Here is a 113,579-nt window from a genome sequence, read left to right on the forward strand (position 1 = left end):
TGCCGCCCAGCACAGTGGCCGTGAGCGCCTGCAGCTCGAGTCCCGCCCCGACGTCCGACGCAGCGCTCCCGATTCGGCTCGCGAACAGGAATCCGGACAGGGCAACGAGGGTGCTGCAGCAAACATAGGCGCTGAAGATCGTCCAGCGAACATTGATGCCGGCATTGTACGCCGAACGGCGCGCCCCACCGACGGCGAGTACATGCCAGCCATACCGTGTGCGCGAGAGCACCACGTGAACGCCGATTGCGATGGCGGCCGTGATCAGGAAGGAGACCGGCGCCAGCCCGATATTCGCGGTGCCGAGATATTCAAACGCGGCGGAGTCGGACATGTTGGTCACAATCGCCGTCGAGAACTCGGGAAAGACGATCTCGAACAACGATCGGAAGATGATGAGGGTGACCAATGTCGTGAGGAACGCCCGCATCCTGACATAGCCGACAAGCAGCCCGTTCAGAGCACCGCATGAGGCTCCGACAACCAGTGTGGCAATGAGACCAGTACCAGCGCTCCATCCCTCGACATTCATGCCGATCAGGGACATCAGCACGGATAGTGCGAAAACCGAGCCGACGGACAGATCGATTCCGCCCGACATCATCACGATCGTGAGGCCGAGAACGATCAGCCCAAACTCCGCAAACTGGCGCGCGAGGTTTCCGAGCGTGGTCCATTCGAAGAAGTGCGGAACGAACGGTCCCAGGCCGAACACGAGCAGCGCCAGCGCCAGGAACGGGATGGCGCTATCGACCCACTTCTTGGTGAGGACCTCCCCGATCACGTGATCGGGGAGGAGCTTGTACCGCCAGCGAACGATATCGGTCGATAAACTCATCTCGTCCATTCCCTGCGCGCGCCGGCCTGGGGCCGTAGCGCCACATGCCCCTTACTTGAGTTCGTCGAGCGTCCAGCAGTTGCGGCCCGTCGCATTGTTCTTGTCGACCCGCGTCACCGGCCCGAAGAACACGTCCTTGACGGCGGCGGCCTTGCGGTTGCCTTGCAGCAACTCGGATATCTGGCCTGCCGCGATCTCGCCCTGGATGTCGGCGTGGAAGTTGTAGACGACGGTCAGGAGCCCCTTCTTGATGCTGTCGCAACCGGTCTGGCTTCCTGCGCCATTCGTGACGATCGTGACCTGCCCGGTCTTGCCTGCGGCTGCCACGGCTGCTCCGGCGCCTACCTCGGCGTTGTCCCAGATGCCCATCACGCCGCAGAGATCGGGATGCTGCTGGAGAACCGTCGCAGTGATCTGGCGCGCCTTGTCGGAGTCGTAATTGGCGGCCTGATCAGATACGAGCTGAAGGTCGGGATTGGCGGCCAGCACCTCGTTGATGCCCTGGCGCATGTAGATGTTGGCCGCGCCGGTCTCCACGCCGGCGAGCCAGACGACCTTGGTGGACGGGCCCTTGCCCTTGGCGCAGGCCTTGGCCAGTTCGCCCATCTCGAGCCGGCCCATCTCGATCCAATCGTTTCCCACATACGAATCCGTCTGGGTCGCCGACTGCATGTTGACCTGAAGCACCGGAATTCCGGCCTCCTGAGCCTGCTTCAATTGGCGCGCATAGGTCTGCACGTCCGGATTCTGCACGATCAGCAGATCGGGCTTCTCGGCGATCGCGCCGGTCAGCGCGCGAATGCCCGCCTCTGTATTCATGTTGGGATCGCGCACTTCGAGCGTGAAGCCATAGCGTTGAGCATGCCGCTGCCATACCGTCACCCAGGCCTGGTTGAGGTCGAAGCCCTGGGAGATCGGAACGAAGATCACCTTCTTGCCCTTGAGGGCCTTCAGATATGCCTCTCTGCCGACCTGCTGCACCTCGGCGGCGATGCTCGGCGTCGCGGACGCAAGGCCCCCGAGCACGAGGCCCGTCAACAACAATCTTCGCAGAACTGAAACCATGATGTCCTCCCGTTTTGTAATCGCTTGAGGCGTTCGCCCTAGATATCGCCACTCTGCGAGGTCTGTTCGTCGCGCGGATTGAGCAGCGCATCGATCGCCAGAGCGCCAAGCAGGATCACGCCCTTGATGAGGTTCTGGGCCGTGAAGCTGATGTTGAGGATCGTCATGCCGTTGGTGAGAACGCCGACAAGGATCGTGCCCACGATCACATTGCGGACACCGCCCTGCCCACCGCTAAGGCCAATGCCACCAAGCACAACGACGAGAAGCACATCGTAGATCAGCGTCGAGTTGTACAGGCGCGTGTTGATGCCGGAGACCACCGCGCACATCAGGATGCCGGACAGAAACGCAATCAGGGCGCTGGCGGCATATTGCGAGATGATGACCGGCCGGGCCGGCAATCCCATGGTGCGCGCGGCGAAAGGATTGTCGCCGGTCGCGTAGATGAACCGCCCGAAGCGGGTCTTCCGCAGGAACAGGGCCACGAGTCCAGCCAGCACCGCCGCCACGCAGACCGAGACGGGAACGCCGGCGATCGTCCCTGTTCCGAGGAATGTGAACCAGCCGTGCCCCGTCGGAGCATAGACCACGTCCGACTTGAAGACGATTCGCCCCGCGCCGTAGACCACCGATGCGAGGCCGAGAGTCGCGAAGATCGGCGGCACGTCCGCCACCGCGACGAGCGTTCCGGTGCCGACGCCGACGAGGATGACGAGCAGCCCGCCAACCACCAGTGCCCAGCCAAACGGCAGGCCGGTGGTCGACAGCCAGATGCTGAACGCAACGCCGATCACCATCACCGCGATCATGGTCAGGTCGATGCCGCGCCCGACGACGACCAGCGCCATGCCGACCGCAAGGATGCCGAGCGTCGCGACGTTGTTCAGCAGCGTGAGGATGTTCCCGGCGGTGAGAAACCTGGGCAGGAAGATCGAGAAAGCCGCGATCAGGACGAGCGTGATGCAGAAGATGACCTCCTCCTGCGTCAGCCTGAACGATGGAATTCCACGCACCAGATGCTCCGAGCGGCTCATGTTCCGGTCAACCGTTTCCGGCTTCGGAGGCGCGACCGGGCCGAGCCCTCGCGCAGGATTGACTGCTCGCGATCATCGTTGTTTCCCCGCCTGCAATAGGCTCTTCTTGGTGGGCAAGATGAGCGAGGTCTCCCTGCCTCATGCAAGGCGCTTTTTCTGACCCCCTGTTTCGTTTTTCTGATCCTCCGGCATTTTGACGCTCACACCGGCAGTGTCGTCGAGATCTCGGCCGTTGAGAAAAACTGACACCCCCGTCAGAAATACTGCGCTTCGCCGGCATTGCCTCGGCGCTTCGCCTACTTGAAGATCGAAACGCGATCGGCGCCTCGACCAATCACAACGAAACAGAGCCGATTTCACCTGACAGGGAGGTAAAGTATGAAATTCCGCAGACTGCTCGCGCTCGCGGGTGTGTTCTTTGGCATGAGCACCGTTGCGCTCGCTCAAACTCAGGCCGACGATGAGTGCCTGAATCCCGGAAACGACGAACTCTTGAAGCAGGGATGCTCCTATCTCGACGAGTTCATGAAGGCGTTCAACTCGCGAGATGCGGAAGCCTGGGCCAAGACGGTCCATTATCCGCACATCCGGATCGCCGCCGGCCAGGTTCAGATCTGGAACACGCCGGAAGAATATGCGCAATCGAACGACGCGAAGCAGTTGGCGCAGGCCTCGACCTGGGCGCGTTCGGCATGGACGTATCGCAAGCTCGTGCAAAAATCCGACGACAAGCTGCACTTCATCACGCGGTTCACGCGCTATGACGCCAACGACAAGCCGATATTGTCGGCCGATTCCTTCTATGTGATCGTCAAGAAGGATGGGCGATGGGGCGCCCTGGTGCGATCGAGCTATGTCGGCATCATCGGCGAGAAGACCGCGTTCTGATGCTCCGCTGGCTTCCGCTCGAACACGGGAGCTGGCGTCGAACCGAATGCTCCTGGCTTAGGCGCGCGGCGCCACGAGCATCTTTCGTCGGGCTCCCGATCGCGGGAGCCCGCCCCTCAGGGGCCCGTTCGAAACAGCCGCGCTTACGGCGGACCGGCCTTGGAGGGATCGATCGAAATCTGGCGCTTCAGGGTGCGCAGGCCGAATGTCGTTCGCGACTGCCGAATACCCGGTATCCTGTACAACGACTGTCGCAGGAAGCGCTCGTAGTGATCGGTGTCTCGCACGGCGACCTTGATGAGATAGTCGTAATCGCCGGTCACCAGGTAGGCCTCCATCACCTCCGGAATCCGCGACAGGGCAGTACCGAAGCGATCGAGCACCTTGTCGTCATGCTTGTCCAGCGTGATCTCGACGAAGGCGATGTTGTTGTATCCGAGATTGGCGTGATTGAGCACCGCGACATATTTCTCGATCGCTCCGTTTTCCTCCAGGCGCTTCACTCTGGTCCAGCATGGAGAACTCGAGAGCCCGACCTGCTCCGCCAGCGCACTCGTCGTCAAGCGGCCGTTCTCGCAAAGCGCAGAGAGAATCCGGCGATCCAGATGATCGAGATCCTCGACGGGGCTGCGCTTGGAGGGCATGGGTCAATCCTTCTGTCTTTTTGCATTCCGGCGGGAAACTTTTCCGCGATTCCGGCCAATACACCGGAATTTTGGGAAATTTTCTCGAACCAGGAGATTATCATTGTGCGGCGGGAGAACGTGACATGCAACCTCAACAGCGCCGATCCGTCAGCGTGATCGCCACCACATCCGACCCCTTTGACGGGATCGTTCGGCTCGTCCTCGACGCGGCGCGGTTCGGCTTCGGCCTCGACCAGGTCGCGATGACGACCTGCCCCGGTGGCGGCCGGACGATACGGATGGTCCTTGAAGTCCAGCCGTCGGCCGATTGCGCTGACATCGCGGAACGGCTGTCGCGCCATCCGGCGATCACGGACCTTCGCGTCGTGGGGCTCGCGCGCGAGGAATCCGGTCGGCCAGGCGTTGTCTCTGCAGAACCGGCAAACGAGCGGATGCTTCCATGAACAGCCCCACGCCACTTCGCTTTCACGTTCCGGAGCCTGCAAGCCGTCCGGGGGGCAAGCCGGATTTCTCCGGCGTCTCGATTCCGAAGGCAGGCTCAGTCCGGCGCCCGCCGGTCGACGTGCTCCCTGAGGAGATTCGTGACCTCGCCTACTCGATCATCCGCGTGCTCAATCACGAGGGCCGGGCAATCGGGCCATGGGTGCCGGACCTCTCCCTGGACGAACTGGTCGCCGGCCTGCGCCACATGATGACCCTGCGCACGTTCGACGCGCGCATGCAGATGGCGCAACGTCAGGGCAAGACGTCTTTCTACATGCAGCACACCGGCGAGGAAGCGGTGAGCTGCGCGTTCCGCATCGCGCTCGGCCCCGACGACATGAACTTCCCGACCTACCGTCAGGCCGGCCTGCTGATCGCGCATGACTATCCGCTCGTCGACATGATGTGTCAGATCTATTCCAATGAGCATGATCCGCTAAAGGGCCGGCAATTGCCCGTGATGTACTCCTCGAAAAAGCACGGCTTCTTTTCGATTTCGGGCAACCTCGCCACGCAGTTCGTCCAGGCGGTCGGCTGGGCCATGGCGTCGGCGATCAAGCGCGACAACCGCATTGCCGCCGCCTGGATCGGCGACGGCTCGACGGCGGAATCGGATTTCCATGCGGCGCTAGTCTTCGCCTCGACCTACAAGGCGCCGGTCGTCCTCAACGTGGTCAACAACCAGTGGGCCATCTCGACCTTCCAGGGCATCGCGCGTGGCGGCTCGGGCACCTTCGCGGCGCGCGGCCTCGGCTTCGGCATCCCCGCGCTCAGGGTTGACGGCAACGACTATCTCGCGACCTATGCCGTCGCAAAATGGGCGATCGAGCGGGCGCGGCTCAACCTCGGGCCAACACTGATCGAATACGTCACTTACCGCGCCGGCGCGCATTCGACGTCGGATGATCCTTCCGCCTACCGGCCGAAGCACGAATCCGAGGAGTGGCCGCTGGGCGATCCCGTGATCCGCCTCAAGCAGCATCTCATCGCAGCCGGCGCCTGGTCGGATGAGCGCCACAAGCAGACCGAGGCCGAGATTCTTGCCACCGTCATCGCCGCGCAGAAGGAAGCCGAGGCCTTCGGCACCCTGCATTCCGGCGGTAAGCCCTCGGCGCGCGATATCTTCGAGGATGTCTATGCCGAACTACCGCCGCATCTGCGTCGGCAGCGCCAGCAGATCGGAGTCTGAGCCATGCCGCGCATGACGATGATCGAGGCAATCCGCTCGGGGCTCGACGTCTCGATGGCTCGCAACGACGACGTCGTGGTCTATGGCGAGGACGTCGGCTTTTTCGGCGGCGTGTTCCGCTGCACGCAGGGCCTGCAGCAGAAGTACGGCGTCTCGCGCTGTTTCGATGCGCCGATCAGCGAATGCGGCATCGTCGGCACCGCGATCGGCATGGCCGCTTATGGACTGCGCCCCTGCGTCGAGCTTCAGTTCGCCGATTACATGTATCCGGCCTACGACCAGATCGTCTCGGAGGCAGCTCGCCTGCGTTATCGTTCGGCTGGCGACTTCACCTGCCCCCTCGTCATCCGCATGCCGACCGGCGGAGGCATTTTCGGTGGACAGACCCACAGCCAGAGCCCCGAGGCACTCTTCACCCATGTCGCGGGACTGAAGACCGTAGTGCCGTCCAATCCCCATGATGCGAAGGGCCTCCTGATCGCGGCCATCGAGGATCCGGATCCCGTCATCTTTCTGGAGCCAAAGCGGCTCTACAACGGCCCGTTCGACGGTCATCACGATCGCCCGGTCACCGCATGGGCCAAACATGAGCTCTCCGAAGTGCCGGAGGGACACTACACCACGCCGCTCGGCAAGGCGGTGACGCGGCGCGCCGGAGAGGCCGTCACCGTCCTGACGTACGGCACCATGGTTCACGTCGCGCTGGCGGCGGTCGAGGAGACGGGCGTCGATGCCGAGGTGATCGACCTGCGCACTCTGCTTCCGCTCGATCTCGAGACGATCGTGGCTTCCGTCGCCAAGACCGGACGCTGCATCGTATTGCACGAAGCAACCCTGACCTCCGGCTTCGGCGCGGAGCTCACGGCGCTGGTGCAGGAGCACTGCTTCTATCATCTCGAATCGCCGGTGATGCGCGTCACCGGCTGGGACACGCCCTACCCGCATGCCCAGGAATGGGACTATTTCCCCGGTCCTATCAGGCTCGGGCAAGCGCTGCGCGACATCATGGAGACACGCTGATGGGTGAGCGCAGCGTCAAGCTTCCGGATATCGGGGAAGGCATCGCCGAAGCAGAACTCGTCGAGTGGCACGTCAAGGAGGGCGATCTTGTTCGCGAGGACGACCTGCTCGCCACCGTGATGACCGACAAGGCCTCGGTCGAGATTCCCTCGCCGCTCGCGGGCGAGGTCAGCTGGATCGGCGCCCGGATTGGCGATGCGGTGGCGATCGGCTCGACGCTCGTGAAGCTCAAGGTCGCAGGCGATGATGCCTCGGAGCCGGCAGACGAGGCACCGACGGAAGACGTCGCCACACCATCGGCCGCGACGAACGCCGAAACCCCGGATGCTGTGCCAACGCCCCCTGCCCGCATCCGCCCCGCGGCCATCGAGGCCCGGCCGGCGACCACATCTGCGGTCCGCCGCACGCCGGGCGAGAAGCCGCTGGCCTCGCCCGCCATACGCCTCAAGGCGCGGGAAGCCGGCATCGACCTGCGCCAGGTCCACGGTACAGGCCCCGCCGGACGCATCACCCACGAGGACATCGACGCCTTCCTGTCGCGCGGGCCGGCGCCGGCCCATGGTCGCGGCATGGCTCCGAAGACCGCCGTCACCGACGTCAAGGTGGTGGGCTTGCGCCGCCGCATTGCCGAGAAGATGGCGCTGTCGAAGTCTCGCATCCCGCACATCACCATCATCGAGGAGGTCAACGTCTCGCCGCTGGAGGATCTGCGCGCGATGCTGAACAGGAAGCCTGCGCCGGAGCACCCGAAGCTAACGCTGCTGCCGTTCCTGATGCGCGCGATGGTCAAGGCGCTTACCGAGCAGCCCGCGCTCAACGCTCTCTATGACGACGAGGCCGGCATCGTCCACGAGCATGCCGGCATCCATATCGGCATCGCAACCCAGACTCCGTCAGGCCTCGTCGTGCCCGTGGTGAAGCATGCGGAGGCGCGCGACCTCCGGGACTGCAGCATCGAGCTGAACCGTCTCGCGCAGCGCGCCCGCGAGGGCACCGCGACGCGCGAGGAGCTGACCGGCTCGACAATCACCATCACCTCGCTCGGCGCGCTCGGCGGCCTTGCGACCACGCCGGTGATCAATCATCCCGAGGTCGCCATCGTCGGCGTCAACAAGATCGCGATACGTCCAGTCTGGGACGGCACGCAGTTCGTGCCATGCAAGATGATGAACCTCTCCTGCAGCTTCGATCACCGCGTCATCGACGGATGGGACGCCGCCGTCTTCGTGCAGAGGCTCAAGGAGCTGCTGGAGAACCCGGCGACGATCTTCGTCGACCCCTAAGGCAGAGCAAGCAATGACCGAAATCACCTGTCAGCTCCTCGTAGTCGGTGGCGGGCCCGGCGGCTATGTGTGCGCGATCCGCGCCGGCCAGCTCGGCCTCGACACCGTTCTCGTCGAACGCGGCAAGCTCGGCGGAAGCTGCCTGAACGTCGGCTGCATTCCTTCGAAGGCGATGATTCATGTTGCCGAGGAATTCGAGAAGCTGGCGGAGGCAGCTGATGGCAAGACCCCCTTTGGCCTGACGGCGGCGCAACCTGCTCTCGACTTCAAGCAGGCGATCGCCTGGAAGGACGGTATCGTTCATCGGCTGAACAACGGCGTGGCTGCGCTGCTCCGCAAGGCCAAGGTCAAGATCGTCCAGGGCCATGCACGCTTCCGCGACGGCAAGACGATCGTCGTCGAGACCGAGACCGGCCCGAAGACGATCAAGGCCGAGACGGTGGTGATCGCGACCGGCTCGGCTCCTGTCGAGCTGCCGACCCTGCCGTTCGGCGGCAGGGTCATCTCCTCGACCGGTGCGCTGTCGCTCGCAGAGGTGCCAAAATCCCTCGTTGTCGTCGGCGGCGGCTATATCGGGCTCGAGCTCGGGACCGCCTTCGCCAAGCTGGGGAGCAAGGTTGCCGTGGTGGAAGCGCAGGACAACATCCTGCCGCTCTACGACGTCGAGTTGACGGCTCCGATCGCCAGACGCTTGACCGCGCTCGGCGTCGAGGTGCTGACCGGTGCCCGGGCGCTCGGCCTGACCGCTCAGGGCGACGGATTGCGCGTCGAGACGCCCGATGGCCAGGAGCGCAGCCTGGCGGCTGACAAGATTCTCGTCACGGTCGGGCGCACGCCGGTCACCGAGGCATTGGGGCTGGAGCAACTCGTCCTCGACATGGATGGTTGCTTCATCCGTATCGGCCAGCATTGCGAGACCTCGATGCGCGGCATCTACGCGATCGGCGATGTCACGGGAGAGCCGATGCTGGCCCATCGCGCCATGGCGCAGGGCGAGATGGTGGCGGAAATCGCAGCCGGCATGCCACGCGCGTGGGACAAGCGCTGCATCCCGGCGATCTGCTTCACCGATCCTGAGATCGTCTCCGCGGGCTTGTCACCGGACGAGGCTCGCCGGGCCGGCATCAACATCAAGGTTGGACAATTTCCCTTTGCAGCCAATGGCCGCGCGATGACGCGCCATGGCGAGCCCGGCTTTGTGCGCGTCGTCGCCAGGGCCGACAATCAACGCGTTCTCGGTATCCAGGCGGTTGGACAGGGCGTCTCGGAGCTTTCTGCCGCATTCGGCCTGGCGATCGAGATGGGCGCGGTCCTGCAGGACATCGCCGGCACGATCCACGCGCATCCCACGCTGGGCGAAGCAATTCAGGAAGCGGCCTTCAAGGCACTCGGCCACGCGATCCACGTCTAGGCCGTCGCGAGACGAAGAGCACGTAGGCGCCTCTAGCGAAGAACGTCCGCGGGATCGCCGTCAAAGTGATGTTGACCGAGCTTGCTCAGAGCGCTTCGGTCTTGCCGCATAAGGATTCGTTCCCGTCGAGCCAATGAGGGGAGACAGAGTCGGTGGAAAACGGCTGGCCGACCTTCCGGCCGACCACAACGCCGCGCCCACGGCGCAACGTCATATGCGCGAGGCCCGGTCCAGTATCTCACCGCGGCACTAAGGAGATATCAACCGACGGGCGCAGTTCGGCGCAGACCGCAAGCACCTCGTGGATATCGCTGGCGAGGAACTTGTCGAACGGAGTGTTGTCGCCTACCGAGGCCCCCCCGATTATGGGGAAGGCCTGTTGCTTCAGAATATAATCAAAACGCGACGCCCACTTGCGGGCGCCGAGCCGCGCCGTGGTCGAGCAATTGTCGACCATGTATGACACGCCCTTATGGCTCATATAGGGATTGAGCGAGTCGACCGCCTCGATGATTGATTCATTGGCGATCTCCGAATACGGGTGGCCGTGATCCTTTAGCACATCGACCTGCGCCATCATGCAGGCTAGATAGACGCCGGCGGTTTCCGGATTGACTGGCGCATAGTTGCGCTCCTTATCAACGCGCACCTTATCGCCGACGGTCCACATTTCGGCGGTGTCGATGTTACGCATCGGATAGATGCCGTGGCGGCGGGTTGCCTGTATGACGCTGCGCACCTCGTTGCCCGAGGCAACGTCGTCGTAGATCTCCTCGAGAATCTCACGGCACGGATGGTACGAGGCGTTGTAGGCGGCGCGGAACGCCGCCTTCTCCTTGTCCTCAAGCTGCTCGTACACCGCCTTCAGACGGGAGCGCGAGATCGTCTTACTGATAGGCCCGGTGATCGACTCCGCGGTGTTGAGGAAGGCGCTGTCCTTCGACATTCCCTCCCCGACAAACCGCTCGTAGAGACTCTCCGCGATGCCATGTACAGCGCCTAGCAAAGCGCGTGGACTGGCCCTCGCGGCCCGTCAGATTGTCGACCGCCGCCATCGCCTTCAGCGTGCCGATCCCCGTGACGCTTTCGACGAGGAAGGACTGGTTCTCCGCGCAGCGTTTGAATTTCTCGTCGAGACGGGCGCGCAGCGGCGGCGTCACGATCACCGAGATCGCGACATAGAGGGGGATCGACAGCGTGACGACCAGGGTCAATAGCGGACTATAGGCGTACATGACGCCGAAGAAGACGATGGTGAAGAAGAGATCGATCACCACGGTGACGGCATTCGAGGTCAGGAACTCGCGAATGCGGTCGAGCTCGCGCACGCGGGCAACGCTGTCGCCGACCCGGCGTGCCTCGAAATACGACAGCGGCAGGTTGAGAAGATGCCGGAACAGCTGCGCCGAAAGCTCGCTGTCGACGCGATTGGTGGTGTGAGCAAACAGCCAGTTGCGCAGCGCCGATAATCCGGTCTCGAAGATCAGCACTGCAGAGAGCCCCACCGCCAGCACGTCGAGCGTCGTCAGCGACTGGTGGACGAGCACCTTGTCGATGACGAGCTGGAAGAAGATAGGTGAAATCAGTCCCATCAGTTGCAGGAAGAAGGACCCGATCAGCACGTCGCGCAGCGGCCCGCGGTATTTCACGAGCGCAGGAATGAACCAGCTGATGTCGAAGGGGCGCGTCGCCCCCGCCATCAGCTCGCGCGTCGTCATGAGCAGCAGCCGTCCGGCATACCGGCCGCCAAAATCGTCCGCCGACCACACCTCGGGGCGCCCGCCATTGCCGCGCTGGACCAGGAAGCGCGATCCAGCCGGCTGCTGGTCGATCTTGAGTAGAACGACGGCTTCGCCGCCCTCCAATTCGGCGAGCGCAGGCAATGGGACCTTGTGAAGCGCCTCAGTGGCCGCAGGCTTCACCTTGGCGACGATCTTCAGCCGCTTGGCGATCCGGGCGAGGTCCTCAAGCTGGTATCGCTCGCCCGGCGAGCCATGGTCGTGAGCGATCTGACCAGCGTCGGCCGGGACGCCAAGGAATTTGGCTACCAGGATGAAGGAAAGCAGCGACGCCGGAAGATCAGGATCATTGCCGCTCGTTATGTCTGCAGTCTCGTCAGGCGCTTTCGCAATCGCAATGGTCATGACCCAGACTTCACACCCAGCCAGAACAGCCTGAATCCCAACCGGGAACCATGCAGGATTTGCCTGGTCCCGCGACTCGCGCAACAGATTGGGACAACAACTTAACCACGGATAACACGATCGCTTACATCTAACGTTGTTCAATGGGCAAGCCAAGCCCTCGTTCGTCGCCCCCGACGAAGGTCGAGGTGGCCATACGATCGGTCCGGCGGCGTGGTGGAGGCGCGGCAACGCGAATGTCGAGGTCAGGAACAATCGCGACGATACGCGGCGACCTGCATCGATCGTCCGGGCCATTGTGGGCCCGAGCCGTTCGACGACAGCATCGCTGCGGGTCGCAAACACCTTGTGATGCAGGCGGTCGTCAGGCCCGCCCCGACGGCGCCCTGGGTGGCGCGCAAACCGGCACCACCCGCGACGACAACCTCAAACGTATGGTCGATGAGCTCGCGCGCGGGTGCCGAACTCATATTGGCTCCCGACGCATCAGGATTGGATGCCGACAGCCCGCGATGACATTTCGTTTAGATTAGATGTTTTAACTATCATATATTGACATTATAACATGACTAGTTACGATAGAATAATGACGTTTGGTGTTCGTTCGAATCGGGTGGTGGGGCGATCGATGATCACAGCGGCTCAATTGCGGGCGGCCAGGGTGCTCCTCGGCATCGATCAGCGACGGCTCGCAGAACTGTCCGGGCTTTCAGTGCCAACGATCCAGCGCATGGAGGCGAGTGAGGCCATGGTTCGGGGCAATGTCGATTCGCTGGTGAAGCTGATTACAGCTCTCGACACCGCCGGCATTGAGTTGATCGACGAAGGGGCTGTCAGTAGCGCCGAGGGGCGTGGGGTGCGGCTGAAAGTCAATTCCGGATCGGCAAAGATCTATTTGAACAATCAGATAGAGAACAAAGCATCAAGCGGAATGAAGGCGCGCAGATAATGTCGGCTGTCGTTTTGCAAATGCTGTGTGTTGCCGGAATGCTTGGATCGGCAGTTCTGGCGATTGTTCTGAGCCGCTCAACGATCGCCACGACCATCATCTACGGCGCGACATTAGCCGCGTCTGCGATTGCGTTGATAGGATCCATTCACTGGTTGCTGGGCGATACCGCGAACGCCGATCTGATTCTGCCAATCGGATTGCCGTGGCTTGGCGCCCATTTCCGCCTCGACGGACTGGCTTCGTTCTTTCTCGTCGTCGTCAATCTCGGAGGGGCATCGGCAAGCCTCTATGGTCTCGGCTACGGTCATCATGAGGAGGCGCCGCAGCGCGTGTTGCCCTTCTTCCCCGCCTTCCTGGCAGGAATGAATCTTGTGGTGCTGGCGGGTGATGCGTTTTCTTATCTGCTTTGTTGGGAATTCATGTCGCTCGCGTCCTGGGCGCTCGTCATGGCGCACCATCGTGAACCGGGCAACGCGAAAGCCGGTTACGTCTACCTCGTCATGGCGAGCTTCGGCACGCTCGCCCTGCTGCTAGCCTTCGGCCTCTTGGCGGGGCCGGCGGGAGACTACGAATTTGCCGCCATTCGCACGGCTCAACATACGCCCTACGTGGCCACGTTGGTGTTGATCCTGATGTTGCTCGGCGCCGGTTCAAAGGCCGGCCTGGTGCCGCTGCACGTCTGGCTGCCGCTCGCGCATCCCGCGGCGCCGAGCCACGTCTCGGCGCTGATGAGCGGCGTCATGACCAAGGTCGCGATCTACGGCTTCATTCGCGTGGTATTCGATCTCCTGGGACAGCCGAGTTGGTGGGCAAGTGTGATCGTGCTTTCTCTTGGCGGCCTCACTGCCGTAATGGGGATCTTGTATGCGATGATGGAAAAGGACCTCAAGCGCCTGCTCGCCTACAGTACGATCGAAAATGTCGGCGTCATCTTCGCAAGCCTCGGCCTTGCATTGGCCTTCCAGGCCAACGGCCTGAAACTACAGGCCGCGCTCGCGTTTGCGGCGGCTCTGTTTCACGTTCTCAATCACTCCTTCTTCAAGAGTCTGCTTTTCTTCGGCGCCGGCGCCGTGCTGACCGCGACCGGCGAACGGGACATGGACAAGCTGGGTGGCCTCATTCATCGCATGCCGTACACAAGCTTCGCCGTTCTCGTCGGCTGTGTCTCGATCTCGGCGCTTCCGCCCTTCAACGGTTTCGTCTCGGAATGGCTCATGTTCCAGGCTGTATTGCAGAGCCCGGAGTTGCCGCAATGGGCGCTGAAGATCACCGTGCCTGCGGTCGGAGCTCTATTGGCCTTGGCGGCTGCGTTGGCAGCGGCGTGTTTCGTGAAGGCCTACGGCGTGACCTTTCTCGGGCGTCCGCGCGGCGTGGCGGCGGAAACCGCAGAGGAAGTCGACCGCTACTCGCTTTCGGCAATGTTCATCCTCGCCGCACTTTGCTTGCTGGCCGGAATTCTGCCGGGGCTGGTGATCGACGCGCTTTCGCCGATCACGCTGCAGATCCTCGGCGGCCGCATGCCGATCCAGGCCAACGAACCCTGGCTTTCGATCGCGCCGATTGCGGAGAGTCGCAGTTCATACAACGGGCTGCTTGTTATGGTGTTCATCGCGATATCCGCTTCAGCGGCCGTCGTCTTTATTCATCGCTTTGCCTCTCGTGCCTTAAGGCGGGGGCCGGCCTGGGGCTGTGGCTTTTCCGATCCGACACCCGCGGCCCAATATTCGAGCGGAAGCTTCGCTCAGCCTATCCGCCGCGTTTTCGGTACGCTCGTGTTCCACGCCCGCGATCATGTCGAGATGCCGCCCCCCGGGGATATCAGGGCAGCGCGCCTGCGAATCGAATTGCACGATCTGATCTGGGAGCGAATGTATGAGCCGATAGCAGGCGCCGTTGGCTTCTCTGCCGATAAACTCAATCGCCTACAGTTCCTGACCATCCGGCGCTATCTCAGCCTGGTCTTTGCGACCCTCGTCACACTCCTTCTGGTTCTCGCGATATGGTCGTGATGTCGGACATTCTTGTGCAAGGCATGCAGATGCTTCTGGTGCTACTGCTGGCGCCGCTGCTGACCGGCTTTGTGCGCAAGATGAAGGCCCGCCTGGTGCGTCGCCAGGGAGCGTCGGTCTTTCAACCGTATCTTGATCTCCTGCGATTGCTCCGCAAGGAAGTGGTGCTGGCGGACAACGCCTCCTGGCTGTTCCGCGTGACACCCTATGTAACCTTCGCCGCGATCTGGGTTGCCGCCGCCCTGGTGCCGACGTTCGCTACCGGCCTCCTCTTCAACTGGACGGCGGACTTGATTGCCATCGTGGCGCTGCTGGGAAGTGCACGCTTCTTTCTTGCGCTCGCCGGGATGGACGTCGGCACCAGTTTTGGCGGCATCGGCTCCAGCCGCGAAGTCATGATAGCGGCGCTTGCGGAGCCGGCGATGCTGCTATTTGTATTTTGCACGGCGCTGATTGCCGGCTCGACCCAACTTTCGACGGTCGCAAATTTCATGGCCTCGTCCTATGTCGGCTTACGGGTATCGCTGGGAATGGCGATGATCGCGCTCATCATGGTGGCGCTCGCGGAGAACGCGCGAATACCGGTGGACAATCCCGCAACGCACCTGGAACTCACCATGGTGCACGAAGCGATGGTTCTCGAATATTCCGGTCGCCATCTCGCAATGATCGAATTCGGCGCCTTCCTCAAACTGCTGCTCTATGTCTCGCTGATCGCGTGCGTGTTCCTTCCCTGGAAGATAGCAGTCTTCGGTACCGGGCCGTTTTCCTATGCCATCGGCGCCGTCGCCTACCTCGTCAAGCTCGCGGTTGCCGGCTTTTTCCTCGCGCTGTTCGAGACCGCCACGGCGAAAATGCGGGTCTTTCGTGTTCCGCAATTTCTCGGTGCGGCCCTCATGCTGGGCCTGCTCGGCACCCTCCTCCTGTTCGTGTCAAAGAGCTTCTGATGCAGATGCACAGCCTCTCCTTCGACGTCTCGCACACGCTGGCCGGCGGGCTCGTCCTGATCAGCTTCATGATGCTGTACCAGGACAGGCTCTATTCGCTGCTCAACGTTTTTGCGCTTCATGCCCTGGTGCTCGCGCTGTCCGTCGCTTGGCAGGCCTTTGTCCAGGACGCGCCTCATCTTTACATCACGGCTGCAATCGCTCTCGTCTTCAAGGCGATCGTCATTCCGGTGGCGCTGCATCGCATCGTCAAGCAGCTTGGGATACATCGTGACATCGAGTCCGCCGTGGGGATCGGCCCCACCATGCTGGCCGGGATGGCACTGGTTGCCCTCTCAATGGTGCTGATGCTGCGGGTGACCGCGGAGGCCGATCCATTGGCGCGCGAGGATCTCGCTTTTGCCTTGTCGGTCGTGCTGCTCGGACTTCTGGTCATGGTAACCCGTCGCAACGCCGTCAGCCAGGTCGTCGGTTTCATGTCGCTCGAGAATGGGCTGGTGCTGGCGGCAACCGGCGCCAAGGGCATGCCGCTGGTGGTTGAGATCAGCGTCGCCTTCTCGATCCTGATCGCATTCATCGTCATCGGCATCTTCCTGTTCCGGATCCGCGAACGTTTCGATTCCGTTGACGTCTCCGCGCTCGATGACTACCGGGGCGAACGGCGATGAACATAGCTTCCTTCGATTCGGTCGCAGCCATCCTGGTAATTCCGATCGGCTCGGCAGCGCTGCTCGCCGTTCTGCCGGGTTACCGGCTGACGGCCCGGTTGAACGTCGTGGCGAGCCTGGCGACATTTCTTTCGGCCCTCTCGTTGTTCGTCATCGAACGTCCGCCGCCGGGGCCGTACGTGCTCGTCGACGATCTCAACATCGTCTTCATCGTGCTCAACACCTTCGTGGGATTCACGACCAGCATCTTCAGCGCCAGCTACATCGCGCATGAACTGGAGACTGGGCGGTTGACACCGGTTTATCTGCGTTTCTACCACGCCATGTATCAGACCATGATGTTCGGCATGAACCTAGCTTTCGTGTCGAACAATATCGGGCTGATGTGGGTCGCGGTGGAAATTGCGACGCTCACCACGGTACTGATGGTCGGCATATATCGTACCCACGCCGCTCTGGAAGCGGCATGGAAATATTTCATTCTGGGGAGTGTCGGCATCGCATTCGCCCTGTTTGGTACCATCCTGGTCTATATGGCGGCGCGTCCGGTCATGGGCGAGGGGCAGGACGGCATGGTCTGGACGCTTCTGATCCAACATGCCGCGAATTTCGATCCTGCGCTTCTCAACGTCGCTTTCATATTCCTGCTGCTCGGCTACGGCACCAAGGTCGGTCTGGCGCCGCTGCACGCATGGCTGCCCGACGCCCACGCCGAAGGTCCGACGCCCATATCGGCGGTACTGTCGGGGCTGCTGCTGAATGTCGCGCTCTACGCGCTATTGCGCTTCAAGATATTGCTCGCCGCCAATCCGGCGGCAATCGCTCCCGGCCCCCTGATGGTGACGATGGGCCTGATTTCGCTCCTCTTCGCAGCTTTCATGCTCTACCGCCGACGCGACATCAAACGGCTGTTCGCCTATTCCTCGATCGAGCACATGGGCATCATCGTGTTCGCGTTCGGCATGGGCGGTCCGCTCGCCAATTTCGCAGGGCTATTGCACATGGTGATGCACAGCCTGACCAAGTCCGCGATCTTCTACGCCGTCGGGCATATATCGCAGATCAAGGGCACCCAGCGAATCTCCCGGATCCGGGGCTTGACCGCGACCCATCCGGCGCTCGGCTGGGGTCTGGTAACGGGCGTCGTCGCGATCGCCGGCTTGCCGCCGCTCGGCATCTTCATGAGCGAATTCCTGATCGTAAGCTCGACCTTCGCACGCCAGCCGCTGCTCGCGATCGTGCTGGTGTTCGGGCTGTTGTTGGCGTTCGGTGCTTTGACGTTGCGCCTGACGAGCGTTGCATTTGGCGAACCTCGAGGCAGCACCAAGTCAGCCGAGGCTTCCTACGTGCCGATGTTTGCCCATCTCTCGCTGGTTCTGATTGCGGGACTCTATCTTCCGGCGCCGCTCGTCACATGGTTCCAACACGTGGCACGCCTTCTTGGATAGTTTGGAGATCAACAGGATATGCCATCGCTGATCGATCTCATGCTGGAGGGCCGCCCGGTCCAACAACACAGCCCGTGGCCGCGAGCTACAGTCGATGCTTCCGTTTGGACATTTGCGGCAAGCGAGCTGGCACATGGACGCTGGAGCCTGCTTGGCCTTTGGGGAGAACCCTCAACGGTGCACATGGCGATTATGGATGGACATACGGCAGAAGTCGCCACCGTCAGCCTGGATTGCCCCGACCGCACTTATCCTTCGGTCGGCAAACACCACCCGCCGGCGCTTCGACTGGAGCGCGCCATCAACGATCTGTTTGGTTTGTCAGCGGAAGGCTTGCCCGACACTCGCCCGTGGTTCGATCACGACTGTTGGGCCGTTCGCTTCCCCTTGGGAGACCGCATCAACGCGTTGTCGAAGGCATCCCCCTATCATTTCCTGCCGGTGGAGGCCGACGGTCTGCATCAGGTCGCGGTCGGTCCGGTGCACGCGGGAATTATCGAACCGGGGCATTTTCGGTTTACGGCCAGCGGTGAGACTGTGGCCCGGCTGGAGCAACGGCTGGGATATACCCACAAGGGTATCGAGGGGCTCATGACTGGAGCCAATCTTGAACGGGCTGTCCAGCTCGCCGGACGCGTGTCAGGCGACAGCACAGTCGCCTACGCGTTTGCGTTTTCGCGAGCGGCCGAAGCAGCCTTACAGCTTGTCGTGCCCGATCGCGCGGTTTGGCTGCGTGCCTTGCTCGCAGAGCTCGAACGGCTCGCCAACCATCTCGGCGACATCGGCGCAATCTGCAACGACGCCTCCTTTACGCTGATGCACGCCCTTTGCGGCGTGTTGCGAGAGAGCATCCTGCGCGCGTCCGATACCGCATTCGGCCATCGATTGATGCGTGATATCATCGTACCCGGTGGCGTGACCCGCGACCTCACTGAGGAAGGGAGAGAAATCATCCGGACGACGCTGCATACCATCCGGTTGCGCTTTCCTGCTTTGGTCGAGCTCTACGACAATACGGCATCGCTACAGGATCGTACTGTCGATACGGGCGTACTCAAGGCCGCTCTGGCTAGGCAGTATGCCGTTGGAGGCTACGTAGGCCGCGCGTCCGGCCGCTCATTCGACGCACGCAGGACACTTGGGTATGCACCGTATGACGCACTGCGCTTCGATGTACCGGTCCTGAACGAGGGTGATGTCAACGCTCGCGTCTGGATCCGCGTGCGCGAAGTTGAACAGAGTCTTCTGCTGATCGACCAGATATTGGACCGGCTTCCCGATGGCCCGCTGGGAACGCATGCGGGGCATCGGCGGGAGGCGCGGGAAGGCATGGCGATCGTCGAGGGATTTCGCGGCGACGTTCTGGTTTGGCTCCGCTTGCGGGATGGCAAGGTCGAACGATGCCATCTGCGCGACCCGTCGTGGTTTCAGTGGCCGCTTCTAGAGGCCGCGATCGAGGGCAACATCATCGCCGACTTCCCGCTCTGCAACAAATCCTTCAATTGCTCCTATTCGGGCCACGATCTCTGAGGAACGGCACCAGATGCGCAAGCTGCTTTTTGAGAGCCTGTTTCGCCGGCCGTTCACCGAGCAAGCACCGTCACCGGACGATGCCGCGGTGACCGAGCTCGCAACTGCCGTCGGTCGCGCGGCACGACGGCGCCTCGGCCGAAGCCTCTCGATACGCGAGGTCGATGCAGGATCTTGCAACGGATGCGAACTTGAAATCCACGCGTTGAACAATGCCTATTACGACGCCGAGCGCTTCGGTCTCCGGTTCGTTGCGTCGCCGCGTCACGCCGATGTGTTGATGGTGACCGGACCGGTGACGAAGAACATGCGCGACGCGTTGGAGCGCACCTATCATGCGACCCCCGATCCGAAATGGGTCGTCGCCGTCGGAGATTGCGCCCGGGATGGCGGCTGCTTTGCCGGCAGCTATGCGGTGGTAGGAGGGGTCTCGCAGGTGGTTCCCGTCGATCTTCATATTCCCGGCTGTCCTCCGCCGCCCACCACGATCTTGCGAGGACTTCTCGCCCTACTCGATCAGGCGGCCAAGAACACCAATTCCATTTGAGGCTGTGGCGGCGCCTTCGGCTATTCCAAGCCGGCGTGATCGCAGGGTGCGTTCAGACCGGGATAGTCCTTGCGATGACGCCGATCCTTTTCGCACGATGATGTTTCCACCGCGTCTAGTTGCGATCCAACGCCGTCGGCCTCATCGCTGGCTCCGCCATCGGCGGCCAGCAAAATCCGTGCGTGCTTGAGCTTGCGCGACGCATGCTTGCCGCCGCCGAGCAGCGCCCTGAGTTCGGTACGCTCGATTCGCCTGAGTTCGACCCGATAGCGTACATTCGTGGCGTGCCTCCTCGTTCGAGGCACACACGAACAACTGAATCGCATGGCCGGCGTGAGTCCTGCGGCAAAAACCGTCACGCCCAAGCAGGGGCAGGATCTGGCTTTTATCCCTCTAGACCCGGCTGCATCGCGGGCCCCCGGCCGAAACCGACATGCAGGAATATTTCCGCGTCAGCCCGCCGTCGGCTCACCAGATGGTGCTGACGCTGCAGCGCGCTTGCCTCGTCAGAAGGCAGCCAAGGACCTCTCGCAGCATCGAGATCCTCGTTGATCCAAAATTGCTGCCAGAGCTACTCTGCCCCCAAGACCAACCGGTCATAATCAATGTGCAGTGCCACTAGGCGCCTCAAGGCGTGAGAAACCGCTTGCAAGTACGCTTGTCTTCAGCGTTTTCATCATCCTCGATCGAGAAACCCGTCATTCGAATGGCTCGAGGGGTCATCGCACCCGTTCCAAACTCCGCGGCGTAGAGGGCTTGGACTGCTTCATGTTCTTCGTTTTCGGCTTCGCGACGTGCTCCCTGAGACGGACGCCTCGACCACCGGCCGAACTCGTAACCCCCGGATTGATCAATTCGATCCCGGCATTCTCCAGGGCAGAAACCAATTTCATCAGAGAATCGACATTCCCACGGATAACTCCGTCACTTGCTTCCATGCGCTGAATGGTGGGGACTGAGAGACCTGCGAGTTCGGCCGTCTGCCGCTGGTCTATATTCAGGAGCGCGCGAGCGGCCCTGAGTTGATTGGCCGTGATCATGAAATGGCGGCCTTCGGCAAATTTCTCATCGAATATATTTACACCATCCAAATTACCGCTTCAAGCATCAATCTAGATACAAAATATATCATCGCCAATTCTCACTGGCTTGAACCGGATTGCGACCAGAAACCTGTGTCGAATTTCTATCGAAGAATACGGGAAATACTATCAACGGCACCCGAAGTGGTTGGTTCTTAGCAAATTACATGATAAGAGATGTTTAAAGCATGCGTTCTAATGCTCATATCTTAAGGTCTTTGCCTGCCGTGAAACTGCTGGGGCGTTATCAAGGAACGAACGGACAGATCGACATCGTCGAGTGTTCATGGGATGGAACACGCGTGTACTTCGAGGAGGGCGTAAGGCAAAGTCAGGCCACGCCCGACGGAGAAAGTGTCTTCACCTATGTGAAGCTCATGGACGAACTTCTGTCTCGGTCCGAACAGATCCTCATCCTGGGTTGTGGCGGCGGAAATCTCGCGACACGGCTGTGGCGTCTCGGCAAGAGATTGACCATCGTCGACATCAACCCGATCAGTTTCGTGCTCGCGCACAGGTATTTCGATCTACCGGACGATCTGCCCTGCATCGTTTCCGACTTTCGAAAATTCGTATTCGATGACCGCGCATATTACGACGGCATTGCGATCGACGTCGGTGGACCGGGATTCCGATACGCGGAGGAGTTTGACGCGGAGACCTGCGACGCCATCCGCGCCCGTCTGGCACCGGGCGGCCGGATCGTGATGAACGTAACGGTCGCGCACGACATCGATCCTACACCCGACCGGATCGCAGCCAGACTCGCCGGTGAAGAATTGCGGACATGGATCGTCGATGAGCAATTCGTCGAGGATCGCAATGCCGTCATCGCCTGCGTCCCCGAGAAGACCTTGGGTTCACCGGCAGCGCTCGATCGCGTGATGCGCCATAGCCATGAACGCTGGGCGATCCGCCGCGGGAGATTGCGAAATCGCGATCTCACCAGTGGATCGCGCTAATGTCGCAGCTTCCGGCAGATCGACGTGGATAACCGGCACTGGGCTCGTCTCCTCCTTGGGGAACGGTTGGACGCGAACTGGGACTCTCTCCACAGCGGCCGCGTAAGCATCGATCTGGAAAACTAAGCGCGGTGGATGGTCCACCCTTTCGCGCCACTGCTTGCCGGCAACAGATCGATCGTCCACGGCGTGTCCGGATCGTCACGGACCTTTGGTTTCGCGCGGAAGCCACGATACCCCTACGATCCGTCCTGCGATCGACGGTTCTCGCGTGCCAGATTCCGGGCCGAGAACATTCAGAGCATCGGCAACTGGCGCATGGCGTGCGACGTGCGACCAAAAAAACGTCGCACGAGACCCATTTGCTCGGCATTGCCGCTTGTAACGTATTGATGAGGAAGGATTTTTAAATGGTGGGCGCACCAGGGCTCGAACCTGGGACCCGCTGATTAAGAGACACCCCACGATCATTGATTCTACGAGAGAATTTTTCCAACTGAGCCAAAATCCGATCATTTGAGATCAATGGCTTGCAACGAGAAATCCAACTACGAGAGCGCGCGCCGCGGTTGGCGCAATCGGCCTATCTGAAAGGAGGGATTGTGTCTCTGGGGCGACCCACCTCCATCCAAGCCCCTGGCATCGGCGCATTTGCCCGAGCGCGGCGACCCTGCCGAGACATGAACCCTTCCGTCCTTCTGTGATCCTGCGTGTGGAGTAGCCGTTCTCGAAACTAGGCCGGCGCGCTAGCACTCGACCGGTCTGACTTTCTCATCATCCCATCGAGCGAAAATGCTCCTGGGCCGACGCTCGCGAGTATTGCGAACGCCCCGAGCAAACCAACATTCTTCAGGAAGTGAATGAGCTGCCCTTGCCTTGCAGCCCCTTCGAGCATCCAGAAGTTGTGGAATGTCACGGTGGCCGCAATTGTATAGATGATCAGACCGATTGCCACGCGTCGTGTGTAGAAGCCCAGGGCAATGCCGACAGCTCCCATCAGCTCAGCTGTCGCCACAAAGATCGTCAGGGGCATTGCGAGCAGGAAACCCTTGCTCGCAAGTATGGCCGCGGTCTCGTTCAATGTTCCAAATTTTCCCGCCGCGCTGACTCCATATAGAGCAATCAGGCAAATGCGGCCCAGCAATAGGCCCCAGTCAGCATTTTTATCCATGTGGTTCCCTATCTGTTTGTCCACTCGTTTGCGGAACGGCTCATTCATCTATGGCAGGTCGTCTTCGCGAACGCGTGCGATCGAAAGTGACCGATAGATAATCAGCTAAACGACGCCTTCACCCGATCAGGGGACAGCGGCAAATCACGCAGCCGCCGCCCAGTGGCGTTTGCGAGCGCGTTCGCCAGCGCTGCGGATGCCGGACCGACCGAACCTTCCCCGGCGCCGAGACTCGGCAATTCCGGACGATCGAGTAATACGACCTCGATCGGCGGAACCTCCGGATAGGTCATGATCGGATATCGTTGCCAAGCATGCAGCAATGCGCTCAATGGCACCGCTATCGCTCGAATGACGCCGGCCTGATCTGGTTGCGCGACACCATGCGAGCAGCCGCTCTCGACTTGCGCTAAGGCAACACGCAGAGAGCCGGCGCAAATGCGCCGGCTCTCTATCAAAGCCTCGTTGGGACCAGATCCCTGGCTAGTCACTCAGATCAGTGCTTGCCCGGTCCGGCACCTGGCGGCGGTGCGGGCACCCAGATTGGGAAAGCCACATTCGCCCAAACGGTGTCGGCCTTGGTGCCGTTCTCCACATAGAACGTGTGCTGATAGTTCAGGTTGATTTGAACGGGACCTGCGTTGTAGGTGACCGAGGGGCCGAAATTCAGCGCCCGAAGACGGTTGCCGTTCTGAATGCCTGCGGCATTGAAGGCCTTGATCCCGTTTACGGTGTCAGCTACCCACGCCCCGGCCCGATCGTGCATCGAGTGGTTACCCGATTGTTCGCCCCGATGACCTATTCTACGACGAGCGGATTGCAGAGCTTCCCAAGTAGCCTTCCAGGTATATGTTGCGATGAACGCCTATGTGGCAGCCTAAGGAGCCGTTCGTGCGAATCTGGAATTGGTATGAGAATATCTTTTCCAAATGCGCGCAAAGGTTTGGCTGGAATAGACCCGCCTGGACAAAGAATCGAACAGCTTAAGCGCTGGCTGGGGCGGGAGGGATCGAACCTCCGAATGGCGGAATCAAAATCTGTTTGATTATTCAATGACTTCAATCCGCGTTTGGAAAAAATCGCAGAATTCCGCGCTAGTGATATCAATCGCTTGGCGGTTGCTTCCAAATGAAAGCGAGCTTGCGAATTTCGGACGGCCAACATTTCCAAAGGCCGATACCTCGGCGTGGACGCCATGCTTTCCGGTATCAAACCGATATGAAATCTCCGGTTTCCGCAGCGCGCTTGACCGCGTCGATCACTCTGAGGGTTTTCAGCCCTTCACGCCCGCTCACCCCGGGCTCGGCCGTACCGCGGATAACCCCGCAGAAATTTGCGATCTGCAGGCCGAGCGGGTCTTCTTTCTCATAGCTAAGCCGCTCACGCTCAATCGGCGCCCACCAGCTCGCCTTGCTTGGGTGATGCCATAGATCGAGTTGCGGAATAGCCAGCGAGGCCCTGGTGCCGCCGATCTGGTAACACGTCTCCTGCGTATGACTGTAGGCCGGGTTCTCACCAGCCGTGAATTCCCAACTCCAGGGCGACTGGACGGCGTCGGACACATTGACCGTCCCCAGCGCGCCGGAAGCGAAGTGCAGGATGATCACCGCGGTCTCTTCAACCGCATTCCCACGCAGCCGATTGGATTGGGCAGCTTGCACCGCCACGATATCCCCACAGAGGTACCGCAGCAGGTCGACATCGTGGATGAGATTCAGGAAAACAGGTCCCGCCCCTTTTCCACGACGCCAGGCCACATCGAAATAGTCGTCCGGCTTGATCAGCCAGAACACGCCATGCACCGACACGATCTGGCCGAGCCGGCCGCTGTCGATCTCCGCCTTGGCGCGTTGGATCATCGGGTTATGCCGGCGATGATGGCCGGTGAGCAGCGGCACGTCCGCCCGCTCCGAGGCTTCGACCAGGGTCTGTGCAGCGAGGACGTCATCCGCTAGCGGCTTCTCGATGAGCGCTGGGATGCGAGCCGCGATACAATCCATGCCGTTGGCCACATGCATCTGGTTGGGCGTGGCGACAACCACCCCCTCCGGCCGATTTTCCGAGAGCATGTCCTGAAAGGACGGAAACCAGTCCACCTTCAGCGAAACCGCCAACTCTCGTGCGGCAGGCGCCGGATCGACGATCGATGACAGCATCGCCTCCGGCCGCGCGAGAATGTGTTCGATATGTCGTTTGCCGATGAGACCGGCTCCCATCACCGACAGGCGGACGGGTGCGCTCATCCGATGCTACCCCTTCTTCTCATCGAGCAGCTTGGCCACACGACGCAAGCCGAGCAGATAACCTTGGGTGCCGAACCCTGCGATGACCCCATCAGCCCGTTTGGACACAAACGAGTGGTGGCGGAATTCCTCGCGCTTGTGCACGTTGGAAATGTGCACCTCGATCACTGTTCCCTCGAACGTGTTCAAGGCATCCAGGATGGCGACTGACGTATGGGTGAAAGCCGCGGGATTCATCACGATCCCGGCAGCCGTCTCGCGCGCCTCGTGGATCCAGTCGATCAGCTCATATTCCCTGTTGGATTGATGAAAGCGAATCTCCAGGCCAAGTTCCTTGCCTAGCGCTCGACAATCTCGCTCCACATCCGCAAGCGTCTCGTGACCATAGATGTGGGGCTGGCGCTTGCCGAGCAAATTGAGATTTGGTCCATTGAGGACGTAGACAAGACCACTCATGAAGAACTCCGTTCAGTGATGGGCAAGAATCTCGCCAAGGAACTGCCTGGTGCGGGCATGCTGTGGACTGCGGAAGAAAGCCTCGGGCGCGCCTTCTTCGATGATCCGCCCTTCAGCCATGAAGATCACGCGATCGGCGACCTGACGAGCAAAGCCCATCTCGTGGGTGACGCAAATCATGGTCATGCCGTCGTTGGCGAGGCCGATCATCGTATCGAGCACCTCCTTGACCATCTCGGGATCGAGTGCCGAGGTCGGTTCGTCAAACAGCATGACCTTGGGCTGCATGCAGAGCGCACGCGCAATCGCGACGCGCTGTTGCTGACCGCCCGAAAGCTGAGCCGGATACTTTTCAGCCTGGTCACTGATGCGCACGCGCTCGAGGTATTTTCGCGCGGTCGTCACCGCCTCGGTCTTGGCGATGCGGCGCGCGCGGATGGGCGCCAGCATGCAGTTCTGCAAGACCGTCATATGCGGAAAAAGATTGAAGCTCTGAAAGACCATGCCGACGTCCTGACGTACGACATCGATCGCCTTGATGCTGTCGTCAAGCCGATGACCGTTCACCACGATGCTGCCCTGCTGGATCGCTTCGAGACGGTTGATACAGCGGATCAGCGTCGATTTGCCCGACCCGGACGGACCGCAGAGCACGATCTTCTCGCCCTTGCGCACGGTGAGATCGACGTCGCGGAGAGCTTGGTACCCGCCGTACCACTTCTGCACGCCCTTCATTTCGATCAGGATATTGTCCCGCATGGATTCGGCTCCGCTATCGGACGGCGGCCAACGCGGATCGTGCGTCGGCCGCTCGCAATGGCTACTGAACTGTGAAGGGAACGCCGGGGACCGCCTCCGGGAAGATCGGCACGGGCGCCTTCATCCATTTGGCGTAGAAGCTGGCCAACTTGCCGTTAGACTTGATCTGCTCGATAAATTTGTTGGCCGTCTCGTTCCACTCCTTGTCTCCGAGGCGCGTGCAGGCGCCGTTGTACAGAGCGGTGAAGTGGAGCTTGGGCTCGAACCCAAGTTCGGGCTTTGCGGCGTTCAGACGCTGCGGGTAGAAGCTGTTTGCGCCGACAGCCTGGACCTGCCCCGAGAGCAGCGCCTGGATCGTGGCCGCGTCATCATCAAACCTGCGGATTTCTGTGCCCGCCGGAGCGCTGTTGGTGACCTGGGTATCCTGTGTGGAGGACCTCGGAACACCAATAACGTACTTGCCCATATCGGCATTGCTGTTGATCGGGGTCGCCTGGGCAGCGACGAGCGTAATCTCGTTGGCAACATACGGCTTCGAATACTGCACCGCTTTTGCGCGCTCGGGCAGCATGGCCATGGTTGCGAAAAGAATGTCGACGCGGCCTGTGGTCAGCGCCGGAATACGATTGGCCACCGCCAGCGGAACGAACTCGGCCTTCACGCCGAGATATTCGGCGAAGGCGCGGCCCATGTCGGCATCGATGCCATCCTGCTTTCCCGAACTATCGACATAGCCCCAGGGAGGATTGTCGCCCTGAATGCCGATGACGACGACGCCCTTCTTCTTCACGTCTTCCAGAGTACCGGCCTGCGATCTGCCCGCGATGACGATAGCCGCCAATGCCAGCAGCGCGATGCCGATCTGGTGACGGTTGGGTGAAAACAACATGAGTATCTCCTCCTGGTGATGGCTGTTTATGATTGAGCAGGTGCGCCGTTCCTACCTTTGACTGGCCAGGGCGAGCCTGGCCTCCATCCGGCTGCCCCACCACGACAGTGGCCAGCAGAGGATGAAGTACATCGCGCCGACCACGCCGAAGACGAGCAACGGCTGGAAGGTCTGGTTCGATACGATTTGACCGGCGCGGGCGAGTTCGATGAAGCCGACGATGGCGGCGAGCGACGTGCCCTTGATGAGCTGCACGAGATACCCGACGGTCGCGGGCAGCGAGATGCGGATTGCCTGCGGCAGAACGATGTCGCGCATGCGAGACGAATAGTGCAGTCCAAGCGCCATCGCGGCCTCGGTCTGGCCACGCGGCACGGCCTGTATCGCTCCGCGCCAAATCTCGCCAAGGAAGGCGGAGGCATTCACGGTGAAGCCGATCGCCACCGCCACGAAGGCGTCGAGCTTCAACCCGGTGAGCGCCAATCCGTAATACACGACGAAGAGCTGCAGCAGCAGCGGCGTGCCCTGGAATATCCCGATGTAGATGCGGGTGATCCATTCCACGCTCCTGTGGCCACAGGTGCGCAGCAATGCAACCGCCAGCCCAGCCGAGCAGCCACCGACAAACGCGACCAGCGTCAGCAGCACGGTCCATTGCAGCCCGCGCAGCAGGAAACCGAACTCGGGAAGGCCAAAATGCGGTGTCATGATCGCCCCCCTCAGCGCGTCGGATATGAGAAGAAGTGGTGAGAGATGACCGCAAAGCCCAGCGTCAGCAGCCAGGAGATCGCGAGATAGAGGAAGGTGACGGAGAAATAGACTTCGAAACTACGGAATGTGTCGCTTTCGATGCGCTGCGCAACCGACGTCAATTCGTAGGCCGATACCGCCGAACAGATCGATGAGGTCAGCGTCAGCATGATGAACTGACCCGTGAGCGAGGGGTAGATCGCGCGAAGTGCGGGCTTGAGCACGATGAACCGGAATACCTGTCCTTTGTGCAGGCCGAGCGCGTAGCCGGCTTCCACCTGTCCTTTGTGAATGGACTGCACCCCGCCGCGGATGATCTCGATGGCGTATGCGCCGCCATTGACACCGAGTGCGATAATGGCGGTAGCGGTTGGATTGAGCTTCAATCCGGCGAGCGGCAGGGCGAAGAACAGAAAGAAAATCTGCACCAGGAAAGGCGTATTGCGCGCGATCTCGACGAAACTGATCACGAGAGCACGTAGCCATGCCGCCTTCGCATCGCGTGCCGCGACGCCGGCGACACCGATCACCATCGCAAGTGTCATGCCGGCAAGCGCCAGACCCAACGTACCCACGCACCCCCACAGCAGCGCGGGCATCGCATGCCAAACCACCGAGAAATCGAGCGTGTAGCCCATCTTGCGTTTCCTCTCGGGCGTTGTGCGTGCCGCTCGCCCATCGGCCTGACGTCACCCTCCCAGGGATGCAAAAGTGGCGAAGAAGACGTCCGGATCAGGTGAGATGCCCGTGAACAGGCGAAATGCCTCGGTCCCCTGGAAGATCGCCATGCCGCCGCCATCGACGGTACGGCAGCCCAAGGCACGCGCCGCGCGCAGCAGCGCGGTTTCCAGCGGGAAATAGACGATCTCGGCGACCCACAGATCGGGACGCAGCAAGGCCATCGGCAGCGGCGTGCCTGGATATTTGTCCATGCCGATCGGCGTTGCGTTGACGATTCCGTCAGCGGCAGCGACGGCCGCCGCGACATCCCGGCCGACCTTCACGCGCACTTCTGCAAATCGGGGGGACAAGCCATCGACCACACTCTGCGCCTTGGCTACGTCGACGTCGATAATGGTCAGTTCACGCACGCCAAGCTTCATGAGCGCGAAAGCAACCGCCGCGCCTGCACCGCCCGCGCCAAATTGGACGACGCAACCGAGTGGTGCACCCTGCATGTTGCGGCTAAAGTTCTCGGCGAAGCCGAACCAGTCGGTGTTGTGGCCGGTCATTCGACCGTTCCTGATGACCACGGTGTTCACGGCGCCAAGCGCCTCCGCGTCAGGCGAAAGCTCATCCAGGAGCGGAAGAATCGCCTGCTTGCAGGGATGGGTCACGTTCAGCCCGTCAAAGCCCATCCGTTTTGCCGCCGTCAGCAACTCCGGCAGTGCTTCGGCACCAAGTTTCAACTCAGTCAGATCGATCTTCTTGTAGAGATAGCGGATGCCCGCGGCGTCGGCGGCCGCCTCGTGCATGGGCGGCGTGCGGGACGCAGCGATGCCGCTACCAATCAGGCCGACGAGAAAGCTGGACTGGGGATGCATGCCCGGCATCGCCCGTCAGCTCAAGGGGATGGTCAAGTCGGCGATGACCTGAGCGGTGCTCGGTCGAACGCCGCGCCACCAGGCAAAAGCTTCCGCCGCCTGCTCGACCAGCATGCCGACGCCGTCAGCCAGCTTGACTACGCTCTCTGCGCGGGCCGCTTGCAGAAAGGGAGTTAGTCCCTTGCCGTAGGCAAGTTCGTACGCCAGCTCGGCACCGCGGAAGACATTGCCTGGAAGTGGCGGCATCTCACCGCGCAGGCTGGCCGATGTCGCGTTGACCACGACGTCATAGCCCTCGGCAAGATCGGCCAGTTCAGCATAGCCGCTGACGATCAGGGGACCACAACCGGCAAACTCTTCGGCCAATGCCACAGCCTTCGACAAGGTACGATTGACGAGAACCAACTCGGACGGCTCCTGGCGGAGAAACGGCAGCAGAGCGCCACGAGCCGCTCCTCCTGCGCCAAGCATCAGCACGCGCCGGCCGGCCATCTTGACGCTGAGATTGACCGTGATGTCCCGCACGAGGCCTATCCCGTCGAAATTCTCGGCAATGATTCGATCGCCCTCGAACTTCAGGCAGTTTGCGGCGCCAGCTCGGTCGGCGCTCTCTGAAAGCTCGTTTGCGTAAGCGAAGGCATCGAGCTTGAACGGGGCCGTGATGTTCAGCCCCTTGGCGCCCTCGGTCCGGAATTGATCAACCCGTTTGCTGAAGCCATCGAGTGGGGCCTCGATCGCCTCATAGACAAGGTCCTGTCCCGTCATCTTGGCGAAAGTGCTGTGGATGAGGGGTGATTTGCTGAAGCCGATCGGATTGCCGATCACCGCGTAACGGTCGCTCATGGTTCACTCCTGCACTGCGGCCTCGTTGTAGAGGACGCCGTCGCGCACCATCGTTTCGACGAGCTCGGCCGACAGCCCCAGCGAAGCCGCAATACGGCGATTGTCCTGGCCGAGCAGCGGGGCCGGAGTCCGCACCGTGGTGTCGCAGTCGGAGAAGCGGAAGGGCAGGTTCGGCAACGTCACCTTGCCAAGCACAGGATGCTCCTGCTCGACCAGCATGCCACGCGCATGGATCTGCGGATCCTTTACGACCTCTTCGATGGTCTGCACGGGAGCGGACGGCACACCTGCTTCGTCGAGAGCCGCAAGACAGGCGTCCCGAGATGGTTGCGACTGCGTCCAGTTGCGCACGATCTCCATCGCTTCGGCATAGTGAGCATTGCGCGCTGCAGGCGTGGCGAAGCGTTCGTCGGATGCCAACGTGTCTCCCCCGATCAGGCTCGCCAATCGTCGCCACGCATCATCGACTTGCGCGGCGATGACGAGATTGCCGTCCTTTGCCGGAAAGACGCCGTAGACGGTCGAGTCCGGCTGACCGCTGCCGGTCTGCTTCGGCAGGTCAGTGCCGCCGGAAAGGAAGTAACGCTGAACCGCGTAGTCGTGCATCGCGACCATGCAGTCGTACAGCGCCAGATCGATGTGTTGACCGCGCCCGGACGACGCGCGGCCGACCAGCGCGGCATTGATGGCAGCCACGCCGTGGATGCCGGTGTACATGTCGGCCAATGGCATCCGCAGCAGCGGCGGCGCTTCGCCAGGATTGCCCAGTTGGGCCAAAGCGCCCGACATCGCCTCTGCGATCAGGCCGAAGCCCGGACGGTCGGCATAGGGACCGGTGTGGCCATAGGCGGAGACAGAACAGTAGATCAGTTTGGGATTCCGGGCCGACAGCGCCTTGTAGCCGAGCCCGAGACGCTCCAGCGCGCCGGGGCGGTAGTTCTCGATGAAGACGTCGGTCGTATCGATCAGCCTCATCATCATGTCGAGACCGCGCTTATCGCGCAGGTCGATGCACAGGCCCTGCTTTCCCATGTTCTGCTGCAAGAAGTAGCCGGATTGTCCGTCCTTGAAATAGCCGTGGGCGCGGCCCGCATCGCCTTGCTTCGGACGCTCCACCTTGATGACTTCAGCGCCCATCGCGGCGAGGCAGCGGCCCATGAACGGACCCGCCAGGAAATGGCTGTAGTCGATGACGCGGATGCCGTTCAGCGGCAGATCCTGGAGCGGCAGATCTTGTGCGGTCATGCCTGCTCTCCTGCGACGCTTGTCTTCGGACGCATCGGAATCATCAGCCGATGCTCCCCCAGCTGCACCACTTCGCCGCGCTGATTGATCAGCTCCGAGGGCAGCACCACGATGCCCCACCCTTCCCGTTTCGTGGCGCGCATTGAACCAACGCGGAACTTCACGTGCACGGTGTCGCCGAGCTTGATCGGCAACTTGAAATCCCACGTCCAACCCAGCGACATTCCCGGATGGAAGCGGTAGTCGGCACGGGTTTTCAAACCGTCAGCCAGCGACAGACCAAACAGCCCGTGCGCCACGCGCGTGCCGAATGGTGTGGTCCTGGCGTATTCCTCGTCGACGTGGACCGGCGTAAAATCACCCGTCAGTTCGGCATAGGCATTCACCATTGCTTCGGTGACCGTCACTGCGGGGGTGACGCATTCGTCACCGACCCTGGCATCGTCCCAGTAGCGCTCATCGCTCATGTTGCGTCTTCCTCTCACTCTAGGCGCGGGGATTGATGGCCAGGGCGGCTTCCACGGCGCCTGCGCTGGCTTGCAGGATTTCGACGTTCAGGCCGCCCGGCAGCTCGAGCCAGTTCGGGCCGGCGGGCAACGCCTTGGCGCCCCAGGCGGCGGCGCGGGCGAGCACGCCTTCGTAATCGTCGACCATGATACCGAGATGGGCGAGACGCCCCTCCGGCCCGACAAAATGCGGATCCTCGATGAGTTGCACGCTTCCGAGCACCCATACCTGCCGCGGGCGCGCGCCTTCGGCGGGTTGCTCGTCGCGAATGGCAAGACCAAGCACCGCACGAAAGAAGCCGACGTGATGATCGACATCCGGCACACGGATCGCGACGTGCTCGACGTAAGCGCGGGGCAACGACATCGTCTTAGGCCTTTCCCGGATAATCGCTGCGGGCGTACTCGAGCCCTTTGACGAGCGCGACGAGGGTCGCGTTGACGGGGGTCGGCACGTTGAGCTTGGCACCCCAACGCACGACCGAGCCGTGAATGTAATCAACCTCAGTCAGATTGCCGGACTGCAAGCTCTGCAACATCGACGTCTTGAACTCGGGCGGCAGTCCAGCAGACGCCATCGTCCAGGCTCGGCGCGGATCGGCAATCGAGATCTTTACGCCGGCAGCCTGCGCGACCGCGATGCCCTCTGAGATTGCGGCCAGCGCGCAATCTTGCAGGATCGGCAACGAGTAGAGGCCGCCATAGGTCAGCCCGGTAATGGCGGTGATTCCTCCTCCCGCGACGTTGATGAACAACTTGTCCCATATCGTGCCCAGGATATTGTCGCTGAGCAGCGTGAGAATGCCGGCACGATTGAACGTCTCGGAGATTCGTCGTGCGCGTTCCGTCAAACGTCCATCGAGTTCGCCGATGATGGTTTCCTTGCCGACGACCCCGGAGCGAACATGACCGGGGCCCAGCAGCACGCCGCCAACGTAGGTCTTGCCTGCCATGACACGATCACGACCGACTTCCTCCGAAAGGATGTCTTCGTGGCCAAGGCCGTTTTGCAGCGACATCACAACCGTCTGCGGTCCGATGACCGGCGCCGCCGCCCGGATCGCGTCCCGCGTGTGGTAGGATTTGACGAGGACGATGACGAGGTCAGCCGCGATGCCAACCTGGTCCGCGGAGCGACGGGCAGAGATCTTCACGACGGTCTCGGCGTCACCCTCGAGCATCCGGAGACCGTTGGCGTTGATTGCGTCAACATGGGCCTGGAACGGATCAATCAGCCAGACCTCGGCTCCGCCGCGCGCCAGTGTGCCGCCGATGGTCGAGCCCAAGGCTCCCGCTCCGATAAAGCAGATCCTCATCCGAACGCTCTCCCTCGCCCATCTTGGCGTCGGAAGCGTGCTAGCAGGCTGCCCTGTATTTGGATATGCTATGATCCTTATAACCATTATTGAAGATCGCAATGAAGCAGCGAAACCTCCCCGAGGCGGCTCTGCTGGAGCCGCGCCTGCTCCGGCTGTTTGACGCCTTGTTCGCCACGGGCAGCGTCACCAAGGCGGCCAAGAAGCTAGGCCAGAGTCAGCCGACCATTTCGATCTGGCTGGCGCGCCTGCGAAAAGAACTTGACGATCCGCTCTTCATTCGGTCGGCGGAGGGGATGCTGCCGACTCCCCGCGCCGAGGCTCTCATCGGCACGGCGAGGCAGGCGCTGGAAATGCTGCGTCGCCTGGCCGAGCTGCGCACGGATTTCGATCCGACAACCGCAAAACGCCGTTTTACCATCTGCATGACAGATGGAAGCCATGTCACGCTACTTCCATCCATTCTCGGTCACGTCCGCCGCGTTGCCCCTGGCGTACGTATCGAGGCGACACAGATCGGCGCGGACACCCCGCGGATGCTGCAATCCGGCGAGGCCGATCTGGCGCTCGGCTACATCTCGGATCTCGACGCCGGACACTTCCAGCAGGCACTCTTTCCGCAGGATTGGGTCTGCTTGGCGAGCGCGAAACATGCTCGGATCCGCGACCGCATCACCGCAAGGGATTTCCGGCGGGAGGCGCACGTCCTCATTCGTTCCGGCACCGGACATCAGTTGCTCGCGGACGCGCTGAAGGAGCAGCAGATGGTCCTTGATGTTGCGCTTGAGCTCCCCGGCTTCTTGGGGCTACCCGCAATCGTCGGGACCACGGACCTGATCGCTACCCTGCCAAGGCACATTGGCGAAACGTTGGCTCACTATTACGGACTGCGCGTGCTCGACTGCCCGCTGGCGATCGCAGGCTTCACGGTGAAGCAATATTGGCACGCCCGCTTCCATCACGACCCGGCAAGCCAATGGTTGCGTGACGTGTGCGGGGAGCTTTTTCAACAGCAGGAAGTGCGGGGTCTACATCGTTCCGGTCGGCCAAAGCAACGAAGGCCACGCAGTTTGCAGCCGTAGTGGGGCGTTTATTGAGGGCGGAGGCTAAACCTTCGGTTTGCGCAAAAAGGCTGTCGATGTCATGTCCGCCCCTCGAAGGCTCGGTTGGTCAGGGAGACAAAGCAGCCTCCACCGCCTTTGCAATCGACTAGGCCGAGCTTGCCAGAAACGCAAAAGGGCGCGTTCTTAGCCCACCCGGGCGCGTCCGCTCCTTACTTCCAGAGACCCACGAGCGGCCAGTAAGTGAACATGAACAGTACGATGAGGCCGTACATGATCACCGCCAACGGCAGGCCAAGCCGCATCATGTCCCGTGTCGTGAAACCGCCGGCGCCGTAAGCGATCATGGCCGGTGCTGACGTCACCGGGATGATCGAGAGACATTGGGCAATCAGGGCGACGCCCAGCACGATTCCAACGATCGGCAGGTCCAGATTCTGCAAGGATACCAGAAACCCGATGATCGCCGGCGTGATCGCCGTCAGGCACGACGTGATGCTGGTGAAGCAGAAGCGGACGAAGAACACGACTACGAAGATCGTGATCGCGAGTGCCGTGACCGATAGGCCTCCCATCCCGGATTGGACGAACGCCACCTTGGACAGCCAGGCCGCACCACCGGTCTTGGTCAGCATCTCCGCCATCGAAATACCCGCGCCGAACAGCAGGATCGAATTCCAGTCGATTCGCTTGTAGAGGTCATTGCAGGTGATAACTCCGACCCCCGGCAACACGAGCAGCAGCACGCAAAGCACCGAAATGGCGGATGCCTCAACATGATGGATCTTGTCCGTCGCCCAGAGGAGGATCGTCAGAGCCATGATGAACGACGCGCGCCTCTCGGTCGTGGACATCTGCCCAAGTTCCGCGAGTCGGGCCTTGATGTAGTCGTTGCCTCCAGGCAATTCGACAAATTCAAACCTGAACAGTCTGGTCGCCAGGAAATAGAGGCCGATGGAAAACAGCACAGTGTAGGGAAGCAAATAGAGCAGCCAGTCGACATAGCCGATCTGGGCCTGTCCCGCTCCAGTCAGGAAATTGACTATCACCGGATTAGGCGCAGCGCCCGTGAGCACCCCCACTCCAGTCACTGAAGGGAGGATGCCTGCCAGCAGAAGCATGGCCTTGCCGATCTGACTGTTGCGCGGAAGACCGAATGCCTCCGTCAACCCGATCACGATCGGAACGAGCGTCGCCGCACGCGCGATGACCGAGGGAATAAAGAATGTGAGCGCAAAGGCGGTCAGGATGATGCCGAACATGATCGCATGGGTGTTGGCGCCGACCAGCTTGAGGATCAGATAGGCCACCCGCTTCTCGAGACCCGTGCTCGTGATCGCCGCAGCCATCGCGAGACCCGCCGCGACAAACAGCCAGCCGCTGTTCGAGAAACCGCTGAGTGCGAGCGGAATGGCCTTCGCGGTTCCAAGGATTGTGCTCGGGTCGGTCCCCGCGGGTGAAAAGCCGAGGGCGAGAATCAAGAGGAAGACAAGTGCGACTGCGCTCACCCCGTAGGGGATTGCTTCTGTGATCCACATCAGCACCACAAAGAACATCACTGCGATGACGCGCTGCCCCACCGGCGACAGGCCGGCCGGCGATGGTGCCATGATGATCGCGATCATGATTGCCAGACCGATCAACACGGTCAGGAGTTTTCTCGTGCTCACTCCGGTTGATTCGGACGCAGCACGAACCAACGTCGACATGCGTATCCTCCATTTTTGGTTTTTGGTCATCGGCGAATGCCGATGCTTTTTCGCTACAGCCCGACCTTCCTCGGAGCCGCTCACCAACTGACACCAGAGACGGGCTTAACCGCCACCCGTACCCAAAACGACGACGCCATCCGCGGCCCGCACGCCCTGGCCTGCCGGCAAGACGAAGACGGGGTTGATCTCGGCCTCGACCAGGCGCTCACCGAGCTGTGCTGCCATCAGCGAAAAGGCCACGATCGTTGACGCCAGCGCCTCGACGTCCGCCCTCGGTCGCCCCCGAAATCCATCCAGCAACGGCCAGGTGATGAGGTCATGCAGCATTGAGAGCGCGTCATCGCGGCTGAGGCCACCCTGCGGCGGCAAAAGGCGCATTGTCGTATCCTTGAAGAGCTCCGCGGTGACGCCGCCCATGCCGAGCAGGATCGCCGTGCCAAGCGGATCGCGGTGCATGCCCAAGATCAGCTCGGTGCCACCCGCGACCATCTCCTGCACCAGGAAGCGTCGCGGCCGCTGGCCAGTCGCCGCTTCCACGTCCGCCGCCATGACGGTCAGGCGGGCGCCTGTCGCATCGGGCGTCAGATTAATGGCCACGCCGCCGACGTCGCTCTTGTGCGTGATCTCGCCGGACAGGATCTTCAGCACCACTTTTCCGCCAAGCTCGTGCGCGGCCGCTTCCGCCTCCACCGGCGTCTTGACGATCCGCTCGTTCACCGCGGGAATGCCAAACCGAGCGAAGAGCGCTTTGGCCTCAGCCTCGTCGAGCGAGCCCGGGGAAAAGTCGCTGATGTCGACCCGCCGTTCCGTCGGCGCGGCAAAATCACGTTGTGGGGGTTCGGCTGCCAGGAGCAACGCAGAGAATGCAGACGCGCAGCTTTCGGCCGACGCATAGGCCGGTACGCCTCGCTCGGTAAGGACGGCGCCGACATTTGGCGCGTGAGGACTGACATAGGCGATGACTGGTTTGTCGGACAACGGCAGGCAGTCATGGACGGCATCGGCAAGCAGCGCCGGAGACCCGACGGCCGAGGATCCCGCGATGATGACGAGGGCATCGTAGGACGCGCTTGCGAGCAGCGTGCGAATCGCTCCCCGCAGGATGTCCGGATGCAGGCCGGCCAGCGTCAAGTCGACCGGATTGCGGTCGAGATTGGCATGGGAGCCGGATTGCAGCGACGCAAGGCGAGCTGCGGTCTCGGCATCTGGCGCCGGCGTCTCGAAACCGGCGACGCCGAGACTGTCGGAAACGATTGTTCCAGCGCCACCCGTGGAAGTGAGGATCGCCACGCGCTTTCCGCAAAGCTTCCGCCCCGCAGCGAGAGCGGCCGGAATGTCGAGCAGGTCCTCGAATGTCTTCGCCCGGATCACACCAAGTTGCCTGAACAGCGCATCGTACATGCGATCCGAACCGGCCAGCGCACCGGTGTGCGACACCGCTGCCTTGGCTCCGGCCTCCGAACGGCCGATCTTGAAAGCCACCACTGGCTTGCCGGCTTCGCGCGCCTTTCGCACCGCCTCGCGGAAACGGGCCGGATGCCGGATCGCCTCAACGTATAACGCGATCACCTTGGTGGCTTCGTCCGCTGCAAGAAATTCGATGAAGTCCGAAAGCTCGAGGTCGGCTTCGTTGCTGGTGGACACGAGCTTCGACAGCCCGATACCGCGCGCCGCCGCGCGGGAGAGCAGCGCGCCGAGGATGCCGCCGCTCTGCGATACGAGCCCGATTGGGCCGGCCGGGAAGTGATCCATCGCGAGCGCGCCCGAAGCCGATAGCACGATGTTATCGGTGAGGTTGACGAGGCCGATGGTGTTGGGGCCGAGAATGCGCATGGCGCCGGCGGCTTCCAGTAGCTCCTTCTGGCGCAAGGCACCTTCGGCGCCGGTTTCGGTGTAACCGGCGGCAAGGACGACCGCCGCGGCGACGCCTCTTGCGGCGAGCTCGCGCACGGCAAGATGCGCGCGCTCCGCACCGAGCAGGACGATGCCGACGTCGGGCACCGCTGGCAGCGCGGCGACATCGGGATAGCAGGTCAGCTCACCGATACGTTCGACCTTCGGGTTGACGGGGTAGACCGCGCCGGCAAAGCCGTGCTTTTGCAGGAACGACACCGGGCGTCCCGAGGTCTTGGCTGGGTCGGCGGAGGCGCCGATGACGGCGACGCTCCGCGGCCGAACGAGACGTGCGATGGCAGTCATGATGTCACTCCTTCGAGGAGGATTTTGCGAGGAATGCCATCACCGCGTCGCGGTGCTCGGCGCTGGTGTAGCAGATGGCCTGCGCCTGGCTGCCGAGGTCGAAGATCTCGTGGGCTGAGCGCTCGAACGTCTGGCTGATAATCTTCTTGCTCAGCGCGAGCGCGGTCGGCGAGCCCTGCGCGAGCTCGCCGGCCCAGGCCTGAGCGGCCGACAACAGCTCGCCGGAATCGACCTTGCGATCGAGGATGCCAAGCGCGAGCGCCTCGTCGGCCTCGACCATCCGTCCGGTGAAGATCAGCTCCTTCGCCCTGGCGAGCCCGACGCGTCGCGGCAGAAAATAGGAGCCACCACCGTCAGGGATCAATCCGCGCTTGACGTACGACCAAGTGAATTTTGAGCGTTCCGAACCCATCAGGAAATCGCAAGCGAGCGCGGTGTCGGCCCCGAGCCCGGCGGCGGCGCCGTTCACCGCCGCAATCGTCGGCTTGGGCAGGTTGAGCAGTAACGATTGCACGCGATGCACGCCCTGCTGGCGGCTCCAGCCATTGAACGCGACCTCGCCTTGTGGCGCTTCCAGGCGACGCTTCATGCCGCCGATATCGCCGCCCGCGCAAAACGCGCTGCCGCGCCCGGTCAGGACCAGCGCCCGGATCGCCTTGTCGCCCGCGACCGTCATGGCGTTGCAGCGTTCCGGCCGGTTCAGGGCGATGGTGGCAACGCCGACGTCGACGGAGAATTCGATCAACTGATAGGTCATGTGCAAGCCTTCGATTGTGGGGGGCACGAAGCGCCTATCCTGATTGCGGATGACGCGTCATTCCGGCCGCGCCGGCCGATGCCGGCGCGATATCCCGGCGCGCCTGCGCCGAGCGAACAGCGATGTATCGATTTCAAGCCGCGGCCCTCGCGTCCCAATCGACGCAGCGGACCAAGCCGCAAGCTACCCAACAGGGATTCCGGTCATGGCGTTTCGTGCTCCCGATTGCTCTGCGTTTTATCTTATGGCTTGCCTCTATACCGAACCGTCATAAAAGCAGGTATCCCTCATTTCCACTTAGTGGAATTGCGCAAGGAGAGACGGGATGGCTTCGGTCCGGCAATATTCCGGTGGCGCCAATGGAAACCGCTCGCTGGAGCGCGGCATCGAGATCCTGCGCGCGTTCCGGCCCGGGGTCGATACCCTCGGCAATGGCGAGATCGCCGAGCGCACTGGCCTGCCCCGCGCCACGGTTAGTCGCCTGACCAGGACGCTGGTCGAGTCTGGCATGCTCGAAGACGTGCGCACCGAGCGAAGCTATCGGCTGGCGGCGGCGGTTCTCAGTCTTGCCCACGCCGTCCGCATGGGGTCGCCGGTGCTCAAGGCGCTCGGTCCGCTGATGCGCGCGGAATCGACGCGGCGGCGGCTGAACGTCGGTCTCGCGACGGCGGATCTTGCGATGATGGTCTACTTGGAATCCATTCGTTACAATCCGCGGCCGATGCTTCGCAGCATCGTGGCCGGCCAACAGGTACCGATGGAATTGACCTCGCTCGGACGCGCCTATCTCGCAGGCATTCCAGAGCTCGACCGCAACAGGCTGATCGCGCGATTCAGGCGCCGCAGTGCCGCCGCGACCAAAGCGCTGATCGCGGAGGTGAAGACATCAATCCGCTCCGTCAGGCGCGACGGCTATTGTGCGGTCTCCTGGCAGCCCGGCGTGCTCGCAGTCGCTACGCCGATCGCGCTAAACGACGGGCCGGTCTACGCGCTCAACATGAGCCTGCAAGACGTTGAACCAACTCCCGCGCTCGGCAAAGAAATCGGTGGATACCTCATGGCTTTTGCCGCGCGATGCAAGGAAGTCCTCTCTGACCCGGGGGACTCTATGATTGAAGCACATTCGTCCCCGCCACGGACGTTGCGAAGGCATATCTGAGTTTCGGCCGCGGGATCCGGGCATTCCCTTGCGATCGAAAAGATGCTCCAGCCATCAATGTCGGCCAACTTCGATGTTTTCTTCGCGAATTGCCTCCACAAGCTCTGCAGTGACGCGGTCGATAGGCAACGAGGCATCGACCGTTCTCAGCAGCCCCCTCGCTCGATAGTAATCAGTCAGCGGCTTGGTCTGGTTAGCATATGCCAGCAGTCGCGCGCTGAGTGCCTCTGCATTGTCGTCGGCTCGAACCGTATCTCCATTGGCAACTGCCTGCTTTGCGCGCCCGAGTATTCGGTTCAGCAGTCGACGCTCGTCGACCTTGAACTCCAGCACGCAGTTCAGCTTGTGGTTATCGAGGACCTCGTCGAGGCTCTCCGCCTGGGCTACAGTGCGCGGAAAGCCGTCAAGGATGAAGCCTCTCTCCGCATCCGGCTGTGCAATGCGTTCGCCGATGAGCCCGATCACCAGTGGATCCGGTACAAGTCCGCCGCGCTCCATGATCTCCTTAGCCTGTCGTCCGATCGCTGTTCCCGCAGACACTGCCGTGCGCAGCATATCGCCGGTCGAAAGCTGCGGAATCGCGAGGATCTGCGAAAGCTTGAACGCCTGCGTTCCCTTCCCGGCGCCAGGTGGCCCCAGCATTACAAGCCTCATTCTAATCCTCCCTCAGCACGATTTTTGGATGGCGGCGCGCGATATCGCCGCCTCGATCAGTTTGCGCGCTTCGTCCGCATCTCCCCACCCCGAAAGCCGCACCCACTTGCCGGGTTCGAGATCCTTGTAGTGAAGGAAGAAGTGCTCGATCTGCTTCCAGGTGATCTCGGGCAGGTCCGTATAGGTGTGCACATGTTGGTAACGCTGGGTGAGACGGGATGAGGGAACAGCGATAATCTTCTCATCGCCGCCGCCATCGTCTTCCATCCTCAATACACCAACTGGCCGCACATTGATGACGGCTCCGGGAACGATTGGTCGCGTATTGGCAACGAGCACATCGATGGGGTCGCCGTCCTCTGAACGCGTACGCGGCACGAAGCCATAGTTGCCGGGGTAACGGGTCGGGGTATAGAGAAAACGATCGACGACGAGCGCGCCCGAGTTCTTGTCCAGTTCGTATTTGATCGGCTCTCCCCCAAGGGGCACCTCCACGACGACGTTGACGTCCTCCGGTGGCGCATAGCCAATCGCGATCGCATCGATATTCATCGTCCACCCTCGCGTTTACACTGTTCGTCGGTTCTGCCGGTTCTTGACGAGATCATCGACCACGGCGGGATCGGCCAGTGTCGAGGTGTCGCCCAGGGCGCCCGGTTCGTCCTCGGCGATCTTGCGCAGGATGCGGCGCATGATCTTGCCGGAGCGAGTCTTGGGCAGGCCGGGCGAGAACTGGATCTGGTCGGGCGCGGCGATCGGGCCGATCTCCTTGCGGACCCAGGTGACGAGCTCCTTGCGCAGATCCTCGGTCGGCTGGACGCCGGCCATCAGGGTGACATAGGCGTAGATGCCCTGGCCCTTGATGTCGTGCGGGTAACCGACCACGGCCGCTTCCGACACCTTCTCATGCGCGACCAGCGCGCTCTCGACTTCTGCGGTGCCCATGCGATGGCCGGAGACGTTGATGACGTCGTCGACGCGGCCGGTGATCCAGTAATAGCCGTCGGCGTCGCGCCGGCAGCCGTCGCCCGTAAAATACTTGCCCTTGTAGGTCGAGAAATAGGTCTGCTCGAACCGCGCGTGATCGCCATAGACCGTGCGCATCATGCCCGGCCAGGCCCGGGTGAGACAGAGATTGCCGGTGGTCTCGCCTTCCAGAACCTTGCCGTCGGCATCGACGATCTCCGGCACCACGCCGAAGAAGGGCTGCGTCGCCGAGCCCGGCTTGAGCTTAGTGGCGCCCGGCAGCGGCGTGATCAGGATGCCGCCGGTCTCGGTCTGCCACCAGGTATCGACGATCGGGCAGCGGTCCTCGCCGACGACGCGGTGATACCACTCCCAGGCTTCCGGATTGATGGGCTCACCGACCGAGCCGAGCAGGCGCAGGCTCGCGCGCGAGGTCTTCTTCACCGGCTCGTCGCCACCCTGCATCAGCGCGCGGATCGCAGTCGGCGCGGTGTAGAAGGTATTGACCTTGTGCTTGTCGATAACGCTCCAGAATCGCGAATTATCCGGGTAATTCGGCACGCCCTCGAACATCAGCGTGGTCGCGCCGTTGGCGAGCGGCCCGTAGAGAATGTAGCTGTGGCCCGTGACCCAGCCGACGTCGGCGGTGCACCAGTAGATGTCGCCGTCGTGATAGTCGAAGACGTATTGATGCGTCATCGAGGCGAACACGAGATAGCCGCCCGAGGTGTGCAGCACGCCCTTGGGCTGGCCGGTCGAGCCCGACGTGTAGAGGATGAACAGCGGGTCCTCGGCGTGCATGTGCTCGACCGGGCATTCGGTCGTCACCATCGCCGCCGCCTCGTGATACCAGAGGTCGCGCGTCGGGTTCATGTCGACCTTGCCGCCGGTGCGCTTGACCACGACGACCCAGTCGACGCCGTCGGCCTTGGCGAGCGCTGCGTCGACATTGGCCTTCAGCGGCACCTTCCTGCCGCCGCGCAGGCCTTCATCCGCGGTGATGATAACCTTGGACTGGCAGTCATTGATGCGCTGCGCGAGTGAATCCGGCGAGAAGCCGGCGAACACCACCGAGTGGATCGCGCCAATCCGCGCGCAGGCCAGCATCGCATAGGCGGCTTCCGGAATCATCGGCAGATAGATGGTGACGCGATCGCCCTTCTTGACGTTGCGGGTGCGCAGGATGTTGGCAATCCGGCAGACCTCGTCGTGCAGCTCCTTGTAGGTAATGCGCTTCGACTGCGAGGGATCGTCGCCTTCCCAGATGATCGCGGTCTGGTTGCCGCGCTTGGCGAGATGGCGATCGATACAATTATAGGCGACGTTGAGAATGCCGTCCTCGAACCATTTGATCGAGATGTTGCCGGGGGCGAAGGAGACGTTTTCGATTCTGGTCGGCGCGTGCATCCAGTCGATACGCTTGGCCTGCTCGGCCCAGAAGGCGTTCGGGTCCGCGATCGAGCGGGCGTACATGTCCTTGTACTTGGCCTGGTCGACCCAGGCGCGCTTGGCCCATTCCGCAGGGACGTCGTAGATCTTCTCGGACGTATCTCCGACCAGGTTATCCATCGTATCCTCCCCTACGCAGTCGCCTGCGTTCGATCACGCCTGCAAAAACTGAGTGACCACATCAATTTGCTCGCGGACCATCAGCGGCGGCACGTGGCCGCAATCATCGAACTGAAAAACATTGGCTAATCGGTTGCGCTTTCGCATCTCGGCCGCGAGGTCGAATGAGAGCAAGTCAGAATGAGCGCCGCGCAGCACTAGCACCGGCACCTTGATCGCCTCCCAATAGGCCCAGAGATTGAGCGGCTGAAACCATGGCAACCGAAAGCCCTTCGCAATCTTGGGATCGCATAACAGCACGTATCCTTGTCGGACGTCGTCCCAACGAACGCTGTGCGCGGTGAGATGGCGCCAATGCTCGTCAAGCAGCTCGCCATAAGGTGCCAGCACGGTTCGAAAGTAGGCCTCAGCATCTTCAATCGTCGCAAATGGCGGCGGCATCTTGTCGATGTACTGGCCGATCCGCTGCAGCCCAGTCGACGACACGAAGGGGCCGATATCGTTGATGACGAGCTTGCGGACGATACTGCCCGAGAAGCCGGCCATGATCATGCCGATCAACCCGCCGAGCGAAGTTCCGACCCAGTCCACCTCGGAAACGCCAAGGCGTGCGATCAGCGCGTTCATGTCGGCGCAATATTGGGGAAGCGCGTAGTGATCGGGATCGCCTATCCAGCCGCTGCGTCCACGGCCCGGCAGATCCGGGCAAATCACCCGTCGTCCGGCAGCCACCAACTGCTCCGCCAGATGATCGAAATCCCGCCCCTGCCGCGTCAGTCCATGCACGCAAACGACCGGCCTCTCGTCCTCGAGAGGCCCCCAATCGGTATAGGCCAATTGGTGAAAGCCGGAGGGCGAGAGCCCGAGCACCACCCCCTCCCGGTCCGGTCGCCCGGATTTCGGCGATCCACCCGCCATGTCCCGTATTAGCCTGCTAGCCGCTTCAAACATGTTGCTCCTGCAACCTGATCAGCAGGTCCGTGCCCTCCAGACGGCACGGACCGTGCCCACACCGCCTACTTCTTGCCTTCGCCCGGGAGGAACGCCGTTCTCATCTTTTCGAAATCCTCGGTCATCCGCTGCTTCACCACGTTGAAAACCTCGGTGTTCGACTTGACCGTCATTTCGGCAAGCTCGCGTGCATTCGCGATCGCAGTTTCGAACGCCTTCCGCGCGAACTCACTCTGCTGCTCGTTCGACAGCTTCATGTCGCGAATTGCGGTGCGCACCTGCTCGCTGGTGACGCGCAGAATTTCCAGCTGACGGTGAGAGATCGCGGCCGCTCCCTCTGCGGTCAACTGGGCGGCCTTCGACATCGCCTCGATGTTCTTGCGCTGGCTTTCGATCAATGCGTCGATGTTCACGCCTGGTACCTTGAGGTTTTCCGTGAGCTTTGCAAACTGCTCCTTCATGGCTTTCGTCGCGGCTTCAATGTCCTGGGTCATGATCAGCTTCCTCGGTTAGATGCTGGCTTCTTCCTTCCGTAACCCGCGCGCGAAGGCTTGCGCCTCGGCCCGGGTTTCGAAGATGTGCGGGGCAACGTGACGCTCGGCGAGACCCTCGCCCAGCTTGAGGCGCATGAATGCGCTGGTTGTGTAACGCGATGCCGAGCTGTAATAGCGCTGCTCGAGATAGGCGATCATCGAAAAATAGGTGTCGCTGACCGCCGGATCCAAATGGAAGCCGTCATAGTTGGCGACGAGCGCCACCGGTTTTCCCACCGCACGACAGGCGCGTTCGACCTCACGGCGGACCAGGTCCACGTCCTCGACCGTCCTAACGTCAAAGCCCTCGAAATTGACGAACAACGTATTGCGCTCGGCATCGTAACCAATCCGGTCGGCCATGCTTCGGCCGAGCAGCATATGATCCAGACCCATCGGCCCCTCGCGGAAGATGCGGAGATCCATCGGCTTGACGTTGCGGATCAGCGGCTCGAACTCCATGTGCGCCAGGATGTCGCGATCGACGTCGACCCCTGGCGCTACTTCGATCAGCTCCATGCCGGCGGGCGTACGCTGCAACACGCACCGCTCCGTGACGTAGAACACCGGCTGTCCGGTCGCGACGGCATGGTCGCCGCTGAACGTGATCTGCTCGACCGCGGAGACGAATTTCTTGGTCGTGCCTTCGCGCAGGATGTGGAGCGCGCCGTCCTCGACCGCGATCTTCAATCCGCCGCTGGTAAAGGTGCCCGCAAAGACCAGCTTCTTCGAGCTCTGCGAGATATTGATGAATCCGCCGGCGCCGGCCAGCCGTGAACCAAAACGACTGACATTGACGTTTCCGACAGTATCCGCCTGCGCCATCCCGAGGCAGGCAAGATCAAGTCCGCCGCCGTCGTAGAAATCGAACTGCTGGTTCTGGTGAATGACCGCATCAGGGTTGAGCGCTGTGCCGAAATTCAATCCACCCTGCGGCATGCCCCCAATGATGCCGGGCTCGGCCGTGAGCGTCAGGAACTTGAGCATGTGCTCTTCGGCAGCAACCGCGGCGACGCCCTCGGGCATACCGATGCCGAGATTGACGACGCCGCCCGGAGGTAGCTCGAAGGCACAGCGCCGCGCGATGATCTTGCGCTCGTCGAGTTCCAGCGGCTTGACTCGGTCCATCGGCACCCGCTGCCGGCCGGAGAAGGCGTGGTTGTAGGTCGCGCCATAGGTCTGGACGTGATTGGCGGAATCGGCGACCACGACGCAATCGACGAGGATACCCGGGATCTGCACCTCGCGGGGGTTCAGGGAATTGCTGGCTGCGATGCGCTCGACCTGTACGATGACGAAACCGCGCGAGTTCTTTGCTGCCATCGCCATCGCCAGATTGTCCAGTGTCAGCGCCTCGCGCTCCATGGTGATGTTGCCGGCGGGGTCGGCCGTCGTGCCGCGCAGCAGCGCGACGTTGATGGGAAACGATTTGTAGCGCAGCCACTCCTCGTCGTTGATCCGCATCAGCTCGACGAGATCCTCGGTGGTGCTCTCGTTGAGCTTGCCGCCTTGCAGGCGAGGATCGACGAAGGTCTTGAGGCCGACCTTGGAGATCACGCCGGGGCCACGCGCGGCGATGTTGCGATAGAGATGCGAGATGCAGCCGAGCGGCAAATTATAGGCCTCGATACGGTTGGCGAGCGCGAGCTCGCCGAGCTTGGGCACCAGCGCCCAATGGCCGCCGACCACGCGCTTCAACAGACCGTCATGAGCGAGCCGGTTGAGGCCGCGGTCGCCGGCATCGCCGGGCGCAGCCGCAAACATCAGAGTGAGGTCCGCGGGGTGGCGCGTTTCGCGATAACGCTTCTCCAGCGCAATCAGGAGCTCGTCGGGCGTGCCGATGCCGACGAAGCCGGATGTACAGACCGTATCGCGATCCCTGATGATTGCGACCGCCTCGTCAGCGGAGACGATTTTGTCCTTATTCATCGCGCTAGTCCCTGGCGGCGAGCCACTCCGAGATACCCTTGCTCAGCGAGCCCTGCGACTTGCTCGATACGAATAGGCCGACATGGCCGCCGGGCAGTTCGATTTCCGAGTAGTCCTTGGTGCCGACATGCGCGCCGAGCGCCCGCGAGCAGGTCGGCGGAATGATATGGTCGTTCAGCGCGAAGACGTTGAGGACTGGCGCGGTGAGCTTCGACAGATCGACGCGCCGTCCCGACAGCTCGAACTCGCCCTTCACGAGCTTGTTGTCCTGGTAAAGATCTTTCAGCCACTGCTTGGCGGCTTCACCCGGATGGGCGGGCCGGTCGGCAAGCCATTTCTCCATACGCAGGAAATTCATCAGCTTGGCTTCGTCGTCGATAACGTCGATCAGATCGATATTGTACTTGGTCAGCGAGCGCATCGGCGTCATCAGGGAAAAGACCGAGCTCATGAACTCGCCGGGTAGCCCGCCATAGACGTCGACCAAGCGGTCGATGTCGGCGCGATCGAGACTGCGCGTCCAGACGTTGAGGAAGCCGTGATGGGTATCGGGATCGTCACGATCGGCATGGAAGTCGATCGGCGTGATCGTCAGCACCAAGCCCTTGACTTTGTCCGGATGCAGCGCGGCATAGCAGGTTGTGAAAACGCCGCCCTCGCAGATGCCGAGCAGCGTGATCTTGTCATGTCCGGTCTCGCGGCAGACGCGCGCGACGGCGGCATGGATGTAGTCGTCGACATAATCGTCGATGGTCAGCCAACGCTCGCTACGGTTCGGTTGGCCCCAATCGACCAGCCAGAGGTCCAGCCTCTGCCGCAACAAACTGCGCACCAGCGAGCGGTCCTCCTGAAGGTCGGCCATGGTGTAGCGGCCGATCAGGCCATAAGCCAGCAGGACCGGCGTCTTCACCTTCTGCTCGGTCAGGGGTGTGTAGCGAAACAGCTCGACCTTATCGCGCCGCATGACGAGCGTCTTCGGAGTAGCGCCGACATCGACGGCTTCGTCCTTGATCGACGACAGCAGCTTGCCGGCCTTGAGCAGCTTGTCGCTCATCTCAGCGAAGCCGTCGCCCTTCGGTGCTTGCGGGCTCATGCCTCACCTCCGGCGATCCGGCGCTCCAAAGCGCGGACCTCGCGCCGTAGCTCGGTGATCTGGCGGCTCAGATCGTCGAAATCGCGCTGCGTGGGCATTCCCAGCACGGCGGCGATCGCGTCCGATATCTCCGATTGCCGGGCCCTGAACTCGGTCGCGGCCTGCAGTAACTGCTTCTGCGCGATCAGGAATTCCTCCGAACGCTGATTGGCGATCAGCTCTTCATTGGCAAGATCGTTCCAGGCACCGAGCTGCTCGCGCCAACCGGCACCCTCGCCAACTTGCGGCATTTTCATCTTGTATTGCTGCGCCGTGCGCATCCAGGGCTTTGAGGCGACAAGCTGGTAGGCGGCAAGCTTGCTTTGCAGCTCGCCCCAGGCCGTCGTCATGTTCGCCAACTTACGATCGAAATCGAGGACGTCGGCGAGGCGCGGTCCCTTGGCCATGCGTTCGATCGCCTCGGCGAGGTCGTTGCCGGGCCCGACGCCGAACCCGCTCTCTGCCGCGCGCCTCATGATGAAGGGCAGCATCGAGCTCGACCAGTTCTCGCTGGCGCCGGCAGCGGCGCTTGCCATCGCGCGCCAGGAATCCATCCACTGCGCGGCAAGCGGGCCGAACGGGTTTGCGCCTGCCCCCTCCTCAGCCATGGGAGGCCTGCACATAGCGATTGCTGCCATCACCGAAGGCCGCGCTGTAGATGGCATAGGCATCGTCCAGCGTCAGCTCTCTGGGATTGTTGACCAGAAGCCGCGTCTGCTTCATCGCGTCCTCAGCTAGCTTCTTCAGATCGTCGCGGCCGATCCCGACCGCAGCGAGCGAGGCCGGCACCTGGCAATCGCGACCAATCGACGTCATTTCGTCGATGAAGGCGCGCGCCTTCTCGGTCATGCTGCCGCGCAGGCCCGGCTTCACGATCTCGGCGAGCTCCGCATAGAGCGGCTCGGCCGTGGTCAGGTTGAACTCCAGCACATGGCGTAGCACGAGCGCATTCGACAGGCCGTGCGGCACATGGAAGATCGCCCCGATCGGATAAGCGAGCGCGTGAACGGCAGCGACCGGCGCATTGGCAAAGGCCATGCCGGCGAGCATCGAGCCGAGCAGCATCTCTGAACGGGCTTCGAGATCTTTGCCATTCTCGCAGACACGCCGCACATTCGCCGACAACAAAGCCAGCGCCTGGCGCGCGAGCTGGTCGGACATCGGGTTCTTCTTGACCTTGCTGGTATAGGCCTCAATCGCATGCACCATGGCGTCGATACCGGTCGCGGCGGTCACTGGCGCCGGCAGACCAAGGGTCAGCTCGGGATCGAGGATTGCCCAGTCCGGGATCAGCACCGGCGAGACAACCCCCTTCTTCTCCGTGGTCGGCGTCGTGACGATCGCGATCGGGGTCACTTCAGAGCCTGTGCCGGCCGTCGTCGGCACCAGCAACAGCGGCAGGCGTTTTCCTTTCGCCAGACCGACGCCGTAGATGTCATCGAGACGATCCGGCGTCCGGGCGAGATAGGCCACAAGCTTTGCGGTGTCGAGTGCGCTGCCGCCGCCGATCGAGAGCACCAGCTCGATATCGCCAGCCCGACACGCATCCGCGGCCGCTTCCACGATATGGGAGGGCGGGTCGGCGACCACTTCATCGAATATGCTGAGCTCGATGCCGGTCGCCGCCAGCGAGGCCTCGGCGTCCCTGGTCAGCCCCGCGCCCCGCACGCCCTTGTCGGTCACCAGCATCACGCGCCGCGCGCCGTAGCTCGCCACCAGCTCGTTGATCTTCCGCGAAGCGCCGGGTTCGAACATGATGTTCGAAGGCGCCTGAAAGGTGAATTTCCCGATCATGTTCATGCTCCTTTTTGTCCCGCGCGCAGACGGTGTGCGCCCGGATCGGCTACGCCGAGCTCAACACCACTCACGCATCAGGGACTCGCCGCATCAGCTCGGTTCGCCACCGAGCTTGCGATTGCGCAGCTCGTCGACCAGAACCTTCGTGTTCTCTGAATAATCGATGGCGACGTCGACGAGATGCACGCCGCCGCCCTTGAACGCGGCTTCCAGCGTCGGCAGCAGCCCGTCGACCGACGTGACGCGAGAGCCCTTCGCGCCGTAGGACTCGGCATAACGGACGAAGTCGGGGTTGCCGAAAGTAAGACCGAAATCCGGGAAGGCATCGACGGCCTGCTTCCAGCGGATCATGCCATAGGCGCCATCATTGAGAATTAGAACCACCAGGTTGAGCTTGAGGCGGACTGCCGTCTCCAGCTCCTGGCTGTTCATCATGAAGCCGCCGTCGCCGCAGATCGCCATGACGCGGCGGTCCGGATAAAGCATAGCTGCCATCATGGCCGACGGCAGACCTGCGCCCATCGTGGCGAGGGCGTTGTCAAGCAGCAACGTGTTGGCGACATAGGTGCGGTAGTTGCGAGCGAACCAGATCTTGTACATGCCGTTGTCGAGCGCAACGATGCCGTTCTCCGGAATCACTTTTCGGACATCATGCACCAGTCGCTGCGGCGTCACCGGCCAGCGGCTTTCTGTGGCACGATCGGCGATGCGGCCGAGAATGCCGTCGCGCAGCGGCAGCAGTGCCTTGGCGTTGTGCAGCTTGCCTTCGAGCCGATCGGCCAGCAATTCGAGACTCGGACCGACATCGCCGACGACCTCGGCATGCGGGAAGTAGACCTGCTCGACGGTCGCCGGCGTGTAGCTGACGTGGATGACTTGCGGCCCCTTGGGGCCCATGATGAAGGGCGGCTTCTCCACGGTGTCGTGACCGATAGCGATGATGAGATCGGCCTGGTCGATCGCCTCGTGCACATAGTCGCGCTCGGACAGCGCGGCCGTCCCCATGTAAAGGTTGGTGCCGCCGGGAACCGTGCCCTTGCCCATCTGAGTGGTGAAGAAGGGGATGCCGGTGCGACGCACGAAGCCCGCAATGCCGAACGTCGAACGCGGCCGGCTGGCAGCGGCCGCGAGCATGATGAGAGGGCGCTTTGCCGCGAGGATCATCTCGGCCGCGCGGTCGAGCGCAGCACGGTGCGCGACGGGAATTTCGATCGGATGAATCGGCACCATTGGCACCGGCTCGACCTCGTCGCCAGCGATGTCTTCGGGCAACTCTAGCAGAACCGGGCCCGGCCGCTCCTCCATAGCGACGCGGAAAGCGTCACGCACCAATGTTGGGATGCTGGACGCGCTGACGATCTGCCGCGACAGTTTCGTCAGCGGCTTCATCGAGGCAATGACGTCCACGATCTGGAAGCGCGCCTGGCGGCTGCTCATGATCGCCTTTTGGCCCGTCAGCAGCACCATCGGCATCGCGCCGAGATGGGCGTAGGCCGCGCCCGTTGAGAAATTCAGGGCGCCAGGGCCGAGCGTCGAGATGCATACGCCGGGCCGGCCGGTGAGCCGTCCGTGAGTCGCCGCCATAAACGCCGCTGCTTGCTCATGGCGTGTCAGGACCAACTCGATCTTCGAGTTGCGGAGGGATTCGACGACGTCGAGATTCTCCTCGCCGGGGACACCGAAGACCCGGTCGACGCCCTCGTGTTCCAATGCGGCGACCAGCAGGTCAGAGCCCTTCACCATGTCTTTCTCCTTTATGTCTGTCGGCGTCAGCCCAGACGCTTGATTACGGCGCCGGCAAAATCAGCCGTAGAGACCTTGCCGCCAAGATCGGCTGTCCGCACATTGTCGATCTGCAAAGTCTGCTCGATTGCGATTCGCAGCTTGGTCGCGAGATCGTCCCGCCCGACATGCTTGAGCATGAGCCCGGCCGCGAGCAGCAGCGCGAGCGGATTGGCGACGCCCTTTCCCGCGATATCAGGTGCCGAGCCGTGCACCGCCTCGAAGATCGCAGCCTTCTCACCGATATTGGCGCCCGGCGCCATGCCGAGACCGCCGACCAGACCGGACATCTGGTCGGACAGGATGTCGCCGAACAGATTGGTCGTGACGATGACGTCGAACTGCCACGGGTTCATCACGAGTTGCATGGCACAGGCATCGACGATGCGATCGTCCATCGCGATCCGCCCTTCGTACTCCTTCGCGATCTCGCGGCCGGCCTGAAGGAACAAGCCGGTCAGAGCCTTCAGCACGTTGGCCTTGTGAACCACGGTAACTTTCTTGCGGCCATGGGCGAGCGCATACTCGAATGCGAAGCGGACGATGCGGCGTGCTTCCGCATGGGTATTGACACCCGAGGAGATCGCGACCGCATGCGGATCATCGCCCACCTGGATGAAATGCTCGAATGCGACGTACAACCCCTCGATGTTTTCGCGGACGAGGACGAGGTCAATGTCCTCGTAACGACCGCCGGGCACCATCGTCTTCACCGGACGCAGATTGGCGTAAAGACCGAACTCTTCCCGCAGGCGTACGTTCACCGACCGGAAACCGCCGCCAACCGGCGTCGTCAGCGGCCCTTTCAGGGCAAGCTTGGTGCGGCGGATGCTGTCGATCAATGCGCCGGGCAAGGGATCGCCTGCGCTCTGGATTCCGGCCATGCCGCCCTGCTGAAGGTCCCACTCGAACGGCGCGCCGAGCGCATCCAGGATGCGGGTCACCGCGGCCGTGATCTCGGGACCGATCCCGTCACCCGGTATCAAGGTTGCCGGAATTTTTCCTGACATGTTCGTTCCCCCGTGTTGATCTGGTCCAGGATCACGCCGCAAGCTGGCGCAGCACGTAAGGCAGGATGCCGCCGTGCTTGTAGTAGTTGAGCTCGTCGAGCGTATCGATGCGGCAAGTCACCGGGACGTGCTGCACCGTGCCGTCTGCCATCGTGATGTCGATAGTTACCCGCTGGCCGGGCGTGACATCGGCGATCCCTTTGATCGAGATCTGCTCGGCACCGGTCAGGCCGAGGCTCTTCCAGGAGGTGCCCTCATCAAAGACAAAGGGCAGGATGCCCATGCCGACCAGATTAGAACGGTGAATGCGCTCGAAGCTCTGCGCGATAACGGCGCGCACGCCGAGCAGCTTGGTGCCCTTAGCGGCCCAGTCGCGCGAAGAGCCGTTGCCGTATTCGATGCCAGCGAACACGACCAGGGGCACATTATCGCGTTGATAGCGCATCGCGGCGTCAAATATTGACAGCCGCTCGCCGGACGGATGATGCACCGCCCAGCCGCCTTCCGGCGTGACGCCGCCCTCGCTCTTCACCGCAAAATTCTTGATGCGGATGTTAGCGAAGGTGCCGCGAACCATCACCTCGTGATTGCCGCGCCGTGTGCCGTACTGGTTGAAATCCTCCTGGCGGACCTGCATGCCGTGCAGGAATGCGCCGGCCGGCGAGGAGACCTTGATCGAGCCGGCCGGCGAAATGTGGTCTGTCGTGATCTTGTCGCCGAACAGCCCGAGGATTCGCGCGCCCACGATATCTCCGGTCGGCGCCGGCTTCATCGTGATGCCCTCGAAATAGGGCGGGTTCTGCACGTAGGTCGAAGACATGTTCCAGCGGTAGGTCAGATCCGTCGTGACCTCGACCGCCTTCCAGTTCGCGTCGCCCTCGAAGACCTCGGCATATTTGGTCTCGAACAACCGGCGCGTGACGTTCTCTCGGATGAACTGCTGGATCTCGGCGTTCGAAGGCCAGATGTCCTTCAGGTAGACCGGGACGCCATCCGCCCCGATACCCAGCGGCTCATTGACCAGATCGACCAGAAGCGAACCGGCCAGTGCATAGGCGACAACGAGGGGCGGCGAGGCCAGATAATTGGCCTGTACGTCGGGCGAGACGCGGCCTTCGAAATTGCGGTTGCCGGACAGGACGGCCGCACCGATCACGCCATTGTCGTTGATCGATTTCGAGATTTCCTTCGGCAGCGGACCGGAATTGCCTATGCAGGTGGTGCAGCCGAAGCCGACCAGATAGAAGCCGAGCGCGTCGAGGTCCTTCTGCAGACCTGATTTTTCGAGATACTCCGCCACGACCTGCGAGCCCGGCGCAAGCGAGGTCTTGACCCAGGGCTTTGCGGTGAGCCCCTTGCGCACCGCGTTCCGTGCCAGCAGGCCGGCGCCGATCAGCACCGACGGGTTCGAGGTGTTGGTGCAGGAGGTGATCGCGGCAATCACGACATGGCCGTGACCCAGCTTGAATTCCTTGCCCTCGACCGCAAATTGATTGGCAGCCTGGGCTTGCTTGCCATATTCGGCTTCGAGTGCGGTGAGGAAGTTGGTCTTGGCAAGGGAAAGGCCGAGACGCCCCTCGGGTCGTTTCGGCCCTGCGAGCGACGGCACGACCTCATCGAGATCGAGTTCCAGCGTATCAGTAAAGACAGGATCGGGCATGCCGGGTGTCCGGAAAAGGCCCTGCGCCTTGGCATAGGCCTCAACCAGCGCGATGCGATCGCTGGCGCGCCCAGAGAGATTGAGATAATTCAGCGTCTCTTGATCAACCGGGAAGAAGCCGCAGGTCGCGCCGTATTCGGGCGCCATGTTGGAAATGGTCGCACGGTCAGCAAGTGTCATGTGGTCAAGGCCGGGGCCGTAGAACTCGACGAACTTGCCGATTACGCCCTTCTTGCGCAGCATCTGGGTGACGGTAAGCACCAGATCAGTCGCCAGCACACCCTCGCGGAGCTTGCCGGAGAGTTTGAAACCGATCACTTCCGGCACTAGCATTGACAGAGGCTGGCCGAGCATTGCAGCCTCCGCCTCGATACCCCCGACGCCCCAGCCAAGCACAGCAAGACCGTTGGCCATGGTGGTGTGGCTGTCGGTACCGACCAGCGTATCTGGATAGGCAAAGGTCTTGCCGTCGCGCTCGGCGGTCCACACCGTCTGCGCCAGATATTCAAGATTGACCTGGTGGCAGATGCCGGTGCCAGGTGGCACGACACGGAAATTGGCAAAGGCCCCCTGCCCCCATTTCAGGAAGTTGTAGCGCTCGCCATTCTGCTTATATTCTCTGGCAACGTTGTCGTGCAGAGCTTGCGGGTTGCCGAAATGGTCGACCACGACGGAATGGTCGATCACGAGATCGACCGGAACCAGCGGATTGATTTTCGCCGGATCGCCGCCGAGTTTCTGCATGCCGTCCCGCATGGCCGCGAGATCGACCAGGGCCGGCACGCCGGTGAAGTCCTGCATCAGAACGCGGGCCGGACGGAAGCCGATCTCCGCTGCCGCCGATCCGCGGTCGTCAGTCCACTTCGCCAATGCCTCGATGTTGGCGCGCGTCACGGACTGGCCATCCTCGAAGCGCAGCAGGTTCTCCAACAGGATCTTGAGAGAAAAAGGCAGCCGCGAAATGCCCGCGAGACCGTTTTTCTCGGCTTCGGGCAACGAAAGATAGGTATACCTGCGTCCATGGACGTCGAGGGTACGCTGACATCTAAAGCTGTCTAATGCCGTCATGATCACCTCCCGTCGTCCGCACGCCGCCGGGCCCAAGAGGCCGGTGGCTCTACCTACGGAGGGAGGGGTGTCTGTGAATGCGCTTACCGTTCCGAGACGGTACAGCCATGACGTCCTCCCAGTATTTTGGTGCGCGATGGCTGCGCTGTCCGCGTACGGCCAGCATCAACCCTGCACTGTTGGGAGCAGGATAGAGGCGGTTACCTGTCAACAACCTGTCGCGGCTGCCAAGGTAGCGAGATTGGGTCTGGCCCAACGCAACGTCATGTGAGGCTGAATCTCATCGTGACACGGAGGCCACTACGGCACTTGCCCTCGCCAAGCTCGATCGAGCCGCCCATCCGGTCGAGCAACACGCGAACGATCGCTAGCCCCAAACCACTTCCGTCGGGCGCATCCGGACGGGCGATTCTGTAGAACCGCTCGAATACCTTCTGCCGCTCGGCCGGCGGGATTCCGGGGCCGTCGTCTTCGATGTCCATAACGCCGGTATCGCCGTTCCTGGACAGTCTCGCGATCACCACCCCGCCGGCGGGTCCGTACCGGATCGCATTGTCGATCACATTACCCAAAATTTCATCAACCAGAAGCTCGTTGGCTTCGACGAACATTTCGTCCTGCTCCACCTCCAGCTGGAGTTCGATGTTGCGAGCCGCCGCAGCTTGCGCCCGCAGAGCGAGGACTTGCTTCGCTTTCGCCACGAGCGAAATCCTCTCCGCAGGAGATCTGACCAATGCGTCCTCGTCGGCTCGCGCAAGCGTCAGCAATTGCGAAATCATCCGATCCAGGCGGACGACCTGGGCGTCCACCTCCATGACCATCTCGGTCATTTCGCTCGAGCCGGCCAAGCGACGCTTGAGGAGATCCAGATGCGTTCTCAGCGCCGCGAGAGGTGTTCGCATCTGGTGCGACGCATCGGCGGTAAATTGGCGCAAGATCTGCGTCGCAAAGCTTACGCGATCGAGCAGTTCATTAATCGCCTGCGCGGGCGCAAGCGCCTCCTTGGGCACCATGTGGAGATCGAGCGCCTGGAAGTCTTTTGAACCACTGATTCCGCGGCGATCGATCTGCCGCTTCAATTGGGCAAGCGGCCCCAGCCCACGTTCGACCGCGATCCATGTGAGCAGGGCGATGACCGCAAGGAGCACGACCTCGGCCAGGGCAAGCTCGCGGATCATTTCGCGCCAGAGCTGGTCGCGCGCGTGTTCAGTCTCTGCCACAGCAACCAAGACGGGTTCAGCGATCCCATAGACATGTCGTGATACGGCAGCTATGCGGACGGCATTGCCGCGATAGCTATCATCCCAGAAAATCGGCTGTTCCGGTTCAAGCGCCGCCCTCTTGGGCATAGGCAGGTCGTTGTATCCCGTGACCGTCTGGCCATCCACGCTCACCTTGTAGAAAATGCTGTCGTCAGACTGCGTCTCGAGCATACCCAGCGCCACTCGCGGCAGATCGACGGTAACCTCTCCGTCCTCCACGGCCAGACGCTCGGCGATCGCCAGCAGCGAGCCTTTCAGCAACCGATCGTGGGTGACCTCCACCACATGAGAGATGACGACACTGCCGCCTACCGCCACAGCAATCGCAAGACATGAAACAGGAACCAGAAGGCCGAGGAGAAACCTGGTTTTGAGAGACGGCTGACGACGCGCCATCAACGTGCTTCCAAGAGATATCCGAGCCCTCGCATGGTGCGGATCCTCGGTCCATCAGAACCGAGTTTCTGGCGAAGACGGGCGATATAGAGTTCCAGCACATTTGGGCCAACCGGCTCGTCGAAGCCGAACACCTCGGCGATAATGCGGTCCTTTGGTACCAGCTTGCCATGGTGAAGCATCAATATCTTCAGAACTGCCATCTCCCGGCGACGCAAGTCGAGCGGCTTATCACGGAGGGTCGCGCGCCCCATCGCTGGATCGATGACGAGAGATCCACACGTCAACAGTGGATCTGTGCGACCCTGACCGCGCCTGACGAGGGCGCGCACACGCGCTTCGAACTCCGACAAATCGAACGGCTTGCGAACGTAATCATCCGCTCCGAGATCCAGTCCTTTCACCTTGTCTGCCGTAGCATCACGTGCCGTCAAGATCATGATCGGCACCTTTGACCCGCTGGCTCGGACCTGGCGCAGAACCTCAAAACCTGAACTATTGGGCAAGCCTAAGTCGAGCACCAAAAGGCTGTAAGGTTCCGAGATGGCGATCGAAACCGCTTCGGCCCCGTCCGCCTCGTGATCGACCGCAAAGCCCATTGACTTGAGCGAGGCCGAAAGGCCCCGGACGAGTGCCATATCGTCTTCAACGATCAGGATTCTCACGGCGCCTCCCCCGCCAATGATTTCTGGCTCCGGCGCCTTTTGTTTTATTTGCACCTTGCCAGACCTGTATCACAGAGCAGTCGCGATGGCATCTCCATCTTTGCAAACGTTTTTCCGCGTTCAGTAAACCCGCATAAGCCCTGCCTGCGCGGTCCTGACGCGCCGCGGCGCCTGGCCGTGACAGGTTGACGACAGCTCAGCTGTCTACGCTGTCTCATCGCTTTCGCTGCGGCAGCTGTGGACGACTGCGCTTTCGACCGCGCCGGATCAGACGGTCGCGGCGCCAAGCGCAATCGATGCGCAACACAAGAACCCGTAATCGGGTCAAACAACACGAGAACCACGGGAGGACAACATGACGACATCCGAGCAATCGAAAATCGGAATGGTGCTGCGCGTCACCAGCGGCAACTTCCTGGAGATGTTCGATTTCTTCCTTTCCGGGGTCTTTGCCTCCTACATCGCCAAGGCATTCTTTCCGCTTGAAAGCCAGTACGCATCGCTCCTGTTGACGTTCGTCGCCTTCGGAGCCGGCTTCTTGATGCGTCCGCTCGGGGCCATCTTCCTAGGGGCTTACGTCGACCGGATCGGCCGTCGCAAGGGCTTGATCGTGACACTCTCGATCATGGCGTGCGGAACTGTCTTGATCGCTTTCGTCCCGAGCTACGCGACCATCGGCATCGCGGCTCCCCTTCTCGTGTTGACCGGAAGGCTGTTGCAGGGCTTTTCAGCGGGAGTCGAGCTGGGCGGAGTGTCCGTCTATCTCTCCGAGATGGCGACGCCTGGCCACAAGGGTTTCTATGCCAGCTGGCAATCGGCGAGCCAGCAAGTGGCAATCATCGTGTCGGCGGCATTCGGCTTCGCGCTCAATGCCTGGCTTTCTCCACAGCAGGTCGACGACTGGGGATGGCGGATCCCGTTCTTCGTCGGCTGCATGATCGTGCCGTTCGTGTTCTTCATCCGGCGTTCGCTGCAGGAGACAGAGGAGTTTCTCGCGCGCAAGCATCATCCGACCGTCGGTCAGATCTATCGATCGATCCTTGCAAACTGGGCGATCGTGCTGTGTGGCATGATGATGGTGATCATGACGACGGTCTCTTTCTACCTGATTACCGTTTATACGCCCACCTTCGGTAAGTCGGTCCTGAAGCTCTCTGCCACTGACAGTCTGCTGGTGACGATCTGCGTCGGTATCTCGAACTTCTTCTGGCTTCCGGTGATGGGAGCTTGGTCGGACAAGATCGGGCGGAAGCCGATTCTCGTGGGCTTCTCCCTGCTTGGCCTCGTCTCGGCCTATCCCGCTCTCTCATGGCTCGCCGCTGAGCCGACCTTCGGCAAGATGCTGGCCGTCGAACTGTGGTTGTCCTTCATCTATGCGAGCTACAATGGAGCGATGATCGTTGCGCTGACGGAGGTCATGCCGGTCGGCGTGCGCACGTCCGGCTTCTCCCTTGCCTACAGCCTAGCGACGACATTTGGGGGCTTTACGGCGGCCATCTGCACCTGGCTGATTGCAGTGACCGGCGATAATGCTGCCCCCGGCTGGTGGATGAGCGCCGCCGCAGCATGTGGCCTGATTGGGACCTTGTTGGTCTACAGAACGCGCGCCGTTGCGACGGCATCCGACGTTTCCGCCAGCTTGAACACCGTGGGAACCTGAGGAAGGCGACTTCTCATGAATGAACAGCCCCAACGTGACTTGATGCCTTCCATTCGCCCGGCCTGGCTTTTTGCAGTAGCAGTCCTGGTTGCCACACTCTGCGCGCCTAGGGCTGAAGCGACGGAAATCCGGGTCATGATTTCAGGAGGTCTCAGCGCTGCTTACAAGGAGCTTGTTCCCCAATTTGAAAAGACGACTGGCAACACCGTCGTCACATCGTACGGGCCTTCGATGGGAACGACGGAGAACGCGATCCCTGTTCGCCTGGCCCGCGGCGAGCCTGCCGATGTTCTGATCATGGTGGGTGATGCGCTCGGTGTCATGATCTCCAAGGGATATGCCGATGCTGGCAGCCGGTTGGACCTGGTGCGCTCCCCGATCGGCATGGTCGTTCGCGCGGGCGCCGCGAAGCCCGACATCTCGACTCCGGAGGCCCTCAAGGCAACCCTCCTCGCCGCGAAGTCGGTGGCCTATTCCGACAGTGCAAGCGGTGTCTATGTGGGGACAGAACTGTTCAAAAAGCTTGGCATCGCCTCGGAGATGGAAGGCAAGGCCAGGATGATCCCGGCGGACCCGGTCGCCGGCGTCGTCGCGCGCGGTGATGCCGAGCTCGGCTTTCAGCAAATCAGCGAGCTGCTGCCGATCCCGGGCGCCGATCTGGTTGGACCGCTGCCACCGGAACTCCAGAAGATCACGATCTTCTCGGCTGCGCTCACCAAGGATGGCAAGGCACGCGAGCAGGGCAAGGCACTCATCGACTTCCTTGCTTCACCGGCCGCGGCCCCTGCACTCGTGAAATCCGGCATGGAGCCAATCGCTCCCAACCGATAGAAATGTCCAGGGTACCGAAAGGCCCCGGCCTTTTCTTCGGGCGATGGCCGCCTCTATACTGCCTGCTTTAGACGTCGGCTGGCGGACTCGTTGCGAAACGCGCCTCGGCCGGCCGGCGTCCGGCGGATCGAGGCAGTTCGGATGCTGAGGAGTAGGTTACGTTCCGTAGCCTTAACCGTCCTGTTCGCCCTCGCGGCCACACCGACGAGCAGCCAGGAGGACCAAGTTCGCAGCGACCCGCTCGACCGGGACCGGCTGTCGGTCGGCTCGGGTAGGGAGGGCGCGGTTCGCATCGTCTCGACGTCGGACACCGTCGAGGTGAAAGGCCTGCTCGGCGAGTGGCATCGCTTGCACCCCGATATTCGCGTCGATTACATCCATCAGAGCTCCCTCGAAGTCTACGAGGACGTCGTCAAATGCCGTGAGCAAGGTCAATGCGCCGACATTGCCTGGAGTTCGGCGATGGACCTGCAAGTCAAGCTGGTGAACGACGGCTATGCGCAACCGTTCTCGCCAACCGACGCAGATCGCATCCCCGATTGGGCCATCTGGAGGAAGCAGGCCTTCGGAATTACCGCCGAGCCAATCGCTCTCGTCTACAACAAGCGGCTAGTCCCGCCAGAGGATGTTCCGCGCACGCGCGCCGATCTGCTGAAGCTGTTGACCACAAAGCGTAGCACCTATCAGGGCAAGGTGGCCTCATACGATGCCGAACTGAGTGGCACCGGATTTCTCTTCTTCAGTAACGACGTGCACACCACTCCTGACACCTGGAGCCTGATCCGAGGCCTCGGACAGGCCGGCGTTCGGCTTTACACGTTCAGCCATACGATCCTCGATCGGGTCGCCAGCGGAGAACATTTGCTGGCCTACAATATGATCGCTTCATATGCGCTGGAACGCGCCAAGGAGGATCCGTCGATCGGTGTGACCCTGTTCACGGATTATACCGCGCTCATTACGCGCATCGCGATTATCCCGAAGCGCGCACCGCATCCGGCAGAAGCCGCTCTCTTCATGGACTTCCTGCTTTCCCGGAGTGGTCAGGAGCAACTGGCGGCTCGCTCCTTCGGAACGGTGCGCTTGGATCTCGCAACTGGGATACGCGCCACAGTAAGCGAGGACAAGCTCCGTCCCATCCGCGTCGGACCCGACCTGCTGGCGAACCTCGATCAATCCAAGCGCAAAGCCTTCTTCCGCGAATGGCGCCGCGCGCTGGATGGACGGTGACACTCTCAAAGCTTCCGTCGATCCAACTAATCGCCGCAAGTCCATCCTACCCGAGATCTCTCGCCGTGCCGATTCTCGGTAGTGCTTGGGGAGGTGAGCAGCGCTTATCATAGTTGGACGTCGAAAACGTCCAACCGAAAGTCCCGTTCTGGTGCTCAGTCGCTGTAAGCACTTGATTTATTTGGTGGGCGCACCAGGGCTCGAACCTGGGACCCGCTGATTAAGAGTCAGCTGCTCTACCAACTGAGCTATGCGCCCGAAAGGCGGTGAATGCCTTGCGAGGCCGGTCGTTTAGCAAAGCGATCCGGGTCTGGCAAGCGATGTGGCGCATGTTTTCCAAGGTTCTTCCACAGGCCCAAAAAAGCGAAAAGCCGCTGGATTCCAGCGGCTTCGCCAAGGTTAATCCCTGGAAAGTCCAGGTTGGCTCAGAGCCGGCCCTCGCGATCCCGGTCCGGGCCGCCGTCACGGTCGAAACGGTCGCCATGGAAGTGGTCCATGCCGCGCTCCATCATGCGGTCCATGCCGCGTTCCATGAAGTGGCGGGGCGGGCCGTCCTCGCCGCCGCCGAACGGGCCGCGGTGACGGGTCAGCACGGCGAGGCGCCGCTTCTGGCCCTCGTCCAGGGTCTTGTAGAGGGGATCGGCGGCATCGGCGATCTTCTTCAGGGCCGCGGAGGAAGCCGCCATGTCCTCGGCGCGCTGGCGCAGGCCGGCGACCGGATCCTCCGGCTTGTCGGCGGCGCCGGGGGCGGCACTCATGCGCGCATTGGCGCGGTCGATGCGCAGCTTGGCGAATTCGCGCACGGCGGCCTCGACCGGCGGCCACAGCTTCTCCTGGTCGGCGTTGAGCTTCAGCCCGGCATGGACGGCGGCGATCCGCGCGTCGACGAAGGCGGCGCGGTCTTCCGGGTTCATCCGGACGTGGCGGAAATGCTCCATCCACGGGCGATGAAATTGGGCATAGACCGCGCCCGAGCCGGCGATACTGAGCACGGCGATGGCTGCGATGGTGAATTTCCTCATACGAACCTCCTCTGGAAGGATGCGCTGAGGATGGGCCCGGGGCATCTGACACGCAAATTACAACTTGGACAGGGAGGGCGTCCTTACGAAGATGTAACGCCTGATTTTTACCTCCAGCCGCAACCGGAAATCATTCGCAACAAAAAAGGGCTTCCGCGCCTGGCACGGAAGCCCCTTCATTCATGCATCCTTTGGATCAGTTCGTCGTGCTCTTCGATTCCTTCAGGAATTCGTCGATCAGCGGCTGGCCGACGCGGCTCGCGGCGTCCTTGTAGACCGGCTCCATCGCCTTGCGCATCGCCTCGTCCTGCTCCGGCGTGAGCTTGATGATCTCGCTCTTGCCGCCCTTCTTGATCTCGGCGAGCGCATCGTCGTTCTCCTTCTGCGACTGCGCGTTGTTGAAGTCGGTGGCTTCCTTCATCGCCTTCGACAGCTGGTCGCGAATGTCGGCCGGCAGGTCGTCCCAGAACTTCTTGTTCACGATCACGACGTAGCCGATGTAGCCGTGATTGGTCTCGGTGATGTACTTCTGCACCTCGTGCATCTTCTGGGTATAGATGTTCGACCAGGTGTTCTCCTGGCCATCGACCACGCCGGTCTGCAGCGCCTGGTAGACTTCCGAGAACGCCATCACCTGCGGCAGCGAGCCGAGCGCCTTGAACTGGGCCTGCAGCACGCGCGAGGACTGGATGCGGAATTTGACGCCCTGGTAATCGGCCGGCGCGATCAGCTTCTTGTTGGCGCTCATCTGCTTGAAGCCGTTGTCCCAATAGGCAAGGCCGGTGATGCCCTTGGCGTCCAGGAGCTTGAGCAGCCGCGCGCCGAGCGGGCCTTCCGTCACCTTCCGCAGCGTCTTCAGGTCGGGCAGGATGTAGGGCAGATCGAACACCTCGAACTCGCGGATGCCGAGCGGGCCGAACTTGGAGTTGGACGGCGCCAGCATCTGCACGCTGCCGAGCTGAAGCGCCTCGAGCTCTTCCTTGTCCTTGTAGAGCGTCGAGTTCGGGTAGACCTCGACCTTGACCTTGCCGCCGGTGTACTTCTCGGCGAGCTCCTTGAACTTCTCCGACGCCTTGCCCTTCGGCGTATCGGTGGCGACGACGTGGCTGAACTTGATGATGATCGGCGATTGGGCCGATGCCGGCATGGCCAAGCCAAGTGCCAGTGCCGCGACGGACGCCGCGATCGCGAAGGTGCGCATGATCTCTCCCTGTTGTTATTCTCTTGGGCTGCCCAACGCGGGGCGCCTTATCCAATAGCCGCGAGCATCAATAGCGGCTGGGAGACCGAGCCGCTATTGGCCCTTAGCAGGGCAGCTATTCGCCACCACAACCGGCGTCATTCCGGGATGGTCCGAAGGACCAGACCCGGAATCTCGAGATTCCGGGTTCGCCTCTTCGAGGCGCCCCGGAATGACAAGCTTCGCTTGTCAGCTCGCCGCCGCCGTCGTCACCGTATCGCGCTGGCGCTTCATGACGATCTTGTTGAGCGCGCCGAGATAGGCCTTGGCCGAGGCCACCAGCGTATCGGGATCGGCCGCGCGCGCCGTCATCGAGCGGCCGTCATGCGACAAACGCACCGAGACTTCCGCCTGGGCGTCGGTGCCTTCGGTCACCGCGTGGACCTGGTACAGCTCGAGCTTGGCCTCGTGCGGAACGAGGCGCTTGATGCAGTTGAACACCGCGTCCACCGGACCATTGCCCTCGGCCTCCTCGATCTTGATCTGGCCGTCGACGTCGAGCTTCATGGTCGCGCGCTGCGGGCCATGGGTGCCGGCGATCACGGTCAGCGAGGTCAGCTTGATGCGGTCGTGGGAGGCCGCCATCTCCTCGTCGACCAGCGCCTCGATGTCCTCGTCGTAGATGTCCTTCTTGCGGTCGGCGAGCGCCTTCATCCGCGTGAACGCATCTTCCAGCTGGTTCGGACCGAGCTTGTAGCCCATCTCCTCCAGTTTGTGCACGAAGGCATGGCGGCCGGAGTGCTTGCCGAGCACCAGCGAGGACTGCTTCAGGCCGACCATTTCCGGCCGCATGATCTCGTAGGTGGAGGCGTCCTTCAGCACGCCGTCCTGGTGGATGCCGCTCTCATGCGCGAAGGCGTTCCGGCCGACGATGGCCTTGTTGTACTGCACCGGAAACGAGGTCGCCGCCGACACCACCTTCGAGGCGCGGGTGAGCTGCGTGGTGTCGATCTTGTTCCAGTAGGGGAATTTGTCGTTGCGCACGTTGATCGCCATCACGATCTCTTCGAGCGCGGCGTTGCCGGCGCGCTCGCCGATGCCGTTGATGGTGCACTCGACCTGGCGCGCACCGCCGACGACCCCGGCCAGCGAATTGGCAACGGCCATGCCGAGATCGTTATGGCAATGGACCGAGAACACCGCCTTGTCCGAGTTCGGCACGCGCTCGATCAGCGTCTTCATGAAGTGGGTGTATTCCTCCGGCACCGTGTAGCCGACGGTGTCGGGGATGTTCACCGTGGTCGCGCCGGCCTTGATGACGGCCTCGACGATGCGGCACAGATAGTCCATCTCGCTGCGGGTGCCGTCCTCGGCCGACCATTCGACATCGTCGATCTGGTTGCGGGCACGCGCGACCATCGCGACCGAGGTCTCGATCACCTGCTCCGGAGTCTTGTTCAGCTTCACCCGCATGTGCAGCGGCGAGGTCGCGATCACGGTGTGGACGCGGCCGCGCTTTGCGAATTTCACAGCCTCCGCGCAGCGGTCGATGTCGGCGGGATGGGCGCGGGACAGGCCGGCGATGACGGCGTTCTTGGAGCGGCGGGCGATCTCGCTGACCGCCTGGAAGTCGCCCTCGGAGGTGATCGGGAAGCCGGCCTCGATGACGTCGACGCCCATATCATCCAAGAGCTCGGCGACCTCGAGCTTCTCCTCGAAGGTCATGGTGGCGCCGGGGCACTGCTCGCCGTCGCGCAGCGTGGTGTCGAAAATGATGACGCGGTCCTTGTCGGACTTGTTCACGGGGGCCATTACTAGATTTCCTTTTGAGCTTTTGCGCCGTTCAGTGCTGGGCGCTTGAGGTGTCCGGTGATCTCGACCAACCCCTGAGCGCCCAGGCGCGTGGCGCCCAGCCGGCCCTCAGGGGCAAGTAAGAAGAAGGCCGCCAAGAAGGAGGGTGGGCAGCAGCGCGGCCGGGATCGTGGCGGCGGCCAGAGCCACCTCCCCCGAAATCCCATCGATTTGGCCGCGAATCAGCATTGCCAGACCCTTTTGAGCCCTCAAATCCTCGGTCAAAACCGTTGACGGTTGGTTGCCGGGAGGCCCGATGCGCCTGTTTCTAGACGAGAAATGGCCGCAACTGCAACGCCAAAAGATGGTCAGGAAGACTGACCTGATCGGCCTCGCGTCGCGTGACGCGCACTTCTGGCTGACGGCGAGTAGATTGCGCTTTGCTCCATCCGAACGACGGAGCAACGTCAAGCTATCCCGCGCGGCGGGCACGGGCCCTGCTCTCCCAGCGATCCAGCATCTGGCCGAGTTCGCCGGTGGCCACCTTCGCAACCGCGTTGGAATTCGCAACTTCGTTGGTGTTGGCGGGCGTCGTGGCGCGCAGCCAGCCCGGCTCGCTGTATTCCCGCCAGCGCCGCGCCTCCGCCCGACGCTTGCGGGAGGCGAGATCGCGGGTGAAATAGCCGGCGGCGAATGCGACGGCGAGCGCAATGACCAGTGCAACAACGGCTAACACAGAGAACTCCGGTATTTGCCCCGCACACCGTTCTGCCAGCATCGCGCGCGAGGTCAAGGCTTGACAGGTCTCAAAACCGGTCCCGGTTAACAGCTCGCGGGCGAGGCGAATTGTCGACTTTCACCTCGCACAGCCCCGCAATGCGGCGATGTTGCGGCGATCTCGCGGCATCGCGCGGAGGCTGCGAACCTGCCTCTCGCAACCTGACGCGGACCAGACTAACCTTCGCCGCGCTCGGCCGGATCAACCGGCCAGCCGAACATGACCGGGAGGACGCGATGACACGCCAGGAGGCTCGTGACCACGAGCCGCGTGACCAGGATGCTGCGCTTTCACGACGAACACTTGTCCGGGGACTGGCGCTCGGCGCCGCGGCCACAATGGCCGGCCCCGCGCTGGCCCAGACCGGGCCTGCCGCACCGCCGACGACGATCACGACCCCGCCCCGCGATTTCGGCCCCAACGGCGCGCCGACAACCTATTTCTGGGACCCCGACATCATCGCGGTCGATCCGTCCTTCGACGATCTCGCGCAGCCCAACACAGCGATCAAGCGCCTCTACACCGGCGTGCTATGGGCCGAAGGTCCGGCCTGGAGCGCGCAGGGCCGCTATCTGTTGTGGAGCGACATTCCCAACAACCGGCAGATGCGCTGGAGCGAGGACGACGGCCGCATCAGCGTGTTCCGCTCCCCGTCCAACAACTCCAACGGCAATTCATTCGACTTCCAGGGCCGCCAGCTCTCCTGCGAGCACCTGACACGACGCGTGACGCGCTACGAGCACGACGGCACCGCCACCGTGCTCTGCGACAACTACAACGGCAAGAAGCTGAACTCGCCGAACGATGTCGTTGCGCATCCCGACGGCAGCTACTGGTTCACCGATCCGCCCTATGGCGGCCAGTTGTACGAAGGCGAGCCCGACGCCGCGGGCGGCCCGAGCAATTCGGGTGGCAAGCTCAATCCGCGGATCGGACAGCCGGCCGGCTTCACACCGGGCAAGCGCGAGCTGCCGACCAACTGCTACCGCATCGATCCCTCAGGCCGCGTCGACCTCGTCGTCACCGAGGAGCAGGTGCCGGATCCGAACGGCCTGTGCTTCTCACCCGATTTCAAGAAGCTCTACGTCGTCTCGACCGGCAAGGGACCGGGCGACAGCGGCCCCGGCGGCAAGGGCGAGATTTTCGTGTTCGACGTCGGGACGGACAACAAGCTCTCCAACCAGAAGCGCTTCTCCGACTGCACGATCGACGGCGTGAAGTGCGGCCCGGACGGCGTGCGCTGCGACGTCAACGGCAATGTCTGGGCCTCCAGCAATGCCGGGCGCGCCGTCGGCTATAGCGGCGTGACGGTGTGGTCGCCGGAGGGCAAGCTGCTCGGCCGCATCCGCCTGCCGGAGGTGTGCGGCAACATCTGCTTCGGCGGCCCCAAGCGCAACCGCCTGTTCATGGCCGCGAGCCAGTCGCTCTACGCCGTGTTTACGGCGACGCAAGGCGCGGGGCCAGGCTGAACGGCACAAGCCTTTAATTGCGACACGGCGCCGGCGTGCCTCGCCGGCGCCGAATTGTTTCCATCGCTCCGTCGATGCTTGAATCGGGCAACAAAGGGTGACTTCCGGATCGAGCGCGTGATAATTGAGCCATGGCAGACAAAATTCACGTCGTTGTTCTCTATGGCGGCAGGTCCGGTGAGCATGAGGTCTCGCTGAAATCGGCCGCTTCGGTATTCAGGCATCTCGACCGCACCCGCTTCGAGGTGATCCCGGTCTCCATCGACAAGACGGGCCGGTGGCAATGGAACGATCTTCGTTCGCTCGATCAGGCGCACGCGGCGGCGTTGCCGATCCTGCCCGATGCGCCGGAGATGCGGCTCGCGAGGGGACCCGACGGACGCGGCGTCCTTGTGCCGATCACGCAAGGCGCGGCCGCCCCGATCGAGATCGACGTTGTCTTTCCTGTCATCCACGGGCCGCTTTGCGAGGACGGCACCGTGCAGGGCCTGCTGGAATTGGCCGACGTCGCCTATGTGGGGTCGGGCGTTCTCGCCTCCGCCGTCAGCATGGACAAGGATGTCGCCAAGCGGCTCGCTGAATTCGCCGGCATTCCGGTCGCGCCCTATCGCGTGCTCACCCGCAAGGCCTTCGTCCAGGACCGCATCTCATCGCTTGCGAAGGCGGTCGAGGGCCTGAACCTCCCGGTCTTCGTCAAGCCGTGCAACATGGGCTCCAGCGTCGGCATCCACAAGGTCAAGACGCAGGATGCGCTCGAAGCGGCGCTCGATGATGCGTTTCGCTATGACGTCAAGGTGCTGGTCGAACAGGGCATCGACGCGCGCGAGATCGAGGTCGCGGTGCTCGAGGACGAGACGCTGTTCGCCAGCCTCGCCAGCGAGCTGAACCCCAACGCCCATCACGAGTTCTATTCGTACGAGGCAAAATATCTCGATCCCGATGGCGCCCGGGTCGACCTTCCGGCCAGGCTCGACGCGGCGCAGATGGAGCGCGTCCGGTCACTCGCCACCCGGGTGTTCGCGGCGCTCGAATGCAGCGGCTTCGCCCGCGTCGACTTCTTCCTCGACCGGAAAACCGGCGAGTTCTGCTTCAACGAGATCAACACCCTGCCCGGCTTCACGTCGATCAGCATGTATCCGAAGATGATGGAAGCGTCGGGCGTGCCGTATGGCGAGCTGCTGAGCCGCCTCGTCGATCTGGCGCTGGACCGGCACCGGCAGCGTCAATCGCTGGAACGGGGTTACACGAGATAGGCGCCGGCGCGATCCGCCGGCGCCCGATCTGACCGACCCCAGGCTGACCTCAGCTGAGGTCAGCACCGGAGGCGGCACGGCCCGCTAATCATCGCCACGCTTCGGCGGCGCTGGCACAGCGGTCCGATTGGCGGGTACGATCTGCGGCTGGAACGCGAACACCTCGCGGCTGCGGTCGTCCACGAATACCTTCAGCCAATGCACGTCGTTGTTGCCGTTCGCCTGATTGTCGCCGAAGGTCTCGACGCGGACGAAGTTTTCGAGCCGCCGGCCCTTGCTGTCGAGGAATGGCCGGTCGATACGGAAGTAATGGGAGTCGCCATGAACGTAGGCGACGGGCTTGCCGAAGGCGACCACCTCATCGCGCAGCGCGACCAGGAAAGCCTGGAAACCATCCGGATTGGCGTCCGTTTGCGCAAGCGTCTTCGGGTCACGCAACGGCGCGCGGGTTCCGTCCGACTGATCCCAGCCCGGGTCCGCCTGCGAGATGAACATGATGGCCGCGGCGCGATATGTTCTCGCCATCTCGAAGGTCTGCTGCATCCAGAGGATGTTGGCGTTGTTGCGCGCGGCCCATTCGGCGTCGTCCGGCAACGTATCGCAACGATTGTTGCACGATCCCTGAATGTTGAGCGTGGCGTAGACGACGCCCTTCATGATCCAGCGGCGGTTTTCGACGCACCCGGTCAGCTGGTTGTTGTGATCGAGGCACAGCTTGTCATGCTGCACCTGCTGCTTGATCGGCCGCTGGCCAAGGGAATAGTCAGTGCTGAAGAAAACCTTCCGCTCGTGGTCGAGCCTGTCGCGCGAGTTGAACGAGCCGTTCGCCGGCCGGTCGCAGTCGGTCCAGTCATTGTCGCCGGGGGTCACCATCGCAGCGGATTTCAAGGCATTGAAATATCCGAGCCCCTGCTGATACAGAGCGTCACTGCACGTCGTGGGAGTCACGGATCCCGGCGTGCCGCTGCCGGCTTTCAGGTCGCCATCATGCACCGTGAAGGCCAGCTTCTGGTCGTTCATGTCGGCGATCAGATTCGGCACGCCGACCTGCGCCTGGAGGTCGGAATATGGCAAATCGCCCCACAGCCCGATGGCATAGGCCCGGCTCTCGCCTCCCCTGCCCCGGTCGTCATCGTCAGCATGCGCGCTGACGATCGAACAAATCGCAAAGCAGGCTGCAAGCACGAGAAAACTCATCTTGCGCAGCCTGCCGTAGACGTCTTCCAACTTCCCTTCGCGAAGTCTCGTCATCGTCGCTCCCCAGAACAGCTTTGGACAGAACAAGGCTCGCCGCAGGCAGCAACGTTGAATTGTCCTGCGCCAGACCCGATCTACGAAAATGAGAAGAAGCCCCCACCTGCGGCTTCAAATTGCCGCAGTGAACGTATCCACCGGGTATGACGCCCGCGTGAAACATTTTGAAACACGGCACAGCTGATGAAGTCGCGAGCCGCGGGATCGACAAGGGAGAGAACATGCGCGTTGTGGTCTGCGGCGGCGGCGTGATCGGGGCCTGCGCGGCATATTTCCTGCGCCGCCGCGGCATCGACGTGACCGTCGTGGAACGGACCGAGGTCGCGGCCGCCGCGTCGGGCAAGGCCGGCGGCTTCCTGGCACGGGACTGGTGCACCGGCACGCCGCTCGATGCGCTGGCCCGGCGCAGCTTTGCGCTTCACGCGCAACTGCCGGAGGACATCTCGGGCGATTGGGGCTACCGGCCGATGACCGCCTATAGCGGCTTCGTCGCATCCGACGGCGACGCGCGCCGGGATGCACCATCCGCGCTTGGCTGGCTCAGCGACGGCGTCGTCATTGCACAGCGCATCGGCACGGCGGAGACGACTGCGATCGTTCATCCCCGCAAGTTCACGTCGGCCGTGATGAACGCAGCGCTGGCGCAAGGCGCGAAGCTTCATCCTGGCCGCGTCACCGGCATCACGCGCGGCACTGACGGAATGACAGCCGGGGGCGTCGAGATCGATGGTGACCTCGTCGAGGCGGATGCCGTCGTGATCGCGATGGGACCGTGGTCACTGCTCGCGGCGCAATGGATGAGCCTGCCCCCCGTCTACGGCCAGCGCAGCCCGAGCATCGTCTACGACACCGCCGCCGACGCGCCGGCCGAGGCGTTATTCCTGGAGAGCGAGGAAGACGGCAGCGCGGTGTCGATCGAGGTCTTCCCACGCGCGGACGGCAGCACGCACATCACGGCTCTCTCCGACATCGCACCGCTGCCGCTCGATCCCGCCGCCGTGACGCCCGATCGCGATGCGATCGCGCGGCTGCAAACCATGTCCGAGCGGCTATCGCCGCTGTTCCGTCCCGAAAGGATCATCGCGCAGCAGGCCTGTTTCCGTCCGGTGACGCAGGACGGCTTGCCCTTGATCGGCAAGGTGCCGCGGAGCAAAGGCCTCTATGTTGCGACCGGGCACAATGTCTGGGGCATCCTCAATGCGCCGGCGACGGGGGAAGCGCTGGCAGAACTGATCGCTGAAGGCGCAACGCGCGAGATTGACTTGTCGCCATTCGACCCCGCCCGGCTGACACCGCTCGATCCATCCCTGCTGCAAGCACGCTGAAGCGCTCGCCGACATCGCGGCTCCTCAACCGCCGATTGCTCTCAGCCTTTGATACTCACGCATGCCCGCCGACGGAATCTGCATGCCTGCGGCAGGATCAGTGTCTCACGCCTCTTTTGCCTGCAATTTACGCAGCGCTAGACTTTAGTCCTCTCTCATAATCCTGAACGCAGTTTCACTTGCCGGGGAAGTCTCGGCCGGTATAGTCGCGACACAATGGCTCACAAGAGGCCTGTTCAAAGGGAGAGAACAACATGAAGAAACGACTCTCTGTTGCATTGCAATTGGCGCGCGACACGGCCACGGCCGGCGCGCCGAAGGACGTTGCAAAGGCCGACGTCTGGCTTCCCAGCCTCATCAAACCCATCACAGGCTGATCGGGACTGCTCTCCGGGCGTGAGCTCGGAAGCGTTCACATGCGCTCCATACAGCACCTTCCCTAAAGGAGGCAGCTCGTCTGCCCGGCCAATCATCAATGCGAGCTTTCCAGATCCTGATCGATGGCTTTGCCATCAGCGCTCTCTACGCTCTCGGTGCCACCGGCTTCACGCTGATCTTCGGCGTCTCGGGCGTGCTCAACCTCTCCCACGGTGCCATCATGGTGGCGGCAGCCGTCGCCGCCTGGGCCGCCGCCAGCATCCTGAACGTCGGCACCTATGCCGGCGCGCTGATCGGGGTCGCGGTCGCCCTCCTTACGGCCTTCGCCACCTATTTCGCCGTGGTGAAGCCGATCCAGGATTCCCGGCGCATTCCAAATGAGGAGAAGGAAATCTTCGTCCTCACCGGCACGCTGCTCTGGGGCATCATGATCCAGGAGCTGATCGCCTATTTCTTCACCAACAACGCCAAGACCGTGCTGCCGATCGTCGAAGGCGTCGTCGAGATCCTCGGCGTGCGCACGCCGAAGAACGAGATCTTCACCGCGATCGTGTGCTGCCTCGTCATCGCGCTGCTGTGGCTGCTCGTGAACCGCACCCGCACCGGCAAGGCGGTGCTGGCGGCCTCGATGAACCCGCGCGGCGTCACGCTGCTCGGGCTGGAGCTCACCAACATCTACATCGTGGTGTGGGCGATCTACGGCATCCTCGCCGGCATCGCCGGCGTGCTGCTCGGCATGTTCCTCGGCGTCAGCTCCTACAGCGTCGGCCCTCTGACGGCGAGCGCGTTCTCGATCGTCGTGCTCGGCGGGCTCGGCAGTGTCTCGGGCTCCCTGATCGCGGCCTTCGTGGTCGGCTATCTCGAAACGCTGACGGCCTATCTGGTCTCGCCGGCCTATCGCACCATTCCGGCGCTCTTGCTGCTCGTGTTCGTGATGTACATCCGGCCCCAGGGCCTTCTGGGGAGGCGCTGAGATGTCCACCTTCTTCACTTCGCGCCTGTTCTTCGTCTCGCTGGCGCTGGTCGTGATCGCGGCGACGCTGCCGCTTTATGTCTCCGGCTACGTGCTGGGCCTGCTGACCGTCGCCTTCTATTTCGGCGTGTTCGCGATGGCCTGGGACCTGCTGTTCGGCTTCGCCGGCGAGGTCAATTTCGGTCCGACCTTCCTGATCGGCGTCGGCGCCTACACCGCCGGCATCCTCAACGCCCAGTTCGGCTGGTCGGTCTATCTCTGCATCGTGCTCGGCGCGCTTGCCTCGGTCATCGCCGGCCTGGTGCTGGCGCTGCCGGCACTGCGGGTGCGCGGGCCCTATTTCGGCCTGACCACGCTGGTCGCAGTCTTGATGCTGCAAAATTTCATCGTGGTGTTCGCCGACCTCACCGGCGGCGAGATCGGGCTCACCATCCCCGACGTCATCAGCATCAATGCCGGCACGAATTACTGGATCGCGCTCGGCTTCATGACCATCTCGGCCGCGATCCTCTATGGCCTGTCGCAATCGCCGATCGGCCTCGTGCTGCAGGCGAGCGGTCAGGATCCGGTGCAGGCCGGCGCGCTCGGCTTCAACATCGTCAAGCACAAGCTCGCCGCCTTCATCGTCAGCGCCTTCTTCTCCGGGCTGTCGGGTGCGCTCCTGGTGTTCTATTTCGGCACCGCCTCGGTCGGCACCGTCGTCGACGTCGCGGTCGGCGTGAACGTGATCGTCTCGGCCGTGCTCGGCGGCCGGCGCACCGTGCTCGGCGCGGCGCTGGGCGCGATCTTCCTGATCGTCGCCGGGGAATTCCTGAGGCCCACCGGCGAGCTTGCGACCTTCATCGTCTCGGCGGTCGCGCTTCTCGTCGTGCTGTTCTTCCCCGGCGGCTTCCTCGGAGCGGCCCTCTCGCGCGAGGCTCGCTCGTGATGGATATGAGGCTTTCAAACCGGGCCGTGCTCGAAGTCCGCGGTCTGACCAAGCGCTTCGGCGGCCTGACCGCGGTGAAGAATCTCGGCTTCGAGGTCAACAGCGGCGAGATCTTTGGCCTGATCGGGCCGAACGGCTCCGGCAAGTCGACCGCGATGAAGAGCGTGATGGGCATCGAGCGCCCGACATCAGGCGAAGTGGTCTTCGAGGGCGAGGACGTCGCGGGCCTCCCCGCGCACAAGATCGCGCGCAAGGGCTTTGGCATGGTGTTCCAGCACTCGCGGCCGCTGAACCGGCAGACCGTGCTGGAGAACATCATGGTGGCGCTGCTGCCGGACAGCCTGTTCATGCTGTTTCCGGACAAGGCGCTGGTCGAGCGCGCCAAGTGGATCGCCGACCGCGTGGGCTTAGGCAACGTCATGAACCGCCGCCCGCCGACGCTGCCGTTCGCTGATCTGCGCCGGCTCGAGCTCGCCAAGGCTATCGCCCGCGATCCAAAAGTCGTGCTGGTGGACGAGCCCTTTGCCGGGCTGACGCGGGCCGAGGTCGATATCTTCTCCGACCTGATCCGCAGCTTCCGCGATGACGGCCGCGCGGTGATGCTGGTTGACCACAACGTCAAGAGCGTCGCAGCGCTGGTCGACCGCGTGCTCGCGATGTATCTCGGCGAGGAGATCGTCACCGGCAAGGCCGACGACGTCATGAAGAACGAGACGGTGCGGCGGGTCTATCTCGGCGGCGCCATCGAGACCCATGCGCGGCCCGAGACCAGCCTCAAGGACAAGGTGCCGCTGCTCCAGGTCGAGAATGTCAGCGTGTTCTACGGCAAGGCGCAGGCGCTGGACAACGTCTCGATCCACGTCCACGAAGGCGAGTTCGTCTCGGTCGTCGGCCTCAACGGCGCCGGCAAGACCACGCTGTTCAACACCATCTCCGGCTTCCTGCCCTATAGCGGCGAGATCGTGCGCGGCGGCGACAAGCTGCGCGGCACCAGCCCGGCCAGGATCGCGCGCAGCGGTCTCGTGCAGTGCCCGGAATCGCGCGAGCTGTTCGGCGAGATGAGCGTGCGCGAAAATCTCGATCTCGGCGGCCAGCATCTGTCCGACGACAAGCGCGCCGCGCAGCTCGCCTGGCTGTTCGAGCTGTTCCCGATCCTGAAGGAGCGTCAGGGCCAGATGGCGCAGACGCTGTCCGGCGGCGAGCAGCAGATGCTGGCGATCGGCCGCGCCCTGATGATGCAGCCGCAGATCCTGATCCTGGACGAGCCGACGCTGGGCCTTGCCCCTGTCATCCTCGAGCAATTGTCCAAGGCACTGACCAAGCTGCGGCAGACCACGTCGATCACGGTGCTGCTCGGCGAGCAGAACGTCACTTTCGCGCTACCGCACGCCGACCGCGTCTATGTGCTCGAACACGCCAGGATCGTCTGGGAGGGCGATCCCGGCCGCTTCGCGAGCGAGGCCGGCGCTGATTTTCTTTAAGTCCGTCAACATCAACAAAAAACATAGAAGGGAAACGACCATGCGACCATCGACCATCCTGGGCGGCAGCTTCCTCGCCTCCGCGCTGGCGCTGTGCCTCGCCGCCCCCGCCTACGCTCAGTCGAACGATCCGATCAAGATCGGCGTCATCGCCGAAGTGCAGTCGATCGCAGGCGCGGCGACGCCGGGCGGCGCGCAGATCGCCGCCGACGAGATCAACGCCAAGGGCGGCATCCTCGGCCGCAAGATCGAGATCGTCACCTACGACAACAAGAGCTCATCGGCGGACTCGGTGCGCGCGTTCCAGCGCGCGGTGAGCGAGGACAAGGTCTCCGCCGTGATCGCGAGCTATATCAGCGAGGTCGTGCTGGCGCTCGAGCCCTGGGCGGCGCGCCTGAAGATGCCGCTGATCACCCCCGGCGCCGCCTCGAACGAGATCACCAAGGCAATCCACAACGACTATGAGAAGAACAAGTACACCTTCCACGGCTATCTGACCTCGGCCGCGCAGGCCCAGCTCGTCTGCGACGCCGCCAAGGACCTGCTCGTCGACAAGCTCAAGTTCAAGACGGTCGCGATCATGAGCGAGGACGCCGCCTGGACCAAGCCGCTCGACGTCGGCTACGAGGCGTGCCTGCCCAAGGCCGGCCTGAAGGTCGTCGAGCACGTGCGCTTCTCGCCGGATACCACCGACTTCACGCCGATCTTCAACAACATCGAAGGCAAGAAGCCCGATGTGATCGTGACCGGCATCTCGCATGTCGGCGTGCAGCCGACGGTGCAGTGGAAGAACCAGCAGGTGCCGATCCCGATGTTCGGCATCAGCGCGCAGGCGCTGAGCCCGACCTTCTGGAAGGACACCAATGGCGCCGCCGACGGCATCCCGTCGCTGGCGGTGGCCACTCCGGATGTCGCTGTGACCTCGAAGACAAAGCCGTTTGCGGCCGCCTTCAAGGCCAAGTTCGGCTCGCCGCCGGCCTATACCGGCTACACCGCCTATGACGAGGTCTACTTCATCACCGAGGCGATCAAGCGCGCGGGCTCGACCGATCCCGACAAGATGGTCGCCGAGATCGAGAAGACCGATTACGAGGGCACGATCGGCCGCATCCAGTTCTACGGCAAGGACGACGAGTTCACCCACGGCATCAAGTCCGGCCCCGGCGCCGTGACCGGTCTCGTCTTCCAGTGGCAGGACTCCAAGCAGGTCGTGGTCTGGCCCGAGAAGATCGCGGAAGGCAAGCTGAAGTTTCCGAACTTCGTGAAGCTGTCGCAGTAACCGGCTCGCAGCGGCATCAGGCCCATCGCTCCGCGGGGAGCGGTGGGCTTTTTGCTGTCTTTCGCAGATGCGTTGTGCGGCGGAGCACCGCGTATCGACCTTGGGCGATGTTGACTTTCCGCCGTCCCCCTCCCCATACTTCGCAAAAGGATAACAACCAATCATAAGACGGTCTTGAGGGAGGATAGGATGCCGACTTCACGCAGGCAGCTGCTGAAGAGCTCGGCGGCTGCCGCCGCCGCACTCAGCCTCGATTGGACAAGGGCCCAGGCGCAAGCCGAGACATTGCGCATCGGCCTGATCTACGACCTCACCGGCCCGTTCGCCGCCGGCGGCTCGGTCGCCTCGTCAATCGGCGCGCAGATCGCGATCGATCTCGTCAACGAGAAAGGCGGCATCGGCGGCAAGACCAAGATTGCTCCAGTCGCTGCGGATTCCCAGAGCAAACCCGACGTTGCGATCAACGAGGCCGAACGCCTGATCAGCCAGGAGAAGATCGACATCATCAACGGCGTCTATGCGAGCTCGCATGCGGTGCCACTCGCGGCGAAGGTCGAGCAGCAGAAGAAGATCCTCTGGATCACGACCGCGGTCTCGACCGCCGTGTTCAAGGACAAGAACCTGCAATACGTGTTTCGCGCGCAGATCCATTCCGACCAGTATGGCCAGGCTTTTGCCGGTTTCCTCGCCGAGCATGCGAAAGCAAAACTCGGAATGGATCCCAAGGAGGTCAAGGTCGCACTGATCCATGAGGACGGCCCCTACGGTGTTGGCGTCGCCGCCGCCGACGAGGCCTACGCCAAGGAGGCCGGCATCCAGGTGGTGCTGCGTGAGGGCTATTCGGCCTCCGCGCCCGACCTCTCGGTGCTGGTGACCAAGATCAAGCGCGCCAAGGCCGACGTGATCTCTCATGCCGGCTACAACCCCGACATCACCCTGTTCCTGCGCCAGGCGCGCGAGAGCGGATTGCGCTTCAAGATGCTGTTCGGCGCCGGCGCCGGCTACAGCCAGCTCGACAAGCTGCGCGCCACCTTCGGTCCCGACATCGACAATTTCTGCAACATCGATCCCGTGCCGGCGCAATTGCTCGATCCGGCAAAGCTCGCACCGGGTATCGGCGATCTGACCAACGCCATGGTCACGCGCTACAAGGCCAAGACCGGCGCCACCGACGTGCCGCCGCACTGCTCGATGGGCTTCAACCAGACCTGGGTGCTGCTCAACAACGTGCTGCCGGTCGCCAAGGAAAAGTACGGCAGCTTCGAGCCCGAGGCGATCCGCAAGGCCGCGCTCGACGTCGACATCCCCGCCGGCGGCACCATCCAGGGCTATGGGGTAAAGTTCTTCCCGCCGGGCACGCCGCTCTCCGGCCAGAACGAACGCTCGACGCCGGTCGTGATGCAGAACGCCGGCGAGCACATCTCGGTGGTGTGGCCGACCAACATCCGCACGCAGGACCCGGTGTTTCCCCTGCCGAAGGGCTCGACTTACGGGGCGTGAGGGGGTTCTTCGCCTCTCCCCGCTTGCGGGGAGAGGCCGGAATACGCGCGATGCGCGCGGATTCCGGGTGAGGGGGAGTCTCCGCGAACTCCGCTGTCACAGTCCCCGCGGAGACTCCCCCTCACCCCAACCCTCTCAGCGCGAGCGAAGCTCGTCGCGGGGCGAGGGAGCTCGGTCCCGCCGCGGTAACGATCTCCCCTACAACACCACCCGCCGTCCCTCTTCCGCGGCCCAATACCCCGCGTAGTTCACCTTGATCGTCTCATACGCCAGCGCGAGGTCCGACAGCGGCTGCCGGCCGGTCGCGGCGCATTCCATGAAGTCCTGGATTTCCTGCAAATAGCCGCGCGTCCACTCCTCCTCGAGGCAGACATATTGCCAGCCGGTTTTGCGGTCGACCTTTTCGGTGATGTAGACGTTTGCGAGCTTCTCCTCGGAGGTCTGGTAGCTCACCAGATGCGTGTTCGGGGTGATGTTGGCGAACAGCGAGCCGCCGCTCGTATAGGTCTCGATCAGGTTGCGCACGCCGCCCATGATCATGTCGCCGGAGAACACGGTGGCCTTGGTGCCGTCGGAGAACGTCGCCGTCAGCGTGCCCCAATCCTCGACATCGACGGGGTTGGCCCTGATGTAGGTGCGCTCCTCCGGCTTCAGGCCAGCGGTGACGTTGCCGACATCGCCGGTGACGCTGGCGACGCGGATGATTTCACCGCGCGCCCTGGCCTCGACCTGCTTGAGATAGAGCACGGCGGAGAGCGGATGGCAGCCCATGCGGATCAGCGAGCCGCCGCCGGTCATCGCCCATTGCGCGGCGTGGGCCGCGTGCGACCCGGAATGGCTCTCCTCGCCCTTCATGAACAGGATCTTGTCCTTGGTCGCCTTGATGATCCCGGCGGTCTTGGTCACGGCCGGCGCGTAGATCCAGTCCTCGGCGTACATGAAGAGTTTCCCGGTGCGCTCGATCGCGGCGCGCGTCCTGTCCATCTCTTCGATCACGCGCTCATACATCAGCGCCTTCGGCACGTGCTTGCCGATCGGCTGCGTGTCGCCCTCGCGGCCGAAATAGCCGGCGAACGGCTTTTCGCAGATCACGTGCTTGCCGGCCTGCATGCTGGCGACGATCATCTCCGCATGAAGGTTCGGCGGCGTGCAGATGTCGATGACATCGAGCTCGCCGTCCGCGATCAGCTCGGCGAAGCTCCGATAAACACGCGGGATATTGTGATGCTGGGCGAACGCGACGACCTTGTCGCCGCGCGCAGCCACCGCCGCGACCTCGACGTCCACGCCATAGACGCGCCGGAACGCATACATGTGCAGCTCCGACACGAAGCCGCAGCCGACGAGTCCCACCCTGATCCTGGCCATAGCGCCCCCTGCTTTGGGCGGCACTATAGCGCGCCCGGAGGCCTATTCCACCGAGACGCGCACCACGCCCGCGCTCATCATGCCGAGCGCGCGGGCGGCGGGCACCGAGAGATCGACGATACGGCCGCGGATGAACGGGCCGCGATCATTGACGCGACACTGGATCGAGCGGCCGCCGTAGGACACCCTGAGCACGCTGCCAAACGGGCGCGTGCGGTGGGCGCAGGTCAGGTCGGCGCCTTTGCCTTTTCCGTACCCGTAGTATGAGGCAAGTCCGCTTTCGGCATGCGCCAGAGAAAATGTGGCAAGACAAAACAATAAAGTGGTCAGCGCTCGCACGGCACCCCTCCCCGGTTGGCCCTGCCCCGCGCTGCAAACGTCGCCTTGTTCCCCTAAGTTCCGGGAACACTGCCGGGTCACCCCGGCAGTGCCATCACACATTGTTACTGTTTGTGGAACACCAGCGTGCGCAGCTCGATGCTCTCACGTGGCGGCGCATCGGCGGGCGTGGTCGGATCGACAAAGGCGGTATGCGGCCCGAAGCGGGTGCGGCCGTCCGTTGCGGAATCGTAGCACTTGAGCAGAAGCGCCTCGTCCGGCGTCATCTCCGGGAAATAGAACCAACGGTGGTTCGGATTATATTTCACCGAATAGGTCTCGCCGCGGCTATTGGGATAGATCAGGTCGGAGGCGATGAGATCCTCAGGCGCCACCGTGGTGCCGTCGGCCATCGCCAGCGGTGAATCGCGCAAGGGGCCGCGGATCGGCCGCCAGAGATTGATCACCTGCACACGCCCCTTCAGAAGCTCGTCGGCCTCGTCAGGCAGATGCTCGCGCACGCGGTTGGCGCCGGAGACGGCGGTCTGGTCGACATGGACACGCGTCGCCGGCTGACGCGGGCCACCATCGCGAATATCCGGGGCGCCCTCGACGCGCTTGCGCACGGTATGGTCGAAGATCAAGACGCGATCGGCCTTCAGCGTGGCACGCAGGAACGCCTCGACCGCGGGATAGTAGACCGCGCGTATTTCCTCGTCGTTGTAAAAATCCTTCACCTGGGTCGGATGGCGCACCAGCGCAAAGCCTTCGCGATCGAGCGAGATATTGTTCGCGATCAGTCGTGCGTCGAAGATCGGCACCTGATGCGGCTCCGGCAGCGACGTGCTCTTCGGCTCGCCCGGCGGCGGATCGAACGCGTAGGTGCGCGGCTTGCCCCGAATCGGCGCGAGATAGTTGAGTTCGGCGGTGACGAAGGGAAGCGATTCGATTCTTGTTTCTTGCAGGCCCATGGCCGGTCTCCCGATGTGGTCGTGGGATTGATTTTTGACGAGGTAGAGCGCGCCGCAAGGGAGGTGACGCAAATAGCAATGCTGCTGTTGTTAAGCGGAGGGAACGCAGAACGAATCTGTCGAGAACGGCGGTCGCTCTGGCTACGTTCTTCTCGCTTCACGGATGCTTGAGGGCTTCGTCAACCCTCGTACCCCGCCGCCGTCATTCCGGGGCGCCCGCAGGGCGAGCCCGGAATCCATCGGGCCGCAATCTTTGTAGATCAATGGATTCCGGGCTCGCGACTTCGTCGCGCCCCGGAATGACGCCGGTGCAGCACTTCACGCCAGAGCGCGTCCGGGACACGCGAGTGTGCCTAGCAGCTACAGCCCCGCCTTCGCGATCGCATCCGCAAAGGAGCGGTCGACGATCTCCGCCGCATCGAGCTTCTGCTTGATCAGGCCCCAGCGGAGGTACAAATCGATCGTGCCCTGCTCGTCCGCGACCACACCGTCGTCGATTGGCGCGATGCGGATTTTTGCACGCGACAGCCAGTTTAGCGGCACGGCGGTCGGGATGCTCATCAGCCTGCCCCAGGTCGCGGCATAGCTATCAACGTTGTTCAGCGACCACGCCCGCGCGGCGGTGAGGCGGCGGATGAAGTCGGTCAGTTCGGCGCGCTTGTCCCTGATAGCGTCGGGCCGCGCCACCTGAAAACTCAGGCCCGGCGTCAGGCCCTCCGAGGTGATGATGCGGCGCGATTTGAACAGTACCTCTTCCTGGCTCACATAAGGCTCCCAGGTCGACCACGCATCCACGGAGCCCTGCGTGTAGGCGATCTTGGCATCCGAGGGCGCGAGGAACGCGATTTGCACGTCGCTCGCACTCCAGCCGCTTTTCTCCAGCGCGGCCAGGATCAGCTGATGGCCGATCGAGCCGCGGCCGGTTGCGATCTTCTTGCCGCGGAGGTCGGCAAAACTCCTGATCGGCGAAGTCTCGGGCACCAGGATGGCGAGCCCCTCGCGCGTCTGCCGGATCGCGGCGATCGCCTTCACCGGCGCGCCGGAGGCGGCAGCGAAGGTGAAGGGCGCGTCACCAACGAGGCCGGTCTCGATCGCGCCGGCGCTGAGCGCCTCCAGCAGCGGTGCGGCGGCCGGAAACTCCTTCCACTCGATCTTGTAGGGGACATCCTTGAGCTGGCCTGCCGCTTCCATCACAGCCTGCGCATTGCCCTTCTGGTCGCCGACGCGGAGCGTGGTTTGCGCTGCCGCCAGTTCCAACGAACCGAGCAGCAGCGCGCCGGCCAACATGAGGCGGATCATTCTGCCGCCTCGCTGCGAACGGCCCGGCGCTTGGCCACCAGCTCGCGCGTCAGCGGGATCAGCTCGCGGCCATATTCGATGGCGTCGATCAGCGGATCGAAGCCGCGGATCAGGAAATGGCTGATGCCGAGGTCGTAATAGTCGCCGAAGACTTCGGCGACCTGCTCGGGCGTGCCGACCAGCGCCGTGGTGTTGCTGTTGGCGCCGGTGAGCTTTGCGATCTCGGTCCAGAGCCGCTTGTCGATGCGGCTGCCCTGGTCGGCGAGCGCGAGCAGGCGCCGCGCACCGGCGGTGGCGTGGCCGTCGGCGGGCTTGCGGTAGCCGGTCTTGTCCTGCAGCGCGGTGGCGCGCGCCAGAATCTCCTCCGCCTTTTCCCAGGCCTGCTTTTCGGTCGGCGCGATGATCGGCCGTACCGACAGGCTGAAGCGCGGCGTCGGCCGGCCCTGCCGGACCGCGGCATTGTGAACGCGGGACGTGACGTCGCGCACCTGCGCATAGGATTCGCCCCACAGCGCGAAGGTGTCGGCATGCTTGCCGGCGACATCGATCGCCGCGTCCGAGGCGCCGCCGAAATAGATCCGGATGCCTTCGGGACGATATGGCTTCACCTGCGAGAAGGCATTCTCGACCTGGTAGTACCTGCCCTTGTAGGTGAACGGCTTGTCGCTGGTCCATTCCAGCTTGAGGACATCGAGGAACTCGGAGGTGCGGGCGTAGCGCTCGTCCTTGTCGTCGAGCGTGTTGCCGTCCTGCCGGAGCTCGGTGGCGTTGCCGCCGGTGATGACGTGAAGCGCGACGCGGCCGCGGGAAAACTGGTCGAGCGCTGCGAACTGCCGCGCCAGCAGTGTCGGCGCGGTGAAGCCGGGCCGCTGCGCGATCAGCACGTTGAGGCGGCTGGTCGTGTTGAGCACGTGCTGGGCGACCTGGAGCGCGTCCGGCGTCGTCGAATGAAACGCCAGCAGCGCACGATCGAAGCCGGCATTCTCATGCGCCTTGGCCACCGTCTCGATGTGGGTGGGGTTGAGGACCGGTCCCTCTCGGACGACAGTTTCGGACGAATTGTTGTTGCTGATGAAGCCGATGAACTCGATCGACATGATCCTCTCCCTGATTGTTTTGCGGAAAAGCTAGAGGCCCAGTGCGGCGCGGCCGAGGCCGGTGCGCGTGGAATCGTCCTGCGGCGTGTGCACGCGGCCGCACAGCACGTCGCGATAGTGCCGCTCCAGTGGATTGGTGCGAGAGAGGCCGTGATTGCCGGTGAGCGACAGCGCGTCCTCGACGGCGGCCACGGCATTGTTGGTGACGGTGAGCTTGATCACATTGGACTCGGCCGCCGAGAGCTCGACACCGTCGTCGAAATCGCCGGCAAAAGAGGCGATCAGCCGCGCATTGACCGCGAGCCGGGCCTCGACGGCGCCGAGGATCTCCTGCGCACGCGGCAGAGTCGCGAGCGGCGCGCCAAGGCTGGCGGGGACGCGTTGCTTCAGGAACGAGATCAGCCAGTCGTGCGCGGCGCGGGCGACACCGTCATAGATCGCGGCAACGAAGATGGTGTGCACGGTCGCCTGCGTGACGTCAGGTCCGCGCCAATCGGCGGGCTTGCGGACATCGACCTCGGAATCGAGCGGGATCACGACGTCGTCGAAGATGACGTCATGGCTGCCGCTCGCGCGCAGGCCGTGATGGTCCCATGTCTCGACGATGCGCGTGCCCGGCAGGCCCGCCGGCAGCAGGAACTGTCCGACCCGCGGCTCCGCCTCGTCGGTCCGGGCCCAGACCAGATACCATTTCAGGATCGGCGATCCCGTCGAATAGATCTTGTGGCCGGTCAGGCGCCAGCCGGTCTCGGTGCGCCGCGCGATCGTCGCCGGCAGGCCGCCGCGCGCAGGCGAGCCGAGCTCGGGCTCGACGCGCAGCGCGTTGACGAGTGCAAGGCCTTCGACAGTCTCACGCGCAAGCTTGCGCGACAACCGGGCGGGCCAGGTCGGACTGCGCGCCATGACGAGATGATTGATGTAGTGCATCGACAGCACCAGCGCGGTCGACGGATCGGCCTTGCCGATGATGCCGATGACGCGCGCGGCGTAGCGCGCACCGGCGCCGGCCCCACCATGGACTGCGGGAACCGTCAGCGACAGCAGGCCGGCCTCGGAGAGCTCGCGAAAGTTCTCGAACGGAAAACTGCCGGTGCGGTCGTGCTCGGCCGCGCGCGCGGCGAAGGCCTCGGCCAGCGCCTCGGCGCGGGCGACGTAGTCGGGTTCGCTATGAGCCAGGCGGCCTTTGGCTATGGAGGTCACCATGTCGCATCCAGTCCCAGAAGGCCGAGGATCTGGCGGCGCAGGTCGGCCAGATACGGATCGCCGCGATGGCGTGGATAGGGCCGGTCGACGCGGATGTCGGCCTTCACCCGCGCGGGACGGTCGCTGAAGACGATGACGCGGTTGGCGAGCACCAGCGCCTCCTCGGCGTCGTGCGTCACCAGCAACGTGGTAAAGCCCTTGCGCTGCCAGAGCGCGACGATCTCGGCCTGCATGGTGATGCGGGTGAGCGAGTCGAGCTTGCCGAGTGGCTCGTCGAGGATCAGGATTTTGGGATCGTTGACCAGTGCACGCGCCAGCGCGACGCGCTGCGCCATGCCGCCGGAGAGCTGGTGCGGATAGGCGTTGCGGAATGACGCAAGGCCGACCAGATCGAGCGCGTCATCCACGCGCTGCCGCTGGCTCTTGAGGATGCCCTGGGCCTCGAGGCCCAGGGCGACGTTGTCCCAGACCGACCGCCAGGGAAACAGGGTCGGATCCTGGAACACGACCACGCGCGAGGGATGCGGCCGGGTGATGCGGGCCTCGTCCTCACGCAGCGTCCCCGCCTTGGGCTTGTCGAGGCCGGCAACGAGCCGCAGCAAGGTCGACTTGCCGCAGCCGGACGGGCCGAGCAGCGCGACGAATTCGCCGGGCTCGACCGAGATGCTGACGTCGCTCAACACCGGCAGCTCGGCACCGTCGATGTCGAAGGCATGGCTGACCTGCTCGATGTCGAGCGCGGCGCCGGCGGCGGGATGCGTGGCGACTTCGGCCAGTGCGCCTGCGGCTACCATTTCACGGTCCCCTTCTGCCAGACCAGCAGGCGATCGCGGATCGAAAACAGCAGCGTGATCGCGCCGGAGCAGAGCAGCGACATCACGATCAGCGCCGCGTACATGTTGGCGTAAGCCGCCCAGCCCTGCGCCCATTGCAGATACCAGCCGAGGCCGGCCTTGACGCCGATCATCTCGGCAACGACGAGCACGGCGAAGGACGAGCCGAGCCCCATGAACAGGCCGACGAACACGTGCGGGAGCCCGGCGGGGATCGCCACCTTCAGCACCAGAAAGGACGGCTTTGCGCCCAGCGTGCGCGCGACGTCGTAATAGGCGTTGCTGACGCTCGCGACGCCCGACCAGGTCAGCACGGTGACGGGAAAGCCGGTCGCCAGCGCGATCAGGAAGGTCGAGGCGCTCCAGCTCGACGGGAAGGTGAAGAAGGCAATCGGCAGCCAGGCGGTCGCCGGCAGCGGGCCGATGAAGCGCAGCACCGGATGCACCCAATAGCCAACCGCACGCGACCAGCCGATCGAGACGCCGGTCAGGAATCCTATCGTGGCGCCGATCAGATAGCCGCCAAGCTGGAGCTTGACCGAGGCGAACACGCTGTCGAGCAGCTTGGGCAGATCGTCGGTATAGACCTCGATGATCGACTGCGGCGGTGGAAAGAACGGCAGCGGCAACCAGGCGAATTTTGCGGTGGCGACTTCCCACAAGGTCAGGAAGGCACCGAGCGCGACGAGCCAGGGCGCGCGCTTATGCAACGCCTTGCCCGCCGAGCCGAGATAGTCGGCACCGAAGGTGCCGAACAGCGCGACGGCCGCGATGACGAAGGCGGCGATGCCGAGCGAATGCGTGCGCGACCAGTCGCCGACATCTTCCCACCACAGGCAGGACAGGCCGAAGGCGATCCAGGCGACGCTGGCAAGAATACCGACACCGGATTCACGGACCCAGCTCGCAAGCAGCGGCGCGCGGGCGAGGCGTGGTGCGCCGGAGGCAAGGCCGTCAGACAGCGAATACGTCGACATAGATGCGCTCCGCGAATTTGGCAGTATCGGTGCTCTGCTTGAAGACCTGCACGCTCTTCAGGTCGTCGGCATAGGCCTTGAGCTCGCGCTTCAGCACTTCGCCGACGGGATGATGGTGGTGGGTGTGGTAGCGCACCATGCCCTCGATATCGGCGAGCGTCGCCGCTTTCGGTGCGTAGGGCTGGAACGATTTCGCGGCCACCGTCGGGTTCTGCGAGGTGAACATCGCGGCATCGAGCAGCGCCTGCGTGATGGCACGGGCGACCTGCGGCTCCTCGCGCACCAGGCTGCCGCGCAGGCCGACGATGCAGCAGCTCTTGTCGCGGTATTCGCCGTCGAGATTGGAGGCGACTTCCTTGTACTGGCTGTCCTTCAGCCAGAGATAGGCGAGCGGATCGGACGACAGGAAGGCCTGAACCTCGCCCTTCTCGACCGCGACGTTGAGGAGATTGCCGGGATAGGCGCGCCAGTCGACGTCCTTGACCGGATCGATGTCGAGCTTTGCCAACTGGATCGAGAAGAAGTTCTTGTCGGGACCGGCGAGATCGCCGACCGCGACGATCTTGCCCTTGAGGTCGGCGAGCCTGCTCACGCTGGAATCGGTGCGCGTCAGCACGCGCATGCAGCCGCCATGGGTGCCGGCGGCGATCTTGACGTCAAAGCCCTGCTCCAGCGGCTTCAGCCAGCGCAGCGCCATGCCGAGACCGGCATCGCTCTTACCGGTCGCGATCGCTTCAAGGAGCTGGTCGGTCGAGCCGGAATAATTGACGAGCTCGACGTCGAGATTCTGCTTCTGGAAGAAGCCGTGCTCGATGGCGACGGGCAGCGGCGCGAGGCAGACCGCGCCGGCATTCCACGACAGCTTTAGCTTACGCGGGGCACCCGTCAGCGCGGGCGCGTCAGATGCCGTCCGGCACAGCGGGAACTCGGAGAAATCGATGCCGGATCCGATCGGCTGCGGCGCGAAGGCCTGTGCGCCGAGCGCACCGAGCGGTGCGGCGAAAGCCGCAGCCAATCCCGCCTGGAGCAGATGGCGACGGTCGAGACTCGATCCGCCGCCCTTGTTCTCGTTGTTCATCGGGCCCTGGCTCCTGCGCTGGCACGTCTCCGCCGTTTGCGCAACGAATGTCGTTGCGCATGTTCCGTACGGAGCTGCGTTGAGAGAATGTTTTTCCGTCGGCGCTTCCGGCGCCGCGTTGATGCGATGCGCAAATCATGCGGCGCGCTCGCCGCATCGTCAATGAAATGGAATTTCGAATGTTGCGCGAAGCGAAGTCATTCTCTCCATCGTCGCGTGCAGGAACGGTGAAAGGATTTTCGCGGCCGGGTCCGTTTGTAATCTCCATCACGACTGCGGCATCCGCATCGTTGCAGCGCTGCTTTGCAGCCGGCGCACGTCGCTTTCTCGAAAGCGATCGTTCGCTGAAACGTCCTTGCCGATCGCGCGCGCAATACGGTTGGCCATTTCATTGACTGCGCATCGCGCGCTCACAGACTTGATCGTCCCGCTGCATCGTTCGCTCACGCGCCGTGAGCAAACCAACAAGACAGATCACATGAGCATCAACTCTTCCTCTCTCGATCATTCCCTGACGCGCCGGCTTGCGGCGTCGCTGCTGGCGGCCGCCATCACCTTGTCGACGGCGGCCGCATCGCTCGCGGCCGACACCGTCGTGCTGCGCGTCGGCGACCAGAAGGGCGGCAATCGCTCGCTGCTGGAGATCTCCGGCTACGCGAAGGACCTGCCCTACAAGATCGAATGGTCGGAATTCCCGGCGGCAGCTCCGATCCTCGAAGCGCTCAATGCGGGCGCGCTCGACGTCGGCTACACCGGCGACCTCTCCTTCCTGTCGGTTTATGCGGCGGGTGCGCCGATCAAGGCGATCGGCGGCACGCGCTCGGATGCGAAGACGCAGGCGATCCTCGTGCGGCAGGATTCGCCGATCAAGTCGGCGGCCGACCTCAGGGGCAAGCGCCTCGCGGGCACGCGCGGCGGCTGGGGTCAGTTCTTGATCGACGCGATGCTGGAGAAGGCGCAGATCAAGCTGGAGGACGCGACGTTCGCTCCACTCGGCCCCGTGGATGCCAAGATCGCGCTGGTGGCGGGCTCGATCGACGCCTGGGCGGTGTGGGAGCCCTATGTCTCCTTCGCCACGCTGAAGGACAAGGCCCGCGTGATCGCCGACGGCGACGGCCTGACGCCGACGATCACCTTCATCGTCGCCTCCGACAATGCCATCGCCACCAAGCGCGCGGCGGTGCAGGACCTGGTGCAGCGGTTGAACAAGGCACGGCTGTGGTCACTGGATCATGTTGCCGAATACGCCAGGAGCACGGCCGAGCTGACCAGGCTGCCGGAGGATGTGCTGCAGTCGGCCTACACCGCGCAACGCACCAGCCCGATCGTGATCGACGAGAACGTGGTGAAGGAGATCCAGGCAGCTTCGGACCGCTCGACGCGCTACGGCATCCTGCCGAAGAAGCTCGACGTCAACCAAGCCGTCGACCGCAGCTTCACCGCGGCGGCCGCCGGGTCGAACTAGGCGGAGGCGGCGGGATGCGCAGGCTTCGCCTCAAGGCCGGCCCGCTGCATCTCGCCGCGATCGTGCTCGCGCATCTCGCCTGCATGAGCCTGATCGTGTGGCTCTCGCTTTAACCGCGATCACCAATATCCGCGGTAGTACGGGCGCGCATACGGCCGGTAATAGCCGTAATAGGGCCGATAGACCCGGCGGTAGCCATAGTATCGCGGATAGGCATAGGCCGGCCCGTAGCCGTAATAGGCCGGCGCATAACCATAGCCATATCCAGGATAACCATAGCCACCGTAATACGGGCCGCCGCCGTAATAGCCGTAGCCGTAAGGCGCGCTGCTGGCGATGGCGCCGCCGATGATCGCGCCGACCGCGAGGCCGCCGAGGCCCCATCCCCAGCCGCCGCCGCGCCAATGCACCTGCGTGACGTCGTCGCCGGCCGCAGCCTTCATGGCCGCGACATTGGTCGGCATCGGGGCTGCTGCGGCCTGCCCGATTTGGCCAGCCATGACCGCACCTGCCAGCGAACAGGCAATTGCCGTTGTCCAGATCCTCATCGTCTTGCTCCCTCTCGGACGTTTCGCCTGGAAAAAGGATCGCAGGCGTATGATCGGGCATCCTTGCGCCAAGTCAAACGCTCGATTCTGCGTGCGGCGCACAAGAGAGCCCATGCATGCCTCAATTGTGGTCAGGCTCGCCGCGCCGGGATGACACCGATGCGACGGCGCCTGCGCCGCGCACGACGGCAAAGCATTAAGCTTCCCGCGCGTTCGCAACCAACAACCACCTTCCCGATTTACTATTCGTACCGTTACTATTGGTTCCAATGGTGCGCGGCCGAGAGGCATCTCGCGAGGGCTCCGACTTGCGCCAGAAGAGTGGGAGGATGACATGAGTGCCGTCGGAAATGAGCCGCTCGCCCGTCAGGCGCTGGCGTTCGTCCTGGCTGGCGGACGCGGCAGCCGGCTTCTGGAGCTGACCGACCGGCGCGCCAAGCCGGCGGTCTATTTCGGCGGCAAGTCCCGCATCATCGATTTCGCGCTGTCGAACGCGGTGAACTCCGGCATCCGCCGCATCGCGGTCGCCACCCAGTACAAGGCGCACAGCCTGATCCGGCATCTTCAGATGGGCTGGAACTTCTTCCGCCCGGAGCGCAACGAGAGCTTTGACATCCTGCCCGCGAGCCAGCGTGTCTCCGAGAACATGTGGTATGTCGGCACGGCGGACGCGATCTACCAGAACATCGACATCATCGAGTCGCACAACGCCCGATTCATTGTCGTGCTCGCCGGCGACCACATCTACAAGATGGATTACGAGGTGATGCTGCGCCAGCACGTCGATAGCGGCGCCGACGTCACGGTCGGCTGCCTCGAAATGCCGCGCGCGGAATCCTCCGGCTTCGGCATCATGCATATCGACGAGAACGGCTGGATCCAGGAGTTCCTGGAAAAGCCGGCCGATCCGCCGCCGATGCCGGGCAAGCCGGACGTCTCGCTCGCCAGCATGGGCATCTACGTGTTCGATGCGAAATTCCTGTTCGACCAGCTCAAGCGCGACGCCGAGGACCCGAGCTCGAACCACGATTTCGGCAAGGACATCATTCCCTACATCGTCAAGAACGGCCGCGCGATCGCGCACCAGTTCTCGACCTCCTGCGTCCGTTCCGGCAGCGATCCCCGCGCCTACTGGCGCGACGTCGGCACGGTCGACGCCTATTGGGCGGCCAACATCGACCTCACCGACGTGGTGCCGGAGCTCGACCTGTTCGACCGCGCATGGCCGATCTGGTCCTACTCGGAGATCACGCCGCCCGCCAAGTTCGTCCATGACGAGGAGAGCCGGCGCGGCCAGGCGGTGAGCTCGCTGGTCTCGGGCGGCTGCATCATCTCCGGCGCCTCGCTGCGCCGTTCGCTGCTGTTCACCGGCGTGCGCATCAACTCCTATGCCAATGTCGAGAACGCCGTGATTATGCCCTATGTGAATGTCGGGCGCGGGGCTCGCTTAAAGAACGTCGTGATCGACCGCGGCGTCGAGATTCCCGAGGGGCTCGTCATCGGCGAGGATCCCGAGCTCGATGCAAAACGCTTCCGAACCACCGAGCAGGGCATCTCCCTCATCACCCAACCGATGATCGACAGGCTGAATACATGACGCCTGCTCGCGTCCTCGCGGTCGCCTCCGAAGTCTATCCCATCGTCAAGACCGGCGGCCTCGCGGATGTCGCCGGCGCGCTGCCGATTGCGCTGAAGGCGCACGGCGTCGAGATGCGCACCCTGATGCCGGGCTATCCCGACGTGATGCGGCTGCTCTCGGGCGCGGAGGAGATCCGGCGTTGGCCGGATTATTTCGGCGGGCCGGGCCGGCTGCTCGCCGGCGCGCATGACGGGCTCGACCTGTACGTGCTCGACGTGCCGCATCTCTACGCGCGGCCGGGCAACCCATACGTCACGGCAGAGGGGGTCGACTGGCCGGACAACGGCGTGCGCTTTGCGGCGCTGTCGCGCGTGGCGGCCGACATCGGCCACGGCCTCGTTCCGGCCTTCGTGCCCGACATCGTGCACGCCCATGACTGGCAGGCCGGGCTCGCGCCCGCTTATCTGCACTACGACAATCGTCCGCGGCCCGGCACCGTGATGACGATCCACAACATGGCCTATCAGGGCAAGTTCGCTCCTGAGCTGATCGGTGCGATCGGCCTGCCGTGGAGCTCCTTCGGCGTCAACGGCCTCGAATATTTCGGCGGCATCAGCTTCCTGAAGGCCGGTCTGCAATTCGCCGATCGCATCACGACGGTGTCCCCGACCTACGCGCGTGAGATCCAGAGCGACGAAGGCGGCATGGGGCTCGGCGGCCTGCTGCGCGCGCGCGCGGGCGCATTGAGCGGGATCCTCAACGGCATCGACATCGCGGTGTGGAATCCGCAGACCGATTCGCACATCGCCTATCGGTTCGGCGCGGAGGACCTTACATTCCGCGCTGCGAACAAGGCGGTGCTTCAGCAGCAATTCAATCTCGATTCCTCGGACGAAGCCCCCCTGCTCGGCGTCATCAGCCGGCTGTCATGGCAGAAGGGGCTCGATCTCCTGCTCGAGGCCATTCCGACCATTTTGGGCGAAGGCATGCAGCTCGCGCTGCTCGGCAGCGGCGACCGCGATCTCCAGGATCGCTATCAGGCCGCCGCCCGCGCGCATCCCGGCCGGATCGGGGTCGTAATCGGCTACGACGAGATCCTGGCGCATCTGATCCAGGCCGGCTCGGACGCGCTCATCGTGCCGTCGCGGTTCGAGCCGTGCGGCCTGACCCAGCTCTGCGCGCTGCGCTATGGCGCCGTGCCGATCGTCTCGCGCGTCGGCGGCCTCGAGGATACCATCGTCGATATCGGCGAGGCGGACGCTTCCGGCCGCGAGGCCACCGGCTTCAAGTTCGGCCCGGTGACGGCGGATGCCCTCGCCAGCACGCTGCGCAAGGCCAACACGGCTTTCCACGACAAGCTGGCCTGGCGGCAGCTGCAACGAAACGGCCTTGCGACCGACGTCTCCTGGCGCAGCCGCGCCGGCGACTATGCAGCGCTGTATCGGAGCCTGATCGAATCGCGCCGCGCCTAGCACGTACCGGCTGAGCCCACGCCGAATCCATGTTATAGGATCGGCATGGACCCGTTCTTGATCAAGCTGATCGGCTTTGCTGCCGCCACCTGCACCACCGTCGCCTACGCGCCGCAGTTCATCAAGGTCTTGAAGACCCGCTCGGCGCGCGACATCTCGCTCGGCATGTTCCTGGTCATGGTGCTGGGCCTGGCGCTCTGGCTGATCTACGGCCTGCTCAGCGGCGACGCCCCGCTGATCGCCTCGAACGCGGTCACCATGCTGCTCGCCGGCGGCATTCTGGTGATGAAGCTGAGATACGGCTGAGCTTCCTGATGCCTCGGATTCTTGTTCAGTCGGAAAAACGAAGCCGCTGGTATTGCAACTTCACCGCACGGTAGCATTCGCAGGTGGCCTTGTTGAGCTCGGCGACGTTGACGATCTCGATGTGGCCACGGCTGAATCGAATGACGTTCGCCTCCTGAAGAGCATGGGCGACGAACGAGACGCTGTTCCGGCGAACCCCGATCATCTCGGCCATCAATTCCTGCGTAAGCTTGAAGCGATCGCGGCCGGATAGATCCCGAACGCGCAAGAGCCATCGCGCTAATCTCGCCTCGACGGTGTGGGATGCATTGCAGCCCACGGATTGCTGGGCCTGAACGAACAGGGCCTGGCTGTGACGCGTCAGGCCATCCCGGAACTCGACACTCTGCTGTGCGAGCGCGCGAAGGCGAGCAGCTTCGATCTGCAAAGCCACGCTGGGCACCAATACGACAGCGTGCACCAGTGCGACGGGTTCTCCCAATACGCCAAAAGTACCCAAAATGCTGTCGGAGCGCCGGCACCATCAATTTCTTCGGAAAAATCTTAGAGCAATAGACACAACCATAGCGCGAATGTGAATCGAGCGATACGGTCAGAAGCCCCCGCATATGCACTGTGGCGGGCGGATGGCTACGGGAGGGCGCGTGCGAATGTCACCCCGCCGTGAGGGCTCGTTACGAACAGCTCTGGGAACGGATCATGCCAGCAGGATCGACGCGACGTCGGCGTGAACCTTGATGCTTGCAGCCGCGCGGTTCAAGGCTGACCACCGAACATGTACGACGCCATCGCGACGCTTGCGACCTCGTCCACGAAGACACGATGGCCGACGTCGTTGCCGGCAGCGCCGGCCGCGACCATCAGCGGCAGCAGATGGTCCTCGCGCGGATGCGCCAGGCGCGCGCTCGGCGCGTTCTCCCAGTCGACCAGCATCGCGTTGCGGCGCGCCGCATCCGGCGCGCTGATCGCCTCGTTCAGATAGGCCTCGAAATCGTAGGAGACCGGCTTGGATTCCGGCCGGTTGAAGCCGCGCATGTTGTGATAGGTGAGCCCGCTGCCGACGATCAGAATACCTTCGTCCCGCAGCGCGGCGATCGCCTGCCCGGCCTTGATGTGCTCGGCCGCATCGTAGCTCGATTTCAGCGACAGCAGCACGATCGGCATGTCGGCGTTCGGGTACATCAAGCCGAGCGGCACGAAGGTGCCGTGATCAAAACCCTGATTGGCATCTTCGCGGCAATCGAGGCCGGCGCGCGCGAGCAGCGCCTTCACCTCCGCGGCGAGCTCGGGCTTACCCGGTGCCGGATATTTGAGGCGGTAAGTATGCTCCGGGAAACCGTAATAGTCGTACACCATCGGCGGATGCGCCGAGGTCGACACGGTGAAGGCGTCCGCCTCCCAATGTCCGGTGATGACGAGCACGGCTTTTGGTCTCTCGGGGAGAAGCTGTGGCAGCCGCCCGAACTCCTCGGCGGTCCTGGCATATTGCACCCGCCGGTCCTCCATGAACGGCCAGGGGCCGCCGCCGTGGGACAGGAACAGGGTGGGAAATCGCGTCATGGGCGAAAGCTCGTCTCGTTGACAACATGCGCGTGCGAGCCGCCCGCGCAACCGGCGGCGAGCATAGGCAAACCCCTATGGTTAGCAAGTCGTTAACGATTTGCCTTCCAAAATCCCCGCCATGGTCGAAGGAGTCGGCCAGAAGACGAGGACGTGAGATGAGGAAGTTTGCGCTGGGGGACGTCGTCAACAGTGACAAGGGCCGCCGCGGCGTCGTCCGCGCCGCCTACAAGTCGCGGGAAGGCCAGCAGTTCTATGCCGTCGAGAAGGACGGCGCGATGGACTATCTGGAGGAAGACCGGCTGAGCCCGGCGCCGCGCGTCGAGCTCGCGGCCTAAGTCCAACTCATTTTCTGCTCTCACTTGCGAGTCGGTCGAGACGCTCCGCGAAGGGATCGTCTCCGCTCGCGGTGCGATCATTCGTGATCAGCAGCAGGCGATCGCCGCCCGCCGCCGCGTCCCAGCGTGGCAGGTCGGGACCGTTGGGATCGCCGCTCCTGGCGAAGTTGATCCAGTAGCTGCGCATGCGGCTTGCGAGCTCGCGATCGCGCCGTGAGAAGATGCCGGCACCGGGCACGCCTTCCACGCCGAAGATGAACTGCAATTCCCGCCCGTGACCGCCGTCCGGGTTGGTGCGCCGGGCCTCCGGCACGTAGGCGAAGCGATAGCGGAAGGTCGGCGCGCCGCTTGCGGCGTGCAGACGAGCCAGCAGCCTCACCGGCTCGGAGAAGACCTTGTCGGTATAAAACCTTGCCGCGAGGTCCGAAGCTTTGGCGAGGTCGGGATAGAGCTTGCGCAGGTCATCGACGGCGGTGCCAGACGATGCAAGCGCCTCGGCGATTTCAGGTTCGCTGTCGAAATCCGTCTCGTCATCGTTGGAGCCGATGATCAGGGGAATCCGCCCTTCATGCCCGGCCGCAAAACCCGCGGCGATATCTTCCCTCACGAGGCTTCCATCGATCGTCGGCGCAAAGCCGAGCGGGACTTTCGCGAGCAGCTTCTTTTCGGCGGCAAGCAGCCGTGCAGGCCCGATCGCACGCGCGTTGGTTTCCTTGGCATCCGGTCCGAGCGTCGCGACGAATTGCAGGCCCCAGGCCTCCGCCTCCTGCCGCGAGCGCAGGCGCACGCGGCCGGGCACCGATTGCAGGATGGCTTTCTGAAACAGACCACGCACCTCGTCGCACAGCATCAACAGCGCGATCGACGTCGCGCCCGCACCATTGCCGAACAAGGTGACGTTCCCGGGATCGCCGCCGAACGCCGCGATGTTGTCGTGGACCCAATGCAGCGCCGCGATCTGGTCCATCAGTCCGTAGTTTCCGGAGCCGTCTTCCGAGAGCGCCGGATGAGTGAGCCAGCCGAGCACACCGACGCGATAATTCACGGTCACCACGATGAGGCCGGCCTGCGCGAGTTTCGCGCCGTCGAACATCGGATCGTTCGCGGTGCCGCCGACGAAGGCGCCGCCATGAACGAACATCATCACCGGCAGCGGGCCGTCGACGCCGAAGGGGCGGAACACATTGAGCGTGAGGCAATCTTCGCTCGCCTTTGGCAGCGACGGCTGGAGGCAGGGCGCGCCGTACTCGTAGGCGGTGCGCATCTCAGAACTCTCGGCCGTTGCCTCCGGCGAGCGCCAGCGCAGCGGGCCGACGGGCGGCGCTGCATAGGCGAGTCCCTTGAAAAACGCCACCTCGCCTTCGACGCCGCCGAGCATCTGGCCTTCGCGCGTCAGCGCGAATGGAAACTGTCCGACCGGTTGGGCCATGGCCGAACCGGCGAGGCAAAGGAATGCGGAAACCACGATGAGCGCAAGCAGGGACCGCATCTTGGGGATCTCAATGCGCGGAGAAGTTCCCCGGAAGGTTACGTCTACGGCTGACGGAGAAGCAAGCTCCGGTCTTACCTCTCCCCGCGAGAGCGGGGCGAGGGAGCGCACCTGCGCTGCGGCCAGAGCTCAACTCATTTACGGCCTCCGGCTAGCTGCCCTTGGCAATGATCTCCGCCAGCGCGCGCCGCGCGACGATGCCAAGCTCACCAAGCGTGGAGTGACCGGCCTGCGCCGCCTCGATCAGGCGCTCGGCGATGAATTTGCGGCTGTCGTGATCGCCACCATGCGGCAGTTGGCGGCACGTCTCCTCCAGGACGACGTCCATGTTCGCTTTCGTCCGCTCACTCAACTCTGTCATGACGCCCGGTCGGTACGCGTGGCTTGTAATCGCAAGCATACACAGAAGGATGTGGTCTGATTAGACCGGACAATCCCGGCGATTGTGCATCGCGGTGCGTGTATCGCCGCAACCTTCGCGCGGCCAAAATCACGCCGCGATCGACTACCGAAGATTGCACTTGTCCTGATGACAAGCCGAGCCTGCAGCGTTAGCCTGCCGGCAAAACAAAATACACGGGAGGAATGCCATGCCTGACGCAATGGTCGCCGCACGCGAGTCCAAAGCGGCCAGTGGAACAGCCCAGCAAGTCGACGTTGCGGTGGTCGGCGCCGGATTTGCCGGCCTTTATTTGCTTCATCGCCTGCGCCAGGCCGGCTTCACGACCGTCGCCCTTGAAGAGGCCGGCGATGTCGGCGGCACCTGGTACTGGAACCGCTACCCCGGCGCGCGCTGCGATATCCAGACCATCGACTACAGCTACACCTTCGATCCGGAACTCGAGGCGGCCTGGGCCTGGTCGGAGAAATACGCGACCCAGCCCGAGATCCTGCGCTATCTCGGCTTCGTCGCCGACCGCTACGAGCTGCGCCGCGACATCCGCTTCGGGACCAAGGTCACCGAAGCCAAATGGAACGAGGCGGCTGAGCGCTGGCAGCTCACCACCGACAATGGCGCACCGGTCTCCTGTCGCCATTACATCATGGCCACGGGCTGCCTCTCCGCACCAAAGCCGCCGGAGATCGACGGGGTCAAGGACTTCAAAGGCGAAGTCTATTTCACCGGCCGCTGGCCGCATGACGGCGTCAATCTTGCGGGCAAGCGCGTCGCCGTGATCGGCACAGGCTCGTCAGGCATCCAGTCGATCCCGCTGATCGCCGAACAGGCCGCGCATCTGACCGTGTTCCAGCGCACGCCGAATTTCGCGCTGCCGGCGCACAACGGCCCCGCGCCCTCCGATCGCATGAGCCTGCTGCAAGGCGACCGCGCGGCCTATCGTGAGCAGGCGCGCCAGTCGATGGCCGGCGTGCCCTATCCGCAGCAGACGGCCGTCAGCTGGCAGCTCAGCGATGCCGAGCGCCGCGCACGGTTCGAGGAGGCCTGGGGCAAGGGCGATCTCGTCTATATCCTCACCCAGCTCTGGGCCGACCAGGCGGTCGATGTCGACGGCAACAAGCTGATCTGCGACCTCATCCGCGAAAAGATCTCGGCGACCGTGAAGGATCCCGAGACGGCGGCGGCGCTGATGCCGCACGACCATCCCTTCGGTGCAAAACGCCCCTGCCTCGACACCAACTATTACGCGACCTACAACCGGCCGAACGTCACGCTGGTCAATCTGCGCCAGGAGCCGATCAAGGCGATCACCGCAACCGGCATCACCACGGCCAGGCGCAGCGTGGACGTCGACGTCATCGTGTTCGCGACCGGCTTCGACGCCATGACCGGCGCGATCCGCGCGGTGCATCCGATCACCGGGCGCGGCGGCAAGTCGCTATCGGATGTCTGGGCGCAGGGGCCGCAGACCTATCTCGGGCTCACGGTCGAGGGCTTCCCGAACTTCTTCATGATCACCGGTCCGGGCAGCCCATCGGTCTTGTCGAACATGGCGGTGTCGATCGAGCAGCATGTCGACTGGGTCGTGGACCGGCTCAAGACTTTGCGCGGTGCCGGCTTCACCACCATCGAGCCGACCGAGATGGCGCAGGCCGGCTGGGGCCAGCACATGGCCGACTGCGCGATGCTGACGCTGCACCGGCTCGCCAACACCTGGTACACGGGCGCGAACGTACCCGGCAAGGTGCAGGGCCTGATGCCCTATACCGGCGGAGTCGGCCCCTATCGCAGCATCTGCGATGAGGTCGTCAGCCGCGGCATGCTCGGGTTCAAGCTCACCGGCCCCGATGTCGCCGCGCAGTGCAATGACGGCGAGGTGGTGCGGCTGCAGCCGGATGTGCGGCTGGTGCTGAACCTGCTGGCAACGCTGAACCTGCCACCGATCGAGTCGATGGGCGCGCTCGGCGCCCGCGCCTTCGTCAACGAGTTCAACAAGGGCCGTCCGGCGGGACGACCGATCGGCGATGTCGTCGACGGCACGCTGCCGGGCACCGACGGCCCGCTTCCCTATCGTGTCTACAAGCCGGCAACCCCGGGGCCACATCCGGTCGTAGTCTATTTCCATGGCGGCGGCTGGGTGCTCGGCGACGAGCAGTCGGACGATCCGTTCTGCCGCGACATGGTGCGACGAACCGGGATGATGTTCGTCAGCGTCGGCTATCGCCACGCGCCGGAGCATCGCTTCCCGACCGCGGCTGAGGACGGCTATGCGGCGACGCGCTGGATCGCCGAGCACGCCGCCGAGCTCGGCGGCAAGCCGGGCCCGGTGCTGGTCGCGGGCTGGAGCGCCGGCGGCAACATCGCCGCCGTCACCTGCCAGCTCGCGCGCGATCGCGGCGGGCCCGATATCGCCGGTCAGCTCCTGGTGTGCCCGGTCACCGACTGCGACTTCGATCGTTCCTCCTACAACGACAATGCGACCGGCTACTTCCTGACGCGCTCGCTGATGTACTGGTTCTGGGACCTCTACTGCTCGCCGGCCGACCGTACTGATCCGCGTGTCTCGCCGCTCCGCGGCAAGGTCTCGGGCCTGCCGCCGGCCTTCGTCGTCACCTGCGAGTTCGATCCGCTGCGCGACGAAGGCATCGCCTATGCCGAAGCAATGGCCGCTGCCGGCGTCCCGGTCGAGCAGTTCACGGCGCGCGGCCATTTCCACTCGTCCTTCGCGATGGTCGACGTGGTGATCACCGGAGTGCCAGGCCGGGTGCAGATGGCCGAGGCCCTGCGGCGTTTTGCCGGGCTTCCGCCGGAGGTCAGCCTCGGCGACGAGCACAGCCACGGTCACACCAGCCCGGGACACAAAATCGCAGCGGCCGCGAGCTAGTCGCGACAAGGCAGCCGGGAACCTTTTCCCGGCCGCCGCGTTGGGAGATGTGGCATCGAGATGCAGCGATAGGTATGGGCCCCGGAGCGCAAGTCTGCGCGCTGGGGTTCTTTTTGCGTGAGGCGAGGCGATGGGGGACGTGGTTGCGGATTCAAAGGTCGATTTCGGAGCACGTGCAGCGCTGTATAAATGGCCGTCACTTGCCAACCAGCGCCGGCCGGACCGCGAGTCCTACCAGGTAAGCGAGGGCACGCTCGACGAATGCATCTCGGCGTTCATGGACAAGCCGGCGGCGACCCGGCATCTCTATGAGATCCGCACGGCGGCGCAGCCGCCGCTAGTCACGGATATCCTCTCGCCCGAGCACGTCATCGAGCTATCGCGCCTGAGAGAATTTCTCTGATTGCGTGCAGACGCCAGGGCTGCGCGTGCCAAGGCTGCACGTGCACGACAAGCTTTTCCCACACATAGGAACCTTCTTCCGGTTTTTCCCGTTAACGGAGATCGGAAGCCAAGGCGTGAGTGTCCAAGATGCCGAGACCTGGCGTGCCATCCACGGTCGTGCCTTATGGCGCAGACCAGACCCTGTTCGTGGTGATCGATCGCCGCGACGAGGCGACCGAAATCCGCGTCGAGCGAAGCGATCTCGAGACCACGATCGGCGAGCTCGTCGCCGGCTGCTTCAACGACCCGATCAAGGTGATCTCGTTCAACACGCTCGAACACTGGATGAAGGACATCTCGACCGACGTCGCCGGCGAGATTCGGGCGCGATGCGACATCGATGGCGTGACGCTGCCCGACTATCTCAGCGATTTCGTCGAGAGCCACACCTGACCGCGCGTTATCGTTGTTGATACGCCGCAATTCGCAGGCAACAAAAAAGCGCCGCTTCCGCGGCGCTTTTCGTGTGGCAACCTCAGTGATGCCAGAACAATGCCAGCAGCAGAATGATCGGCAGCGGCACGCCAAGCAACCAAAGCAAAGCACCTCGTCCAAAACCCATGGCTCTCTCCTCCTCTTGCATCACGGACATGACGCGGGAAATGAGAGGAAGTTCCGAGCGCTGCAGTGAGGGCGAATGCGCTCAGAGCATGGTTTATGAGGGTTGGGCGCGCCGATACTTGCCGGCGATGACCTCGATCTCGCGGCGGCGTTCGTCGGCGAAGGCCAGGAGCTTTTCGATCGTCAGCGTATCCGTGATCCGTTTGGCGAGCCGCTCGGCACGCGCGGCCTGATCTTCGAGATACTGGATCGTGTTCAAGCGCCCGCCTCCCCAAAAGCCCCGAATTGTTTGGGCACCCATGGTGCTTGAGAAGCGGCTAACAGACGGTTAAGTGGCGGCTCGCATCGATGAATCGCCCCTCACCGCACGACGTCGAGCCTGACATTGGCGATGCCCTTGTCCACCATGCCGAGCGCCTCGGCCGCAGAAGGCGAGATGTCGACCACGCGTCCGCGAACATAGGGCCCGCGATCGTTGACCCTGACGGTCACGAAGCGGCCGGAGGAAACATCGGTGACGCGCAGCTTCGTGCCGAACGGCAGGCTGGGATGCGCCGCGGTCAATTCGTTCTTGTCGAACCTCTCGCCGCTCGCGGTCTCCGTATCCGAATAGAAGCTGGCAACGCCATGTGAGGCGGTTCGCTTGTCATCACCGTTGGGGACACGCGCCCGGCTGATCGGCCGTGGATGCAACGCCGCCACGCGATGCGGCCGCTCGATTGCGGCCTGCCGGCCGGTGCCGGCGAGATCGGCCTTCTGGCGGCCGACCGGAGATTGCGCGCAGGCGGCGAGCGAGGCCGCGCCAATGATGGCGAGCAGCAACCGGCACGAGGTCGCGGGGGAAATCCGGGCACTTTCGGCACGTGCAAAGCGAGACATGATACGCCCCTCCGAACGGCCTCAAGTTCGGTGGGCAATGAGGGCAGAACCTTGTCGGAACAAAAGCGGGCCTGAGGCCAGGGCTTTTTCCCAACCGGCTGTGACGATTCCACCACACTGGCATGTCCTGAATCGGGACAAATCAGCGAGAAATCAGCTTGATACGGCGCGCTTGGCGATCGGGCGCGCCCCCGGTTGAGTACCGTCCGGATCGGCCTCACACTTGTCCGCCGGACGATGCTGCGCGTTGCCTGATCCGCCCCTCCATCCTCTCTTTCGTTCTTACAGGGAGCGAGGGGCCGCCTCCGCGCGTTCGCCTCAGTATTTCGGCTCGTACATCTGCGACTGGACCAGAGCCTTCACGTCGTTGGGCGCGGGGCCGTCGGCGAGCCCGCGCTGATAGGCAACGTCTGCCACTGCGGCGGCAATGCGGGCCGAGACTTCGCGGATGCGGGGGAGTGCCGGATAGAGGCTGCCCTGCGCGAGGTCTTCCTTACCGACGCAATCGGCGAGCGAATGGGCGGCGGCCATGAACATCTCGTCGGTGACGAGACGCGAGCGGGTGGCGATGACGCCGAGGCCGACGCCGGGGAAGATGTAGGAGTTATTGCCCTGGCGCGGCACGAAGGTGCGGCCATTGAGCTTCACGGGGTCGTAGGGGCTGCCGCAAGCGAACAGCGCGCGGCCCTCGGTGTAGCGATAGGCATCCTCCGCCGAGCATTCGGCCTTCGAGGTCGGGTTGGACAGCGCGAACACGATCGGATGCTCGTTGAGCCCGGCCATCGCCTTGAGCACGTCGGGCGTGAAGGCGCCGCCGACCGCGGCGACGCCGATGATCGCCGTCGGCTTCAGCGTCTTGATCGCGGTGAGGAAGTCGGAGATCGGCGCCTGGCCGGCATGCGCATAGCGGAGCTTGTGGCCGGACAGACCATCCCGGCCGCTGACGACGAGGCCGCGGGAATCCACCAGCCAGTTGCGGCGGAGCGCCTCGGCCTCAGTGGCGCCCTCGGCCATCATGGCGGAGACCACGAGATCGGCGATGCCGGTCGCCGCCTCGCCCGCACCGAGGAACAGGATCTTCTGATCTTTCAGCTTGCCGCCGGAGATGCGCAAGCCTGAGAACAGGCCGGCAAGCGCCACCGCCGCGGTGCCCTGGATGTCGTCGTTGAAGACGCAGGCTTCATCGCGATATTTGTGCAGCAGCTTGAACGCCGAGTGATTGGCAAAATCCTCGAACTGGATCAGCACACCCGGGAACGTCTTTCGCGCGGCGACCATGAACTCGTCGACGAAGCTGTCATAGGCCTCGCCGGTGAGCCGCCGCTCGCGCAGGCCGAGATAATAGGGATCGTTCAACAGCTCTTCATTGTTGGTGCCGACGTCGAGCACGATCGGCAGGCAATGCTCGGGATGCACGCCGGCGCAGGCCGAATAGAGCGAGAGCTTTCCGACCGGAATACCCATGCCGTTGGCGCCGAGATCGCCGAGGCCCAGGATGCGCTCGCCATCGGTGACCACGATCAGCCTGGCCGGATAGGGCCAGTTCTTCAGGATCTCCGCGATCTGGCCGCGATCGCGCGAGGAGATGAACATGCCGCGCGGCCGCTGGAAGATCAGGCCGTACTTCTGGCAGGCGAGCCCGACGGTCGGCGTGTAGATGATCGGCTGGATCTCGTCGATATTGTCTACGACGACGCGGAAGAACAGCGCCTCGTTGCGGTCATGCAGCGCATTCAGCGCGACATATTTTTCGAGATCAGTCGGCAGCATACGCAGATTGGTGAGCACACGATCGACCTGCGTCTCCATCGTCAGCACGCAGGGCGGCAAGAGGCCGCGCAGGCCGAGCGCGGCGCGCTCCGCCTCAGTGAAGGCGGTGCCCTTGTTGAGCAAGGGATCGCGCAGCAGCGTCATGCCGTGCGATTGATCGGACGATGGCGACTGGGCAGCGACCCGGGCAGGTCTATTCACGAATTCCCCCAAGGAGTTTCTTATTGAACAGCAAGCATTGTCGGCCAGCGCTCCCCGGAGATCAAGGACATAGGAAGTTCATGTGTCGATTATGATCTCGCACCGCAGCGAGAATTTTAGTGCAGCTCGCAGATCAAGCGCGAGGCAAAGGTTAACACCGCAAGGCTCTTGTCCCTCATGGTGAGGAGCGCGGCACGCGTGTCTCCGGACGATGCCTTGCATCGCCTGGCGAACCATGAAGGCCCCGATCTCGCCTGCGGCCATCCTTCGAGACGCCCGCTTTCGCAGGCTCCTCAGGATGAGGGCGTGTTACGAGGCGACACGCTACTCCGGCTTGATGTCGGCGGCCTTCACAATCGGCCACCATTTCTCGGTCTCGGCCTTCTGGAAGGCGGCGAGTGCCGCAGGCGATTGCTGGTCCCGCGGTGGAATTTCCTGCCCCAATTCGCCAAAGCGCTGCTTGACGGAAGCGTCAGCGAGCACGGCGACGATGGCCGCGTTGAGCTTTGTGATGATGTCCTTCGGCGTGTTCTTTGGTGCCCAGATGCCGTGCCAGTAGGAGATGTAGAGGCCCGGCAGGCCCGCCTCGTCGACCGTCGGAACATCAGGTGCGGATGCTAGCCTTGTCGGCGAGGTCACGGCGAACGCCTTGATCGCACCGTTCTTGTATTGCGGCAGCGAGTTCGAGGCCTGATCGAACATGATGTCGATCTGGCCTGCCACGAGATCGATCATTGCGGGCCCCGCGCCGCGATAGGGCACGAACTGGAAGTCGGTGCCGGTCCTTTCCTTGAAGAAGACGCCGGCCACATGGGCGCCGGTGCCGGCGCCGGCCGTCCCGGCAGTGGCCTTGCCGGGGTTGGCCTTCAGCCACGCGATCATGTCCTTCAGATTGTTGGCCTCGAGCGACTTCCGGCCGACGATGAGCTGCGTCCCCATCGCAATCGCCGCGACCGGCTCGAAATCGGCGATGACGTCGTAGGGCAGCTTGAAGATGGCACCATTGAGCACATGGGTGCCCCAATGGCCGATGGTGATCGTCGTGCCGTCAGGGGTTGCACGCGCGACGCGGGCGCCCGCGATGCTGCCGGAGGCGCCGGCGACGTTCTCGACCACCACCGTCGTGTGCAGCTCGGCAGCGATCCGCTCGGACAGGATGCGCGCCAGCGTGTCGGTCGGCCCGCCCGCTGCAAACGGCACCACGAGCGTAATGGGGCGCGATGGAAAGGGCTGGGCGCCTGCCGGCGCGGCCGCTGCCGCGCATCCGATCAACACGCCAATGACGATCAGATGACCGCGCAATCCGGCCCACAGCCCCCGCATCGTTCTCTCCCACCCTTTTTGCCGCCCGCATGTTGTCAGCGCGCTGGAGCCGGAGTGAACGCTGCCGGAGGAGTGGAGGCAAGGGGGAAGTTTGTCGAGCCGTTATCCTGCGGCTCGCCGCGGCGTGAGGTTTGCGGCACTGTCAGCCGGCGGCGCGACGTGCATCAGAATGGTCTGGGTCGCCGATGCGACCTCGATGCCGTTCTGCTGGAAGCGCTGCTTCATGCGGCGGTTGAACTCGCGCTGGACCGGCCAGCGCCCGGCCTCGGTGCAGCGGATCTGGCCGACGATCGACACCATCGCGCCATCGACCTTGTCGACGCCCCAGAGCTCGAGGTCGCCGCGGATCAGCGCGCGGAATTCACTCTCGCGGCGCATCTCGTCGACGATGTCCTTGAGGATTTGGCCGGCGCGGTCGGTGTCCTCCTTGTAGGCCACGTTTACGCTGACGGACGCATTGCCCGCGCCGCGGCTGGCATTGGTGATGGTCGTGACCGCGCTGAACGGCACGATGTGCACGGCACCGTCGCCTGCGCGCAGGCGGATGGTGCGGATCGAGACGTTCTCGACGACGCCTGAGAGCCCCGACACGCTGACATTGTCGCCGACCTGCACCGTGTTCTCCAACAGCAGGAACAGGCCGGTGATGAGATCCTGCACCAGTTTTTGCGAACCGAAACCGATGGCGATGCCGACGATGCCGGCGCCTGCGAGCAGCGGGGCGACATTGACGCCGATCTCACTGAGCGCCGTGAGGCCGACGACGGCGGCGATCACGCAGAGCAGCGCGGTGCGCAGCATCGGCTGGAAGGTCCGGAGGCGCGCGGCGCGGGCGTAGTGCCCGTCGCGGGACAGCGCATTGATCTGGCGATCCAGCAGCGCGTTGCTGATCTCCCAGATAGCCGCAGCGACGAATACGGCAACGCCGATCGTCACCACGGCCGAGATCAGCCGTCCGCCGATCTGGCCGCCATAGAACCAGACGATGGCGTCCACGCCCCAGACTTCGAGCACGGCCACGAAGCCGATGAAGGCGATCACGCTGGACACGATCTTGCGCAGCAGCGGCAGATAGCGGTTGGCCCGGATTTCCAGCCCCGGAAAGCGCTGCAGGATCTCCGGCTTGATGCGGAAGCCGCGGTCGATCAGGCCCAGCGTCAGCATGATGGCGACGCGCGTGATCAGCGCCACCGCGATGGTGCCTACGAAATATTGCAGCAGCAGCGCATAGCCGTTGCGGATGTTCAGCGCCCACACCGCCCACAGCGCAAGATCGAGCGCGATCGCAAGGTAATGCCAGCCACCGGCGATGCGGTTGCGCAGGCGCGCCGCAATCCCCGGCCGCTCGGCGGGCGCGCGAATGGCTTCGGCGACCTGGCGGCGGCATTGCAGGATGATGACGACGACGAAGAGATGCACGACCAGCATCACCATGCGCAGCAGCGCGGCGTAGCCGGCGCGATGCAGACCGAGCAGCAGCGCCACATTGGCAAAGGCGATGCCGGAGACGCCGACGCCGACGATGCGGCGCGCCCAGATCTCGATATAGGCCGCGGTCTCGGCCCGAACCGGAAACAGGCCGGACGGCCCCGCCAGCGCACGGACCACGCAGATGAGCCCGCGCGAGAACGCATAGGCGTTGACGACCGCGAGGATCACGAGGCGGACGGTCGTGGGCTCGCCGATCTCCGTTCCGAGCAGCGCGGTGGCGATGCCCACGAAGACGAACACGGGAAGCAGTTCGAACACCAGGCGCGCCAGCACAAAGGGCAGCCGCAGCACGACCTGCCAGATCCGCACGAGACTGTGGCGGCGCTTGTGCAGTTCGGGCTCCGGGGTGACATCGGTCACCGATGACGGCGGATCTGCAATGGGCAGCGCCTGCGCCGGCAGATGCGCGGCCTGCGGCACGCGTCCTTCCAGGAACACGACCGGGCGGCGGATCAGACGAAAGATCACCCACTCGGCGGAGAGGGCGCAGCCGAGCACCAGCGCGAGCTTCCAGGCGATCTCGATCAGGAGGTTGTAGGCCGCGGGATCGTTCGCGGTTCGCATGATCCAGTAATAGAAGGCCGGGAAGTGCGTGAGCGTCCGCGCCACGCCGGCGATCTCGCCCGAGATCTCGCCGATCTGCTCCGATACCGTGAGCAGGAGCTGCGCACCGAGGCCATCGGCCGAAAGCGGGATCGGCGATTTCTGCTCGGGCGCGGACGGCGCAGGCTGCTGCTGACCTGATACATTCGCGATCGCGCGCAGCGTGTCGATCATCTGCGCGCGTTTCTGGTCGTCCTGCAGCGTCTCCAGCGCGCGCCTGGCCTCGTCCGGCGACAGCGTGGCCGCACCCTTGGTCGCCGGCGCACGCGCCTCGGCCTGGGCGCCGGAGAGAGATGAGATGGCGAGGAAGAGCGCTGCGAGGAGCGCCGAGGCAAGCTTATGCGACACGAGGATTCCTTGAAAAAATGAATGCGCAGGCGGCGACGGGGCCGTCACCGCCGAAGCACGTGCGTCATGTCGGATGGTCGTTATTCGCCCCGCCGCTGTGTCGGAAGTTGGCCAAGGAGGCGACATTCTCTTGGCATTTGCCGCGATGCAAGAAGCAGGAACCCCGTTTCCGACACGGCGAAATACCGGCTCGCGGGCGCGCGTCGATACAGCACGATGCTCACACCAAATCCTCTCCCGTCATTCCGGGATGGCTCCGGAACGACGGTGAGGAGGAGGAGGAGAAATGAAGCGTGATGCCAATCGCTCTGCGAAGCACAGCGCCGGGCAGGTAGGGGCCTTGCCTCACTGATGGAGCCCTCTAAACCTTGACCCGGCGTGCCGTTCGCGGTTTCTGCCGCTATGCGATAGTCCGAACGAGCTCCATCGCACTTAACGCGGCTGGATCTGCGGAGGTGGTGTCATAGACCTCCCCTTGCTCATGTGGTGGACGTTGCGCGTCGCGTATTCGCGACCAGCGTCATGCTCCTCCCGTGACATAGAACTGTCAAGCAGGATCAATGGCTTTGAAATCACATTTGAGGGCGTGTTCCAGGCCGTTCCCGCGACAGATTGGTCGCATGAGGCGACGGAATAAATCCCTTCCAGCAGCGTTTGTATCGAAGAGATTGTCCGTCCTCATTATTTCCAGAAAGCCAGAGATGAAAGCATTGACTTGCATGGCCGTTCTCGCTGCCCTCGTGACCGGATCGGCATTCGCGCAAACCCCGCCGCAGACCTCCACCAGAAAGGTCGACGGCACCGACAATGTCTACATCTTCCGCTATGGCGGCCATCAGTCGATGTTCGTGGTGACGCCGAAGGGCGTGATCGCGACCGATCCGATCTCCTACTTGCGACCCGCGAAGCCCTATGTCGACGCGATCAAGGCGGTCACCGACCAGCCGATCAAATACGTCGTCTACAGCCATCATCACTACGACCACATCGCCGGCGGCCAGCCATTCAAGGATCTCGGCGCCACCTTCATCGCGCATCGGCGGACCAAGGAGCGCCTGCTCGAGCTGAAGAAGCAGAATGCGCTGCTCGCCGACGTCGTGATGCCGGATCAGGTGGTGGACGACAAGAAGAGCATCACGCTCGGCGGCACCACGCTGGAGCTGAACTATGTCGGCCGCAACCATTCCGACAATTCGCTGGTGATGCGGCTGCCGAAGGAGAAGATCGTCTTCGTCGTCGATTTCGCGCCGATCGAGTCCGTCCAGTTCCGCAACATCCCCGACAATGTCTCGCCGCTGGAATATATCGCTTCGCTGAAGAAGCTGGCGTCGCTCGACTGGGAGCGGATGATCCCCGGCCACCCCAATGCCGGCGGGCGGCTCGGCACCAAGAAGGACGTCGAGGACGACATCGCCTACATGGAGGATCTCTCCGCCGAGGTGAAGAAGGCGGCGGACGCCGGCAAATGCATCGATACCGCGATGAAGGAAGTGAAGCTGCCGAAATACGAGAAGTGGGCGAATTACGAGACCGCGCTGCCCGCCAATGTCGAGCGCTTCTGCTACTGGTGGGGCCGCGGGTACTAGCAAGCCGCTTGCAGAGAAACTCGTAGGGTGGGCAAAGCAACGAGACGCGCAAGGCGCGGCTCGTTGCGTGCCCACCATGCCAGCCGCGATCGTGGAGAGACGGTGGGCACGGCGCAAGGGCGCCTTTGCCCACCCTACGAGATCAGAGATCGCAGCTACGACCTGCGGCAGACAGGTCGCTTTGCCCGCCCGGCCCGGTCTGCGGCGATGATGACATCATGCCCCTGTCTTGCCCGACGGGTCAAACGGACATCTTTAAATCCGAACAACAGCGACCGTTCGCCAAGCCATTGATTCCACTGGCACCGGCTACTGTGCATGGGGTTGTTTTCGTACTTTTTCGATGACCGGCTCGGCTGGCCTAGAGAAACATGTCTGCCAGGTCGACCGTCGAGGACTTTCCGATCTGGTCGAAGTTTCGCGCCAGCCAGCTTCGCGCCGCCTCGCGGCCCTCGTCGCGCAGGCGACACAACAGGCTCCATTCGGGGTGGAACTGCGTGGCCGTGCCGAGCTGCGACATCAACTGGTCGTTGCCAATCCAATGTATGTACATGCGGCTATGCCTGCTGCTGTCGAGCTCGCCGTCGTCGATCAGCCGCGTGGCGAAGGCGATCGCGCGCATCTCGCGCATCAAGGACGAATTGAAGCTGATCTCGTTGATGCGGTGGAGGACATCGGCTGCACTGGTCGGCAGCTCGTTGCGCCGGATCGCCGTGACTTGCACGATGATGACGTCGTGACTGCCCTTGCGGTAGATCAACGGATAGATCGCGGGATTGCCGAGATAGCCGCCATCCCAATAATGCTCGCCGTCGATCTCGACGGCCTGGAAATACGGCGGCAGGCAGGCCGAGGCGAGCACGGTTTCCGCCGTGAGCAGCGGGCTCTGGAATACCTTGATCTTGCCGGTGCGAACGTTGGTGGCGTTGAGAAACAGCTGCGGCGCCTCGGGCGAGGAATTGAGCCGGTCGAAATCGACCACGCGCTGCAGCAGCGAGCGGAGCGGATTGAAATGAAAGGGATTGAGCAGGCCCGGCGGCAGCGTGTGCGTCAGCGTGTGGATGATTGCGTGGACCGGATGATATTCCGGCGGCAGCCTCAGGGCCTGTATCCACTGGTTCAGCGGCGACATCAAATCGTACGTCATGTCCATACGCGACACTTCGTACCAGAATGCGTGCAGGCTCTCCCGCGCGGCCTCCGCGCCGCCGTGCGCCATGCCGGAGGCCATCGCCACCGCATTCATGGCGCCGGCACTGGTCGCGCTGACCGCCTCGATCGCCAACCTGCCGTCTTCGAGCACCTGGTCGAGCACGCCCCAGACGAAGGCGCCGTGCGCGCCGCCGCCCTGGAGCGCGAAGTTGACGGTCTTGCGGTCCGCGGTCCTGTTGGCTGTCACTTTGCTTGCTTCTTGCTTCCCGTCGCTTCTTTCTCCAGCGCCTTGCGCACCTCCTCGAACTCCTCCAGCGAGGCCTTGTCGGCGCGGGGAAAGCGCAGGTCCAGCTTCTCGAGCGCAGCGTTGATCACCGAGCCAATCACGACGCGCGCGAACCATTTGTGATCGGCGGGCACGACATACCACGGCGCATGCGGCGTTGCCGTGTGGCGAACGATGTCTTGATAGACCGCCTGATAGCGCGGCCACAGCGCGCGCTCCTTGATGTCGTCCATGGAGAATTTCCACTGCTTGGCGGGCTCCTCCAGCCGGTCGAGGAAGCGCTGACGCTGCTCGTCCTTGGACAGGTTGAGAAAAAACTTCAACACCACGGTGCCGTTGCGCGTGAGGTAACGCTCGAAGGCGGAAATGTCCTCGAACCGCTCCTTCCAGATGTTCTTGGTCACGAGCTTCTGCGGCAGCTTCTCCTTGGCGAGGATCTCCGGATGCACGCGCGTCACCAGGCACTCCTCGTAATGCGAGCGGTTGAAGATGCCGATATGGCCGCGCTCCGGCAGCGCGGTGACGTGGCGCCAGAGGAAGTCGTGGTCGAGCTCCTTGCTGCTTGGCGCCTTGAAGGCGTGGACATCGCAGCCCTGCGGGTTGATGCCCTCGAAAATCGCCTTGATCGCGGAATCCTTCCCCGCCGCGTCCATGGCCTGGAACACGATCAGCACCGACCAGCGGTCCTGGGCGTAGAGTTTCTCCTGGAACTCGATCAGCCGCTTCTTGTTGGCGTCGAGAATCTCCTGCGCCCTCTCCTTGTCGAGATCGCCCTTCTCGTTGGTCTTGTGCGCCTTGAGGTGAAACTTGCCCGAGCCGTCGTAGCGGAACGGCGCGATGTAACGGTCAAGTTCCTGGGCGAGCGATCTGGACGGCTTCTTGTTCATGGGCGCGGGGCACCTTGCGTTGCGGCTTCAGTCGGTCGAGCACGCTACCAAGGATACCCTTGGGAAGGAATATGATGAAAAGCACCAGCAGCACGCCGTAGACGAGATTGTCCCAGCCGACCGCCTTGGTGCCGAAGCCGATGCGCAAGCTCTCCGCCAGCAGGATCGTGATGACGGCACCGAAGGTCGGACCGAGCGAGACGAACAGGCCGCCGACGATGGCGGCAAACACCATCTGGAGCGACACCGCGATGCCGCTGACCGTGTCGGGCGTAATGAACATCTGGTACTGGCAGTAGATGGCGCCGGCGAGCGCCGTCATCAGCGCGCTGAGCAGCGTGATCTTCAGCTTCTCCGCGGTGACGTCGACGCCGGCGGCGGCCGCGGCGTCCTCGTCCTCCGAGATCGCCTCCAGCGCGTAGCGGCTCATGCTGCGGTCGACCCAGTGCCAGACCACGATGCCGAACAGCCAGACCCCGAGCGCGATCAGATACCAGGTCGTCTTGTCGTCGAATTGCAGCGCCAGCAGCTTGTTGCCCGAGGCGCGGTTCGGCGTGTAGCCGAGCGAGCCGCCGGTATAGTCACGTGTGGCGGTGATGACCTGGAGCACGATGCCCGACAGCGCCAGCGTCACCAGCACGAAATAGTGACCGGTGATGCGGAAGCGGAAGCAGGGATAGCCGACGATCAGCGCCAGCGTACCCGCCGCAACCATGCTGATGGGAATGCCGATCCAGGGCGACCAGCCCAGATGATTCCACAGCAGCGCGGTGACATAGGCGCCGATGCCCATGAAGCCGCCATGGCCGAGCGAGACCAAGCCGAACCGGCCCATCATCGACCAGGACGTGTAGGCGAACGACCAGATCAGGATCAGCACCAGGATGTGCAGATGATAGGGATCGCGATAGACGAAGGGCAGCGCGACCAGCGCCGCCAGTCCCACCACCCATGCCGCAAGCCGCCCCTGCCCCGTCATCGGCGCCTCGCAAGCAGGCCCGCGGGCCGGATGAACATCATGACGATGAAGAAGGCGAACGCGAGCACATAGCCCCATTCAAGGTCGGAGAACAGGCCGCCGAGCGAGATGATCTCGGCGAACACGAAGGCGGCGATGAAGCCGCCGATGAAATTGCCGAGGCCCCCGAGCACGCAGATCAGGAAGGTGATCGGCCCGAAGGACAGGCCGACGAAGGGGTGCACGTCGTATTGCAGCACCAGCAGGCAGGCGGCGAGGCCTGCGAGCGCGCCGCCGAGCGCCGAGGTGATAAGGTAGAGCTTCTTCGTATCGACGCCCATCAGCGCCATGATCTGCCGGTCCTGCGAGATCGCGCGGATCGCGGTTCCCGTGAAGGTGCGCGTCATGAATAAGTAGACGGCGACCATGCCGACCAGCGCAGCCAGAAACGACAGGAGTCGTGCGTAGCTGAAATTCATGTCGCCGAAGGCGAGCACCGGCAGGCGGATGCCGAGATTGCGGAAGTCGATGCCGAAGGCGACGGTCGCAAAACTCTGGAGCACGAACAGCACGCCACCGGTTGCGAGCAACTGGTTGATCGGCGGCGCGGTGAGCAGCGGCGCGATCACGAGGTAATGCAGCGCCGCGCCGAGCAGCGCGACCAGAAGAATGGTGAACGGCGCCGCGACGAAATAGCTGACGCCGTAGTACTGCACCATGAAATACATCGCGTACATGCCGATCATCACGAGCTCGGCATAGCAGATCCAGGTCACGTCGATGACGCCGAAGATCAGATTGAGCCCAAGCGCAAGCAGCGCCAGCACGCCGCCGAGCAGGATGCCGTTGATCACGGCCTCCAGCAGGTAGATGTCGAAAATGTCCAGGAATGCCTGCATGCCCCTGCCCGCCCCTCACACCCCGAGATACGCTTCCTTGACCGTGTCGCTCGCGAGCATCTCGGCCGAGGTGCCTGAGCTGCGGATCGTGCCGGCCTCGATCAGATAGGCACGGTCGACCACCCGCAGCACCTGCTGCACGTTCTGCTCGACGATCAGCACCGTCAGCCCGCGGGCGCGGATCCGCTTCACCAGCTCGAACACCTGCTGCACCACGACCGGCGCAAGTCCCGCGGAGGGCTCGTCGAGCAGCAGCAGTTTTGGATTGGACATCAGCGCGCGCCCGATCGCGCACATCTGCTGCTCGCCGCCGGACATCGTGCCGGCCATCTGGTGGCGGCGCTCCTTCAGGCGCGGAAACAGGTCGAACACCACCTCCAGCCGCTCGGCATGGTGGCCGCGCGCCTCCTTCATGAATGCGCCCATCTTCAGATTGTCGTCGACCGTGAGCTGCGGAAACAGCCGCCGGTTCTCCGGCACATGTGCGATCCCAAGGCTGACGATCTTGTGCGGCGGTGTCGCGACGACATCGACGCCTTCCAT

Annotated in this window: 105 protein-coding genes, 1 tRNA gene and 2 pseudogenes (2 of these 108 only partly in view); 38 read left to right on the forward strand and 70 right to left on the reverse strand. The window is 63.2% G+C overall.

Annotated elements, in window-relative coordinates; all coding sequences use genetic code 11:
* The 3 genes in view from ACE10W_RS29555 to ACE10W_RS29565 are tightly spaced (at most 51 nt apart) and all read right to left on the reverse strand, a layout consistent with a single transcriptional unit that may run on beyond the window.
* A protein-coding gene (locus ACE10W_RS29555) for an ABC transporter permease (RefSeq protein WP_375762222.1) crosses the window boundary here: on the reverse strand, positions 1–838 show its start. Its footprint begins 1,283 nt before the window's first position; the window shows 838 of its 2,121 coding nt (coding positions 1–838); the start codon lies at positions 836–838; the stop codon falls past the left edge of the window.
* 51 nt (positions 839–889) lie between these two features.
* Positions 890–1,903 carry a sugar ABC transporter substrate-binding protein gene (locus ACE10W_RS29560; RefSeq protein WP_304564114.1) on the reverse strand — a complete coding sequence of 338 codons (1,014 nt, stop codon included), beginning with the start codon at positions 1,901–1,903 and terminating at the stop codon, positions 890–892.
* Between the two features lie 38 nt (positions 1,904–1,941).
* A complete protein-coding gene (locus tag ACE10W_RS29565) occupies positions 1,942–2,940 on the reverse strand; it encodes an ABC transporter permease (protein WP_011089068.1) in 999 nt (332 codons plus the stop codon).
* Positions 2,941–3,318: 378 nt separating this feature from the next.
* Between ACE10W_RS29565 and ACE10W_RS29570 the strand changes: the two genes are divergently transcribed.
* Positions 3,319–3,828 (forward strand): hypothetical protein, encoded by a 510-nt coding sequence (locus ACE10W_RS29570; protein WP_304564113.1) that lies wholly within the window; start codon positions 3,319–3,321, stop codon positions 3,826–3,828.
* A gap of 143 nt (positions 3,829–3,971) precedes the next feature.
* On the opposite strand, the gene ACE10W_RS29575 is transcribed toward ACE10W_RS29570, so the two are convergent.
* A complete protein-coding gene (locus tag ACE10W_RS29575) occupies positions 3,972–4,472 on the reverse strand; it encodes an Lrp/AsnC family transcriptional regulator (RefSeq protein ID WP_304564112.1) in 501 nt (166 codons plus the stop codon).
* A 125-nt stretch (positions 4,473–4,597) separates the two neighbouring features.
* Between ACE10W_RS29575 and ACE10W_RS29580 the strand changes: the two genes are divergently transcribed.
* Genes ACE10W_RS29580 through lpdA form a run of 5 tightly spaced genes read left to right on the forward strand, consistent with a single transcriptional unit; the run spans position 4,598 to position 9,861 of the window.
* The gene (locus tag ACE10W_RS29580; RefSeq protein WP_028176112.1) at positions 4,598–4,918 is read left to right on the forward strand and encodes a hypothetical protein; all 321 of its coding nucleotides are present in this window, start codon (positions 4,598–4,600) and stop codon (positions 4,916–4,918) included.
* The gene (locus ACE10W_RS29585) at positions 4,915–6,147 is read left to right on the forward strand and encodes a 3-methyl-2-oxobutanoate dehydrogenase (2-methylpropanoyl-transferring) subunit alpha (RefSeq protein ID WP_304564111.1); all 1,233 of its coding nucleotides are present in this window, start codon (positions 4,915–4,917) and stop codon (positions 6,145–6,147) included. Before ACE10W_RS29580 ends, ACE10W_RS29585 begins: the two co-directional genes overlap by 4 nt.
* A 3-nt stretch (positions 6,148–6,150) precedes the next feature.
* Positions 6,151–7,167: an alpha-ketoacid dehydrogenase subunit beta gene (locus tag ACE10W_RS29590; RefSeq protein WP_110116921.1), complete on the forward strand. Its 1,017-nt coding sequence runs from the start codon at positions 6,151–6,153 to the stop codon at positions 7,165–7,167.
* Positions 7,167–8,450: a dihydrolipoamide acetyltransferase family protein gene (locus ACE10W_RS29595; RefSeq protein WP_375762223.1), complete on the forward strand. Its 1,284-nt coding sequence runs from the start codon at positions 7,167–7,169 to the stop codon at positions 8,448–8,450. Before ACE10W_RS29590 ends, ACE10W_RS29595 begins: the two co-directional genes overlap by 1 nt.
* Positions 8,451–8,463: 13 nt before the next feature.
* Complete coding sequence (gene lpdA / locus ACE10W_RS29600; protein ID WP_375762224.1) at positions 8,464–9,861, forward strand: dihydrolipoyl dehydrogenase; 1,398 nt, start codon at positions 8,464–8,466, stop codon at positions 9,859–9,861.
* A 238-nt stretch (positions 9,862–10,099) separates the two neighbouring features.
* Here the strand turns inward: lpdA and ACE10W_RS29605 are convergent, their stop codons facing one another.
* Both ACE10W_RS29605 and ACE10W_RS29610 read right to left on the reverse strand, forming a co-directional pair.
* A complete protein-coding gene (locus ACE10W_RS29605) occupies positions 10,100–10,867 on the reverse strand; it encodes a hypothetical protein (RefSeq protein ID WP_304564108.1) in 768 nt (255 codons plus the stop codon).
* Positions 10,749–12,302, reverse strand: coding sequence for an ABC transporter transmembrane domain-containing protein (locus ACE10W_RS29610; RefSeq protein ID WP_304564107.1), 1,554 nt, complete (start codon positions 12,300–12,302; stop codon positions 10,749–10,751). Before ACE10W_RS29610 ends, ACE10W_RS29605 begins: the two co-directional genes overlap by 119 nt.
* A gap of 331 nt (positions 12,303–12,633) precedes the next feature.
* Between ACE10W_RS29610 and ACE10W_RS29615 the strand changes: the two genes are divergently transcribed.
* The 7 genes from ACE10W_RS29615 to ACE10W_RS29645 are packed head-to-tail and all read left to right on the forward strand — an operon-like array spanning position 12,634 to position 20,106.
* On the forward strand, positions 12,634–12,954 hold the full coding sequence (locus tag ACE10W_RS29615) for a helix-turn-helix domain-containing protein (RefSeq protein ID WP_028176116.1): 321 nt from the start codon (positions 12,634–12,636) through the stop codon (positions 12,952–12,954).
* A complete protein-coding gene (gene hyfB / locus ACE10W_RS29620; protein ID WP_375762225.1) occupies positions 12,954–14,966 on the forward strand; it encodes a hydrogenase 4 subunit B in 2,013 nt (670 codons plus the stop codon). The genes ACE10W_RS29615 and hyfB overlap by 1 nt, the downstream gene beginning before the upstream one ends.
* A complete protein-coding gene (locus tag ACE10W_RS29625) occupies positions 14,957–15,913 on the forward strand; it encodes a respiratory chain complex I subunit 1 family protein (protein WP_028176117.1) in 957 nt (318 codons plus the stop codon). The genes hyfB and ACE10W_RS29625 overlap by 10 nt, the downstream gene beginning before the upstream one ends.
* Before the next feature lie 5 nt (positions 15,914–15,918).
* The gene (locus ACE10W_RS29630) at positions 15,919–16,581 is read left to right on the forward strand and encodes a hydrogenase-4 component E (protein WP_027548289.1); all 663 of its coding nucleotides are present in this window, start codon (positions 15,919–15,921) and stop codon (positions 16,579–16,581) included.
* A complete protein-coding gene (locus ACE10W_RS29635) occupies positions 16,578–18,029 on the forward strand; it encodes a hydrogenase 4 subunit F (protein ID WP_375762226.1) in 1,452 nt (483 codons plus the stop codon). The genes ACE10W_RS29630 and ACE10W_RS29635 overlap by 4 nt, the downstream gene beginning before the upstream one ends.
* 18 nt (positions 18,030–18,047) lie before the next feature.
* On the forward strand, positions 18,048–19,559 hold the full coding sequence (locus tag ACE10W_RS29640; protein ID WP_375762227.1) for an NADH-quinone oxidoreductase subunit C: 1,512 nt from the start codon (positions 18,048–18,050) through the stop codon (positions 19,557–19,559).
* Positions 19,560–19,572: 13 nt separating this feature from the next.
* A complete protein-coding gene (locus tag ACE10W_RS29645; protein ID WP_375762228.1) occupies positions 19,573–20,106 on the forward strand; it encodes an NADH-quinone oxidoreductase subunit B family protein in 534 nt (177 codons plus the stop codon).
* 20 nt (positions 20,107–20,126) lie between these two features.
* On the opposite strand, the gene ACE10W_RS29650 is transcribed toward ACE10W_RS29645, so the two are convergent.
* Both ACE10W_RS29650 and ACE10W_RS29655 read right to left on the reverse strand, forming a co-directional pair.
* A complete protein-coding gene (locus ACE10W_RS29650; protein WP_370166202.1) occupies positions 20,127–20,471 on the reverse strand; it encodes a hypothetical protein in 345 nt (114 codons plus the stop codon).
* 354 nt (positions 20,472–20,825) lie between these two features.
* Positions 20,826–21,146, reverse strand: coding sequence for a helix-turn-helix domain-containing protein (locus tag ACE10W_RS29655; protein ID WP_375762778.1), 321 nt, complete (start codon positions 21,144–21,146; stop codon positions 20,826–20,828).
* Between the two features lie 269 nt (positions 21,147–21,415).
* Between ACE10W_RS29655 and ACE10W_RS29660 the strand changes: the two genes are divergently transcribed.
* Positions 21,416–22,150: a spermidine synthase gene (locus ACE10W_RS29660; RefSeq protein ID WP_375762229.1), complete on the forward strand. Its 735-nt coding sequence runs from the start codon at positions 21,416–21,418 to the stop codon at positions 22,148–22,150.
* 733 nt (positions 22,151–22,883) lie between these two features.
* On the opposite strand, the gene ACE10W_RS29665 is transcribed toward ACE10W_RS29660, so the two are convergent.
* The 15 genes and pseudogenes from ACE10W_RS29665 to ACE10W_RS29735 all read right to left on the reverse strand — a co-directional run bounded on the left by ACE10W_RS29665 (position 22,884) and on the right by ACE10W_RS29735 (position 33,872).
* Positions 22,884–23,369, reverse strand: coding sequence for a DoxX family protein (locus ACE10W_RS29665; RefSeq protein WP_110116927.1), 486 nt, complete (start codon positions 23,367–23,369; stop codon positions 22,884–22,886).
* 53 nt (positions 23,370–23,422) lie between these two features.
* Complete coding sequence (locus ACE10W_RS29670) at positions 23,423–23,614, reverse strand: hypothetical protein (protein WP_375762230.1); 192 nt, start codon at positions 23,612–23,614, stop codon at positions 23,423–23,425.
* A gap of 203 nt (positions 23,615–23,817) precedes the next feature.
* Positions 23,818–24,057, reverse strand: a pseudogene (locus tag ACE10W_RS29675) (transporter); the annotation flags it as partial.
* A 472-nt stretch (positions 24,058–24,529) separates the two neighbouring features.
* Positions 24,530–25,564, reverse strand: coding sequence for a Gfo/Idh/MocA family protein (locus tag ACE10W_RS29680; protein ID WP_375762231.1), 1,035 nt, complete (start codon positions 25,562–25,564; stop codon positions 24,530–24,532).
* Between the two features lie 6 nt (positions 25,565–25,570).
* Entirely contained in the window at positions 25,571–26,020 is a 450-nt protein-coding gene (gene aroQ, locus ACE10W_RS29685; protein WP_375762232.1) for a type II 3-dehydroquinate dehydratase, read from the reverse strand.
* Positions 26,021–26,032: 12 nt separating this feature from the next.
* Complete coding sequence (locus tag ACE10W_RS29690) at positions 26,033–26,779, reverse strand: amino acid ABC transporter ATP-binding protein (RefSeq protein ID WP_375762233.1); 747 nt, start codon at positions 26,777–26,779, stop codon at positions 26,033–26,035.
* 61 nt (positions 26,780–26,840) lie between these two features.
* The gene (locus tag ACE10W_RS29695) at positions 26,841–27,668 is read right to left on the reverse strand and encodes a transporter substrate-binding domain-containing protein (protein ID WP_110116983.1); all 828 of its coding nucleotides are present in this window, start codon (positions 27,666–27,668) and stop codon (positions 26,841–26,843) included.
* A gap of 51 nt (positions 27,669–27,719) precedes the next feature.
* Positions 27,720–28,376, reverse strand: a complete 657-nt coding sequence (locus ACE10W_RS29700) for an amino acid ABC transporter permease (RefSeq protein WP_110116984.1) — start codon at positions 28,374–28,376, stop codon at positions 27,720–27,722.
* An 11-nt stretch (positions 28,377–28,387) separates the two neighbouring features.
* A complete protein-coding gene (locus tag ACE10W_RS29705) occupies positions 28,388–29,056 on the reverse strand; it encodes an amino acid ABC transporter permease (protein ID WP_375762234.1) in 669 nt (222 codons plus the stop codon).
* A gap of 51 nt (positions 29,057–29,107) precedes the next feature.
* Entirely contained in the window at positions 29,108–29,962 is an 855-nt protein-coding gene (locus ACE10W_RS29710) for a shikimate dehydrogenase (protein ID WP_171463812.1), read from the reverse strand.
* 15 nt (positions 29,963–29,977) lie between these two features.
* Entirely contained in the window at positions 29,978–30,805 is an 828-nt protein-coding gene (gene aroE / locus ACE10W_RS29715; protein WP_110116986.1) for a shikimate dehydrogenase, read from the reverse strand.
* A 3-nt stretch (positions 30,806–30,808) separates the two neighbouring features.
* Entirely contained in the window at positions 30,809–32,050 is a 1,242-nt protein-coding gene (locus ACE10W_RS29720) for a CaiB/BaiF CoA transferase family protein (RefSeq protein ID WP_375762235.1), read from the reverse strand.
* Complete coding sequence (locus ACE10W_RS29725; protein ID WP_110116987.1) at positions 32,047–32,517, reverse strand: MaoC/PaaZ C-terminal domain-containing protein; 471 nt, start codon at positions 32,515–32,517, stop codon at positions 32,047–32,049. The genes ACE10W_RS29720 and ACE10W_RS29725 overlap by 4 nt, the downstream gene beginning before the upstream one ends.
* Positions 32,518–32,536: 19 nt before the next feature.
* Complete coding sequence (locus ACE10W_RS29730; RefSeq protein ID WP_110116988.1) at positions 32,537–32,923, reverse strand: VOC family protein; 387 nt, start codon at positions 32,921–32,923, stop codon at positions 32,537–32,539.
* Between the two features lie 4 nt (positions 32,924–32,927).
* Positions 32,928–33,872: a ketopantoate reductase family protein gene (locus ACE10W_RS29735; RefSeq protein WP_110116989.1), complete on the reverse strand. Its 945-nt coding sequence runs from the start codon at positions 33,870–33,872 to the stop codon at positions 32,928–32,930.
* Between the two features lie 101 nt (positions 33,873–33,973).
* On the opposite strand from ACE10W_RS29735, the gene ACE10W_RS29740 reads away from it, so the two are divergent.
* On the forward strand, positions 33,974–34,954 hold the full coding sequence (locus ACE10W_RS29740; protein WP_110116990.1) for a LysR family transcriptional regulator: 981 nt from the start codon (positions 33,974–33,976) through the stop codon (positions 34,952–34,954).
* Between the two features lie 191 nt (positions 34,955–35,145).
* On the opposite strand, the gene ACE10W_RS29745 is transcribed toward ACE10W_RS29740, so the two are convergent.
* The 3 genes from ACE10W_RS29745 to ACE10W_RS29755 all read right to left on the reverse strand — a co-directional run bounded on the left by ACE10W_RS29745 (position 35,146) and on the right by ACE10W_RS29755 (position 39,601).
* The gene (locus ACE10W_RS29745; RefSeq protein ID WP_375762236.1) at positions 35,146–36,642 is read right to left on the reverse strand and encodes an SLC13 family permease; all 1,497 of its coding nucleotides are present in this window, start codon (positions 36,640–36,642) and stop codon (positions 35,146–35,148) included.
* A 105-nt stretch (positions 36,643–36,747) separates the two neighbouring features.
* On the reverse strand, positions 36,748–38,844 hold the full coding sequence (locus ACE10W_RS29750) for an acetate--CoA ligase family protein (protein ID WP_110116992.1): 2,097 nt from the start codon (positions 38,842–38,844) through the stop codon (positions 36,748–36,750).
* Positions 38,845–38,848: 4 nt separating this feature from the next.
* Positions 38,849–39,601 (reverse strand): enoyl-CoA hydratase/isomerase family protein, encoded by a 753-nt coding sequence (locus ACE10W_RS29755; RefSeq protein ID WP_375762237.1) that lies wholly within the window; start codon positions 39,599–39,601, stop codon positions 38,849–38,851.
* A 325-nt stretch (positions 39,602–39,926) separates the two neighbouring features.
* Between ACE10W_RS29755 and ACE10W_RS29760 the strand changes: the two are divergent.
* Together ACE10W_RS29760 and ACE10W_RS29765 are read left to right on the forward strand one after the other, a co-directional pair.
* Positions 39,927–40,058: pseudogene (locus ACE10W_RS29760) on the forward strand (helix-turn-helix domain-containing protein); the annotation flags it as partial.
* A 51-nt stretch (positions 40,059–40,109) separates the two neighbouring features.
* Positions 40,110–40,760 carry an IclR family transcriptional regulator C-terminal domain-containing protein gene (locus ACE10W_RS29765; RefSeq protein WP_375762779.1) on the forward strand — a complete coding sequence of 217 codons (651 nt, stop codon included), beginning with the start codon at positions 40,110–40,112 and terminating at the stop codon, positions 40,758–40,760.
* Between the two features lie 54 nt (positions 40,761–40,814).
* Here ACE10W_RS29765 and ACE10W_RS29770 read toward each other — a convergent pair whose 3' ends face one another.
* From ACE10W_RS29770 to ACE10W_RS29835, 14 genes are all read right to left on the reverse strand, one after another.
* Positions 40,815–41,414: an adenylate kinase gene (locus tag ACE10W_RS29770; RefSeq protein ID WP_110116995.1), complete on the reverse strand. Its 600-nt coding sequence runs from the start codon at positions 41,412–41,414 to the stop codon at positions 40,815–40,817.
* Between the two features lie 12 nt (positions 41,415–41,426).
* Positions 41,427–41,966, reverse strand: coding sequence for an inorganic diphosphatase (ppa, locus tag ACE10W_RS29775; protein WP_110116996.1), 540 nt, complete (start codon positions 41,964–41,966; stop codon positions 41,427–41,429).
* A 15-nt stretch (positions 41,967–41,981) separates the two neighbouring features.
* Positions 41,982–43,949: an acetate--CoA ligase gene (gene acs / locus ACE10W_RS29780; protein ID WP_375762238.1), complete on the reverse strand. Its 1,968-nt coding sequence runs from the start codon at positions 43,947–43,949 to the stop codon at positions 41,982–41,984.
* Between the two features lie 33 nt (positions 43,950–43,982).
* Positions 43,983–44,819 carry an alpha/beta fold hydrolase gene (locus ACE10W_RS29785; protein ID WP_375762239.1) on the reverse strand — a complete coding sequence of 279 codons (837 nt, stop codon included), beginning with the start codon at positions 44,817–44,819 and terminating at the stop codon, positions 43,983–43,985.
* 146 nt (positions 44,820–44,965) lie between these two features.
* Positions 44,966–45,394, reverse strand: a complete 429-nt coding sequence (locus ACE10W_RS29790; RefSeq protein ID WP_110116998.1) for a phasin family protein — start codon at positions 45,392–45,394, stop codon at positions 44,966–44,968.
* Between the two features lie 15 nt (positions 45,395–45,409).
* The gene (locus ACE10W_RS29795) at positions 45,410–47,362 is read right to left on the reverse strand and encodes an acyl CoA:acetate/3-ketoacid CoA transferase (RefSeq protein WP_375762240.1); all 1,953 of its coding nucleotides are present in this window, start codon (positions 47,360–47,362) and stop codon (positions 45,410–45,412) included.
* Positions 47,363–47,366: 4 nt separating this feature from the next.
* The gene (phaC, locus tag ACE10W_RS29800; protein ID WP_110117000.1) at positions 47,367–48,455 is read right to left on the reverse strand and encodes a class III poly(R)-hydroxyalkanoic acid synthase subunit PhaC; all 1,089 of its coding nucleotides are present in this window, start codon (positions 48,453–48,455) and stop codon (positions 47,367–47,369) included.
* Positions 48,452–49,102 carry a poly(R)-hydroxyalkanoic acid synthase subunit PhaE gene (locus tag ACE10W_RS29805; RefSeq protein ID WP_162603734.1) on the reverse strand — a complete coding sequence of 217 codons (651 nt, stop codon included), beginning with the start codon at positions 49,100–49,102 and terminating at the stop codon, positions 48,452–48,454. The genes phaC and ACE10W_RS29805 overlap by 4 nt, the downstream gene beginning before the upstream one ends.
* Positions 49,095–50,285 carry an iron-containing alcohol dehydrogenase gene (locus ACE10W_RS29810; RefSeq protein ID WP_110117369.1) on the reverse strand — a complete coding sequence of 397 codons (1,191 nt, stop codon included), beginning with the start codon at positions 50,283–50,285 and terminating at the stop codon, positions 49,095–49,097. The genes ACE10W_RS29805 and ACE10W_RS29810 overlap by 8 nt, the downstream gene beginning before the upstream one ends.
* A 96-nt stretch (positions 50,286–50,381) precedes the next feature.
* The gene (locus tag ACE10W_RS29815) at positions 50,382–52,034 is read right to left on the reverse strand and encodes an acetolactate synthase large subunit (protein WP_110117002.1); all 1,653 of its coding nucleotides are present in this window, start codon (positions 52,032–52,034) and stop codon (positions 50,382–50,384) included.
* 26 nt (positions 52,035–52,060) lie between these two features.
* Positions 52,061–53,083: an isocitrate/isopropylmalate dehydrogenase family protein gene (locus tag ACE10W_RS29820; RefSeq protein WP_110117003.1), complete on the reverse strand. Its 1,023-nt coding sequence runs from the start codon at positions 53,081–53,083 to the stop codon at positions 52,061–52,063.
* Positions 53,084–53,114: 31 nt separating this feature from the next.
* Positions 53,115–55,811: an aconitate hydratase AcnA gene (gene acnA, locus ACE10W_RS29825; protein WP_375762241.1), complete on the reverse strand. Its 2,697-nt coding sequence runs from the start codon at positions 55,809–55,811 to the stop codon at positions 53,115–53,117.
* Between the two features lie 263 nt (positions 55,812–56,074).
* The gene (locus ACE10W_RS29830; RefSeq protein WP_110117005.1) at positions 56,075–57,469 is read right to left on the reverse strand and encodes a sensor histidine kinase; all 1,395 of its coding nucleotides are present in this window, start codon (positions 57,467–57,469) and stop codon (positions 56,075–56,077) included.
* Positions 57,469–58,134: a response regulator transcription factor gene (locus ACE10W_RS29835; protein ID WP_110117370.1), complete on the reverse strand. Its 666-nt coding sequence runs from the start codon at positions 58,132–58,134 to the stop codon at positions 57,469–57,471. The genes ACE10W_RS29830 and ACE10W_RS29835 overlap by 1 nt, the downstream gene beginning before the upstream one ends.
* 355 nt (positions 58,135–58,489) lie before the next feature.
* On the opposite strand from ACE10W_RS29835, the gene ACE10W_RS29840 reads away from it, so the two are divergent.
* From ACE10W_RS29840 to ACE10W_RS29850, 3 genes are all read left to right on the forward strand, one after another.
* Positions 58,490–59,794, forward strand: coding sequence for an MFS transporter (locus tag ACE10W_RS29840; RefSeq protein ID WP_171463813.1), 1,305 nt, complete (start codon positions 58,490–58,492; stop codon positions 59,792–59,794).
* 15 nt (positions 59,795–59,809) lie between these two features.
* Entirely contained in the window at positions 59,810–60,625 is an 816-nt protein-coding gene (locus ACE10W_RS29845; RefSeq protein WP_246790654.1) for a substrate-binding domain-containing protein, read from the forward strand.
* Positions 60,626–60,766: 141 nt separating this feature from the next.
* Positions 60,767–61,855, forward strand: a complete 1,089-nt coding sequence (locus tag ACE10W_RS29850) for an ABC transporter substrate-binding protein (protein ID WP_110117007.1) — start codon at positions 60,767–60,769, stop codon at positions 61,853–61,855.
* Positions 61,856–62,037: 182 nt separating this feature from the next.
* On the opposite strand, the gene ACE10W_RS29855 is transcribed toward ACE10W_RS29850, so the two are convergent.
* The 5 genes from ACE10W_RS29855 to ACE10W_RS29875 all read right to left on the reverse strand — a co-directional run bounded on the left by ACE10W_RS29855 (position 62,038) and on the right by ACE10W_RS29875 (position 66,584).
* Positions 62,038–62,113, reverse strand: a tRNA-Lys gene (locus tag ACE10W_RS29855).
* 167 nt (positions 62,114–62,280) lie between these two features.
* The gene (locus ACE10W_RS29860; protein WP_028176122.1) at positions 62,281–62,877 is read right to left on the reverse strand and encodes a Spy/CpxP family protein refolding chaperone; all 597 of its coding nucleotides are present in this window, start codon (positions 62,875–62,877) and stop codon (positions 62,281–62,283) included.
* A gap of 196 nt (positions 62,878–63,073) precedes the next feature.
* Complete coding sequence (locus ACE10W_RS29865; RefSeq protein ID WP_060908523.1) at positions 63,074–64,078, reverse strand: TRAP transporter substrate-binding protein; 1,005 nt, start codon at positions 64,076–64,078, stop codon at positions 63,074–63,076.
* A 228-nt stretch (positions 64,079–64,306) separates the two neighbouring features.
* A complete protein-coding gene (locus ACE10W_RS29870) occupies positions 64,307–65,869 on the reverse strand; it encodes a 2-isopropylmalate synthase (protein WP_011089175.1) in 1,563 nt (520 codons plus the stop codon).
* A 451-nt stretch (positions 65,870–66,320) separates the two neighbouring features.
* Positions 66,321–66,584 (reverse strand): hypothetical protein, encoded by a 264-nt coding sequence (locus ACE10W_RS29875; RefSeq protein ID WP_028176124.1) that lies wholly within the window; start codon positions 66,582–66,584, stop codon positions 66,321–66,323.
* A gap of 278 nt (positions 66,585–66,862) precedes the next feature.
* Here ACE10W_RS29875 and ACE10W_RS29880 point away from each other — a divergent pair, with 278 nt between their 5' ends.
* Positions 66,863–68,095 carry an SMP-30/gluconolactonase/LRE family protein gene (locus tag ACE10W_RS29880; RefSeq protein ID WP_182872326.1) on the forward strand — a complete coding sequence of 411 codons (1,233 nt, stop codon included), beginning with the start codon at positions 66,863–66,865 and terminating at the stop codon, positions 68,093–68,095.
* Between the two features lie 131 nt (positions 68,096–68,226).
* Positions 68,227–69,348, forward strand: coding sequence for a D-alanine--D-alanine ligase family protein (locus ACE10W_RS29885; RefSeq protein ID WP_375762242.1), 1,122 nt, complete (start codon positions 68,227–68,229; stop codon positions 69,346–69,348).
* Positions 69,349–69,432: 84 nt separating this feature from the next.
* Here the strand turns inward: ACE10W_RS29885 and ACE10W_RS29890 are convergent, their stop codons facing one another.
* Positions 69,433–70,599, reverse strand: a complete 1,167-nt coding sequence (locus tag ACE10W_RS29890) for a hypothetical protein (protein WP_244647667.1) — start codon at positions 70,597–70,599, stop codon at positions 69,433–69,435.
* A 224-nt stretch (positions 70,600–70,823) separates the two neighbouring features.
* Between ACE10W_RS29890 and ACE10W_RS29895 the strand changes: the two genes are divergently transcribed.
* The 7 genes from ACE10W_RS29895 to ACE10W_RS29925 all read left to right on the forward strand — a co-directional run bounded on the left by ACE10W_RS29895 (position 70,824) and on the right by ACE10W_RS29925 (position 78,466).
* Entirely contained in the window at positions 70,824–71,927 is a 1,104-nt protein-coding gene (locus ACE10W_RS29895; RefSeq protein ID WP_375762243.1) for an NAD(P)/FAD-dependent oxidoreductase, read from the forward strand.
* Positions 71,928–72,181: 254 nt separating this feature from the next.
* Positions 72,182–72,304 carry a hypothetical protein gene (locus ACE10W_RS29900; RefSeq protein WP_256380425.1) on the forward strand — a complete coding sequence of 41 codons (123 nt, stop codon included), beginning with the start codon at positions 72,182–72,184 and terminating at the stop codon, positions 72,302–72,304.
* Between the two features lie 98 nt (positions 72,305–72,402).
* A complete protein-coding gene (locus ACE10W_RS29905; RefSeq protein ID WP_110117013.1) occupies positions 72,403–73,278 on the forward strand; it encodes a branched-chain amino acid ABC transporter permease in 876 nt (291 codons plus the stop codon).
* 1 nt (position 73,279) lies between these two features.
* The gene (locus ACE10W_RS29910) at positions 73,280–74,206 is read left to right on the forward strand and encodes a branched-chain amino acid ABC transporter permease (RefSeq protein ID WP_011089184.1); all 927 of its coding nucleotides are present in this window, start codon (positions 73,280–73,282) and stop codon (positions 74,204–74,206) included.
* Positions 74,206–75,687 carry an ATP-binding cassette domain-containing protein gene (locus ACE10W_RS29915; RefSeq protein ID WP_375762244.1) on the forward strand — a complete coding sequence of 494 codons (1,482 nt, stop codon included), beginning with the start codon at positions 74,206–74,208 and terminating at the stop codon, positions 75,685–75,687. Before ACE10W_RS29910 ends, ACE10W_RS29915 begins: the two co-directional genes overlap by 1 nt.
* 40 nt (positions 75,688–75,727) lie before the next feature.
* Positions 75,728–76,966: an ABC transporter substrate-binding protein gene (locus tag ACE10W_RS29920; RefSeq protein ID WP_375762245.1), complete on the forward strand. Its 1,239-nt coding sequence runs from the start codon at positions 75,728–75,730 to the stop codon at positions 76,964–76,966.
* A gap of 189 nt (positions 76,967–77,155) precedes the next feature.
* Positions 77,156–78,466, forward strand: a complete 1,311-nt coding sequence (locus tag ACE10W_RS29925; protein WP_028176130.1) for an ABC transporter substrate-binding protein — start codon at positions 77,156–77,158, stop codon at positions 78,464–78,466.
* Positions 78,467–78,664: 198 nt separating this feature from the next.
* Here the strand turns inward: ACE10W_RS29925 and ACE10W_RS29930 are convergent, their stop codons facing one another.
* The 9 genes from ACE10W_RS29930 to ACE10W_RS29970 form a co-directional block, all read right to left on the reverse strand.
* On the reverse strand, positions 78,665–79,834 hold the full coding sequence (locus ACE10W_RS29930) for a Gfo/Idh/MocA family protein (RefSeq protein ID WP_375762246.1): 1,170 nt from the start codon (positions 79,832–79,834) through the stop codon (positions 78,665–78,667).
* 42 nt (positions 79,835–79,876) lie between these two features.
* Entirely contained in the window at positions 79,877–80,173 is a 297-nt protein-coding gene (locus tag ACE10W_RS29935; RefSeq protein ID WP_060908527.1) for a septal ring lytic transglycosylase RlpA family protein, read from the reverse strand.
* A 104-nt stretch (positions 80,174–80,277) separates the two neighbouring features.
* On the reverse strand, positions 80,278–81,123 hold the full coding sequence (locus ACE10W_RS29940; protein ID WP_375762247.1) for a CmcJ/NvfI family oxidoreductase: 846 nt from the start codon (positions 81,121–81,123) through the stop codon (positions 80,278–80,280).
* A 360-nt stretch (positions 81,124–81,483) separates the two neighbouring features.
* Positions 81,484–82,422 (reverse strand): ABC transporter substrate-binding protein, encoded by a 939-nt coding sequence (locus tag ACE10W_RS29945; RefSeq protein WP_375762248.1) that lies wholly within the window; start codon positions 82,420–82,422, stop codon positions 81,484–81,486.
* Complete coding sequence (locus ACE10W_RS29950) at positions 82,419–83,519, reverse strand: LLM class flavin-dependent oxidoreductase (RefSeq protein WP_375762249.1); 1,101 nt, start codon at positions 83,517–83,519, stop codon at positions 82,419–82,421. The genes ACE10W_RS29945 and ACE10W_RS29950 overlap by 4 nt, the downstream gene beginning before the upstream one ends.
* A 30-nt stretch (positions 83,520–83,549) precedes the next feature.
* Positions 83,550–84,722 carry an acyl-CoA dehydrogenase family protein gene (locus ACE10W_RS29955; RefSeq protein WP_271551273.1) on the reverse strand — a complete coding sequence of 391 codons (1,173 nt, stop codon included), beginning with the start codon at positions 84,720–84,722 and terminating at the stop codon, positions 83,550–83,552.
* On the reverse strand, positions 84,716–85,516 hold the full coding sequence (locus ACE10W_RS29960; RefSeq protein ID WP_375762250.1) for an ABC transporter ATP-binding protein: 801 nt from the start codon (positions 85,514–85,516) through the stop codon (positions 84,716–84,718). Before ACE10W_RS29960 ends, ACE10W_RS29955 begins: the two co-directional genes overlap by 7 nt.
* A complete protein-coding gene (locus tag ACE10W_RS29965; RefSeq protein ID WP_271551274.1) occupies positions 85,510–86,532 on the reverse strand; it encodes an ABC transporter permease in 1,023 nt (340 codons plus the stop codon). The genes ACE10W_RS29960 and ACE10W_RS29965 overlap by 7 nt, the downstream gene beginning before the upstream one ends.
* Entirely contained in the window at positions 86,510–87,610 is a 1,101-nt protein-coding gene (locus ACE10W_RS29970; protein ID WP_375762251.1) for an ABC transporter substrate-binding protein, read from the reverse strand. The genes ACE10W_RS29965 and ACE10W_RS29970 overlap by 23 nt, the downstream gene beginning before the upstream one ends.
* A gap of 478 nt (positions 87,611–88,088) precedes the next feature.
* Here ACE10W_RS29970 and ACE10W_RS29975 point away from each other — a divergent pair, with 478 nt between their 5' ends.
* Positions 88,089–89,075 carry an ABC transporter substrate-binding protein gene (locus tag ACE10W_RS29975; protein WP_271551276.1) on the forward strand — a complete coding sequence of 329 codons (987 nt, stop codon included), beginning with the start codon at positions 88,089–88,091 and terminating at the stop codon, positions 89,073–89,075.
* A gap of 119 nt (positions 89,076–89,194) precedes the next feature.
* On the opposite strand, the gene ACE10W_RS29980 is transcribed toward ACE10W_RS29975, so the two are convergent.
* Positions 89,195–89,623, reverse strand: coding sequence for a hypothetical protein (locus tag ACE10W_RS29980; protein ID WP_038966491.1), 429 nt, complete (start codon positions 89,621–89,623; stop codon positions 89,195–89,197).
* A 334-nt stretch (positions 89,624–89,957) separates the two neighbouring features.
* Here ACE10W_RS29980 and glgC point away from each other — a divergent pair, with 334 nt between their 5' ends.
* From glgC to ACE10W_RS29995, 3 genes are read left to right on the forward strand one after another with little or no spacing between them, the layout of a single operon-like run.
* Entirely contained in the window at positions 89,958–91,220 is a 1,263-nt protein-coding gene (gene glgC, locus ACE10W_RS29985) for a glucose-1-phosphate adenylyltransferase (RefSeq protein ID WP_161533769.1), read from the forward strand.
* On the forward strand, positions 91,217–92,674 hold the full coding sequence (gene glgA, locus ACE10W_RS29990; protein WP_375762252.1) for a glycogen synthase GlgA: 1,458 nt from the start codon (positions 91,217–91,219) through the stop codon (positions 92,672–92,674). Before glgC ends, glgA begins: the two co-directional genes overlap by 4 nt.
* A 45-nt stretch (positions 92,675–92,719) precedes the next feature.
* A complete protein-coding gene (locus ACE10W_RS29995) occupies positions 92,720–92,980 on the forward strand; it encodes a SemiSWEET transporter (protein ID WP_011089200.1) in 261 nt (86 codons plus the stop codon).
* A 25-nt stretch (positions 92,981–93,005) separates the two neighbouring features.
* Here the strand turns inward: ACE10W_RS29995 and ACE10W_RS30000 are convergent, their stop codons facing one another.
* The gene (locus ACE10W_RS30000) at positions 93,006–93,479 is read right to left on the reverse strand and encodes a Crp/Fnr family transcriptional regulator (protein ID WP_375762253.1); all 474 of its coding nucleotides are present in this window, start codon (positions 93,477–93,479) and stop codon (positions 93,006–93,008) included.
* A 257-nt stretch (positions 93,480–93,736) separates the two neighbouring features.
* Positions 93,737–94,540, reverse strand: a complete 804-nt coding sequence (locus tag ACE10W_RS30005) for a class III extradiol ring-cleavage dioxygenase (protein WP_028176144.1) — start codon at positions 94,538–94,540, stop codon at positions 93,737–93,739.
* 158 nt (positions 94,541–94,698) lie between these two features.
* Between ACE10W_RS30005 and ACE10W_RS30010 the strand changes: the two genes are divergently transcribed.
* A complete protein-coding gene (locus ACE10W_RS30010; protein WP_028176145.1) occupies positions 94,699–94,878 on the forward strand; it encodes a hypothetical protein in 180 nt (59 codons plus the stop codon).
* A 7-nt stretch (positions 94,879–94,885) separates the two neighbouring features.
* On the opposite strand, the gene ACE10W_RS30015 is transcribed toward ACE10W_RS30010, so the two are convergent.
* Both ACE10W_RS30015 and ACE10W_RS30020 read right to left on the reverse strand, forming a co-directional pair.
* Positions 94,886–96,367: a carboxylesterase/lipase family protein gene (locus ACE10W_RS30015; RefSeq protein ID WP_271551278.1), complete on the reverse strand. Its 1,482-nt coding sequence runs from the start codon at positions 96,365–96,367 to the stop codon at positions 94,886–94,888.
* A gap of 151 nt (positions 96,368–96,518) precedes the next feature.
* Positions 96,519–96,767, reverse strand: coding sequence for a hypothetical protein (locus ACE10W_RS30020; protein ID WP_011089204.1), 249 nt, complete (start codon positions 96,765–96,767; stop codon positions 96,519–96,521).
* Between the two features lie 190 nt (positions 96,768–96,957).
* On the opposite strand from ACE10W_RS30020, the gene ACE10W_RS30025 reads away from it, so the two are divergent.
* The 3 genes from ACE10W_RS30025 to ACE10W_RS30035 all read left to right on the forward strand — a co-directional run bounded on the left by ACE10W_RS30025 (position 96,958) and on the right by ACE10W_RS30035 (position 100,485).
* Positions 96,958–99,648 carry an alpha/beta hydrolase fold domain-containing protein gene (locus ACE10W_RS30025; RefSeq protein WP_060908536.1) on the forward strand — a complete coding sequence of 897 codons (2,691 nt, stop codon included), beginning with the start codon at positions 96,958–96,960 and terminating at the stop codon, positions 99,646–99,648.
* A 130-nt stretch (positions 99,649–99,778) separates the two neighbouring features.
* Complete coding sequence (locus tag ACE10W_RS30030; protein ID WP_011089206.1) at positions 99,779–100,051, forward strand: hypothetical protein; 273 nt, start codon at positions 99,779–99,781, stop codon at positions 100,049–100,051.
* A 128-nt stretch (positions 100,052–100,179) separates the two neighbouring features.
* The gene (locus ACE10W_RS30035; protein WP_028176148.1) at positions 100,180–100,485 is read left to right on the forward strand and encodes a hypothetical protein; all 306 of its coding nucleotides are present in this window, start codon (positions 100,180–100,182) and stop codon (positions 100,483–100,485) included.
* A gap of 262 nt (positions 100,486–100,747) precedes the next feature.
* Here ACE10W_RS30035 and ACE10W_RS30040 read toward each other — a convergent pair whose 3' ends face one another.
* The 5 genes from ACE10W_RS30040 to ACE10W_RS30060 all read right to left on the reverse strand — a co-directional run bounded on the left by ACE10W_RS30040 (position 100,748) and on the right by ACE10W_RS30060 (position 107,268).
* The gene (locus tag ACE10W_RS30040) at positions 100,748–100,912 is read right to left on the reverse strand and encodes a hypothetical protein (RefSeq protein ID WP_166466032.1); all 165 of its coding nucleotides are present in this window, start codon (positions 100,910–100,912) and stop codon (positions 100,748–100,750) included.
* A gap of 101 nt (positions 100,913–101,013) precedes the next feature.
* Positions 101,014–101,532 (reverse strand): septal ring lytic transglycosylase RlpA family protein, encoded by a 519-nt coding sequence (locus ACE10W_RS30045; protein WP_011089208.1) that lies wholly within the window; start codon positions 101,530–101,532, stop codon positions 101,014–101,016.
* Between the two features lie 318 nt (positions 101,533–101,850).
* Positions 101,851–103,446 (reverse strand): NAD-dependent malic enzyme, encoded by a 1,596-nt coding sequence (locus ACE10W_RS30050; RefSeq protein WP_011089209.1) that lies wholly within the window; start codon positions 103,444–103,446, stop codon positions 101,851–101,853.
* Between the two features lie 381 nt (positions 103,447–103,827).
* The gene (locus ACE10W_RS30055; protein ID WP_011089210.1) at positions 103,828–104,826 is read right to left on the reverse strand and encodes a tripartite tricarboxylate transporter substrate-binding protein; all 999 of its coding nucleotides are present in this window, start codon (positions 104,824–104,826) and stop codon (positions 103,828–103,830) included.
* A 102-nt stretch (positions 104,827–104,928) separates the two neighbouring features.
* The gene (locus ACE10W_RS30060; protein WP_182872344.1) at positions 104,929–107,268 is read right to left on the reverse strand and encodes a mechanosensitive ion channel domain-containing protein; all 2,340 of its coding nucleotides are present in this window, start codon (positions 107,266–107,268) and stop codon (positions 104,929–104,931) included.
* A 701-nt stretch (positions 107,269–107,969) separates the two neighbouring features.
* Between ACE10W_RS30060 and ACE10W_RS30065 the strand changes: the two genes are divergently transcribed.
* Entirely contained in the window at positions 107,970–108,854 is an 885-nt protein-coding gene (locus ACE10W_RS30065; RefSeq protein WP_375762254.1) for an MBL fold metallo-hydrolase, read from the forward strand.
* Between the two features lie 361 nt (positions 108,855–109,215).
* Here the strand turns inward: ACE10W_RS30065 and ACE10W_RS30070 are convergent, their stop codons facing one another.
* The 5 genes in view from ACE10W_RS30070 to ACE10W_RS30090 are tightly spaced (at most 15 nt apart) and all read right to left on the reverse strand, a layout consistent with a single transcriptional unit that may run on beyond the window.
* Entirely contained in the window at positions 109,216–110,253 is a 1,038-nt protein-coding gene (locus ACE10W_RS30070) for a patatin-like phospholipase family protein (protein WP_182872346.1), read from the reverse strand.
* Positions 110,250–111,179: a polyphosphate kinase 2 family protein gene (locus ACE10W_RS30075; protein ID WP_375762255.1), complete on the reverse strand. Its 930-nt coding sequence runs from the start codon at positions 111,177–111,179 to the stop codon at positions 110,250–110,252. The genes ACE10W_RS30070 and ACE10W_RS30075 overlap by 4 nt, the downstream gene beginning before the upstream one ends.
* Entirely contained in the window at positions 111,139–112,158 is a 1,020-nt protein-coding gene (locus tag ACE10W_RS30080) for a branched-chain amino acid ABC transporter permease (protein WP_375762256.1), read from the reverse strand. Before ACE10W_RS30080 ends, ACE10W_RS30075 begins: the two co-directional genes overlap by 41 nt.
* Positions 112,155–113,036, reverse strand: a complete 882-nt coding sequence (locus ACE10W_RS30085; protein ID WP_011089216.1) for a branched-chain amino acid ABC transporter permease — start codon at positions 113,034–113,036, stop codon at positions 112,155–112,157. The genes ACE10W_RS30080 and ACE10W_RS30085 overlap by 4 nt, the downstream gene beginning before the upstream one ends.
* Before the next feature lie 15 nt (positions 113,037–113,051).
* Positions 113,052–113,579, reverse strand: the 3' portion of a protein-coding gene (locus tag ACE10W_RS30090) for an ABC transporter ATP-binding protein (protein ID WP_060908543.1). It continues 177 nt past the right edge of the window; only the last 528 of its 705 coding nucleotides appear in the window; the start codon falls outside the window, past its right edge — the gene reads right to left on this strand; its stop codon occupies positions 113,052–113,054.

Origin of the sequence: Bradyrhizobium sp. B025 (assembly GCF_042257955.1) — a bacterium.
GTDB lineage: Bacteria > Pseudomonadota > Alphaproteobacteria > Rhizobiales > Xanthobacteraceae > Bradyrhizobium > Bradyrhizobium diazoefficiens.

Excerpts from the sequence above, each read along its gene's own strand:
- ACE10W_RS29560 (WP_304564114.1), bottom strand. The coding sequence starts at position 1,903 with ATGGTTTCAGTTCTGCGAAGATTGTTGTTGACGGGCCTCGTGCTCGGG.
- ACE10W_RS29565 (WP_011089068.1), bottom strand. The coding sequence starts at position 2,940 with ATGAGCCGCTCGGAGCATCTGGTGCGTGGAATTCCATCGTTCAGGCTG.
- ACE10W_RS29570 (WP_304564113.1), top strand. The coding sequence starts at position 3,319 with ATGAAATTCCGCAGACTGCTCGCGCTCGCGGGTGTGTTCTTTGGCATG.
- ACE10W_RS29575 (WP_304564112.1), bottom strand. The coding sequence starts at position 4,472 with ATGCCCTCCAAGCGCAGCCCCGTCGAGGATCTCGATCATCTGGATCGC.
- ACE10W_RS29580 (WP_028176112.1), top strand. The coding sequence starts at position 4,598 with ATGCAACCTCAACAGCGCCGATCCGTCAGCGTGATCGCCACCACATCC.
- ACE10W_RS29585 (WP_304564111.1), top strand. The coding sequence starts at position 4,915 with ATGAACAGCCCCACGCCACTTCGCTTTCACGTTCCGGAGCCTGCAAGC.
- ACE10W_RS29590 (WP_110116921.1), top strand. The coding sequence starts at position 6,151 with ATGCCGCGCATGACGATGATCGAGGCAATCCGCTCGGGGCTCGACGTC.
- ACE10W_RS29595 (WP_375762223.1), top strand. The coding sequence starts at position 7,167 with ATGGGTGAGCGCAGCGTCAAGCTTCCGGATATCGGGGAAGGCATCGCC.
- lpdA (WP_375762224.1), top strand. The coding sequence starts at position 8,464 with ATGACCGAAATCACCTGTCAGCTCCTCGTAGTCGGTGGCGGGCCCGGC.
- ACE10W_RS29610 (WP_304564107.1), bottom strand. The coding sequence starts at position 12,302 with ATGGCCCGGACGATCGATGCAGGTCGCCGCGTATCGTCGCGATTGTTC.
- ACE10W_RS29615 (WP_028176116.1), top strand. The coding sequence starts at position 12,634 with ATGATCACAGCGGCTCAATTGCGGGCGGCCAGGGTGCTCCTCGGCATC.
- hyfB (WP_375762225.1), top strand. The coding sequence starts at position 12,954 with ATGTCGGCTGTCGTTTTGCAAATGCTGTGTGTTGCCGGAATGCTTGGA.
- ACE10W_RS29625 (WP_028176117.1), top strand. The coding sequence starts at position 14,957 with ATGGTCGTGATGTCGGACATTCTTGTGCAAGGCATGCAGATGCTTCTG.
- ACE10W_RS29630 (WP_027548289.1), top strand. The coding sequence starts at position 15,919 with ATGCACAGCCTCTCCTTCGACGTCTCGCACACGCTGGCCGGCGGGCTC.
- ACE10W_RS29635 (WP_375762226.1), top strand. The coding sequence starts at position 16,578 with ATGAACATAGCTTCCTTCGATTCGGTCGCAGCCATCCTGGTAATTCCG.
- ACE10W_RS29640 (WP_375762227.1), top strand. The coding sequence starts at position 18,048 with ATGCCATCGCTGATCGATCTCATGCTGGAGGGCCGCCCGGTCCAACAA.
- ACE10W_RS29645 (WP_375762228.1), top strand. The coding sequence starts at position 19,573 with ATGCGCAAGCTGCTTTTTGAGAGCCTGTTTCGCCGGCCGTTCACCGAG.
- ACE10W_RS29655 (WP_375762778.1), bottom strand. The coding sequence starts at position 21,146 with ATGATCACGGCCAATCAACTCAGGGCCGCTCGCGCGCTCCTGAATATA.
- ACE10W_RS29665 (WP_110116927.1), bottom strand. The coding sequence starts at position 23,369 with ATGAATGAGCCGTTCCGCAAACGAGTGGACAAACAGATAGGGAACCAC.
- ACE10W_RS29670 (WP_375762230.1), bottom strand. The coding sequence starts at position 23,614 with ATGACCTATCCGGAGGTTCCGCCGATCGAGGTCGTATTACTCGATCGT.
- ACE10W_RS29680 (WP_375762231.1), bottom strand. The coding sequence starts at position 25,564 with ATGAGCGCACCCGTCCGCCTGTCGGTGATGGGAGCCGGTCTCATCGGC.
- aroQ (WP_375762232.1), bottom strand. The coding sequence starts at position 26,020 with ATGAGTGGTCTTGTCTACGTCCTCAATGGACCAAATCTCAATTTGCTC.
- ACE10W_RS29690 (WP_375762233.1), bottom strand. The coding sequence starts at position 26,779 with ATGCGGGACAATATCCTGATCGAAATGAAGGGCGTGCAGAAGTGGTAC.
- ACE10W_RS29695 (WP_110116983.1), bottom strand. The coding sequence starts at position 27,668 with ATGTTGTTTTCACCCAACCGTCACCAGATCGGCATCGCGCTGCTGGCA.
- ACE10W_RS29700 (WP_110116984.1), bottom strand. The coding sequence starts at position 28,376 with ATGACACCGCATTTTGGCCTTCCCGAGTTCGGTTTCCTGCTGCGCGGG.
- ACE10W_RS29705 (WP_375762234.1), bottom strand. The coding sequence starts at position 29,056 with ATGGGCTACACGCTCGATTTCTCGGTGGTTTGGCATGCGATGCCCGCG.
- ACE10W_RS29710 (WP_171463812.1), bottom strand. The coding sequence starts at position 29,962 with ATGCATCCCCAGTCCAGCTTTCTCGTCGGCCTGATTGGTAGCGGCATC.
- aroE (WP_110116986.1), bottom strand. The coding sequence starts at position 30,805 with ATGAGCGACCGTTACGCGGTGATCGGCAATCCGATCGGCTTCAGCAAA.
- ACE10W_RS29720 (WP_375762235.1), bottom strand. The coding sequence starts at position 32,050 with ATGACCGCACAAGATCTGCCGCTCCAGGATCTGCCGCTGAACGGCATC.
- ACE10W_RS29725 (WP_110116987.1), bottom strand. The coding sequence starts at position 32,517 with ATGAGCGATGAGCGCTACTGGGACGATGCCAGGGTCGGTGACGAATGC.
- ACE10W_RS29730 (WP_110116988.1), bottom strand. The coding sequence starts at position 32,923 with ATGTCGTTGCCCCGCGCTTACGTCGAGCACGTCGCGATCCGTGTGCCG.
- ACE10W_RS29735 (WP_110116989.1), bottom strand. The coding sequence starts at position 33,872 with ATGAGGATCTGCTTTATCGGAGCGGGAGCCTTGGGCTCGACCATCGGC.
- ACE10W_RS29740 (WP_110116990.1), top strand. The coding sequence starts at position 33,974 with ATGAAGCAGCGAAACCTCCCCGAGGCGGCTCTGCTGGAGCCGCGCCTG.
- ACE10W_RS29745 (WP_375762236.1), bottom strand. The coding sequence starts at position 36,642 with ATGTCGACGTTGGTTCGTGCTGCGTCCGAATCAACCGGAGTGAGCACG.
- ACE10W_RS29750 (WP_110116992.1), bottom strand. The coding sequence starts at position 38,844 with ATGACTGCCATCGCACGTCTCGTTCGGCCGCGGAGCGTCGCCGTCATC.
- ACE10W_RS29755 (WP_375762237.1), bottom strand. The coding sequence starts at position 39,601 with ATGACCTATCAGTTGATCGAATTCTCCGTCGACGTCGGCGTTGCCACC.
- ACE10W_RS29765 (WP_375762779.1), top strand. The coding sequence starts at position 40,110 with ATGCTCGAAGACGTGCGCACCGAGCGAAGCTATCGGCTGGCGGCGGCG.
- ACE10W_RS29770 (WP_110116995.1), bottom strand. The coding sequence starts at position 41,414 with ATGAGGCTTGTAATGCTGGGGCCACCTGGCGCCGGGAAGGGAACGCAG.
- ppa (WP_110116996.1), bottom strand. The coding sequence starts at position 41,966 with ATGAATATCGATGCGATCGCGATTGGCTATGCGCCACCGGAGGACGTC.
- acs (WP_375762238.1), bottom strand. The coding sequence starts at position 43,949 with ATGGATAACCTGGTCGGAGATACGTCCGAGAAGATCTACGACGTCCCT.
- ACE10W_RS29790 (WP_110116998.1), bottom strand. The coding sequence starts at position 45,394 with ATGACCCAGGACATTGAAGCCGCGACGAAAGCCATGAAGGAGCAGTTT.
- ACE10W_RS29795 (WP_375762240.1), bottom strand. The coding sequence starts at position 47,362 with ATGAATAAGGACAAAATCGTCTCCGCTGACGAGGCGGTCGCAATCATC.
- phaC (WP_110117000.1), bottom strand. The coding sequence starts at position 48,455 with ATGAGCCCGCAAGCACCGAAGGGCGACGGCTTCGCTGAGATGAGCGAC.
- ACE10W_RS29805 (WP_162603734.1), bottom strand. The coding sequence starts at position 49,102 with ATGGCTGAGGAGGGGGCAGGCGCAAACCCGTTCGGCCCGCTTGCCGCG.
- ACE10W_RS29815 (WP_110117002.1), bottom strand. The coding sequence starts at position 52,034 with ATGGTGAAGGGCTCTGACCTGCTGGTCGCCGCATTGGAACACGAGGGC.
- ACE10W_RS29820 (WP_110117003.1), bottom strand. The coding sequence starts at position 53,083 with ATGTCAGGAAAAATTCCGGCAACCTTGATACCGGGTGACGGGATCGGT.
- acnA (WP_375762241.1), bottom strand. The coding sequence starts at position 55,811 with ATGACGGCATTAGACAGCTTTAGATGTCAGCGTACCCTCGACGTCCAT.
- ACE10W_RS29830 (WP_110117005.1), bottom strand. The coding sequence starts at position 57,469 with ATGGCGCGTCGTCAGCCGTCTCTCAAAACCAGGTTTCTCCTCGGCCTT.
- ACE10W_RS29840 (WP_171463813.1), top strand. The coding sequence starts at position 58,490 with ATGACGACATCCGAGCAATCGAAAATCGGAATGGTGCTGCGCGTCACC.
- ACE10W_RS29845 (WP_246790654.1), top strand. The coding sequence starts at position 59,810 with ATGAATGAACAGCCCCAACGTGACTTGATGCCTTCCATTCGCCCGGCC.
- ACE10W_RS29850 (WP_110117007.1), top strand. The coding sequence starts at position 60,767 with ATGCTGAGGAGTAGGTTACGTTCCGTAGCCTTAACCGTCCTGTTCGCC.
- ACE10W_RS29860 (WP_028176122.1), bottom strand. The coding sequence starts at position 62,877 with ATGAGGAAATTCACCATCGCAGCCATCGCCGTGCTCAGTATCGCCGGC.
- ACE10W_RS29865 (WP_060908523.1), bottom strand. The coding sequence starts at position 64,078 with ATGCGCACCTTCGCGATCGCGGCGTCCGTCGCGGCACTGGCACTTGGC.
- ACE10W_RS29870 (WP_011089175.1), bottom strand. The coding sequence starts at position 65,869 with ATGGCCCCCGTGAACAAGTCCGACAAGGACCGCGTCATCATTTTCGAC.
- ACE10W_RS29880 (WP_182872326.1), top strand. The coding sequence starts at position 66,863 with ATGACACGCCAGGAGGCTCGTGACCACGAGCCGCGTGACCAGGATGCT.
- ACE10W_RS29885 (WP_375762242.1), top strand. The coding sequence starts at position 68,227 with ATGGCAGACAAAATTCACGTCGTTGTTCTCTATGGCGGCAGGTCCGGT.
- ACE10W_RS29890 (WP_244647667.1), bottom strand. The coding sequence starts at position 70,599 with ATGACGAGACTTCGCGAAGGGAAGTTGGAAGACGTCTACGGCAGGCTG.
- ACE10W_RS29895 (WP_375762243.1), top strand. The coding sequence starts at position 70,824 with ATGCGCGTTGTGGTCTGCGGCGGCGGCGTGATCGGGGCCTGCGCGGCA.
- ACE10W_RS29900 (WP_256380425.1), top strand. The coding sequence starts at position 72,182 with ATGAAGAAACGACTCTCTGTTGCATTGCAATTGGCGCGCGACACGGCC.
- ACE10W_RS29905 (WP_110117013.1), top strand. The coding sequence starts at position 72,403 with ATGCGAGCTTTCCAGATCCTGATCGATGGCTTTGCCATCAGCGCTCTC.
- ACE10W_RS29910 (WP_011089184.1), top strand. The coding sequence starts at position 73,280 with ATGTCCACCTTCTTCACTTCGCGCCTGTTCTTCGTCTCGCTGGCGCTG.
- ACE10W_RS29915 (WP_375762244.1), top strand. The coding sequence starts at position 74,206 with ATGGATATGAGGCTTTCAAACCGGGCCGTGCTCGAAGTCCGCGGTCTG.
- ACE10W_RS29920 (WP_375762245.1), top strand. The coding sequence starts at position 75,728 with ATGCGACCATCGACCATCCTGGGCGGCAGCTTCCTCGCCTCCGCGCTG.
- ACE10W_RS29925 (WP_028176130.1), top strand. The coding sequence starts at position 77,156 with ATGCCGACTTCACGCAGGCAGCTGCTGAAGAGCTCGGCGGCTGCCGCC.
- ACE10W_RS29930 (WP_375762246.1), bottom strand. The coding sequence starts at position 79,834 with ATGGCCAGGATCAGGGTGGGACTCGTCGGCTGCGGCTTCGTGTCGGAG.
- ACE10W_RS29940 (WP_375762247.1), bottom strand. The coding sequence starts at position 81,123 with ATGGGCCTGCAAGAAACAAGAATCGAATCGCTTCCCTTCGTCACCGCC.
- ACE10W_RS29945 (WP_375762248.1), bottom strand. The coding sequence starts at position 82,422 with ATGATCCGCCTCATGTTGGCCGGCGCGCTGCTGCTCGGTTCGTTGGAA.
- ACE10W_RS29950 (WP_375762249.1), bottom strand. The coding sequence starts at position 83,519 with ATGTCGATCGAGTTCATCGGCTTCATCAGCAACAACAATTCGTCCGAA.
- ACE10W_RS29955 (WP_271551273.1), bottom strand. The coding sequence starts at position 84,722 with ATGGTGACCTCCATAGCCAAAGGCCGCCTGGCTCATAGCGAACCCGAC.
- ACE10W_RS29960 (WP_375762250.1), bottom strand. The coding sequence starts at position 85,516 with ATGGTAGCCGCAGGCGCACTGGCCGAAGTCGCCACGCATCCCGCCGCC.
- ACE10W_RS29965 (WP_271551274.1), bottom strand. The coding sequence starts at position 86,532 with ATGTCGACGTATTCGCTGTCTGACGGCCTTGCCTCCGGCGCACCACGC.
- ACE10W_RS29970 (WP_375762251.1), bottom strand. The coding sequence starts at position 87,610 with ATGAACAACGAGAACAAGGGCGGCGGATCGAGTCTCGACCGTCGCCAT.
- ACE10W_RS29975 (WP_271551276.1), top strand. The coding sequence starts at position 88,089 with ATGAGCATCAACTCTTCCTCTCTCGATCATTCCCTGACGCGCCGGCTT.
- ACE10W_RS29980 (WP_038966491.1), bottom strand. The coding sequence starts at position 89,623 with ATGAGGATCTGGACAACGGCAATTGCCTGTTCGCTGGCAGGTGCGGTC.
- glgC (WP_161533769.1), top strand. The coding sequence starts at position 89,958 with ATGAGTGCCGTCGGAAATGAGCCGCTCGCCCGTCAGGCGCTGGCGTTC.
- glgA (WP_375762252.1), top strand. The coding sequence starts at position 91,217 with ATGACGCCTGCTCGCGTCCTCGCGGTCGCCTCCGAAGTCTATCCCATC.
- ACE10W_RS29995 (WP_011089200.1), top strand. The coding sequence starts at position 92,720 with ATGGACCCGTTCTTGATCAAGCTGATCGGCTTTGCTGCCGCCACCTGC.
- ACE10W_RS30005 (WP_028176144.1), bottom strand. The coding sequence starts at position 94,540 with ATGACGCGATTTCCCACCCTGTTCCTGTCCCACGGCGGCGGCCCCTGG.
- ACE10W_RS30010 (WP_028176145.1), top strand. The coding sequence starts at position 94,699 with ATGAGGAAGTTTGCGCTGGGGGACGTCGTCAACAGTGACAAGGGCCGC.
- ACE10W_RS30015 (WP_271551278.1), bottom strand. The coding sequence starts at position 96,367 with ATGCGGTCCCTGCTTGCGCTCATCGTGGTTTCCGCATTCCTTTGCCTC.
- ACE10W_RS30020 (WP_011089204.1), bottom strand. The coding sequence starts at position 96,767 with ATGCTTGCGATTACAAGCCACGCGTACCGACCGGGCGTCATGACAGAG.
- ACE10W_RS30025 (WP_060908536.1), top strand. The coding sequence starts at position 96,958 with ATGCCTGACGCAATGGTCGCCGCACGCGAGTCCAAAGCGGCCAGTGGA.
- ACE10W_RS30030 (WP_011089206.1), top strand. The coding sequence starts at position 99,779 with ATGGGGGACGTGGTTGCGGATTCAAAGGTCGATTTCGGAGCACGTGCA.
- ACE10W_RS30035 (WP_028176148.1), top strand. The coding sequence starts at position 100,180 with ATGCCGAGACCTGGCGTGCCATCCACGGTCGTGCCTTATGGCGCAGAC.
- ACE10W_RS30045 (WP_011089208.1), bottom strand. The coding sequence starts at position 101,532 with ATGTCTCGCTTTGCACGTGCCGAAAGTGCCCGGATTTCCCCCGCGACC.
- ACE10W_RS30050 (WP_011089209.1), bottom strand. The coding sequence starts at position 103,446 with ATGACGCTGCTGCGCGATCCCTTGCTCAACAAGGGCACCGCCTTCACT.
- ACE10W_RS30055 (WP_011089210.1), bottom strand. The coding sequence starts at position 104,826 with ATGCGGGGGCTGTGGGCCGGATTGCGCGGTCATCTGATCGTCATTGGC.
- ACE10W_RS30065 (WP_375762254.1), top strand. The coding sequence starts at position 107,970 with ATGAAAGCATTGACTTGCATGGCCGTTCTCGCTGCCCTCGTGACCGGA.
- ACE10W_RS30075 (WP_375762255.1), bottom strand. The coding sequence starts at position 111,179 with ATGAACAAGAAGCCGTCCAGATCGCTCGCCCAGGAACTTGACCGTTAC.
- ACE10W_RS30080 (WP_375762256.1), bottom strand. The coding sequence starts at position 112,158 with ATGACGGGGCAGGGGCGGCTTGCGGCATGGGTGGTGGGACTGGCGGCG.
- ACE10W_RS30085 (WP_011089216.1), bottom strand. The coding sequence starts at position 113,036 with ATGCAGGCATTCCTGGACATTTTCGACATCTACCTGCTGGAGGCCGTG.